Genomic DNA, 115343 nt, shown 5'->3' with positions numbered 1-115343 from the left:
GTGCGGCCGGCGGCGAGGAGGCCGCGCGCGTCCTCCCGGACAGCGTCGTCGAGCCGCCGGCCCCCGAGACCGCCGTGACACGAGACCTCGCCGCGGTCCTCCACGACGACGAGCCGCCGGCCCACCCTGGCGGGGTCCGGGTGCGCCACGACCGTCGCCACCGCGACCGGGATGCCGGCGCCCACCGCCGCCACCACGTCCTCCAGCTCCGGGAACGCCGTCGGGTCGACGCGCTGCACGAAGACGTCCAGCGTCCCGCCGCACGTGAGGCCCACCGCGCCGGCGTCGTCGTCGGAGACCCCGTAGCGCTGCAGCACGGGCACGCCGGTGCGCTGCACCTCCGTCCCGAGCTCGTGCAGTGCCGCCTCGACGCACCCGCCCGAGACCGAGCCGACCGCCTCGCCGTCGGGCCCGACGAGCATCGTCGCGCCGGCCGGGCGGGGCGCGGAGCGCCAGGTCTGCACCACGGTCGCCATGGCGACCGGACGGCCGGCGCACCACCAGCGGTGCAGCTCCGGCAGCACGTCCTTCATGGGACCTCCTCCGGCCACGGACCCTCGGCCGCGGCACCCGCGACGTGGATCCATGATACGAGCGCCCGTCACGAGCGGAAGAGCCGCCCCTCGATGCGCGGGGGCGCGCTCTCAGGGGGGCCCGGGAGCCCTCACATCCACGTCCCGGCCGTCGGCGACGTCCTCGCACGGCACGCGCAACGCGTCCGCCCGGGACAGGTGGTCCCGCGCGCCGCGGTCGCCGTCGGCCCCGGTGAGGACCGCGTCCCAGTGCCCCCGCCCGAGCAGGACGGGGTGACCGGGGACACCGTCGTACGTCGCCTGGGCGAGCGCCGTGGACAGGTCCGTGTCATCGGATGAGCCGCGCGTGGCCTCGAGCACGCGCTCGACGGCTCGCGCGGTCAGACCCGGGGTGTCCACGAGGACGACCAGCGCGGCCACGGCGCCGCCGTCCCGCGCGGCGGCCAGTCCGGCGGCGAGCGACGCGGACAGCCCGCGCTCCCAGTCCCGCGCCACGACCACCCTCGCCCCCGGTGGCACGAGCCGGCTCGCCTCCGACGCGGACGCCCCGAGCACGACGACGACGTCGGTGCACCCTCCGTCCGCCAGCGCGCTGCACCGGTCCGCCAACCACCCGGGCACGAGCGCCTTCGGGCCCCCGAACCGGCGGCCGGCTCCGGCGGCCAGGACCACGCCGGTCACGACGGGCCGCGCCGGCGGCGCGCCCTCCGTCCGACCGGTCACGGCCCCTCCTTCCGACGGCGCGGGCCACCACCCGCTGACGGCGCGGTCGCGCGCCCTCTCAGCGCAGCACGAGCGTCGCGACGCCACCGACGATGAGCAGCGCGCCGACGACGGTCGCCGGGCGGATCTGCTCGACGTCCCGCAAGAACACCACACTGGCCGGGATCACGACGACGGGCACCGCCGCGGAGATGGCCACGGCGACGGCCACGGGGATGTAGAGCGTCGCCCCGATCACCATGATCTGACCGCCGATGGCGAGGCCGCCGGCGAGACCCCAGAGCAGCAGGCCACGCCGGTCGGCCTGGCGCAGGTCCGCCCGGAGCCGGGCCATGTCGACGTGGAAGAGCAGGTACACCGCGATCCCTGCCACCCCACCGATGAGACCGCCCAGAACGGGCTCCGGCCACGCGCGCACCGCTCCCCCGCGCGTCACGTTGCCCAGCGCGTACCAGACCGCCGCCAGCACGGCGGGCAGCAGGATCGCCGGCGGGATCGCCTCCATACGTCGCCCACGCTCGCCGGGCCCCCGTGCGGCGAGCGCGTCGGCCGACCGAGGCACGCGGTTGGTGAGCAGCAGACCGACGATGATCACCACCATCGAGGCGAGGTCCACCCGGCCGAGCCCCTCGCGCAGCAGCACCCACGCGAACAGGGCCGCGAACGCGGGGTTGATCACCTGCACCGCGGCGGCACGCGAGGGGCCCATCGTCTGGACGGACCGGAAGTACCCGCGGCGCCCCAGGTAGCTGGCGAAGAGGCCGGCGAGCACGAACCAGAGGACGGCTGACCAGACGACGGGCGAGAAACCGCCCCGGACCGCGAGCTGCACGAGAGCGGCCAGCCCGGCGACGACGACGTTCGCGGCGAGGGCGACGAGGAAGCCGATGCGTTGGTCCAGGCGGTGGGTGGCGGCACGGACCACGAAGGAGTTGCACGAGAACATCAGCAGCGCCCCGAGCGCGAGGGCGTCACCCATCGCGCAGGGGCACCCGCTCGCCGTGGGCGCGCGCGACGCGTCGCAGCACCGTGGACGCGGCGGCGCTCGCCGCGGCGAGCACCAGGAAGCTCTGGCCCACGGTGAGGACGAGGGTCGCGGCACCGAAGAGCAGCGGCGCGGTGAACTTCCCGACGTTGCGCACCGTCCCCGTGAGCCCCGTGTACGTGGACCGCGCCTCGGGCGGAGCCATCTCGGTCACCAGCACGTTGTGCGCCACGCCGTAGACGCCGTCCTGGAGCCCGAAGAGCAGGAGTGCAGCGACGAGGACCGCCGGCGACGGCGCGAACGCCAACGCGACCATGCTCGCCGTCGTCGTCGCGAGGCTCCCACCGATGAGCTGCGGGGACGTCCACCGGTGCGCGAGCCGCTCGGTCAGTGCGGCCGAGACCGCGGCGAGCGTCGAGGCCACGCCAAGAGCCAGGCCGACGGCCGCCGGCGACATGCCCAGCCCCGTGACGCCGAGCACCGCCACGTAGGTGAGCACCGCGTACTTGGTGACGAAGCGTGCCGCCGCCAGGACCTGGACGCCGACCAGAGCCGGGGACTCCCGCACGGCGCGGGTGGCCTGCCCTCGGGAGCGCCGGGGCGGGCGCGCCGACGGCAGCCAGAGCCAGGCGAGGACGGCCGCAGGGGCGGCCAGCAGGGTCACGCCGAAGGGCGCCCACCACGCGACGGCGATGAGCACCCCGCCGAGGGCCGGGGCGACCGCCTCCGCCACGGCCATCGCGATGATCCGGCGACTCTGGCCGCGCGCCGCCGCGGCCCCCGTGGGGACCACCAGCCCGATGACCGCCACCGACAGCGACAGCACCGCACCGAACGCCGTGCCCTGCACCGCCCGCGCGAGCAGGAGCACGGCCAGGTCCGGAGCCACCATGGACAGAGCGCCACCGGCTGCGAACAGGAGCATCGACCCCGTGAACACGGACCGGACGCCGAAGCGGTCGGCCAGCGCACCGGCACCGAGCGCGGAGAACATGCTGGGGAACAGGAACACGCTCGTCAGCAGACCGACCTGTGCGGCGCTGAGGCCGAACTGCTCCTGGATCACGGGGATGCCCGGAGCGATGACTTGGATGCCCGAGGTCACGACCGCGGCGCCGGTCGCCGCGACGAGGACGATGCGCCCGGTCGAGCGGGGGGCGCCAGGGGCGGGGGCTCACGGTCACCTCTCGGGAGGATCGGGCACGAGGTCGACCGCCACGCACGCGCGACCGCACGGTCCGTGCCGTCGGTCAGTACTGCAGCAGGGAGCCGCCCTCGACGGGAACGCCGAGCACGGTGACGAACACGAGGTAGAGCGCCCCGCAGACGAGGGTCGTCGTGACCACCGTGGTGCGCCAGGTCTCCCGCGTCACCAGCCGCAGGAACCCGACGAAGACGACCGGCACAGCGACCGCGAGGCCCAGGAGCCAGCTGCCCGCGAGGAGCAGCCCGGTGAGGATCAGGCTCGTCCGCAGCCGGCGGTCCATCTCGCGGCGCTCGCGGGCTGCCTCGACCGGGTCGGGCGGTTCGTCGGCAGCCGCCCCGACGACGACCGGCGAGTCGTCGTCGTCCAGGGTGGGCGCCGGGACGCCGGTGCGGCGTGCCGGGACCGACGCCCCGGAGGTGTCCCGGGTCCCCGGTCCCCCGCTCCCGCCGGCACTCCCCGGCGCCGCGGAGCGGTCGATCAGCTCCGCGGCCTCCTGCTCGAGGTGGTGCATCATCGCCTCGGCGCCCTGCCCGTCCGCGATGAACCCGCCGAGGCGGGTGCGCAACGCGGGCAGGAGCGCGACGGCGAGGTAGGCCGCCACGAGGCCCAGGAGAAGGCCCGCCGTGAGAACGGGGAACGTCCGGGCCTGGTCGCTGAAATCGCCCGCCAGCACGAGCGCGGCGAGCGCGACGGACCCGAGCAGCACCATCAGGACGATGGAGACGGGTCGCGTGGCGGACCGGACGCCCGCCGCCAGCTCCTCGCGCGACCGCTTCCCGGCCCGACGGGAGTTGACCACCTCGTAGACGAGCACGGCGACCGTGAGGATCACGAGCACCAGCGAGATCGGTCGGGTCACGAACCCGCTCAGTCCGCCGAAGGTCGCCAGCGTCTGCAGGTACGAGCGCTCGACCATCGGGCCGAGGATGAAGCCGAGGATGAACGGGATGATCGGCATCCCCGCGGAGCGCATGAGGTAGGCCAGAAGTCCGAAGCCGAGCGAGACGACGACGTCCGTGATGCTGAGGTTCAGCGCGTACGCGCCGATGACCGCGAGCATGAGCACGGTCGGCGAGAGCAGTCCCGGCCGGACCCGAGTCACCTGGAGCAGCTGAGGACCGAACAGGAGCCCGAGGGCCGAGGACAGGAAGCTCGCGCCGATGAGGACGAGGATCGCGATCCACACGATGTCCGGCTGGTCGCGGATGAGGTTCGGCCCGGGGGTGACCCCGTGGATGATCATCGCTCCGAGCACGATGGCCCAGTCCGAGCTGCCCGGGATGCCGAACGCGAGGCTCGGCAGCGCCGAGCCCGAGTCCTTGGCGTCGTTCGAGGCCTCGGGCGCCAGGACCCCGCGGGGGTCGCCCTGGCCGAACCGGCCGTCCTTCGACGTCCGCGCCGCCTGGAAGTAGGCGAGGAATGCCGCGACCGTCCCGCCGACCGCGGGCACCAGCCCGACCCCCGTGCCGATGAGCGAGCTGCGGATGAGCAGGAACGGCTGCTTGAGCGTGTAGACGACGCCCTCCCAGACCTGGCTGCGACCGAACTTCAGCTGCGCGACGTTCTGCGCCACCCGCTGGTTGGTCCGCAGGAGCTGCAGGGCCTCGGTCACCGAGAACATCCCCACGAGCACGATGACGACCTCGAACCCGTTGAACAGCGCAGGCTGGTCGAACACGTAACGGACGTCGCCACCGATCGGCGCGAAGCCCACGAAGGAGACGAGGATCCCGAGCAGCCCCGAGATGACGCCCTTGAGCATGGACCCGCGAGCAGCCATGGCGATGATGGCCAGGCCGAACACGCCCAGCATCGCGAACTCCGGGAAGGAGAACGCGAGGATGATGCTCCGCACCGCAGGGATGAGGGCGATGAGGACGATCGTGCCGATGAGGGAACCCAGGAACGAGGCGGAGGCCGAGATCCCGATCGCGAAGCCGCCCCGCCCCTGGCGTGCGAGCGGGTAGCCGTCCAAGGTCGTCGCGGCGCTCGGCGACGACCCTGGGACGTTGAGCAGGATCGCGGTGATCGAGCCGGTGAAGGACTGCCCGGCGAGGGCGGCCACGAAGAGGCCCATCGCGGACGACGTGTCCATCCCGTACGTGAACGGGATCATCAACGCGATCCCGACCGATCCCCCCAGACCAGGGAGCAGACCCGTGAGCATGCCGTTCATGCATCCGAGCAGGAACGCGAGGAGGAACGCCCAGCTCCGCATGTCGGCGAGGGCTATCCATAGCCCGTCGATGAAGTCCACAGGTGTGCTCCCTGGTCAGGGGAGGGCACTCGCGGGAGCGAGATGCCCGAGTCGCTGAGAGCCGGGGAGAACCGTCAGCTGCTCAGCTCGGGGACGAGGACCTTCATCTGGTCGACCTGGTCGAGCATGACCTCCGTCGCCGCCTCCCAGTCCCGCGGCACGATCGGCCGCTCCGCCGTCTCCGCCCACGCGGCGAAGGCGTCGCTGCTCATGACCTCGAAGACGGTCTCCCGGAGGTAGGTCGCCACCTCCTCCGGCAGGTCTGGCGGAGCGACGATGAGTCGCAGCTCGGTGACCACGCCCTCGAGGTCCGGGTAGCCGGCGTCAGCCGCACCTGGCACGTCCTGGAGCCACGTCAGCTCCTCGGAGCGCTGGTCCTCGGTTCCCAGGAAGAGCAGCGGGCGGACGTCACCGGAGTCGATGAACCCGACGACGTCGCTCGCACCGTAGACGAAGAACTCCGCGTCACCGCGAAGGGCGGCGGCCACCACCTCGGAGGACCCCTCGGCGCCGTACGTCACGGTGGCGTCCAGGCCGAGGGCCTCGATCGTGGCGGCCGTCGCGAGGGCCGACGACGAGCCCTCCTCCACGGTGATGGAGCGCAGGTCGCTGCCGGCGACGAGGTCCTCGATGGTCTCGAACTCCGAGTCCGCCGGGACGTAGACCACGTAGGCGTTCTCGTCGACGCTGCCGAGGACGGTGAACTCCTCCGTCTCCCAGCGCGCCAGGTCGGGGTCCTGGATCTGCTGCGCGATCGCGGCCGGCATCGGGAGGATGCCGACGGTGTAGCCGTCGGGCTCCGCGGTGAACATGCTCGTGATGCCCTGCGGCAGCGGCGGGGTGTTGCGGATGACGACGTCGATGCCGTCCGGCAGGTACCCCTCCTCGACCATCACCTGCGCGACGCCGCGCGAGTAGGTGTCGAAGCCGCCTCCCGGGCTGTAGGGGACGATCCACTGGATGTCCTCCTCCGGCTCCCATGCCTCGGCCGGGGCCTCGGTCTCCCCGCCGGCGGCGGCGCCGCCGTCGTCGGGGGTCTCGGAGCCGCCGTCCTCGGCGGAGCAGGCGACCAGGACGAGAGGAAGGGCGACGGCCGCCGAGAGGGCGACGAGCCTCCGCCGTCCGGCCGGGGTGAGAGTGCGAGACATGTGCGCTGTCCAATCCGTGTCGACCCGGGGGGACGGGTGCTGGTAGGAACGGTGGCCCCTCGTCGTCGAGGGGCGGTGAGGCGCGTGCGGCTGGCGTCGGTCGATGCCCGTGGGCCCGCAAGGGACCTCGAGGTCCCGACCTCAGCGGTACTCGGGGATGATCTCCTCGGCCCAGAGCTGCATCTGGGAGAGCAGGTCCTCGATCGTCGGGTAGATGAACTTGAGCTCGAAGTGCGTGACACCGGCGTCGACGAACTCCCGCACGCGCTTCCGAACCGACTCGACGGAACCGAAGATGTGCCGGTCGAGCGCGAACTGGATCTCGTCGACGTCCCGCTCGTAGGTGTTGCTGCTGGTGCGGACGGTGGGGATCGCGCGAGCCATCGCCGCGTCCTCGTCCCGGTCGATCACGGTGAGCTTCTCCACCGCGATGGTGATCGCATCCGGGTCGCGCCCGTGCTCGACCGCCGTGTCCCGGACCACCTGGGCGCCACGCGCCATCTCGGACGGCGACAGCCAGCCGGGGACCCAACCGTCCCCGAGCCGCCCCGTGCGGCGCGCGGCGTGGTCCGTCCAGCCGCCCACCCACACCGGCGGGCCGGGCTTCTGCAGCGGCTTCGGGAAGATCTCGGCGTTCTCGAAGGACACGAACCGCCCGCTGTACGAGGCCAGGGGCTGCTCCCAGATGGCGCGCATCGCCTCCACGTACTCGTCGGTCATGGGTCCGCGCCGGTTGAACGGGACGCCGAAGACGTCGAACTCGCTGGACTCCAGGCTCGCCTTCGAACCGAGCCCGACGCCGGCGATGAGCCGGCCACGCGTCAGGTGGTCGAGGGTGGCGAGCTGCTTCGCCGCGTAGATCGGGTTGCGCATCGGCATGACGAGGCAGGCGACACCGATCTGGACCCGGGAGGTGAGTGCAGCCAGGTACCCGATCGTCGTCAGGGACTCGAAGAAGTCAGCCGACTGGTCGTCGGAGAGCGCCTCGTGCGCCCCGGACGAGATGTGGTGGCGGTGCATCTCGGAGCTCCACACCACGTGGTCGTGCAGGAAGACGGAGTCGAAGCCCATCCGCTCGGCCTCCACCGCCGCCCGGGCGATGTTGTCGACCGACGTGAGCGGGCCGGAGTTGGGGACGCGTACACCGAAGGACACCGTCGCCATGCGAGCTCCCGTCGAGCTGGTGGCCGCGATCGACGCTGATCACGGCCCGTGTGGATAGTGTATCCACTATTCGCTCTGCAGGGTCAAGGTCGGTCTCATCCCACGTCGACGCGCCGTCATCCACGGCGGCACATGCGTTCCCCGCGGGCGACCGACGACGACGGGCGCCCCCGTGGCCGGGAGCGCCCGCTGCTGTCGGCGACGATCCAGGTCAGGTCGCGTCCGACCCGACTCCCTGAGCGGCGGCCATCGACTGGAGCGCGTCCGAGACCTTGAGCAGGTGGCTGGAGAGCCACTTCTTCGCCCCGTCGACGTCGCGCGCGTGGACGTGGCCCATGAACACCTCGTGCCCGTGGCCGGGGTCGACGCGCTGCAGCAGCAGGTAGCGACCCACCGAGCCGCGCAGCTGGTTGGCAAGATCGAGCGCCCGCGGACGGCCGGCCTGCTCGTACAGCATCTGGTAGAGCTCGCGCCGGACGTCGAGGCCGCGGCCCAGGTCCTCCGGGTCCACGCTGTCCAGCTCGGCAGCCTTCGCCTCGAGCCGTTCCATGAGCGCCTCGTCCGCCCGTGGGATCGCGCGCTCGACGAGGTAGCACTCGACGAGCACGCGCATCTCGTAGATCTCGGCGATCTCCTCGGCGCTCAGGATCGAGACGGTCGCCCCGCGGTACGGATGGATGCGCAGCAGACCCTCGCTCTCCAGCTGGCGGAGGCTCGCGCGGACGGGCATCCGACTGATGCCGAGGATCGAGGCGATCTCGTCCAGGTTGAGCCGCTGGCCGGGCGGGAAGGCACCCTGGTGGATGGCCTCGCGGATGAAGGACTGCGCCATGTCCTCGACCGTCTGGAAGGGGCCACGCACCGCCTCGGCGATCGAGGAGAGCTGCCCCTGCGTCGCCGGGTGGTTGCCGTTCGCGTTGTTCGCCATCGAAGTCCTCGCCTCGTCGTCAGCGTCGCGTGATCCTACCCAGGGATGACGTCGTGGATACGGGATGTGGCTGGCGCGCCCATCAGCGGGAGCACAGCGCCTCAGTCGGTCTCGGGCAGGTCGTTCGCGAGTCGCCACACACGCTCGGGTGTGAGCGGCAGCCGCGTGGGCCATCGCCCGACGGCCCGAGCCACGGCCGCGGCGACCGCACCACCGACCGGGTTGAGCTGGCCCTCGCCGGCGCCCTTGGCCCCGTACGGCCCGACGCCGTCGCGGCGCTCCGCGAGGATGAGATCGATCTTGTTCGGCATGTCGCCCGCCCGCGGTACGCGGTAGTCGACGACGTTGGCGTTGGCCAGCTGCGGGCCGTCGTAGACGAGCTCCTCGTAGAGAGCGCCGCCCAGTCCCTGCGTGGCGGCGCCCAGGTCCTGCGCCTCGACGGCCTGCGGGTTGATCGCGAAGCCGACGTCGGCGACGGTGACGAGCTGGTCGACGTCGACCGCCCCCGTCTCCGGGTCCACCTGGACCGCGACACCGACCATGCCCGTCTCCCAGAACGGCGGCATCTGCTTGGTCTCGCCGTCCCGCCGCAGCAGGCCGACCCCGGTGATCTCGCCCGCCGCGCCGCCGAACCACTTCCGGACGACGTCGCCGTAGGTGAGCTCCCGCCCGTCCGGCGCGGCGACCCCGCCGGCGACCGGCACGACGTCGTCGGGCTCGCAGCCGAGGACCTCGGCGGCCATCTCGCGGGCACGGCCCTTCGCGTCGTCGCAGGCGCGCTGCAGCGCCAGGCCGACGAGCGTCGTCGTCCGGCTCGCGCCGGTCGTGCGCTCGTAGGCCGTCAGCGCAGTGTCGGACTGGCGCACGGAGACGACGTCGAGGTCGACGCCGAGCTCCTCGGCAGCCACCTGGGCCAGCAGCGAGCGGCTGCCCTGCCCCATCTCCGTGGAGCCGCTGAGCACGAGCACCGAGCCGTCGTACTGGATCCGCACCTGCGCGGTGGAGATCGGGTAGGCACCCGCGTCCGAGGCCGAGCACCCGAACCCGATGCCGTAGAACGGCACGTCCTTGCGGTCCCGTTCGAGCGAGTCGACGAGCAGCTCGAGGTCCGCGGGCAGGTCGGCGTCGATCCCGCGCTTGCCCGGCATGATCTCCTCTCCCGGCCGGACGAGGTTGCGCCGGCGGATCTCGGCGGGATCGATGCCGAGCTGCTCTGCCGCACGGTCGAGGTTGGTCTCCCCGGCGAGGTTGCCCTGCGGGGCGCCGAAGCCGCGGTAGGACGACGCGGGCGAGGTGTTGGTGTAGATGCTGCGTCCCCGCACGCGCAGGTTGGGCACCGTGTAGGGCCCGAAGCAGCGGTTGACGCACTTCGCCATGACCAGGGGGCTGTTGTCGGCGTAGGCGCCGGAGTCCATGACGATGTCGAACTCGCGCGCGAGGAACCTGCCGTCGGAGTCGAAGGCGCTGCGGACGTGGATCTCCGCCGAGTCGACGCGGGTGGTGTAGATCGACTCCTCGACCGACAGCACGAGCTTGACCGGGCGGCCGACCACCCATGAGCACACGGACGCGAGCGGCTCGACCTTGGTGTACGACTTCGAGCCGTATCCCCCGCCGATGTACGGGACCGTGACCTGCACCTTCGCCAGCGGCAGGTCGAAGACCCGAGCCAGGTCGTCGCGCACCATGAAGGGGTGCTGCGCGGTGCTGACGACCGTGAGACCGTGCTCGCCGAACGACGCCACGGCGTTGTACGGCTCCATCGCGTACGCGTAGAGCATCGGGAAGTGGACGGTGTTCTCGACGACGACGTGGGCCTGCGCCATCGCGGCGTCGACATCGCCCCACCCGAGATGGACCTCGTGCGCGACGTTCGAGGGCGTCGCGGGGACGTCGTCGGCGGTCTTGGCGAGGTTCTTGAAGCCCTCGTCGCCCGTCGCGTCGTACGTCTCGTCGTGCACGAGGGGGGCGCCGTCGGCGAGCGCCTGCTCCGCCGTCAGCACGGCCCGCAGGTCCTCGTAGCGGACGTCGACCAGGCCGGCACCGTCGGCGGCCGCCCCCGGGGTCTCCCCGAGCACGACGGCGACGGGCTCACCGAAGTAGCGCACCTTGCCGCTGGCCAGGATGAGGTGGTCGGCGATGATGTGGCCGAACCGGGGGAAGAGCCCTTCGAGGTCGTCGGCGGTCACGACGGCGACGACGTCCGGCAGCGCGAGGGCGCCCGTGGTGTCGATGCCCACGATGCGCGCGTGCGCGCGGTCCGAGCGCACCACCTTGGCGTGGAGCATGCCGGGCATCGTGACGTCGACGGTGTACTGGGCCTTTCCGGTCACCTTCTCGACGAGGTCCTTGCGCCGGACCGACTGACCGACGAGGCGGTGCGCGTCGGCGTGGACGCTGCGGAGCTGGCTCGGGTGCTGGTCGCCGCTCATGCCTCTCCCTGCCCGCCCGCGCGACCCGCGGCCGTGGCGCGCTGCTGCGCGGCCGCCTGCTCGACGGCCTGGACGATCGGGCGGTACCCCGTGCAGCGGCAGATGTTGCCCTCCAGGTGCTCCACGATCTCCTCGTGCTCGGGCTCCGGGTTCTCGTCGAGAAGGGCCTTGGACATCATGAGGAAGCCCGGGGTGCAGAAGCCGCACTGCAGTCCCATGCAGTCGACGAACGCCTCCTGCAGCGGGTGCAGGGTCTGCCCGTCGGAGAGGCCCTCGACCGTGGTGACGCTCCGTCCGTCGGCGTCCGCGGTGAGGTACGTGCATGAGCTCACCGGCCGGCCGTCCACGAGGACCGTGCACACGCCGCAGACCTGGAGCTCGCAGCTCACCTTGGTGCCCGTCAGACCGAGGTCGCCGCGGAGGAAGTCGGACAGCACGGAGCGCGCCTCGACCGTGCGCTCGACCACGGTCCCGTTCACCTCGACCGACACCGCCACGCGGAACCCGGCCGCGACGCCGACGTCGACCGTCGTGTCCACGGAACGGCTCGACTCGCTCATCGGGCACCCACCTTCGACAGGGCCTCCACGGCCCGACGGACGTACACCGCGGTCACGTGCCGCTTGTAGCGCTCGGACCCGGTCAGGTCCGGCGTGGGGTCGACCTCGGCCGCGACCGCGTCCGGGTCGAGGTCGCCGGGGGCGTCCACGTCCCACACCGCCGGGATCTCCCCCACGGCGCCGACGACGAGACGGGTCCGGCCGGCGTCGCGGTCCTCGACGAGGGCGACGCCGAGCGTGGGCCGCTCCATGATCTGGTACTTGAGGTAGACGGCCCGGGTCCCGGGCGTCGGCACGGGGACCCGGACGTCGAGCACGAGCTCCTCCGGCTCCTTCTCTGCGTAGTACGGGCCGACGATGAAGTCCTGGACCGTGACCTCACGGCGCTGGTCGCCGGCAGCGACGAGCGTCACGCTGGCGCCGTACGCGATGAGCGCGGTGCCGACGTCGGACTTCGGCTCGGCGAAGCAGAGGTTGCCGGCGACCGAGCCCTGGGCCCGCACGCGGGCGTTGCCGACCTTGTGCTCGACGCGGGCGAACATCGGCAGGTGCTCGGTGACGAGGGGTTGGACCGCGAGGTCCATGTGCGTCTCTCGAGCACCGATGACCAGGGTCTCGCCGTCGAGAGCGACACCAGCGAGCTCGTCCAGCCGCTTCACGTCGACGAGGGCGTCGGGGCGGTGCAGGCCGGCTCGCATGCCGAGCAGGAGCTCCGTGCCCCCGCAGTAGGCGCTGCTGTCCTCCCCGAGGGCGTCCAGGGCGTCCTCGAGGCGGCTGGGCCGGACGAGCCTGAAGGGAGGCAGCATCACGCGGCCCCGAGCTCCGCCTGGGCTGCCTTGAAGAAGTCCCCCATGATCTTCTCGGCCTTCTTGTTGATGGTGCCGGACCCCATCGAGGCCACCTTGCCGGTGACCTCGTACGAGCCGTCGAAGGCCACCTTCGTACCGCCCTCCTGAGGGGCGAGCGCCATGGTCGCCTCGATCTGGAGACGGGAGCCGACCTGCCGGTCCTCGCCCTCGGCCCGCACGCGCAGAGACTCGCCGGCCACCACGTCGCTCACCACGATGTCGAGATCCGCCCGGAGCTTGAAGGGACCGAGACGGTCCATGAGGACGGCGGTGTAGTGCGCGAGCGGGTCGAGCTCGACAGCGTCCTCCACGATCCCCACCCAGCCGACGAGCCGCGGCACGTCGGTGAGGGTGGTCCAGGACGTCTCCGGCGACGCCGCCACGGACAGCTCGCGGTGGAACTCCGAACGAGGCACGGCCTCTCCTTCCTCAGGGTCCGGACCGACCTGCGGTCTGATCCAGATAATGTATACAGACTCTAGGACGCTGCCCCTCGACGGGCAAGGGACCCCCTACCTCCTCACCACTCCCTCCATCCAGGGGCCACGGCCCGCGCCACCGGCCACGGTGAGCGGTCCTCAGTCGGGGACGGGTGGAGGCCGATCGGTGGTCGAGGGACGGCACAGCCGCGCCGCACCCACCATGAGCACCATGACGACGACGAGGGCGGCGTCGACCGAGACGAGGTCGGCGACGGCGCCGTTGAGCGCTGCGGCGAAGGGCCGGGAGCCGAGGAAACCGACCGACCACAGCGCCATGATCCGACCGCGGAGCTGGTCCGGCAGCCGACGCTGGAGCAGGGCACTGAGCCCGGTCACCGCGAAGGTCATGCCCAGGCCGGCGACGGCGAAGCCGGGGACGGCAGCCCAGGGGGTCGAGACGCCCGCCACCGCCCCGTAGCCCACGCCGATGAGCAGCAGGCCCGCCGTGGCGGACCAGGGCAGTCCGATGGCACGGCGGATCACAGGGATGACGAGGAAGGCGACCCCGGCTCCCACGCCGAACGCCGCCGCGAACGTGCCCGTCTGCGACGTGCCGTACCCCATCTCGCTGGAGATCGAGGGGGCGAGCGTGATCGCCGGGTCCGCGCCGACACCGACGGCGGCCACGCCGAGGAGCAGGAGCGCGACCGTCCGGTCCACGCGGAGATGGGCGAAGGCGGCCCGCATCGACGTGTCGGCCGCCGGGTCCCGCTCCGCCTGCGGGACGCGCATCCGCAGCAGGACCAGGACGAAGCCGAGGTTGCCGGCCGCGGCCAGCGCGAAGGCCACGTCGGCGCCGGCCGAGAGGGCCACCGCCGCACCGATCGCAGGCCCGATGGCGCGTGACAGCGTCACCGGCAGCATGTTGAGCGTCACAGCGGCGTCGAGCTCCCCGGGCCGCACGAGGGCCGGCACCATCGCGTGCATCGCCGGCCCTCCCGTGACGAACCCGATGCCGACGACGAGGGCAGAGAGCACGATGACCCACTCCGTGCCGGGTGCCCCGGTCCCGAGCGCCCAGGTCCACAGGGCAAGGCCGCCCGATCCCGACGTGACCACGAGGCGCCCCGCCATGACCTGGCGCTTGCGGTCACCCCGGTCCGCGAGGGAACCCGTGAACGCGGCGAACAGCACCTGGGGGATGAACTGGGCCACGCTGACGAGGCCCACCATGAACGCCGAGCGGGTGAGCTCGTACGTGAGCACGGCGGCCGTGATGCTGTGGATCCAGATCCCGGTCGACGAGAGCATGCGCCCCAGGAAGAACGCGCCGTACAGGGGATCGAGCAGCAGACGGACCCAGCTCCGCGGTGGTGGTGCGGCGGCCTCGACGGGTCCGGCGTCGGTCACGGCGGGCTCTCGAGCCGGTCCATCCCCTGCAGCAGCTCCCCGAGCAGCGCGACCAGCCGGGCGACGTCGTCGTCGGACCAGCCGTCGACGACCTCCGCGAGTGCGGCGCGACGGTTGCGCGTGACCTGCGCGAGGACCGCGGAGCCTGCCGCGGTGAGGGCGAGCGCCGAGCGTCGCCGGTCCTCCGCATCGGGCGTCCGGCTCAGGAGCCCGGCGTCGACGCACCGCTCCACGACGCGGCTCGCGGTGGACGGGTCGACGACGAGGGCCTCGGCGACGTCACCCACCGACGGAGCGCCTGCCGTGGAGCCGCGCTCGACGGCGCGCAGAGCACGGAAGGTCCCGAGCCCGCCGGGGATCGCCACAGAGCCGAGCAGGCGCATGCGGTAGCCCGACCGACGCGGGACCCGCTGGACGGCGACGAGCGCGTCGTCCAACGCATCTGTCAGATCGGATCGCTGCACCGGATGTGTGTACCACGCATGCATTTGCGGGGACAACACGCAGCCGACGGCGCCGGGGCGGGCCGGTCTCGGTGGCGTGACCGGCGCAGATAGACAGCGGATTCTTTATACAGAGTCTTGACTCGGTCTCTCCGCCGGTCCTACGGTCGCCGAAACGCATGTGTCGGACAGCGCGGTCCGAGTGACGAGGGGCTCCTCATGGTGGAACGGGTCTGGGACAGGTTCCTCACGGACCGGGACAAGGAGCACTTGGCTGCCTCGCCACCCACCGGTCGCTACGGCTTCGGCCGAAGCGCTGCGGTGCTCTCCGTCGACAACTATCGCAAGGCAGTCGGGGACCGCCCGGAGCCCCTGCTCGAAGCCATCAAGACCTGGCCCGGAAGTACCGGCCTCGACGGATGGACCGCCCTCGAGAAGACCGTCGACCTCCTGGAGGCAGCACGCACGGCCGACATCCCCGTCATCCACGTGACGGCGCTCGCCGAGGAGGACTCCGGGCTGACCGGCTGGGGTGCCCGCCTGGGAGGGCGGCACCGCTCAGAGCCGAGGACCTCGGAGGAGGAGGACCGCCACCGTCGTCGGCTCGACATCGTCGAGCAGGCCGCGCCACTCCCCGGTGAGGTCGTCCTGCGCAAGGCCGGTCCGAGCGCCTTCTTCGGCACACCGCTGGCTGCTCATCTCATCGGGGCGGGGGTCGACACGCTGATCGTCTGCGGCGAGAGCGTGAGCGGCTGCGTCCGCTCGACCGTCGTCGACGGCTGCAGCCTGCGCCTGCGGATGATCGTGGTCGAGGACTGCGTCTACGACCGGCACGAGGCGTCGAGCGCCATCAACCTCTTCGACATGGACCGGAAGTACGCGGACGTGATCTCCCTGGCGGAGGTCACTCAGTGGATCGCCGACTCCACCGGGGCCGTCGACCGACGGGCGGGCTGAGCGCTCGCCCCGCGAGAACGTGACGCCCCCATCACCCACCCCCAGTCCGGTCGCTCGCACCGGGCCCTCCGAGAGGACGAACGATGCGCACCAGTAGGACCGGGAAGAGCTTGGCACTGATCATCTGCCTCCCGTTGGCCCTCGCCGCCTGCGGCAGCCCGACCACGGACGAGACCTCGGACGACGGCGGCACGGACGCCGGGGCGGTCGGCGGAGACCAGGCAGCAGTCTGCGAGGCCGGTGCTGAGGAGGGGACCGTCGTCTTCTGGGGCAGCGAGGAGGACGCCACCCAGCAGAAGCTCGAGGCCGACTTCGCCGCAGCGCACCCTGGGATCGACGTCGAGTTCCAGTCGCTGCGCCCCGAGGACATCACCCAGCGCCTCGTCCTGGAGGCCGGCTCCGGGCGCGCCTCGGAGGTGGACGTCATCGAGGGGAACCTCGACGCGTTCGAGCCGCTGGTGGAGCGGGACCTCGTGCAGCAGGACGTGGACTGGACGTCTCTGGGTGTCCGGGAGTCCCTCATCACCGAGACCGGCATGGTCCGCAACAGCCGGATCGCCAACGGTCTCGTGTACAACCCGGACGTCACGCAGCCGGAGGACCTGCCGGAGACCTGGGAGGAGCTGATCGACCCCAAGTGGGCCGGCACCGTCGTCGTCGACCCCAGGGGGAACCCGCTGCAGGCGCTGGCGCTGGAGTGGGGCGTCGACGAGACCGTCGACTACGTCGAGCGGATGAAGGAGACGGTCCAGCCCGTCGTGATCGAGGGAGGCACCGCAGGCATGCTCACCGTGGCCAGCGGTGAGAACGAGCTAACGACGAACGGCAGGTCGGCAGAGACGCTCGAGCAGCAGGCGCAGGGTTCGCCCCTCGAGATCCACTACCTGGACGTCATCCCCACGTCGGACTTCTACCAGGTCGTCCTCGCGGACGCCCCGCACCCGAACGCGGCGGCGTGCTGGGTGGGCTGGCTCGTCGGAGAGGAGGGGGCGGCCAAGGTCCTCGAGTACGCCTACAAGGGCAACGACGACATCCCGGCCGGTGCGCCCGAGGATGCCGTGATCGCCGCCATCGAGACGGCCGAGGAGGTCGACCTGGCCGCTGACGCTGCGGCGCAGATCGCCGCGATCTGGGCGAGCCTGGGCACGGCCGGATGATCGTCGTCGAGGGTCTGAAGAAACGGTACCCCGGGGCCTCCCATTCCCAGCGGGCGGTGGACGACCTCTCTTTCACCGTTCAGGAGGGGGAGTTCTACACCCTGCTGGGGCCCAGCGGGTGCGGCAAGACCACCACCCTGAAGTGCGTGGCCGGCTTGGAGCGCGCCGACGGCGGGCGGATCTCCCTGGGTGACACGGTCGTGGTCTCCGACCAGGTCTTCGTGCCCACCCACCGACGCGACATCGGGATGGTGTTCCAGAACTACGCGGTCTGGCCGCACATGAACGTCTACGACAACGTCGCCTTCCCGCTCCAGGTGGGTGCTCGCCGGGAGTCCAAGACCTCGCAGCGCGACAAGGTGATGAACGCCCTGGAGCTCGTCGACCTCGGCGGTCTCGAGAAGCGGATGTCGACGGAGCTCTCGGGAGGCCAGCAGCAGCGGCTCTCGCTCGCACGAGCCCTGGTCCGGGAACCGCGCGTGCTGCTGCTGGACGAGCCCCTGTCGAACCTCGACGCCAAGCTCCGCGAGAGCATGCGCACCGAGTTGAGCCTGATCCAACGTCGGCTCGGGATCACGGCCCTGTTCGTCACCCACGACCAGTCCGAAGCCCTGGCGATGTCCGACCGGATCGCGGTCATGCGGGACGGGTCGATCGTCCAGGAGGGGACGCCGCGGGAGATCTACCACGAGCCGGCGGACGAGTTCGTGGCCTCGTTCGTGGGCTCGACGAACCTCTTCCATGGGGAGGTCGGGGCGTCCGCGGGCGAGGGGCACGTGCTCGTCGAGACGCCCTTCGGGCGGGTTGCCTGTGCCACGGACCCGCGGGTCGACCTCGCGGGTCCCGTCGCCGTGACGGTCCGCCCGGAGGACGTCGTCATCCATGAGGAGCGGCCGGCCGACGCCCACGAGGGACGCATGAACACCTTCCACGGCGTCCTGGAGATCGGGCAGTTCACCGGTGCGTCGGTCCAGTACCGCGTCACGCTGGCCAGCGGTGAGCACCTCACGGCACTGTCCGGCTCCCGCGAGGACCTGCCCTCAGGAGCGCGCGTCGTGGTCGAGCTTCCGGTGGACGCGTGCCGGGTCATCCGGCGTGCCCGGCCCGCCGCCGACTCGTCGGACGAACGGGACGCCAGCCCCGCGGGAGTCGTGGCATGACCGCGGTCCGCCGCCTGTTCACCCGCACGCCGCTCGCCTTCCCCGTGCTGGCGCTCCTCGTGTTCCTCGTGCTGGGACCGCTCGGAGTCCTGGTCTTCAGCAGTGCTCGGCTGACAGAAGGGACCCTGCCGTTCGAACCCGAGAGCTCCTGGACGACGCAGAACTACGCCGAGGTGCTGAGCGCCGGCACGGGGGCGATTGTCTGGAACACCCTCGTCCTGACGGTCGGCGCCCTGGTGGTCGCCTTCGGCGTCAGCATGGTGCTGGCCTGGCTGATCGAGCGCACGACGTTCCCGGCCAAGAAGGCCGTCTTCGTCATGGTGCTCGCCTCCCTCGGCATCCCCGGTTTCATCTCCGCGATCGCCTGGGCGTTCATGTTCAACCCGACCAACGGCGTGGTGAACGTCTTCCTCCGCGACCTGTTCAACCTCGCCGGCCCCGGACCGCTGAACATCTACACCATGCAGGGGATGATCCTGCTGGAGGGCCTCCGGCTGGTGCCGGTGACCTTCCTCCTCCTGTCCGCCGCCTTCCGGGCGATGGACGCGACGTACGAGGACGCCGGAGCTGCATCCGGTGCCTCCCGTCCCCTGGTGATCCGCCGGATCACGATCCCGCTGCTCACGCCGGCGATCCTCAGCGCCTTCGTCTACCAGCTCGCGGCGACGCTCGAGTCGTTCGACATCCCGGCGCTCATCGGGCTGCGCGCCGGGATCCCCGTCCTGAGCACGAAGATCTTCGTGGAGATCCAGCCGACCGGCGGCCTGCCGAACTTCGGGATGGCGAGCGCCTACGGCCTGCTGCTCATCGCCATCGTCCTCGTGCCCCTGATCTTCTACCAGCGCATCGTGGCGCGGTCGGAGAGGTACGCGACCGTCTCGGGCAACACCTACCGCGCACGCAGGGTCGTCGCGGGGTGGCGGACCAAGCTCTTCGGCGGTCTCTTCCTGGGGCTCTACCTGCTCCTGGACCTCCTGCTGCCCGTGCTGATCCTCATCTGGACCAGCCTCCAGCCGTTCTACGTCCCCCCCTCCGCCGAGGCGCTGAGTCGGGTGAGCCTGTCGGCCTACGGCCGCCTGCTCACCGACGACTTCGTGCAGCAAGCCCTACTCAACACCATCCTGCTGGGCTTCCTCGCGGGCGTCGCGACCCTGACCCTGGCGTTCACCGTGTCCTGGATCGTCGTGCGGTCCCGGTCCCGGCTGCGGAGCTCGCTGGACTTCCTCGCGTTCTTCCCCCACTCGATCCCCGCCATCGTGCTGGGGCTCGGTGTCGCGCTCATCTACCTCAACATCCGCGTGCCGATCTACGGCACCATCTGGATCCTCGTCATCGCCCTGGCGACGCGGTACGTCAGCCTGGCGACCCGGCAGATGAACACGGGCATCGGCCAGGTGCAGCGGGTCCTCGAGGACGCGGCGGCGGCGAGCGGCGCCTCCCCCCTGCAGGCCGTCCGCCGGATCTTGGTGCCCCTCGTGACGCCGTCGCTGGTCAACGCCTTCCTGCTCGTGGTGCTGCTCAGCGTCAAGAACCTCGTCTTCCCGCTGATCCTCAGCGGGCGCGACAGCGTGGTGTTCTCCTCGCTGATCTGGAACCTGTGGGACACCGGGGACACCGCGGGGACCGCCGTGCTGTCCCTCGTCATGATCGTGATCACGGTGGCGCTCGCCGCCGGCGTCCGGCGCGTGAGTCCGACGTGAGCCCGACGACCACCGCCCCTGCCGTCGGCCCCGGCGGTCCAGACCTGCGCACAGGAAGGACAGCGACGTGAGATTCGCCGATCTGATCGTGCAGAACGCCGTGGTACGGACGATGGACGATGCGGCTCCCCGTGCGCAGGCCGTCGCCTTCATAGGCGGACGCGTGGCGCACGTCGGCGACAACGCCGACATGGCGGAGTGGGCCGGGCGGGGCACGGAGGTGCTGGACGCAGGCGGGCGCACCGTCCTGCCCGGGCTGACCGACAGCCACACGCACTTCCACCGCGCTTCCATGCTCGAGTCCGAGTACCTCGACTTCGCCACGCTCGACCCGTCGACGCTCGGTGACGTGCTCGACGCCGTCAAGGTCCGAGCCGGCGAGAAGGAGCGGGGCGAGTGGGTCCAGGGGGACAGCCTCGACCCGCTGCGTCTGGACGAGCGCAGGTTCCCGACCCGGCACGAGCTCGACGCGGTGACCGGTGGGCTCCCGACGGTCATCCGTGGCGTCGGACGGCACGTGGTCGCCGCGAACTCCGTCGCGCTCGAGCTGGCGGGCATCGATCGGACGACCCAGGACCCGGCCGGTGGTCGCCTGGAGCGCGACGCGAACGGTGAGCCGACGGGCGTGCTGCACGAACGCGGCAAGTTGCGCCTCGATGCGACCCAGGCCGACACGGTCGTCCCCGCGCTCGACCAGGCGACGCGTCTGAAGGCGCTCCGGGCGGGATTCGCCCAACTCCAGCGGCTCGGGATCACCACGATCCACGACATCATGCGTGAGCCGCGGGAGATCTCTGACTACATCCTCATGCGGACGACGGGCGAGCTGGGTGCTCGCATCCGCTTCTATCCTCGGGCGGTCGAGGCCCAGACCCGCTTGGAGCACATCCTCGGACTCGGTCTCCGCACAGGTCTGGGTGACGACATGCTGCGTCTCGCCGGTATCAAGGTGAGCGTGGACGGGAACCTGACCGTCGGCAACGCGGCTCTCTACGAGCCGTACCCGGATGACGGGGCCGACCAGGCGCTCCCCGGCGCCTCCGCCAACTACGGGCTCGTCCGCGTGGGCCCGGAGGTGCTCCGGGCGACGATCCTCGACGGCCACGAGGCGGGACTCCAGGTGGCCGTCCACGCCATCGGCCAACGCGCCCTCGACATCGCCCTCAACGCCTTCGAGGACGCCCTCGGCACTGCTGCGGTCGGGCACCACCACCGGATCGAGCACGGGTTCATGCCACCGCGGCCCGGCCAGCTCGCGCGGATGGCCGCGCTGGGTCTCGTGCTGTCGACCCAGCCGTCCATGCTCAGCTCCGAGGGGGACTCCTGGTTGACCCTCCTCGGCGAGGAGCGCGTCCGTGGCGTGCTGCCGATGCGATCGGCGCTGGACGCAGGCCTGCACGTGCAGATCAACAGCGACTACCCGTGCTCACCGTTGAACCCGTTCATCGGGGTGCAGGCCGCCGTAGAGCGACGGACACGAGCCGGAGTGCTCATCGGCGCCGACGAAGCGATCACCGTGGGCGAGGCGCTGGCGATGATGACGACGGCCCCGGCGCAGACGCTGCACGAGGACGACGTGGCGGGCCGACTAGCGCCCGGCTACCTCGGGGACGCGATCGTCCTGTCGGACGACCCTTGGGAAGTACCCGTCTCGTCGCTGGCCCACCTGACCGTGGAGGCCACTGTGCTGGCGGGGCATCTGGTGCACAGCCGGCTTTGAGCCGGAGCCGCGTGCACGGTCGGACGACGCCGCTCACCGGCTGTGCCGGCGGCTGGGACCGAGCACGGTTCAGGGTGCGAGCACGGCCGGGCTGAGAGCGGCCATGCATGGATCCGCTAGCGTCTTGATGATCGATCCATGCGGTGACGAAGATCGCCCGGGGTGAGGAGGTGCCGTGGTCGGCGTCCCGCCCCGGCAGACCAGCTCGTGGTTCGCGCGGGTGGTCCTCAGTGCGCTGCTGCTCACCGTGGCTGTCCAGGCGATCCGTCCGATGGTCTCCTACCGTGCACTCGCGCTCGGCGGCGGAGCACTCGACCTCGGCGTGGTCGCGGCGTCGTTCGGCGTCCTGGCCCTCGTGCTGGCCGTGCCGATGGGACGCCGTGTGGACCGATGGGGAGGGCCCCCCGTGCTCCTCGCGGGCGCCGGCATCGTCCTCCTCTCGGCTACCACCCTCGTGTGGATCGACTCGCTGGTGCTCCTCGCGGTCAACCAGGCGGCGCTCGGCCTCGCGCAGATCATGTTCGTGGTGTCCAACCAGGCGATGGTGGGCGCCGGCGCCAGTGCGCGCCGCGACGCGCGGTACGGCTACTACACGGCGACGGTCTCCCTCGGGCAGATGATCGGACCCTCCGTCGCCGGGCTGCTCGCCGGTGCCGGCGGCTCGGAGAGCTCGGTGCGACCCGAGGACGTCGACACGGACCTCGTGTTCGCGACGATGGCAGGCGTCGCCGCGGTCGCGGTGCTGGTCGCGATCACCCTGCTCCTCCATCGACCACCGGGCGATGCGCGGCGCCGCGCCGCCGGACACCGCACCACCGCCCGTGCTGCCACGGGACAGATCCTGCGCATCCCGTCGATGCCGCAGGCGATGCTGGTGAGCCTGACCGTGATGACGAGCATCGACCTGCTGGCGACATACCTGCCGCTCTACGGGACGCAGACGGGGCTGTCGGTGCAGGTCGTCGGCTTCCTGCTCGCGGCCCGCGCCGGCGCTTCCGTCGCGTCGCGCCTGCTCATGACGCGGCTGATCCGGTTCCTCGGCCGCAAGCGCCTCCTCATCGCAAGCCTGCTCGCGCCGGCGACGGCGCTCGCGACCTTTCCCTTCGTCCCGCTGCCGGGGAAGGTCGTGGCGATGGTCGTCGCCGGCCTGGGTCTTGGCCTCGGCCAGCCCGTCACGCTCTCGTGGGTGGCAGCGGCCGCTCCGGGACCCCTGCTCGGCACGGCGCTCGGCCTCCGGATCACCGGGAACCGCGTCGGCGTGACGGTCATCCCTGTGCTCGTGGGAGCCGTCGCGTCAGCCGCGGGCGTCACCGCCGTCTTCGGGGCGATCGCCGTCATGCTGGGCGGCAGCACTGCCCTGCTCGCCGGGGCTCGCTTCGACGACCGCGGTGCCCCGGACGGCGACGACGCCTGACGGCGCCTCCCGCTCCGTCGGCGCGGCAGGCGGCCCGCCCGGGGGCGTGGACGGGCCGTCGGCCGGTCTCAGCGACCCGCGCGCTCGTGCAGCTTCGGCAGGATGTGCTGCTGGTACAGCGACAGGAACCGCTCCTGGTCCGGACCGGGCGCGTGGAACACGAGGTGCTTGAAGCCCATGTCCACGTACTCCCAGATCTTCTCGACGTGCTCGTCGGGGTCGTCCGAGACGATCCAGCGCGAGGCGGTGCGCTCCACCGGCAGTGCGTCCGCAAGGCGCTCCATCTCCATGGGGTCCTCGACCCCCGTCTTCTCCTCGCTCGACAGCGCGAGCGCACCCCAGAAGCGGGTGTCCTCGAGCGCCTTCTGCTTGTCGGTGTCGAAAGACACCTTGACCTCGATCATGAGGTCCAGGTCGTCGAGCGTGCGGCCTTCCTTCTCGGCACCCTCGGCGAGCGCCGGCAGCAGGGTCTCGGTGTAGAGGGCGCGCCCCTTGCCGGAGGTGCAGATGAAGCCGTCCCCGAGCCGGCCTGCCAGACGCGTGGCCGCCGGACCGGACGCGGCGATGTAGATCGGCACCCGGTCCTCCGGGCGGTCGTAGATGGTCGCCTGCTCGGTGCGGTAGTGGTTGCCCTCGAAGGTGACGCGCTCCCCCGCCCACAGCTCCTGGATGAGGAGGATCGACTCCTTGAACCGTGCGAAGCGCTCCTTGCCGTCGGGCCACGGGATACCGAGGGGTGCCTCGTTCATCGCCTCCCCGGACCCGATGCCGAGGATCACGCGGCCGGGAGCCAGGCAGCCGAGGGTCGCGAAGGCGTGCGCGACGACGCCCGGGTGGTAGCGGAACGTCGGGGTCAGCACGCTGGTGCCGACCTTGACCCGCTCGGTCCGCTCGATGAGCGCCCCGAGCCAGGGCAGTGCCGCGGGGGCGTGACCGCCCGTGTGCCGCCAGGGCTGGAGGTGGTCGCTGATGAAGACCGAGTCGAAGCCGACCTTCTCCGCCATGATCGAGTAGTCCATCAGCTCACGCGGCGCGAACTGCTCCGCGGACGCCTTGTAACCGAACTGCAGCATGTGACCTCTCCCTGGCCGACGCGAACCGGACGAACCGCCCGACCCGCGTATCGTATCCAAAATACGATCGCATCCACCACCGTTTCTCACGGCGGACGACTCAGGCGACCATCAGACCACGGCAGTACCGTGGCCCCTTGGCCCACACTGCCGTCCGACCGACTGCTGACCGAAGGGCACCTGGATGCCGCTGACCCGCATCACGGACCGGCCCCTCGCGCTCGGCGAGCACGTGGAGGCGGTCGCGGACCCCCGCTCGGGCGCCGTGGCGACGTTCCTCGGACGGGTGCGTGACCACGACCCCGCCGTGACGGGCGAGGTCGTCGCCCTGGAGTACTCGGCCCACCCGGATGCGCAGGACGTCCTGGCACGGATCGCGGCGACCTGGGCGGCGCAGGAGGGTGTGCTCGGACTGGCGGTGAGCCACCGCGTCGGCCGGCTCGCCGTCGGGGACGCGGCGATCGTCGCTGCCGTCGCGACGGCCCACCGCCGGCTCGCGTTCGACGTCTGCGCCGCGCTCGTGGAGCAGGTGAAGGCCGAGCTGCCGGTGTGGAAGAAGGAGGTGCTCGCCGACGGCGAGCATGTCTGGGTGGGGCTGGAGGACACGAGCGAGCAGGTCACGAGCCCGCAGGGGGATGCACCATGACGACCACACCCGAGCCGCAGGGCGGCCCGCTCCTGGACCGCTACGGCCGCGTCCACCGCGACCTGCGCATCTCGCTCACCGACCGCTGCTCGCTGCGGTGCACGTACTGCATGCCGGCCGAGGGCGTCCCGTGGCTGCCGGGGTCGCAGATGCTCAGCACGGACGAGCTCGTCCGGATCGCGCGCGTCGCCGTCGGCCTGGGCATCGCGGAGATCCGCCTCACCGGTGGGGAGCCGTTGCTGCGCCCCGACGTCGTCGACGTGGTGCGACGCCTCGCCGCCCTGCGCGGGCCGAACGGCGCGCCGGAGGTGTCGCTGACGACGAACGCGCTGCGGCTGCCGGCCCTGGCCGGGCCGCTCAAGGACGCCGGCCTCGCCCGGGTCAACATCAGCCTCGACACCCTCGACCGCGAGCGGTTCACGCAGCTCACGCGGCGCGACCGGCTCCCCCAGACGCTCGCCGGCATCGCCGCCGCGGACGCCGTCGGGATGCACCCGATCAAGCTCAACGCGGTCGCGATGCGCGGCGTCAACGAGGACGAGGTCGTCGCACTCACCCGCTTCGCCGTCGACCGCGGCTACCAGATGCGGTTCATCGAGCAGATGCCGCTGGACGCCGGGCACACCTGGGACCGCGCGCAGATGGTCACGCAGGCCGAGATCCTGGAACGGCTGCGCGGAGCGTTCCGGCTCACGGAGGTGGGCGGTCGGGGCTCAGCCCCGGCGGAGCTCTGGGTCGTCGATGACGGCCCAGAGACGGTCGGCGTCATCGCGTCCGTCACGGCGCCGTTCTGCGGGACGTGCGACCGGGTGCGCCTCACGGCCGACGGTCAGGTCCGCTCCTGCCTGTTCTCGCGCACGGAGACGGATCTGCGGACGCTGCTGCGCGAGGGAGCCGACGACGACGTCCTTGCCGCAGCCGTCCGGACGTGCATCATGGGCAAGAAGCCCGGGCACGACATCGACGACCCGTCCTTCCTTCAGCCGGATCGCCCGATGAGCGCGATCGGCGGCTGAGGTCCGGCCCGCGGTGCCATGACTCAACCACCCCCAGGGCTGAGCGGCTCGACACCCGCCGCTGAGGACGGTCGCGTCAGTCCGCGCGGTGACGAGGGCATGCGCGCGCGAGGTCGTCGCGAGAGGCTGGGTGCACCACCCCGAGGAGGACCCATGGACGAGGCTCAGCAGCTGCACGACCGCATCGGTGGAGTCACGTATCCGACAACCAAGGCAGAGCTCATCACGGCTGCCCGGGAGGGCGGCGCGGACGCCGCGCTGCTGCGACACCTCGAGAACATCGAGGACGTGACCTATGCGGACGAGGACGAGGTGAGCGCAGCGGTGACCTATCTCGGCGAGACGACCATCCGCTACGGGCATGTGACCGTCTACGACCAGTAGGCGCTGACCGCTCACCCACCCGTGCGGAACACCGGCAGCACGTCGCCGGGCCGCACCTCCTCGACGTCGACGTCGACGAAAGCCAGGCCGTCGGACTGCGCCAGACCCGCAACGAGGTGCGAGCCCGATCCCCCCGCGACGGACCGCCGCGCGCGCAGCACGCCGTCGTCGTCGCGCTGGAGGGCCACCGGCATGTACTGGGCGCGACCGGGTGCGGTGCGCCAGCCGTCGGCCACCTCGGCGCGCATCGTCGGGCGGTCCAGGCGCCCGACGCCGCGGAGGCGCAGCAGAGCCGGCCGCACGAACACCTCGAAGGAGACGTGCGCGCTGACCGGGTTGCCCGGCAGGCAGAGGACCGGTGTCCCGCCCGGGAGCCGGCCGAGGCCCTGCGGCTTGCCGGGCTGCATCGCGACGCGCACGAACCGCACGTCGCCCCAGCCCGTGAGAGCAGCCTTGACGACATCGTAGGCGCCGACGCTCACGCCGCCGGTGGTGACGACGAGGTCGGCGTCCGCCTCCAGCTCGTCGAGGACGCCGCGCAACCGCTCCGGGTCGTCCGGCACGGCCGGGACGCGGACCGCCTCGCACCCCGCAGCCTCGGCGGCGGCGACGAGGAGGATCGAGTTGGAGTCGGCGACCTGACCGCGGCGCAGGGGCTCCCCCGGCGGCACGAGCTCGGACCCGGTCGGGACGACGACGACGCGCGGGCGTCGGTGGACCCGGACCGTGCCCGCACCGGCGGACGCGGCCGCGGCGATGCGCGCCGGACCCAGCAGGGCACCCGCACGCAGGACGACGTCGCCCCGCCGCACGTCCTCCCCCGCCCGCCGGATGTGCGCCGCAGGTGCCGGCTCGCGGTCGACGCGCACCGTGTCGCGCAGGCCGCTGTCCCCGAAGCCGTCCGTGTGCTCCACCGGGACGACGGCGTCCGCACCGGGCGGGAGGGGCGCGCCGGTCATGATGCGCGCGGCCGTCCCGGGCGTGACCTCCGGCTCGGCGTCGGACCCGGCCGGGAGGTCGGCGAGGACCGTCAGGGTCACGGGCGCCCGCGGGGAGGCGCCGACGACGTCGTCTCGGCGCACCGCCCAGCCGTCCATCGCGGAGTTGTCCCAGGCGGGCAGGTCGGTGGCTGCGACGACGTCGTCGGCGAGGACGTGGCCCGCGGCGCGCGAGACGTCGATCTCGACCGGTGCGAGCGCGTCGACGAGGGACAGGACCTCGGTGCGGTGCTGGGCGATCGTGCGGAGGCCGCCGTCGGTGGGGTGGGTGCCGTGGTACGTGCCGTGCCCCCCGTGTGGACCGCGGTCGCCGTCCGCGGTGGTCGCGCGCACGTCCCCGCGGCCCTCTCCCTCACCCATGTGCGCTCCCGCCTCGACCCTGTGCGCTGCTGCTCGGAACTCCCCGACCGGACGACCGACCCTAGCCCTCGTGGTTCCGGGTCCGAGCGCTCACGGCGCGCCGAGAGTCGCGCTGACGCGCGCCACGAACTCGACCTTGGCCATGCCGTCGAGACCGACGTCGTCGGCGGCTGCGAGGAGGGCGGCGTGCCGTTCGACCGACCGCAGCTCGGCCAGGGCCGCGCCGGCGGTCTGGGTCGCGTCCTCGAGGAGGCGGGTGAACCACCGCACCATCTCCTCCTGGACACCACCGCGCTCGGCCGCGGGCGAGGCGCGGAGGGCCTCCAGGACCCGGTCGGCGCCTGCGACCGACGCGCGAAGTCGCTCGTTCTCGGCCGTGACGTCGGCCAGGTCACCCGTGATCTCGCCGAGGGCGGCGATGCGCGCCGTCCCGCGCACGTGGTCGAGGAGGTCCGCCAGCGACGTGTCCGGCGGGAGACCACGGCGGTCCAGCGCGTCGAGGAGCTCGGCACGGAACGCGGCGGCCTCGTCCTCGGAGAGTGCGTCTCCCGGGGGGCGGTCCTCAGCGACCGCGGCGGCCGACGTGACCGGAGACTCCAGACCGAGCGCGAGGAGGCGGTCCTGGACCACCTCGAGGACCCGCTCGACCACGGCCCACGTCGCCGGCTCCGCGCCCATCTCGGAGCGGAGACGGTCGCGGACACCGGTCAGCACAGCCATGCGCCCTGCCTAGTGCACGCATAGCCCCGGCAGCAATGGCGGGCGCGCTGTGGAGGACGGCCGTCGTGTCAGTGGCTGATCGTACACTTGTTCGAGTCGGGGGCCGGTGGTGCTCCTCATTGTCGGTGGGGTGTCAGGGGGCGGTGTGAGCACGGTGTCGGGGGTGGCCGGGCGTTCGGTCCTGGCCCGTCTGGATGCCGTGCACGACGCGGTCGCGGGGATCGCCGAGGTGGATGTGGAGGGTTTGGACGGGCCGGCGGCCGGGGAGCTGTTCGTCCGGGTCGCGCACCTGGCGGACCGGCTGCGCGCGGTCGCGATCCGGGCGTTGCCCGTCGTGGAGGCGGAGGGGCTGTGGGCGGTGGAGGGGCACCGCACGGCGGCGCAGTGGGTGGTGCACCACACCGGGGTGTCGGCCTCGACGGCGCGGCGGGACCTGCGCCTGGGGCGGGCGCTGCGGGACGAGCTGCCGGTGACCGGCGAGGCGGTGCGTGCCGGGACGGTGGGTGTGGAGCACGCGCGGGTGCTGGCGGGCGTGGCGGCGACCTCCGACGCACGACGCGAGGCGCTGGCGGACCCGGGCTCCGCGTGCGGGGAGGGGTTCCTGGTCCGTCACGCGGCGTCGTTGCCGGTGGACCCGTTCCGGTCCCTGGTGCGCCGGTGGGCCGCGGCGGCCGACCCCGACGCGGACGACCGCGGCTACACCGACGCGGTCCAGCGGGAGTTCCTGGACGTCTCGGCCACCCTGGGCGGGTACCACCTGGCCGGGTTCCTCACCCACGAGCACGGCACCGTCCTGGCCACCGCCCTGGCCGCGGTCACCACCGCACCGCAGGGCGCCGACCCCACGCGCGAGAGATCTGCAGCCGCCGACGAGAGCGGCGCACCTCGTGATGAGCGGTCCGCGGGACAACGACGCGCCCAGGCGCTGTGCGACCTGGCCCGCACCGTCCTGGACCGGGGACTGGCCGGCGCTGGCGCGGCCGTGCGACCGCACCTGACCATCCACCTCGACGCCGAGCACCTCCTGCCGGCCTGGACCGAGCGGCTGCGCCACGCCGCGACGACGCCGGACGTCACCGCCGGTGCTGCCCGCTCCAGCGGCACCGGCCCCGGTGCACCCCGTGCCGGGACGGCGGGCCCGGCGACGTGGGACGACACCACCCCGGTGCCCCTGACCGTGCTGCGGCGCCTGGCCTGCGACAGCGAGATCACCCGCATCCTGCTCGGCCCGGGCTCCACAATCCTGGACGTCGGGCGCGCCGCGCGCACCGTCACCGGACAGCTCCGCCGAGCCGTCATCACCCGCGACCGGCACTGCGCCTACCCCGGCTGCCACACACCCCCCGACCGGTGCGAGGTCCACCACCCCCACCACTGGGCCGACGGCGGCCCCACCTCCCTGACCAACTCCGTGCTCCTGTGCTGGCACCACCACGACCACGTCCACCGCACCGGCACCACCATCACCACCATCACCACCGACGCGACCGGGACGACCGGGACTACCGGTCGGACGGGGACAGTCGGCGGCAGCACCGCGACAGTCACCTCGACACGCACGTCGTCAGCGATGACCTTGCACCCGCGCTGGGTCTTCCACGACCGCAACGGCCGGCACATCGGCACCACCGGCCCACCACTGTCCCGACCACCACCACGCACCCCATGACCTCAGAACTCCAGGACGGTGGACCCCGACGGTGACCGCGTCGCCGGGCCGCCCCTGGCCGCCCGACACCCACCGTCGCGCTGCCCGTGGCATGCCGAAGGCCCCGCCCTCGGTGAGGAGGACGGGGCCTTCGCCCCCTGGGAAGGGTTCAGTGGTGCTGCGTTCTCGCCTCCCAGGCGGCGAGGTCACCCGCTCGATCGCGGCCGGTCAAGCCCTCAGGCGTTGACGCTCTGCCGCGGCGCGACACCCGCACCAGCCGGGACCAGCGCCCGCAGCGCGAACCCGGTCGCAGCGAACAGCACACCCATGCCCGCAGCGAACGCGGCCACACCGAACGCGATCACCGACGTGAACAGCGACGCCCGCAGGAACGACCCGTTCATCACCGAGGCGCGCGCCGGGTCCTCACGGTCCAGCTCGGCGTAGGTCTTGCCACCGGAGCCCTCCAGCGCGTGCTTGTTGATGATGTCCGCCTGCACGTACGCGTCCAGCGGACCATTCACCACGTTCCCACCGAACGCCATCGCGTCGTCCGGGATCGTGATGTTCTCCGCCACCAGCTGGCTGCGCACCGTGATCCAGGTCGCCGCACCACCGATCACGAGCGCCGCGCCGGCCGCGATGAGCAGCACAGCGATGAGACGAACAGCCTTCGTGTTGACCAGAGTCGTGGACATCGTCCACTCCCTTCCCAGGAAAGAATCTCGAGTCCGGGAACCGACCACTCCGGTCACCATCCCGGCGAGCCATCCGCGGCTCGATGACCACACTGTTTCCCACGCCACGGACCGTTCATTAGGCCCAAGGGCTCCTGGACCTAAGGCCTAGTGGGACGACGGCGCGACACGGACGTGCAGGTCAGAGGCGCGTAGCGCGAGCCCCGCGGGAAGGGACGGGACCCCGGGCATCGAAGGTGACCTGCGTCACACCGTCGTGCGCCGACGGCTCAGCCCTCCCTGGGCAGGTGCCGCTCCTCCGGCCCGCTGTACGCGCTCAACGGACGGATGAGGGAGTTCGCCGCCCGCTGCTCCATGACGTGCGCCGTCCATCCCGTCACCCGCGCCGCGACGAACAACGGCGTGAACGTCGCCGTGTCGAAGCCCATGAGGTGGTACGCGGGGCCGGAGGGGTAGTCCAGGTTCGGCTTGATGTTCTTGCGGGAGACCATCGCGGTCTCCAGCTGGTCGTACAGGTCCGCGAGGTCGTGCCGGCCGTAGTGCTCCACGAGCCGGTCGAGCGCCGCCTTCATGGTCGGGACCCGCGAGTCGCCATGCTTGTACACGCGGTGGCCGAAACCCATGATCTTGCGTTTCTCGGCGAGCGCCGCGTCGAGCCACTCCTCCGCGCGGTCCGCGGAGCCGATCTCCTCGAACACGTGCATGACCGCCTCGTTGGCGCCCCCGTGCAGCGGTCCCTTGAGGGCCCCGATCGCCGCCACGACCGCCGAGTACAGGTCCGACAGCGTCGAGGTCACCACGCGCGCCGTGAACGTCGAGGCGTTGAACGAGTGCTCGGCGTACAGCACGAGCGACACCCGGAACGCGTCCACGACGACGTCCTCCGGCACCTCGCCGAACGTCATGTGCAGGAGGTTCGCAGCGAGGTCGAGGTCGTCCCGCGGCTCCACGACGTCCTGGCCCCGACGACGCCGCTGGTCGTACGCGACGATCGCCGGGATCTGCGCCAGCAGCCGCACCGACGCCGCCATCTCGGCCTCGCGCGAGCTGTCGTCGGCCTGCGGGTCCTCCGCGCCCACGAGGCTCACGGCCGTCCGCAGCACGTCCATCGGGTGCGCCGTCGTCGGGATCGCGTCGACCACCGCCCGCACCTGGGGCGACAACGCCCGCTGCGACCGCTCGGCGCGCTGCAGACCGGCGAGCTCCTCGGCCGTCGGGAGCTCCCCGTGCCACAGCAGCCACGCCACCTCCTCGAAGGAGCAGCGCGCGGCGATTTCCTGCACCGGGTACCCCCGGTACAGCAGCGAGTTCGTCTCGGGGTTCACCTTGGAGATCGCCGTGGTGTCGGCGACGACGCCGGCGAGGCCCTTGCGGATCTCCGGCTCGGAGGTGGTGGTCATCGGTCGCTCCCTTGCGATCGGTCGTGCTGGGTCTCGCGTGCTGGGTCTCGCGTGCCGGCTCCGCCGCGGCCGACGACGGCGCGGCGTGCCCGGGCCGTCGTCGGTCGCGATCAGTGCCGGACGGACGCGTCCGGTGTGTACGTGAAGATCGAGCTGTCGAACGTGTTGTAGCCCTCGTAGTCGAGGAGCTCGTAGAGGCGTGCGCGGTGCTGCATCCCCCGCACCTCCGACTGCAGCGTCCCCTCGGTGACGAGCGCGTCCAGCGCCCGCTCCGCCCCGCCCATCGCGACGCGCAGGAGGGACACCGGGTGGATGACGATCCGGATCCCCGCGGCGGCCAGCTGCGCGTGCGTGAACAGCTCCGACTTCCCGAACTCCGTCATGTTCGCCAGGACCGGCACGTCGACGGCGGACGCGACCGCCTCGAACTCGCCGAGATCGGCCATCGCCTCGGGGAAGACGGCGTCCGCGCCGGCGTCGACCAGGGCCTTCGCGCGGTCGATCGCGACGGCGAGCCCCTCGGTCGCCCGGACGTCGGTCCGCGCCATGACGAGGAAGTTCGGGTCACGTCGGGCGCCGACGGCGGCACGCACCCGCTGCACCGCGGTCGCGAGGTCCACGACCTGCTTGCCGTCGAGGTGCCCGCACCGCTTGGGGTTGACCTGGTCCTCGACGTGGAGCCCGGCAAGCCCGGCGTCCTCCATCGTCTGGACGGTGCGGGCGACGTTCATCGGCTCGCCGAACCCGGTGTCCGCGTCGACGATCGCCGGCAGGTCGGTCATCCGCGTGATCTGCCTGCTGCGGTCGGCCACCTCCGTCGCCGTGGTCAGCCCGATGTCGGGCAGGCCGAGGTCGGCGCTGAGCACCGCCCCGGAGATGTAGACGCCCTCGAACCCCTTGTCCTGGATGAGCCGCGCGGACAGCGGGTTGAAGGCGCCGGGGAACCGCAGCAGCTCGTCACCGGCCAGCCGGCGGCGCAGGTCGGCGCGCTTGGCCTCGGCCGTCGTCGTCGCGTACAGCATCAGAAGATCCCCTCGGGCACGGGCACCGTGGCCAGCAGGCCGTCCGGCGCCACGACGGTGAGCTCGCCGAGCTCCGCGGCCGACAGCTCCGGGAGGCGCTGCGCGACGTCGAGGAACCGCTCCACCTCGGCGCCGTCGAGCACCCCCTCGGCCAGCATGCGGAACTTCGCGACGTACTGCTCGCGGGCGAACGGTCGCGCGCCGAGCGGGTGCGCGTCCGCGACCGCGATCTCCTCGACGACCCGGGAGCCGTCGGTCAGCGTGATCTCCAGACGCCCGCCGAACGCCTTCTCCGCCGGGTCCGTCGAGTGGTACCGCCGCGTCCACTCCGGGTCCTCCGCCGTGGTGATCTTCTGCCACAGGGCCACCGTGTCCGGCCGCGCCTTGCGCTCGGGGGCGTAGGACCGCACGTGGTGCCACGCCCCGTCCTGCAGCGCGACGGCGACGATGTACGGGATCGAGTGGTCGAGCGTCTCGCGGGACGCCGTCGGGTCGTACTTCTGGGGGTCGTTCGCCCCCGAGCCGATGACGTAGTGCGTGTGGTGGCTCGTGTGGATGACGATCGACGCGACGCGCTCGGGGTCGGCGAGCTCCGGCCGCTCGTGGTGCAGCCTCCGGGCGAGGTCGATGAGCGCCTGCGACTGGTACTCCGCCGAGTGCTCCTTGGTGTACGTGTCGAGGATCCCGCGCTTCGCCTCCCCCGCCGCCGGCAGCGGCACCTCGTAGTGCGCCTCGGGGCCGTCGAGCATCCACGCGATGACGCCGTCCTCGCCCTCGTAGATCGGCACCGGTGCGGCCTGCCCCCGCACGGCGCGGTCAACGGCCTCGATCGCGACCTTGCCCGCGAGCGCCGGCGCGTACGCCTTCCAGCTGGAGATCTCGCCCTTGCGGGACTGCCGCGTCGCCGTCGTCGTGTGCAGCGCCTGACCGATCGCCTGGAAGACCGTCTCGGTCGGCAGCCCGAGGAGTGTCCCGAGCGCCGCTGCGGCGGAGGGCCCGAGGTGGGCGACGTGGTCGATCTTGTGCTTGTGGAGGCTGATCGCCCGGACGAGGTCCACCTGGACCTCGTACCCGGTCGCGACGGCGCGGACGACGTCGCGACCGGTCAGCCCCCGGCGCTCGGCGAGGTGCTGGGCGACGGCGAGCACGGGCGGGATGTTGTCGGCCGGGTGGGAGTAGTCGGCCGCGAGGAACGTGTCGTGGTAGTCGAGCTCCCGCACCGCGACGCCGTTCGCCCACGCCGCCCACTCCGGGCTGGAGCGCTCGTCCGCCGGCAGGCCGAACACCGTCGCACCCGGCCGGTACGGGTGGGCCAGCGCCTGCCCGCGCGCCGCCACCACGGGCTCCCGCAGCAGCGACGCCGTCGCCACAGCGGCGTTGTCGATGACACGGTTGATGACCATGTCGACGACCTCGGGCAGCACCTCGACGGGGTCGACCGCGACCTCGGCGATCTTCCATGCGAGCTGCTCGCCGCGCGGCAGCCGGTCGCTGGACGGGTGGACGCGGACGTCGTGGCGGATCATCGGGCGGCTCCGGTGGGGTCGAGGACGGCGGGTCGGTCGGCAGGTGCGGTGAGGGGTCGGACGGCAGTCCCGGTGAGGGGTTGGCCGCCGGCGACGCCGCAGGTCAGGGCATCGAGGACGTGCGTGAGGCTCGCGTGCAGGTGCACGGCGGTGGCCTGAGCCGCGAGGACGGGATCGCCGGCCGCCACCGCCTCCGCGATGAGCCGGTGCTCCTCCGCGGCGCGCAGCAGGCGCGCCGTGTCGGCGTGGGCGAGGCGACGGACGCGCGCCACGTGGGCGCGCAGCGCGACGAGCGAGCGCTGCAGGTGACGGCTCGCCATCGCGGCGTCGAGGGCGTCGTCGAGCTCCCCGACGAGCGCGTAGTAGGCGGTCCGGTCCGGGTCGTCGTCGACGAGCAGGTCGCCGGCGCCGGCGAGCCGCTCCGCGAGCGCCGTGAACAGCTCCGGTCGGGCACGCCGGGCGGCGAGGCGGGCGGCCTGGGTCTCGAGCGCCTCACGCAGCTCGAAGAGGTGCACCACGTCGTCCGCGTCGAGCTGGGACACGACGAGCGTCCGACCCCGCCCGACGACGGCGAGCCCCTCGGCGGCCAGCCGACCGAGCGCCTCGCGGAGCGGCGTGCGCGACACGCCCCAGCGCGCGGCCTGCTCGACCTCGCCGAGCTCGGTGCCCGGCGGCAGGTGCCACGCGACGATCTCCTCGCGCAGGGCACGGTAGACCCGCTCGCTCGCCCGCATGCCCGTCACCCTAGGACGCCGGGGGCTGTTTGTATACAACGGGCCCGCAGAAGGCGGTCCGATGCATCTCGGCGCCGAGCCCTGCATACAAGACGCTCAGGATCGACCGCCGACCGCCACCTGGGGACCTTCGCCCCTGGCCCGACGGCGGCGCACGTCCGACGGTGGTGGACGACCCACCGGTCGCTCCAGCCGGGTGGACGACGGAGCGCACCGGCCCCGCGCACCACCGAGGAGGCCCCGCCATGACCCAGGACGCCCTGCACGGCCCGTACCCGGACGACGTCCGCCACCCCGACTACGCCGACCCGGACCTGCGGGCCCGGGCGCGGAAGCGGCTCGAGGACCGCCGCAGCCTCGGGGCGCACGCCCTCGCGTACGTCCTCGTCAACGCGTTCCTCGTCGTCATCTGGAGCCTCAACGGCACGGACCAGTTCTTCTGGCCGGTCTTCCCGATCCTCGGCTGGGGCATCGGCCTCGCCTTCAACGCCTGGGACGTGCTCTTCCCCGGGCCGTCGGAGGACCGGATCCGCGCGGAGATGGACCGGTTGCGCGGCGCCTGAGACCGGCGTCGCCGCCGACCGCCGGACCAGCCGAGGGCGCACCCGGCGGCGAACCCCTTGACACCGCCGGGTGGCGCAAATCACGCTGCCTCCATTGCTGTGTTCAGTGCGGATGAACACCCGCACGACGGCTCACCTGCGACGGCGGAGGTACTCATGAGCGCGAACCCGGACCACGGCGTCCCCCACGACCACGACGATCGCCCGAAGGTGTTCCGGAACGGGACCGTCCTGACGATGGACGACAGCCGGACCGTCCTGACGAACGCGGACGTGCTCGTCGTCGGCGACAGCATCGATGCCGTCGGCGAGGGCCTCGACGTGCCGGAAGGCACGATCGAGATCGACGCCACGGGCGGCATCGTCATGCCCGGCATGATCGACACCCACCGCCACATGTGGCAGACGGCGATGCGCGGGTACGGCGCCGACTGGACCCTCACCCAGTACTTCGTCTGGTACTACCTCGAGCACGGCAAGACGTTCCGTCCCGAGGACATCCACGCGGGCAACCTCCTCTCGGCCGTCGAGGCGCTCGACGCGGGCGTGACCACGTCCGTCGACTGGTCGCACGGCCTGCAGACGGCGGACCACGCGGACGCGGCCGTCGACGCCCTCGAGGCCGTCCCCGGTCGCTTCGTGCTCGCCTACGGGAACATCCAGCAGGGCCCGTGGGAGTGGTCCCACTCCCCCGAGTTCCGCGACTTCGTCAACCGCCGCATGCACCGGTCGGAGATGCTCGGCTTCCAGATGGCGTTCGACGTCACCGGCGACCCGGCGTTCCCGGAGAAGGCGGCCTTCGAGGCCGCGCGCGAGCTCGGCGCGACCGTCACCACCCACGCCGGTGTGTGGGGCGCGACGAACGACGACGGCATCCGGCTCATGCACGAGCACGGCTTCATGCAGCCCGGCACCGTCTACGTGCACGCGGCGACGCTCAGCCCGGACTCCTACCACCGCATCGCCGCCACGGGCGGGTCGGTCTCCGTCTCCACCGAGAGCGAGTCCAGCTGCGGGCAGGGCTACCCGTCCACGTACACCCTGCGCTCGTACGACATCCCCGTGTCGTTGTCGATGGACACGAGCGTGTGGTGGAGCGGCGACCTCTTCTCGGCGATGCGCTCGACGCTCAACGCCGACCGCGCCCGGGAGCACCACGAGGCGCACGCCCTCGGCGACACGGTCACGCACTGCCACCTGCGCGCCGACCAGGTCGTCGACTGGGCGACGCGCGGCGGTGCCAGGGCCCTCGGCATGGAGTCCCTCGTCGGGAGCCTGGAGGTGGGCAAGAAGGCCGATGTCGTGCTCGTCAAGAACGACGCCTCGCCGGCGATGTTCCCGCTCCTGAACCCCTACGGGCACGTCGCCTTCCAGGCCCAGCGCGGCGACGTGCACACGGTCGTCGTCAACGGTCGCATCGTCAAGCACGACCACCGCCTCGTCGGCATCGACCTGCCCGCCGTGCGCCACCAGGTGGAGCAGACGGTCGAGCACCTGCGGTCGACGCTCGGCGAGGAGGCCTGGAACCACGGCATGAACCCCGACGTCCCGGAGACGACGATCCTCGACAACCCGTACCAGTACACGGACTACTCGAGCTCGGCGACGCACCAGGTCTGAACCGACGCGCGGTCTCACACGTCGCAGGTGGCCCGACGGGGCCCGTAGCCCTCGAGGTGCGTGGCCCACTCGCCGGCCGTGAGCTCGCGACCGGCGAGACGGCAGGCGGCCCGCATCATCACCCACGGGTCGAGGTCCCACACGACCACGCCGGCAGCGGAGGCGACCGCGAGCTCGCGCCCGTCCTCCCGGAGCGCCGCGGCGCGGCCCTCCGGCGGCGCCGCCGTCGGGATGGGGTCTCCGAGGCGCGTCCCGGTGACGACGTCGTAGAGGATCACGGACTGGTCCCGGGAGGTGACGGCGAGCAGTGCGCCGTCCGCGCTCAGCTCGAGGCGCTCGACCTCCGCGGGCGCTCCCGCGACCTCCCGGCGGAGCTCGAGCGTGTCGAGGTCGTAGAACGCGATCGAGAGGGCCCGCGCGACGACGAGGAGGTCGTCGTGGACGGCGGACTGGAACCACCCGGTCAGCGGCGGTCCGACCATCTCGCCGCTCACCGGGTCGAACCGGACGGTCACGTCGTCCTCGAGCGAGGTGACGTCCGGGCCGACCGTCGTGACCACGACCGTCCGGAGCGACGCGTCGGCCGTGACCGTCATGGGGCGCCCGTGCCCTGGCAGCGGTGGTCCGACGAGCCGCCCCGTGGCGGGATCCACGCGAGTCACGGTGCCGTCGGGCACGATCACGAAGATCGTGCCGTCCGGCGCCGGGTGGAGGCCCACCGCGGCCGGCTCGACGTCCCGCAGCACCGACCGCCGGCCGGTGGCGACGTCGAGCGTCACGAGCGCGCCCTGGTCGGGGTCGAGACCGGCGACCGTCCGCGGCGCGACCCAGGCGGCACGGCGGAGGTCGCCGAGGTCGAGCACCGCCACGTCCGACGCGGGGTCCCACACCGTGAACCGCTCCGGCTCGTCCTCGTAGGGGGCGGCCGTGAGGAGGTGACCCGAGCCCCGGTCGAACCCGTCCCACAGCACGTGCGCCGGCGCGGTGAGCCGGGAGACCGGTCCCGAGCCGTCGAGCCGCCAGCGCAGCACGGCCGGGACCCCCACGGAGAACACCACGAGCTCCCGACCGTCCGCCGTCGCCTCCATCCAGCCCACGTTGCCGAAGTGGGTCGTGCGGATCCGTCCGAGGAGCTCCCCCGTGGCGAGGTCCCGCTCCTCGATCACGCCGTGGAAGCTCCCGCACCACAGGCGGCCCGCCTCGGCGGAGAACGCCGCCCACGGGCACGGTGAGCGTCGGTTGCCGGACACGGGACGCGTCCACAGGAGCGGGTCGTCACCTGGACCGGCGTCCCCGTCCAGCGCCACCACGTGCTGGTGCCCGGTCCCCACGACCCGCCCGTCGGGTCCCACCCACAGGTTCGTGTTGCTCGACAACGGCGGGGCCGGGAGCTGCCGGACCACACGCCCGGTCGCCGGCTCGACCTCCCGGACCGGTCCCGCCGTCGATCCCACGAAGAGCCGACCGTCGGGCGAGAAGGCGACCGCTCCCCTCCCCCACTCACGGACGGGAGGGGCGGGCAGGGGCGGGACGACGGCGACCGACCGGCCGGACCGCGCCTCGAGCAGCAGCACCGTCCCGTCCTCGCCGTCGGTGAGGGCGACCGTCCTCCCGTCCGGGCTCAGCGCCATCTCCCCGGAGGGCCAGGTCAGGACGGTCGGTCCCTGGACCGTCGCTCCCGAGACGACGTCGTAGGTGGTCACCGTCGCGCACCCGGGGAGCGCCGCGCGGGCAGCGAGCGGCGCGACCGCCAGGGGGTCGTCCGACGCGGTGCATGGCGTGGGGCCGTACCCGACGGTGTAGTGCACGGCCGTCGCGCCGTCGGCGCTGACGCGGACCACGGCGCCCGGGCCACCGGGGAGGTCGACGTCGGCGAACCGGCGATCGATCTCCCCCGTGACGACGTCGAGCACCACGGGCTGGGAGCCGGCCAGCGCCACGACCGCAGTTCTGCCGTCCGGCAGGAGCGCCCCGGCGAGCCCCTCGCCGACATGGTCGCGGCCCTCCCGCTCCCCGACCCAGGTGTGCCCGAGGAAGCCCGGGGAGCTCACGAAGGTCCCGAGCAGCGCCGACCGGCTCCCCGCGCTGCCGGGCCAGCGCCGCTGGGCCTCGACCGCCAGGAGGGCGGCGACGGTGCGGTCGGTCGACCGCATCTTCAGGGACGCGTTCACCAGGGCGGCGAGCCTGGCCTCGTCGCGGGCGTCGCGGGCCGCGGCCGCCTGGTCCCTCGCCCATGACCGGCTCACGACGGCCACACCCGTCGCGACGAGCGACACGGCGAGGAGCATCACCGCCGTGACGAGCAGCGTGCGGAGTCGTCGGCTCTGGCGCGCCTCCCGCTGCAGGGCGGCGTACGCGGCGTCCGCCTCGTCGTCGCGCTGCCGGGACGACGCCTCGAGGAAGGACGCCTCCGTCGCCGTGAGGTCCGGTCGGGTGGCCGCCCGCCACTCCAGGGCCGCGTCGAGACGCGCGCCGCGGTACAGCTCGCTCGCCGGCCGGCCGAGCGCCTCCCACCCTTCCGCGGAGGTGACGAGGTGACGCATCGCGCGCAGGCCGGCCCCGTCCTCGTCGATCCACGTCCTCAGCCGTGGCCACGCGTGGACCAGTGCCTCGTGGGCGATCTCCACGGTCCCCTGGTCCTCTATGAGCAGCCGCGTGCCGACCAGCTCGGCGAGGACCCGGTCGCGAGCGACGTCGTGCCCCAGCGCCGACAGCTGGAGACGGCGGCGCGTCGCGATGCCGCCGGGCGCCGGCACGACCAGGCGGAGCAGCAGCGACCGGCAGACCTGCCGGTCCTCCGGCCGGAGGTTCTCGTAGAGCCGGTCCGCCGAGCGCGCCACGGCCGCCTCGATGCCGCCGGTCTCCTGGTACGCCTCCACCGTGAGGACCGAGCCGTCGCGCCGCCGCCACGTCTCCGCGAGGGCGTGCGACAGCAGCGGCAGTGCACCGGCCTGCCCCGCGACGTCCCGGAGGAGCAGGTCGACCAGTCCGTGCTCGAGCCGGAGCCCGGCACGCACCGCCGGCCCCTGGATCGCCGCGCGCAGGGCCTCGCCGGTCAGCGGGGACACGAGGTGCATCCCCTGCTCGGCGAGGTCCGCGAGCGCCGCTGCGCTGCGCAGGCCGCTCACCTGGTCGGCACGGATCGCGACGAGCACCGTCGTCCCGCTCGTCGCGACCTCCGCGAGGCGCCGGCAGTACGCCTCGACCTCGCGCCGGTCGTGCTGCAGGAGGAACAGCTCCTCCATCTGGTCGACGGCGACCACGGAGGGCTCGTCGTCGCCGGCCAGCGCGGCGTCGAGCGTGGCGAGGGGGTGGGCACCCGGGACGACGAGGGCCGTGCGGTGCCCACGGCGCTGGAGGGTGGCGATGAGCCCTGCCCGCAGGAGGGAGCTCTTCCCGGAGCCCGACGGTCCCGTCAGGACGAGCAGCGGCGTGATGCTGAGACGGTCGAGACAGCCGAGCACCTCCTCGTCACGCCCGTAGAAGACGTCGTGGTCCGCGGCGTCGTAGGGAGCGAGCCCCTTGTACGGGCAGGTCTCGCTCGCCGGCGGCGGTCGCTCCCCCGCACCGAGGCGCGGGTCCTGGCGCAGCACGTCGCGCTCCAGGGCGGCCAGCTCGGGCCCGATGTCGACGCCGAGCTCGTCGGCCAGGGTGAGACGGGCGCGACGCAGCGTGGCGAGCGCGTCGGCCTGACGTCCGCACCGGTACTGCGCGAGGCAGAGGGCGGCCCACCGTCGCTCACGCAACGGCTCGACGCGGACGGCGAGCTCCGCGTCCGCGGCGACCCCGCGGTGCTCACCGACGGCGAGGCGGGCCTCGAGGAAGTCCTCCTCCGCCGTCCTGCGCGCCTCGAGGAGCCGCTCGGCCTCGGCGCGTGCCGGCTCCCACCCCGCCAGCTCCGGGTAGGGAGTCCCGTCCCACAGGGCGAGCGCCCGGGCGAACGCCACCACGGCGCGGTCGTTCTCCCCGGAGGCGGCGTGCAGCCGCCCGCGCCGGACGGCGTCCTCGAAGCGTCGGGCGTCGACGGCGTCGGCGTCCAGCACGAGCCGGTAGCCGGCCGGGGTGGTCACCACCCGGCCAGTGCCGAGCACGCGTCGGATGCGACCCACGGAAGCCTGGACCTGCTTGGGCCACGTGACCGGCGGTTGGTCCCCCCAGAGGGCGTCGGCGAGCTCGTCGGCGCGGACGGACATGCCTGCGCGGAGGACCAGGACCGCCAACAGGGCACGTTCCCGAGGGCTGAGCGACGCGACTCCCGCCACGCGCAGCGGGCCGAGCACCTGGATGCTCATGAAGCATGGTCCCGAGGTCGGTGCAACCCGGTCAAGGTGTCGCATACCGGACGGATACCGCTTCGGAGCCCTGCGCGTACCGGTGCGTGCGCACCGTGAGTGCCATGAGCACCACACAGCGCAGTGTGCGCCTCCCTGTCACCACCCCTGCCACCACCGCCACGTCGCCGACCCTCGGCGGCGCGGCCGGCCGGTCCGACGCCGGCCGCCCGACCTCGACGATCTCCCGCCGCCGCCTGGTCGGCCTCACGACGGCCGCGCTCCTCCTCGGCGGCGCCGTGGGCCTCACCGCCCCGATGGTGTTCTCCACCACCACCGCACCCGCTGCCGTCCCGGCCCAGGTGCCGGACCGTCTGAGCCAGGAGCATCTCAACCGCATCCCGCTCGGCCCGGCCGGCGCGGACGCCCGCCCGGACGAGCACCTCAACCGGATCCCCCTCGGGCCGACGACCGACTGACGGCCGAGACCTCGCAGGGCGCGTCCCCTGCCCGGAGTGCGGCGGCTGAGCCCAGCGCCGGGCCCTAGCATCTCCCGGTGACGTCCAGCCCCCCGCCCTCCCCGCCGTCCGACCACCCTGCCACGCCGCCCGAGCGCCCTCAGCGGTGGTGGGCGCTGCTCGTCGTGGGCGTCCTCGGCGGGGTCATGTCGGGGCTGTTCGGCGTCGGCGGCGGGATCCTCATGGTGCCGCTGCTCATCCTCATGGCGGGGCTCAACCAGAAGCAGGCCGCGACGACGTCGCTCGCCGCGATCATCCCCGCCGCGCTCGTCGGGTCCGCGACCTACCTGGCCAACGACAGCGTCGACGTCGTCGTCGCGGGGATCGTCGCGGTGGGCGGCATCGCGGGCTCCTACGTCGGCGCCCGCCTCCTGCGGCGCATCCCGATGGCCTGGCTGCGGTGGCTGTTCATCGCGCTGCTCGTCGCGGTGGCCATCCGGATGTTCCTCACCGTGCCCGAGCGCGGCGCGGACATCGAGCTCTCGCCGCTGGTCGTGCTCGCCCTCGTCGCCACCGGCCTGTTCATGGGGGTGGCGTCCGGGCTGTTCGGGATCGGCGGCGGGGTGATCCTCGTGCCCGTCCTCATCGCGCTGTTCGGCCAGGGGGACCTCGCCGCCAAGGGCACGTCCCTCCTGACGATGCTGCCGACGGCGATCATGGGCACCGTGACGAACCTGCGGGGGCGCATGGTGGACCTGCGGGCGGGGGCGGTCGTCGGGCTGGGAGCGACCGTGGCGTCGTTCGGAGGCGCGTCGCTGGCCTTCCTGCTGCCGCCGCGGGCGTCGACCGTGCTGTTCGCGCTCCTCGTCGTCGTCGCGGCCACGCAGCTCACCGTCCGGGCGATCCGCATGCAGCGCGGCGGCCGCTGAGCGGCGACGGCGACCCCAGAACCGCCGGCCCCGCGGCGTCGCCGCCCGTTCAGCGACGCGCCGCGACGCCCTCCTCCGCAGGCGCCGGCGAGACGTGCAGCGTGTCGCGCAGCGGGATCGCGCGCAGCAGCACCGACGCCACGATCGCGACGACGACGATCGGCACCGCCGCGAGGAACACCCCGCTCAGGGCGTCGGCGAGCGCCCGGCGGACGACCTCCTCCGCCCCCGCGGGCAGACCGGCGAGCGTCGTGGGGTCGAGGACCGACTCGGCGCCCAGGTCGGTCGGCGCGTCGCCGCCCGCGGGCAGGCGCTCGGCGATCGCCGGCCCCAGGCGCGCCGTCATGACGGCGCCCAGCAGCGCGATGCCGACGGTCGCACCGACGTTGCGGAAGAACTGGACGGACGCCGTCGCGACACCCAGGTCGTCGCGGCCGACGACGTTCTGCACGACCAGGGTGAACGTCTGCATCGCCCCGCCGATGCCCAGGCCGATGACCACCGTGGCGGCCGTGAGCTGCAGCGGCGACGAGCCGTAGCCCGTCTGCGTGAGCAGGCCGAAGCCGACGAGCATGAGCAGGGTCCCGCCGACGACGTACCGCTTGTAGTGCCCGTACCGGGAGATGAGCAGGCCCACGACGATGCCGACGCCGATCATCGTGACGCTCATCGGGACCAGGATGGCGCCGGACTGCGTGGCGTCGACGCCGAGCACGCCCTGGGCGTACACCGGGATGTAGAAGACGACGCCGAACATCGCCATCGCGATGGTGAGGCTCGCGACGTTGGCGAGGGTGAACACGGAGCTGCGGAAGAGCCGCAGCGGCAGCACGGGCTCCTCGGCCCGCTGCTCGACGAGGACGAACGCCGTGAGGAGCACCGCCCCGGCACCGATCAGCCCGAGGAGGACCGGGGACGACCAGGCGTACGTGGTGCCGCCCCACGACGCCGCGAGGAGCAGCGCGACGAGTGCCAGGGTCAGCGTGACGATCCCGGCCACGTCGATGCGGACCCGGCGCCGGGTGTGCGGCAGGTGGAGGTTGCGGGCGACGAACACCAGGGCGGCGATGCCGAAGGGCAGGCCCGCGTAGAACACCCAGCGCCAGCCGACGTGGTCGGTGAGCCAGCCGCCCGCGAGCGGCCCGGCGACGGACGTCACCCCGAACACCGCACCGACCCAGCCCTGGTACCTGCCGCGCTGACGCGGCGGGACGATGTCGCCGATGATCGTCTGGGAGAGCGTCATGAGCGCGCCCATGCCGAGGCCCTGCACGGCGCGCGCTGCCACGAGCCACCAGAAGGACGGCGCCGCGCCCGCGAGCGCCGCCCCGGCCATGAAGACGACGAGGCCGCCGAGGTAGAACGGGCGCCGCCCGTACAGGTCCGACAGCTTCCCCACGACCGGCACGACGACGGCCGCCGTGAGCATCGCGGCCGTCGCGAGCCAGCTGTAGCTGTCGATCCCGCCGAGCTCCGCGACCATGACCGGCAGGGCCGGGGAGACGATGGTCTGGCTGATCCCCGCGACGAACATGCCGAGCAGCAGCCCGATGAACACGAGCCGCATCGGGGGCGTCAGGCCGGTGAAGGGCTGCGGCGCCGCCGGCACGGGACGTGGCGGCGCGGGCGCGGCCGCCGCCGACGCGGTCAGGGCCGTCGGCACGGCAGGTGCCGTCGCAGGCGCGACAGGGGTGGTGGTGGGCTGCACGCGGGGGCGTTCCTCGTCTCGTCGTCGTCCGTGGGCGGGGCGCGGCGGTCCGTCGCTGCACCCGGGTGCCAGTAAAACATGCAGAGTCTGCAACTTCGCAGCGTGCGCAGTCATTCCCGCTCTACGCTGGGCCCGTGACGCCCGACGTGGACACCGAGCGCGAGGGACTGCGCGAGCGCAAGAAGCGCCTCACGCGCCACGCGCTCCGCATGGCCGCCCTGACGCTCGTCGCCGAGCGCGGGCTGGACGCGGTGACCGCGGAGGACGTCGCCGCCGCCGCCGACGTGTCGCCGCGCACGTTCTTCAACTACTTCGCGTCCAAGGAGGAGGCCCTCGTCGGGAACGACCCGGCGCTGGTGGCGTTCCTGCGCGAGGACCTCGTCGCCCGCCCGCCGGACGAGGAGCCGCTGGAGGCGCTCCGTGCGGTGTTCCTCGACTACGCCGACGGCTTCCGGTTCGACCGGGAGATGTGGAGCCTGCGGCTGCTCGTCATCGACCGGAACCCGAGCCTCCTGCCCGCTCTCATGGGCGCGACCGCGGAGCTCGAGCGCGTGCTGGCGGAGGCGGTCGCCGAGCGCGTCGGCTCCCCGCCGGCCGACCCGTACCCCGCACTGGTCGTGGCGGCCGCGACCGCCGCCGTCCGCACCGCGACGCGGCACTGGGGCGCCGTCGACGCCGGCCCGGGCCTGGTCGAGGTGATCACCGACGTGTTCGACGCGCTGGCCCGGGGCCTCACGCCGCCCTGACGCTGTCCGGGCGCCGGCTCAGGGCTCCCGCACGCCCGGCTCCACGCCGGCCGGATCCGGCTCCCCGCTGGCGCTGGGCTCCACGAAGAGGGCGAGCAGCTCGCCGACGTCGTGCCCCGCCTCGCGCGGGTGACGGAACTCCAGGTCCGGGTGCACGGAGTACTCGTTGCGCCGACCGACCCGGGTACGGGTGACGAACCCGGCCTTCTCGAGGTCCGCGAGGATCCCCTGGGTCGCGCGCTCCGTGATGCCCACGAGGGCACTGAGGTCCCGAACCCGCGCCTGCGGGTCCCGCGCGACGGCGATGAGCACGCGCGCATGGTTCGTCAGGAACGTCCACGTCCTCGTGGTCGCCCCGCCCTCGGTCCGCACGCGTCCCACTCTACGGAACCCTGTCGCATGCAGTTGATTTCATGTGTTTGCCTTCTGCTATGGAATCGATCGACGCGCTCCTCGCCGGGCTGCCCGCCGCCGTCCTCCTCCTCGCCGCCGCGCTCCCGACGGCCCGCGGCCGCACCGCCGTCGGCGCGGCGGTCGTGGCCGTCGCCGCTGCCGTGTCCGTCGCGGCACTGGGAGCGCTCGAGCCGTACCGGGCCGCCGTCGCGGTCCTCACCGCGCTGCTCGCCCTCGTGCTCACCCGCTTCTCCCTGCGGCACCTCGACGGAGACCCCGCACGGTCCCGCTACGACCGGCTCCTCCTCCTCACCGCCGGGTCGGCCGTCCTCGCCGTCACCACGCAGGACCTGCTCGTCCTCGTGGCCGCCTGGGTCCTCACCGGGGTCGCCCTCACCCCGCTCGTCGGGCACCACGACGGCGCCGGGGCCGCGGCGTCGGCGCGGGCCGTCGCGGCCCTGCGTCGCAGCCGTGCCGTCGGGGACGGAGCCCTCGTCGTCGCCGTCGCCCTGCTCGCGACGTCGGCGGGCAGCACCTCCCTGCCGGCCGTCGTCGCCTGGGCCGAGGGCACCGACTCGCCGGTCCTCGTGGTCGCCGGTGGGGCGCTGCTGGTCACCGCGGCCGCGCGCGCCGGCCTGCTCCCCTTCGCCCGCTGGGTGCCCCTCAGCGTCGTGGCGCCCGCACCCGTCTCCGGCCTCCTGCACGCCGGCGTCGTCAACGCACCGGTCGTGCTCCTGCTCCAGCTCCACCCCGTCTGGGGCGACGGCGCCCTCGCTGCGGTGCTGGCCGCGGTGGGGCTTGCCACCGCCGTCGTGACCTTCCCGCGCCTGCTCGTCCGGGCGGACGCCAAGACCCGCCTCGCCTGGTCGACGACAGCCCAGATGGGCTTCATGCTCACGCTGCTCGCCGTCGGCGCGCACGCCGCCGCGGTGCTGCACCTCGTCCTGCACGGCGCCTACAAGGCCACCGCGTTCCTCGCGGCGGGCGACCAGATCTCGCGTGCCCGCCGCGACCCCGCGCCGACGACGACGCACCGCACCCGCGCCCTCGGCGCCGTCGTCGGGCTCACCGCGGGCGCGGTCCTCGTCGCCGCCGACGGCGGCCTGGGCCACCCGCTCACGGCCGCGGCGGTCCTCGTCGCGGCCGCGGCCGGCGGCCACGGGCTGCTCGCGCTCCGGGCGCCGCTCCCTACCCGCCTGGCAGCCGGTGCGCTCGGCGTCGCGGCGCTCGCGCCGACGCTCGCCGGCGTCCGGCTCCTGGCCGACGTGCTGGGCCTGCCGCTCGAGGCGGACGGGCCGCTCGCCTGGGCGGCGGCGGGCGTCGTCCTCCTCATGGGGGTCGCCGGTGCCTGGGTGCGCTCCGCACGACCCGTGCCGCTGTGGGCGGTGCTGCACCGCCAGGCCGACCCGGTCGTCCCGCGCGTCCCCTCCCCCGCCCGCCGAGGGACGGCGGGCGAGACGCTCCCCGACGCGCCGGCGACGACCGACGGGGCTGCGCCCGCCACCGCGAGCGCGCTGCTGGAGCGCGCCCGCCGCTCATCCGCCGACGACCGCGTGTCCGCGCAGGTCCACGCCGCCGCGCAGGCCGTCCCGCCCTCGTGGGGGTGGCAGCAGTTCGTCGCGACGAACCCGTTGCTGCCCGATGCGGAGCGTGGCTTCGCCGCCGCCGTCCGTGCTGCGGCGGCTCGCGGGCGGACGCCCGTGCCGGGGCTCGAACGCTCGCCGTCGAGCGCGGCCGACGACCCGCGGGCCACGGACGGTCTCGACGTCGTCGACGCCCTGCTGAGCTCCTGGCTCGCGGCATGGACGGACACCGGCGACACGCCGTGGCCCACTCCTTCCCGCGACCGCGACCTGTGGGCGTGGTTCCGGGAGGTCGCGGTCCACGAGCCGTCGCTGCGCCGCGCCCTGGTGCGTGCCGGCGCGGTGCCCGCCGGCGCCGACGCCGAGACGGTCCGGAGCGCGCTCCCGGGCGCGGCCGCCGACCTGCTCGGCGCACTCCGCGCGCCGGGCGCTGACGTCGACCTCACGCCGTGGGCACGCACGGCCCTGCTCCGGCTGCCCGGCTGGGCCGGGTTCCTCGGCCGGCGCGGCACGACCGCCGCGGCGCTGGACAGCACCGCGCTCGTGGACCTCCTCGCCGTGCGGGCCGTCGCCACGCTCGCCGTGACGGGCGCGCTGCCGGACCCCCGCACCGCCGTCGACCGCACGGTGCCGGCCGGGCACGTGGGCCGTGACGCCCCGGCGGCGGAGGCGCGGGCCGTCCGGACCCCCGACGACGACCTGGTGGCCGCCGCCCTCGCGTCGCTCGACGAGCACGAAGCCGCGCTCCGCGCGGGCCTGCTGGAGGTGCTGGACGCGGACGGCGCCGCGCTGAGCGGCGTGGGCCGTGGGCCGGGCGCGCGCGCGTCGGCGGACCTCGTGTTCTGCATCGACGTCCGCAGCGAGCCGCTGCGGCGCCACCTCGAGGCGGTCGCCGACGTCCGGACGGTCGGCTTCGCCGGCTTCTTCGGGTTCGCCGTCCGGCGCACGTGCGGCACGGGCCACGCCGCTCGTGCCGCCGACCGCCTGCCCGTGCTCGTCGCGCCCACGGCGAGCGTCCGGGAGGACGTCGTCGTGGAGCCCGGCGTGGGCGCGCTGCTGCTCCGCGCGCTGCGGGGGGCGCTGGACGCGCCGGGCGGCGGGTTCGCCGCGGTCGACGTCGCCGCGATCAAGGGTGCCGTCACCGTGGCGCTCACCCTGGTGCCGTCAGCGCGCGCGGTGCCCGACGTGCCGGTCGGGGAGCTCGTGGCCGACGGCGAGGCGTGGCCCGGGCTGGTCGACGCCGCCGTGGGCCTCGTGCGGGCGACGGGACTGCACGGTCCGCGGACCGCGCCCGTCGTCGTCCTCGTCGGGCACGGGAGCACCTCGACGAACAACCCTGCCGAGGCCGCGTTCGACTGCGGGGCGTGCGGCGGCAGCCGCGGCGCGTTCAACGCGCGGCTCGCGGCCGCGACCCTCAACGCGCCCGCCGTGCGCCGGCGGCTGGAGCAGGAGGGCCTCGCCCTGCCGGAGGACACCGTGGTCGTGGCAGCCGAGCACGACACGGCACTCGACACCGTCCGCGTCCACGCCGGGCGGCCCGCCCCCGACACCGCCGGCCTGGTCGCCGCCCTGGCGAGCGCCGGGGCGCGGACGGCAGCCGAGCGGACCACGCGCCTGCCCGGCGCGCCGAGCGGGCTGGTGACGCCGGAGCGCGCAGCGCGGCACGTGCGCCGTCGGGCGCTGGACGGCAGCGAGGTGCGGCACGAGTGGGGCCTCGCGGGCAACGCGTTCTTCATCGCGGCACCGCGGGACCTGACCCGCCGGGTGGACCTGGGCGGCCGGTCGTTCCTGCACGAGTACGACGCTGCCGCGGATCCCGACGGCGCCCTGCTGGAGTCGATCCTCACCGCACCGCTCGTGGTCGCGCACTGGATCAACGCGCAGTACCTCTTCTCCGCGGCCGACCCGCAGCACCTGGGCTCGGGCACGAAGACGGCGCACAACCCGGTCGGCGCGCTGGGCGTCCTGGCCGGTCCGAGCGGTGACCTCCTCACGGGCCTGGCGGAGCAGTCGGTCCGGCACGGCGGGGTCGCGGTCCACGACCCCGTCCGCCTGCTCGCGGTCGTCGCGGCCGAGCCGCAGGCGATCGACGCGGTGCTGGGCCGGCACGCGCACGTCGCGAGTCTGGTGACCGGCGGGTGGGTGCACCTCGTGGCCCTCGACCCGCGCGACGGCGCAGCCCTGCGGCGCACCGCGACCGGGTGGGTGCCCGAGGCCGTGCGCCGCGGGGACGAGGACCACGACGGGCGGTTCGCCGACGCCGTGCGCGGCTGACCGCCACGGGCCGGGAGGCGGACGGGCCGGGGGGCGGACCGGGCCGGCGCGATCAGGTCGCGTCGGCCCCGGTCGTCGCGGGGCCCGGGTCCGCGGGGAGCAGGACCGTGCTGAACAGGCGGCGCCGTCGTCCCGGTGCGGGCTCGTGGGCGAACCGTGGGAGCAGCACGTCCCGGAGCTCCTGGACCATCTCCTCGAGCTCCGCGTCCGAGAGGTGCACCGCGTGTGTCCGGTACCCCACGCCGTCGCGCACCGGGTCGACGTCGCCGGCGGCGAGGTAGCGGTCGGCGTCGCCGAGAAGCCCGAGGGTGAAGACGAGGAAGGCCTGGCGGTGCTGCTCGACGGTCATGTCTGCGGCGGCCGCGGCGTCGACGTAGGCCGCACCCTCCTGCAGGCGGTAGGTGCGTTCGACGGCGCCGCGCACGCGGTGCTCCGCGGCGACCTCGAGCACGCCGCCCTCTACCAGGACCGCCACCTGCCGGTACAGGGTCGCGGTCGGCACGTCGGCGAGCTCCTCGCGCAGCGCCGAGGTCGTCAGCGCCCGTCCGCCGAGGAACGCCTGCGCGATGCGGAGGCGCACCGGGTGCAGGACCACGTCCACGGCGCTCATCGGCATGTCCGCCACCCTACGTCGCTGTCTCATGGTTGACAACATTCTCAATTTCGAGAACAGTTGCGCTCATGGCCACCGTGCAGCTCACCACCGACCTACTCACCGTCCGCCTCAGCCGGTCCGAGAAGCTCCTCGGGCTGCTCCGGGACGCCGACGTCCCGCTCTCCGCCGTGCGCACCGTGGAGGTCGTCCCCGACGGCGCCGCAGCAGCACGCGGGCTGCGGGCACCGGGACTCGGCCTGCCCGGGATCCGCCTGGTCGGCACCTGGCGCGGCCGAGGCCGGCGTGCCCTCGTCACCGTCCGCGGGCGCCGTCCCGCCGTCCGCGTCGAGCTCGAGGGCCAGCGATGGTCGGAGCTGCTCCTGGGCGTCGACGACGCCCAGACCGTCGCCGACGCGATCCGGTCCGCCGCCGGATCGCTCCGCTGACCGGCCCGCCCACCGCCGTCGCCTCGCCCTCCCCAGGAGAGACCGTGACCTCCACAACCGCCGTCCGCTTCCGCTCCGCCGGCGAGACCCTCGTCGGCACCCTCACCGTGCCCGACGGCGACGGACCCTTCCCGGCGGCGCTCGTGCTGCCCGGTTCCGGACCGGTCGACCGGGACTCCGACGCGCGGCAGCTGCGCCTCGGGATCACCCGCGAGGTCGCCGGGGCCCTCGGTGCGGCAGGCCTCGTCACGCTGCGGTACGACAAGCGGGGCGTCGGTGAGAGCACCGGCAGCTTTCTCGCCTCCGGGCTGACCGACCTCGCCGACGACGCCCGCGCCGCCCTCGCGGCCCTGCGGGCACGCCCGGAGGTCCGCCCGGACCGGGTCCTGCTCGTCGGTCACAGCGAGGGTGCGATCGTCGCGTCGATGGTGGCGGCCGGATCGGACGACCTCACCGGCGTGGCGCTGATCAGCGCGTCCGCCACGCCCGGCGAGGAGCTGCTGAGGTGGCAGGCCGCGCGGATCGCGCCGACGCTGCCGGCGCCGGTGCGCCTGCTCCTCCGGTTGTTCCGGACGGACCTGGTCCGGCAGGTCGCCAAGAACCACGACCGCGTGCGCGCCACGACGACGGACGTCGCCCGGCTCGGCGGGCGACGGATCAACGCGAGGTGGCACCGGGAGTTCATGGCCCACGACCCGCGCACCGACCTCGCCCGCGTCACGGCACCGGTCCTCGCCGTCACCGGCGCCAAGGACCTCCAGGCGCCGCCGCACGACCTGGAGGTGATCGCGGCGACGGTGGCGGGTCCGGTCCGGACGGTCCTCGTCGACGACGTCAGCCACATCCTGCGGAGCCGGCCCGGCGCACCGACCCTCGCGACGTACCGCAAGGACGCCCGGCGCCCGGTCGACCCGCGGGTGCTGGAGGCCGTCACCTCGTGGGCGGGCGCCCTCGTGCGGGCCTGACCGGTGTTCGACGGGCGGCGCGGACGGCGCGGGCGGACGTCAGGCGTACCGGGCGTCGTCGACGACGAGCCGGATGAAGGCGCCGTCGGTGTGGAACGACTCCCCGGGGCCGTAGCCCGCGACGACCACGCGCGGGACCGTCACGCCGTCGACCGTCCACTCCTCCTCGCAGACCGCCCCGAAGGGGTGGAGCTGCCACGGCCCGCCGTCCACGCTCGCCCACCGCGGCATGGTGCCGCGCAGCAGCCGGCCCTCGCCGTCGACCCGCACCGTGAGCTCGTGCCGGTGACCGAGCAGCTCGACCGCACCGACCGCCTCGTCGTCGGACAGGGCGGACCAGCTGACGCGCGGGTCGAGCGCGGCAGCGGGCACGAAGCAGATCTCGCTCGCGGCACGCGCGACGGCGCTGCGGGCGAGGTCGGGCCCCGTCGCGTCGACCACGGGGACGAGACCCAGCAGACGGTGACGCATGGCTGCGCGGTCACCGACGAGCGCGTCGTGCCCGACGAGCGGGAGCCCGAGGACCCTCGTGCGCACCGGCCACACGTACCCGCGGAACGGGTCGAGCGCCTGGACCGACCGGAACGGCCACCACCGCCCGCGCAGGCGGATCTCGCCGTGCTGACGCATGACGACGGACCGGTGCAGCACCACGCCGGGCCGGAGGGCATGGTGCATCCACCGTTCGACCGCAGCCGGCAGCCCGTCCGTCATGGCGGGGTCGAACTGCACGTCCCGCCCGGCGGGCGCGCCCAGCACCCGCCGCCAGTCGGCACGGAGGGCACGCGGGACCTCGTCGAGGAGCGCTGTCACGGGGCCACGGTCGCGCCGTGGAGGGCGTCTGAAAAGGGACCTCGGTCCCTTCCCACGGGCCGGGGAAAATGCGTCTCCCGCGCCCCGTCGGAGAACGTGTCGAAGCGGTGTAAACCATGCGTGACGTGGCCTGACAAGGGTGAAAGCCATTGTCGGCGCCCTTTCGGGTGATCTTGTCCGTTTTGCCCGTGTGAACTTCACCCGAACCGCGCGGAAGTCGTAGACCGGACGGGCGAAACCCGCGAGGATCACCTCACGGCCGCGCCCTGCCGGCCGACTTCACCACTGATGGCGATCGCACCGCTCCGGGTCAGCTCGGAGAGGTGGCAGGGGACGGCCCGCCGGGCCGACGAACGCCTGGACCGAGAGGGCTAACGATCATGGACAAGTGGCGCGCAGCTAAGGACAGCACCATCGCTCGGATGTCGGTCAGCGCAGCGACGCTGGTGGCAGTCGCCGCGGCCGTCGGCGCAGGGCATAAGTGGTTCTGAAGCACCACTCTCCGGAAGGCGGGGCCGCGTGAGACGCTCGGCCCCGCCCTCTCTGCTCATCCCCTACGTCGCGGTCATCTGCGTCGTCGGGTTGGCGTTCCTGGTCTTCGTCGTCCTGCGCGCCGAGTGGTCCGCACTCACCGCGACGGCAACGCTGCCCATCGCATTCCTTGCTGTCGCCGCTGTCGTCGGTGAGGCACGACCTCTTCCGATCTCCCGTGGCGAGGTCACGGTCGAGACGATCTCCACGTCGGCGCCCTTCATCCTCGCGCTGCTCGCTGTGGGCGGCGTGGGCGTCGCTGCCGTCGTGCAGGCGGCTGCCAGCATCGCGGACGATGTGCTGAACAGACGCCCCGCGCACAAGTCGGCCTTCAACACGGCCCAGTACTCCATCAGCGTGGTCGTCGGCGCATGGGTCTTCACGACGCTGGCCGGCGTGCCGTTCTTCCACCCGCACGTCGTGGTCACCATGGGCGAGGTGGGCCACCTCCTCGTCGCCGGCGGCGCGATGATCGTCACGAACAGACTCCTCGTGGCGATCGTCGTCGCCCTCGCCGCCCGACAGAGGATCATCGCGATCCTCCGGGAGGACGGCGCCTTCGTCCTCGCCACGCACATCGTCCTGCTGTGCATCGGTGGCGTCGCGGCTGTCGTGTCGGAGTTCGGTGTTCCTCTCCTCGTCCTCCTGGGCCCTCCCGTCGTCGCGGTGTACCTGACCGCCGCGGCGAGCGTGCGCAACGCGTTCCAGGCGACACACGACTCGCTCACCTCCCTGGGCAACCGTGATCGTCTCCTCAGCCGACTGGGTCACGCCCTCGATGCGACCGCGGACGACAGGGGAACCGGGCCAGGCCTCGTCCTCCTCGACCTCGACCACTTCAAGGACATCAACGACACCTTGGGTCACCCGGTCGGTGACCGACTGCTCCGGCAGGTCGCGGACCGGCTTCGGACCGCGCTGGACGACGACCGTGACGCCAGCCGACTCGGTGGCGACGAGTTCGCCGTGGTCGTGGACGGCGACCTCGAGGAGACGCTCGCGGTCGCGCAGGCGCTGCTCGACTCGCTCGAGCAGCCCATGCGGATCGGTGAGCTCGAGCTCCTGGTCCGCGCGAGCGCCGGCGTCGCGGTCGCCCCCGCGCACGGCACCGACGCCGAGACGCTCATGAAGAACGCTGACATCGCGCTGTACCACGCCAAGCTCGAGCGGGACCGGATCAGCGCCTTCTCCCCCGAGTTCGACGTCAACACCGTCGACCGGCTCCAGCTGCTCGCCGACCTGCGGACCGCCCTGGACACCGACCAGCTCGCCGTCGCGTACCAGCCGCAGGTCGACCTCACCACGCGCCGCACCGTCGGCGTCGAGGCCCTCGTGCGCTGGAACCACCCCACCCGCGGCTTCGTGCCGCCGGACGACTTCATCCCCCTCGCGGAGAACTCCGGGCTCATCGGTGAGCTCACCACGTACGTGCTCGACGGCGCACTGAGCTCCCTGGCGGAGTGGCGCACCCGCGGCCACGACGTCCTCCTCGCCGTGAACCTCTCGGCACGCCACCTGTCGGACCTGGCCCTCCCCCGCTCCGTCCGCGAGGCGCTCGCCCGCCACGACGTGCCCGCCTCCGCGCTCATCCTCGAGGTCACGGAGACGGGCATCCTCTCCGACCCCGCCCGGGTCGACGCCGTCATCGCAGCGCTGCGGGAGACCGGGGTCGCGATCGCGGTGGACGACTACGGCACCGGGCACGCGTCCCTCAACTACCTCAAGCGCCTGGAGATCGACGAGCTGAAGATCGACCGCTCGTTCGTCAGCGACATGGGCAACGACCACCACGACTTCGTCATCGTCCGCTCGACCATCGCGCTCGCCCGCGACCTCGGCCTCCGGGTGGTCGCCGAGGGGATCGAGGACGAGGGAACCGCCCAGACGCTGCACGGGATGGGCTGCCACGTCGGGCAGGGCTACCACCTCGGCCGCCCGACGACCCCCGAGGCGATCCTCGAACGCCTGGACGCGGAGGACACCGTGGCGTCGGTCCCGACCGCCCGGTCCGCGAGAGACTGACCCGACGGCCGACGACGCCCCGGGCGACGTCGGCGCCGCCCGAGTGGGAAGGTCCCGATGCTGCTCCTCGCCGCGTGCCTGCTCGCGCTGCTGTCGCCGCTCGTCGTCGGCCGGTGGCCCGCCGGGCTCCTCCTGCACCGGTGGCGCCTGCCCCTGCTGGTCTGGGCGACGCTCCTCCTGCAGGCGGTCATCCTAGAGGCGCCCCTGCCCGACGGCGTCGCGCGGGTCGGGCACAGCCTCACCTACCTCGCCGCCCTGGCCTTCCTGTGGCTCAACCGCCGGGTCCCCGGCGCGCTCGTCGTCGGGGCGGGCGCCGCGTCCAACGGCCTCACCATCGCCCTGAACGGCGGCGTGCTGCCCGCCGACCCGGACGCCGTCGCGGCGACCGGTCGGGTCGAGTCCGGCGACTTCGCGAACTCCGCCGTCGTCGCGGACCCGGTGCTGCCCTGGCTGGGCGACGTCTTCGCGTGGCCGGCGCCGCTGCCGCTGGCGAACACGTTCAGCGTCGGTGACGTCCTCATCCTCCTCGGCGTGGTCATCGCCGCCTGGACGTCCACGCGTCGGCTGGGACGGTCGGCGGAGCCCGAGCCGGGAGCGCCCGGGCCCGACGGACCCGGACCCGCGGAGCTCGAGACCGCCGAACCCGGGCCCGCCCGGCCGGATGCCGCGGACCCGGATCCCGCCCGCCGACGCCCGTGACGCCCCGGCCGGCCGGGCCCGGCTGCGAGCTCCTCGCCGCGGGCTTCCTGCAGGAGCCCGTCTCCGCGGTCAGCAGCGCGGCCTACGTGGTCGCCGCGGTCGTGGTCCTCGGCCAGGCGCGCCGCCGCGGTGTCGGCCCGGGCGCGGTCCGCCCGCGTGAGGTCGCCCCGTTCGCCGCCCTCGTCGCCGGGATCGGTGTGGGCTCCTTCGTCCAGCACGGCCCAGACCCGGCCTGGTCCGACCTGGCCCACGACCTCCCGCTCGCCGCGACCCTCTGCCTCGTCGCCGCCGACGGCGTCGCGGCGCTGCGCAGCCGTCCTCGCCGCTGGTGGTGGTGGGTGGCGCCCACGGCCCTGCTCGTGCCGGCGATCCTGCTCGTGCCGCGACCCGCCGACGCGGCCCAGGCCGTCGTCGCCGGGGTCGCCGTCGTCGTCACGCTCCTGCGTGCCCGCGCGGAGCCTGCCGTCCGGGCACGGGCGCTGGTCGCCGTCGGACTTCTCGCGCTGGGCGGCCTCGTCGGGACGCTCTCGCGCGCCGGTGGACCGCTGTGCGACCCGGCGAGCGTGTGGCAGGGCCACGCCGCCTGGCACGTGCTCTCCGCGGCGGCGCTCGTCGTCCTCGCGCCCGCGCTCGGCGGCGTCAGGGCTCGCGGGTCGCGTCCGGCGGCGTCGGGTCGGGCGTGACCGGCGCGATCGGCCGGTTGTGCTCCAGCGGCAGGGCGAGCTCCCGGAGCTGCACGAAGGCCGGCTCCAACGCGTGGTACAGGCCGGCGAACACCGGACGGAGCCTCGCGTAGACCTCGGCGGCCTCCGGCTCCGGCTCGACCGACTCGCCCATCTCGAGCAGCTCCGGCGCGACGTCGATCGTCTCGATCATCCCGAGCGCCTCCATCCCCAGGACCGCCGCGCCGAAGGCCGACCCCTCCTCGCTCGCCATGAGGTCGATGCGCATCCCGAAGGCGTCCGCCAGAACCTGGCGCCACAGGGGGCTGCGCATCGCGCCGCCCGTCGCCCGGACCTCGGTCACCTCCAGCCCTGACTCCCGCAGCGAGTCCAGGACGACGGCCAGCTGCAGGCACACCCCCTCCAGCGCCGCGCGCAGCAGGTGGGCGCGCCCGTGGGCACGGGTGAGGCCGACGTACGCGCCCCGCGGCACGGTGCTCCAGTGCGGGGCCCGCTCACCGAGCAGGTACGGCAGCATGACGAGCCCGCCGGACCCCGCCGGGACCTCCGCCGCGAGCGCCGTGATCTCCTCCTCGGCGTCCTCGCCGAGGTCCGGTGCGAGGGCGTCCCCGGCCCACTGCAGGACGACGCCGCCGTTGTTGATCGCCCCGCCGACGACCCACCGCCCCGGCGTGAGGGCGTAGCAGAACACCCGTCCCTGCGGGTCGACGACGGGCCGGTCCACCAGGACGCGCAGCGCCCCGCTCGTCCCGACCGAGCACGCCGCGACACCGGGCACCACGGCGCCGACGCCGAGGTTCGCGAGGGGTCCGTCGGCGGCACCGACGACGACGGGTGTCGCCGTCGGCAGCCCGATCCCGGCCGCCTCCTGCGGGAGGAGGGCCGGGAGGACCGTCGTCGTGGGGACGAGCGGCGGCAGCCGGTCCGCGGTGATGCCCGCCAGCTCCAGCGCCTGGGCGTCCCAGTCCAGGGCGGCGAGGTCCAGCAGCCCCGTCGCGGACGCGATCGAGTGGTCGACCGCGAGGGACCCGCACAGCCGCAGCAGCACGTACTCCTTGATCCCGACCCAGGTCCGCACCTCGGCGAACAGCCCGGGGTCCGCCTCGCGGAACCAGACCAGCTTGGGCAGCCACGACATCGGGTGCAGCGGCGTGCCGGTCCGCCCCTGCAGCGCGAGGGCGCCGTCGGCCGAGCGCAGGCGCTCCGCCTGGACGGAGGCACGGGTGTCCCCCCACGTCACGACGGTCGTCAGCGGCTCGCCGTCGGTGTCGAGCCCGAGGAGGCTGTGCATGGCCGCGCTGAAGGACAGCCCCGCCACGCGCTGCGCGCCCACCTCGGCCACCACGTCCCGGACCGCCGCGCGGACCGCGTCGAGGATGAGCCCCGCGTCCTGGACGGCGTGCCCGGGCTCCGGCTCGTCCAACGGGTAGCCGTGGGACGCGACGGCGACCGCCCGGCCCGCCTCGAACGCGACCGCCTTCGTGCTGGTCGTCCCGAGGTCCACCCCGACGACGACGTCCCGCCCGGGCTCCGGCTGCGTCGTCCGCGCGGCCGTCGGTGCATCGGGGCCGGTGTGCGGGTCGGGCGTCGGCGTCACGTCGGCATCCTCCCCCATCCGGCCTCGGGAGGGCGGCCGAGGACGACACGCGCCACCACGAACGACGATGGCACAACGTTTCAGCATCCCCGGCCGTAGGAAGGGGTAGAACCGCAGGAACAGGGACGGCCGGGAGGACGTGGTCGCGTGGCTCGCTGGGAAGACGTGCTCGACCAGCTCGTGCGGGAACGGCACGGGGCGCTGGTCGCGTACGCCGCACTGCTGACGGGCGACCGCCGCGAGGCGGAGGACCTGGTGCAGGACGCGCTCGTGCGGACGTTCTCGCGCGGCAGCGCCGACGGCGGGCTGCACCGCGCGGAGGGCTATGTCCGGTCCGCGATCCTGTCCACCTACGTGGACGGGTTCCGCCGCCGGCGGCGGTGGGCGGCCGTGCGACACCTCGTCGCGCAGGACGCCCCGCGGGCGCAGCCCGGCCCCGAACGCACCTCGCCGGACCGCCTCGACCTGCGCTCGGCCCTCGACCTGCTGCCGCCGCGCCAGCGCGCGTGCGTGGTGCTGCGGTTCTACGAGGACCTCACCGTGCCGCAGATCGGCGAGGCGCTGCGCGTCAGCACCGGCGCCGCGAAGCGGTACCTCAGCGAGGGCGTCCACGCCCTGGAGCGCGCCCTCGGTCCCCTGGACCTGTCCACCGACGACGGCGCCGTGGACGTCCACCTCGACGCCCGGTCAGGTTCCGCGCCGCCCGGGCGACGCACGACCACCGCGCGGACCACCCCGACCGGACGGAGCGGATCATGACCACGCACCTGAGGAGCGCGCTGCGCGAGCTCGGCGCCGACGAGGCCGCGGCTGTCACCCCTCCCCCCGACCACGTGCGGACGATGGTCCGCGTGGTGCGCCGTCGGCGTGCGGCGCGGCGGGTCGCCGTCGGGACCGTCGCCACCGGCGCCGCCGCCGCCGTCGCCGTGGCGGGCGTGCAGGTCGCGCAGCTGGGCCGGGAGACCGGGCCGGGTCCCGGTCCCGCATCGACGCCCACGGCCCCGGCGGTGCCGGCGCCCGAGCGTCCCGACGACACCGGCGGTGTCACGCCCGACGGGACGCCGACCACGGAACCGACCGCGGAGCCCACGACCGAGCCGCCCGTCGTGGCCGACCCGGACGCGATCTTCCCCTCGTGCGGGGCTCTCGTCGACGCGCCCCCGAGCCCCGGGGACCTGCTCGTGGCGAGCCCCGGTGTCACCGAGGGCACGGCGCTCGGCCGGACGGCCGAGCTCACCACGACGCTCACGGCGCCGTCGTCGCAGTACGTCCTGGCGAACGCCCCGACGTGGGCCGACGCGGTGCTCCTGCGCGACGGCGTGGTGGTGTCGCTGGCGGACACGGGCGAGGCGGACGTGCAGCTCGTCGACATCCGGCCCGACACGCCGGTGACGATGACCAGCACCTACACCTTCACGCCCTGCCCCGGCGCCGAGGGCGCGCTGGACGGACCGCTCGAGCTGGTCGTGACCGCACCCGTGAACCTCAAGGAGGTCGACGGGGAGAGCCGCAGCGACGTCCTGCGGGTGACGAGTCCACCCACGGTCGTCACCCTGGCGGACTGAGGATCCGTCCAGCGGTGGAGGGTGCGACCCCGTCGGCTGGGGAATGATGGTCACGCCCCACGACGGGGACGCATCGGCGGGGAGGGCACGGCGTGAGCACGGTGGTGGTGGGAGTCGCGGGCTTCGCCCTGCTCGTCACCGGCGTCGCGCTGCTCGTCCTCCCCGGCCCGGGCTTCGTGCTCGTGGCGGCCGGTCTGGCGATCCTCGCGACGAAGTTCGCCTGGGCGGAGCGGCCCCTGGAGTACGCCAAGCACAAGGCCCGCCAGGGCGTCGCGGAGGTCCGGCGCAGCCGGCTGCGGGCGGGCGCGTCGGTCGGCTTCGCCCTCGTGCTCGTCGGGATCGGCGTCGCGCAGCTGCTCGGTGTGGACCTCCCGTTCATGAACCTCGCCTCCGCCGTCCTCATGATCGGCAGCGGGCTGGTCCTCGTCGGGACGGTCGTCCACGCGCGCCTCACCCGCGGCCGGCACGAGGCGAGCGCGCGGCGGGCCGAGCAGCACCGCTGAGCCCTTCCTGAGCCATCCGTCACCCCGTGGTGTGATCTCGGCGCCACCGGTTGCCCGGTCCTCGTCCGCGACGGACGATGACCTTGGCGGCCGACGTCCGGCCGGCGGACACCGCAGGAAGGACGCGCCATGGCGAGCCCGTCGAGGAACCCGTCGAGTCGTCTGCAGCACGACATCGCCCTCGAGCGCGACCGGGTCCGGCGCCGCCGCGTCTACAAGTTCGCCGCCGTCGTCCTCCTCGTCGAGGTCTACCTCATCGGGATGCCGCTCCTCGGCCGGTCGGTCGTCCCGCCGCTGCCCGCGATCGACCCGTTCCTTCTCGTCATCATCGTGTTCTTCGCCGCGATGCTCGCGCTCGTCCTCGGCACACAGGTCGTCGCGTCCCGCTCACCGCACGTCACCTACCGCCCCGAGCAGGTCGACGTCACCCTCGACGACGTCATCGGCATCAACCCGGTCATCGAGGACGTGCGCCGGTCCATCGAGCTGTTCCAGACCCACCGCCGCTTCGCCGACCAGATGGGCGGCACGCCGCGACGTGGCCTCCTGTTCGAGGGTCCCCCGGGTACCGGCAAGACGCTCACCGCCAAGGCGATGGCGGCCGAGGCCGGCGTGCCGTTCCTGTTCGTCTCGGCGACGTCGTTCCAGTCGATGTACTACGGCGCGACCGCGAAGAAGATCCGTCGCTACTTCACGGAGCTGCGCAAGGCCGCGCGGGCCGAGGGTGGCGCCATCGGGTTCATCGAGGAGATCGACGCCATCGCCCTGGCGCGTGGCGGCATGCCGGCGTCCGGTCGCGGGTCCCTCACCGGTGCGAGCGCGTTCCCGACGACGACGTTCTCCCCCGAGCACTGCTTCGCGGACCCGTCCGGCCGCGGCGCGGCGCTCGTCCGCGGCACGGTCCTGGCCGGGTCCACGACGGGCGCGGTGCAGGGCGGCGTGGTGCGCAACGCGGTCATCAGCGAGGGCACGGGCGGCGTCGTCAACGAGCTCCTCGTGCAGATGCAGTCGTTCGACGAGCCGACCGGCTGGGACAAGGTGCGCAACGCCGTCCTGGCGCGCATCAACCTCCTGCTGCCGGCGGACCGTCAGCTGCGGCAGAGCCGGCCCGAGCGGGCGCCGATCCTGCTCATCGCCGCCACGAACCGGGCCGACCAGCTCGACCCGGCGCTCCTGCGCCCCGGACGGTTCGACCGCATCCTCACCTTCCCCACGCCCGACGTGCACGGACGCCGGGCGCTCGTCGACCACTTCCTGGCGAAGCGGTCCCACGAGGACGAGCTCGACGACGACCGTCTGCGCGACCGCATCGCCGCGGCGACCAGCGGCTGGACCCCGGTGATGATCGAGCACCTCCTCGACGAGGCGCTCGTCAACGCGCTGCGCCGCGGCGCCGAGGGCATGTCGTTCGAGGACGTGGAGCACGCCCGCATCACCGAGATGGTGGGCATCGGCCAGCCCGTCACGTACACCCACGCGGAGCAGCGGCTCATCGCCACGCACGAGGCCGGGCACGCCACCGTCGCGTGGCTCGCGGCCCCGAACCGGCAGCTCGAGGTGCTGACCATCGTCAAGCGAGGGCAGGCCCTCGGCCTCCTCGCCCACGGCGACGTCGAGGAGGTCTGGACCTACTCCTCCCGCGACCTGGAGGCCCTCGTCGAGATCGCCATGGGTGGGATGGTCGCGGAGGAGCTGTTCTTCGGCGTCACCTCGACCGGCCCCGCGAGCGACCTCGCCGCGGCGACGCGGACGGCCGCCCAGATGGTCGGCGCCGCGGGCATGACCGGGTCGCTCATCTCGTTCCAGGCCACGGGGCACGACGTCGTCGCCGCCGTGCTCTCCGACGGCGAGGCGCGCAAGCAGCTGGAGAAGGTGCTCGACGACGCGCGGCAGCGGGTCACGTGGCTCCTGGCCGAGAACCGCCACCTGGTCGAGGCCCTGCGCGACGCCCTTCTGGAGCGCTACGAGCTCGTCGGTGACCAGATCACCGAGGTGCTCGAGACGGCCCGGGCGGCCAAGGAGGCCGAGCGCGCCGCGATGTCACGCTCCCGCGGCGTCCGCGGTGCCACCGCTGCCGACGACGCCCGGACGGTCACCGCCGCCTGAGCCCGACCGCCTGAGCCCGACAGCCTGAGCCCGACCGCCTGAACCCGACCGCGAGCCGCGGTGCCTGAGCGCGACCGCCCGAGCGGGTCAGGGGCGGACGCGCAGCCAGCGCACGCCGTGCGCCGGCACCGGTAGGCCCTCGCGCAGGCTCCGCGTGCCGCCGGTGAGCACGTCCTCGGCGTGCTCGGGCATCCCGGACAGGGTCCACGGGTCGACGACCTGCGGGTGGTCCGACACGTTCGCGACGCACAGCACGAGGGTGGGCCGGCCGTCGTCGTCGTGGCCGGGCCGCTGGTAGGCGACCAGGTGCGGGTTCTTGGCGTCGAAGGGGATGAGCATGTTCCCCGCCAGCTCGGGCGTGGCCCGGCGGACGTCGAGCAGGTGGCGCAGGCCCGCGAAGACCCGGCCTGCGTCCGTGGCGGGGTCGTCCCGCTGGGCGTAGCGGTCGGCGGGGTACCAGGGCCGGTTCACCCAGCGGCTGTCACCCGCGGTGGCCGGGTCGTCGAGGTAGCCGTAGTCGTTGAGCTGGCCCACCTCGTCACCGAGGTACAGCAGGGGCAGGCCGCCCGTGGACAGGATGATCGAGTGGGCCAGGAGCACCCGGTCCACGCCGCCCGGGTCGCCGGCCTCGACGCCGGCCAGCGACGCCGTCGTCCCCGCGATCCGGCAGTCGCCCGTGCGGGGGTTGTCCTGGAACGGCACGCCCCGCGCGAAGGAGCCGGGGAACCGGTCCACGTAGAAGGCGTTGAGGAAGCGCCGGTGGTCGAAGCCGTCGATGCCCAGCTCGGCCGCGTCCTCGTCGGCGAAGGTCCAGCCGATGTCGTCGTGGCTGCGGACGTAGTTGACCCACGCGGTCCCCGGCGGCAACGCGTGCCGGCGCTCGAGCGCCTGCTGCAGCAGCCGGCCGTCGCGCGTGGCGAGCGAGTTCCAGATGAGGGCCATCTGGAGCGGGTTGTAGGAGATCTGGCACTCGTCCGGGGAGATGTACTGGACGACCTCGTCGGGGTGGACGATCGCCTCCGACTTGAAGATCACCGCGGGCGCAGCGATGCGCAGGGCGGCGTTGAACGCCTGGATGAGCAGGTGCGCCTCGCGCAGCGACTCGCACGCCGTCCCCAGCCGCTTCCAGATGAAGGCGACGGCGTCCATCCGCAGCACGCTCACGCCGCGGTTGGCGAGGAAGAGCATCTCGCCCGCCATCGCCCGGAACACGGCGGGGTTCGAGTATTTGAGGTCCCACTGGAAGGTGTGGAACGTCGCCCAGATCCATCTGCCGGTGCGGGTGCCGTCCGGGCTGTCGGGCATCGGCACGAAGGAGCCGGGGTGGTCGTCCGGGAAAATCTCGCGCACGGTCCGCTCGTACGCGTCGGGCATCGTGCGGTCGGGGAACACCCAGTAGTAGTCCTCGAACTCCTTCTCCCCCGCGAGCGCGCGCCGGGCCCACGCGTGCTCGTCCGACGTGTGGTTGAAGATGAAGTCCACGACCAGGGCGATGCCGTTCTCCCGCAGCTCGTCGGCGAGCGCGGTGAGCTGCTCCATGTCGCCGAGCGCGGGGTTCACGGCCCGGTAGCTGGACACCGCGTAGCCGCCGTCGGAGCTCTCCTCCGGCGCCTCGAACAGCGGCATGAGGTGCAGGTAGGTCAGCCCGAGCTCGCGGAGGTACGGGATCCTCGCGCGCACGCCCTCCAGGTCCCCGGCGTAGCGGTCGACGTAGACGACGCCGCCCAGCATCCGGTTCGACTGGAACCACTGGGGGTCCGCCTCGCGCTCCGCGTCGAGGCCGCGCAGGGGCTCCGGGCGGTCCTGCCAGCTCGAGGCGAGCTGGCCGGCGAGGGCGGCGAGCTCGCGGCGCGTCCTGCTGCTCTCGCCGTAGACCTCGACGAACAGGCGCTCCAGGCGTGGGAACTCCCGGTCGAACCGCTCGAGGAAGGAGCACCACTCGACGTCGGTCGTCTCCGGTCGGCGGGCCGCTGCCAGGGCGGCGGTCAAGCTCGTGGGGGCGGGGTGCGCGTCGGCTGGCGTGCTCACGGCGCCCAGCCTACGAAGATCGCGCGTCAGCCGGGCGCCGCTGCGCGCGGGCGCGTCAGAATGAGCCACCGGCCGCGCGAGCCGGCCCAGCCCCCGGAGGTCCGATGCCGACGACGGTCCACGCCCCCCTGGCCGGCGTGGTGCGCGCGCTCGCCGACGTGCCCGACCCTGTCTTCGCCGACGCCATGGTGGGTCCCGGTCTGGCGATCGAGCCCTCCGGCGCCGGCGTCGTCACCGCGACGGCGCCGGTCAGCGGGGTCGTGTCGACGCTGCACCCGCACGCGTTCGTCGTCGTGACGGCGGAGGGTCACGGCGTGCTGGTCCACCTCGGGATCGACACCGTGCAGCTGCGCGGGGCCGGCTTCACCGTGCATGCCCGGCGCCACCAGGAGGTCCGCCAGGGCGAGGCGGTCGTCTCGTGGCGGCCGGCCGAGGTCGCGGCAGGCGGGCGCTCGCCGCTGTGCCCGGTCGTGGTGCTGGACGGCGCCCCGGGCGATGTCACACCCCTCGTCCCACCGGGGCGTCCGGTCGCCGGTGGCGCTGCCCTGCTCCGATGGGACTGACCGTGCCCGGCGCCCGCGGTCCTGGCCGCGCGCCGACGCCGCGTCGGCGCCACGCCTTGTCCGCTGCGTCGACGGCCAGGACGGCGCCTGCGGACGCGAACGCGACCGCCCACCCGACGGCCGGCGGGCGGGCGTGCCCGAGCGCCAGCGCGAACGGCGAGACGAGCAGCACGACGAGCGAGAACGCCAGCTCCGTCGACGCGGCAGGGAGGAGCAGGCGGTTGCTCGTCCAGCCGAGCGCACCGGGCCACCGGCTCGCGCTGCGGCACGCGAAGGCGTTGGCCGTCTGCGCGAGCACCACCGTCATGAACGCCGCCCCGGACGCGGCGCGCACGCCCGCGTCGTCCGGCAGCGGTCCCCCGGGCGTCCAGCCGGCGACCGCCAGGGACAGGACGAACGCCAGCATCGTCAGCGCGGCCACGAGCGGCCCGAGCAGCCCGAAGGCCCGTCGCAGCACCGTCCGGTCGAGGAGGCCGGCGCGGACGGGGGGCTGGTCCAGCACGTGCCGGTGCGGGGGCTCCGCACCGAGCGCGGTGGCCGACAGCGTGTCCGTGCCCAGGTCCAGGGCGAGGATCTGCAGCACGCCGAGGGCCAGCGGGAAGCGTCCCCCGGACAGGGCCCACACGACGAACGGCGTCAGCTCAGCGACGTTGTCCGTGAGGTGGTAGGTGAGGAACCGCCGCACGTTGACGTAGGTGGCACGGCCGTGCTCGATGCCCCGGACGATGCTCGCGAAGGCGTCGTCGAGCAGCACGAGGTCGGCGGCCTCGCGGGCGACGTCGGTCCCCGACCGCCCCATCGCCACGCCGATGTCCGCGGCCTGCAGCGCCGGGGCGTCGTTGACGCCGTCACCGGTCATCGCGAGCACGTGCCCGCGGTGCCGCAGCGCCCTGGCGATGCGCAGCTTGTCCTCGGGTGAGACCCGGGCGACGACGACGCCGTCGTGGTCGAGCATCGCTCCGAGGACCCGGTCCGAGGTCGGCAGCTCGTGGCCCACGAGCACCGGGTCACCCGGGCGGCGCAGGCCGACCTCGTCCGCGATCGCGGCCGCGGTCGCGGGGTGGTCGCCGGTCACCATGGCCACGCGGACGCCGGCCTGCCGGCACGCTGCAAGGGCCTCCACGACGTCGTCCCGCGGCGGGTCCTCGAGGGCCACCAGGCCCAGCAGTCCGAGCCGCGAGACGTCGTCGGCCGCTGTCGCGTCCACGGTCGGGTTCGGCTCGGCCCACGGCCGTGCGGCGACCGCGAGGACCCGCAGCCCCCGGCCCGTGAGCGCCTCGACCTGCGCCTGAGCAGCGCCCAGCACGTCCGCCGGGTCGCGGCACAGCGGCAGCACGCCGTCGGGCGCACCCTTGACCACCAGCACCCCGTCCACGACCACGGCCATGCGGCGCGTCCGCGGGTCGAACGGCATCCGTCGGGTCGCCGGGGCCTCCCGACGGTCGCGGTCGGTGTCGACGCCCATCCGGCGCGCCAGTACGTCCAGCGCGGCCTCCATCGGGTCGCCGTGCGCCTGCCACCGGCCGTCGACGAGGTGCGCGTAGCCGGTGGAGCAGCGGACGGCGGCCACCGCAGCGGCGCGGACGGCGGAACGGGCGGCGTCCGCGTCCACGTCCGGCTGCGGTGCCACGTCCACGCCGTCGGCTCCCGGGTCGTACCCGCGTCCGGTGAGGGTGACCGACCCGGCCGGGGTCCAGGCCGCGACGACGGTCATCTCGTTGCGGGTGAGCGTGCCCGTCTTGTCGGTGCAGATGAAGGTCGTGGAGCCGAGGGTCTCCACCGCGTCGAGGCTGCGGACCAGCACCCGCCTCCGCGCCATCTGCTCGGAGCCCCAGGCCAACGACAGCGTGACGGTGGGCAGCAGCGCCTCCGGCACGAGGGCGACGGTCACGCCGATCGCGAAGACGACCGCCGACTGCACCGGGTTGCCGACGAGCACCGACACCAGCAGGAACAGCGCACCGACACCCACGGCGATCGCGGCCAGCACGTGGACGACGCGTCGCAGCTCCCGCGTCAACGGCGTCTCCGGCCCGGGCGCGGTCGCCATCCGGGCGATCCCGGCGAGGCGCGTCCCGCCACCGGTGGCGGTCACGACCGCCTGGGCGTCGCCCTCGACGACGAACGTGCCGGCGAAGAGGTCCCCGCCCGGGTCGACCGCGGTGGCCTCGCTCTCCCCGGTGAGCAGGGAGGTGTCCACGAGGAGGCGGTGCGCCGCCGCGACGACGGCGTCGGCGGGGACCCGGTCCCCCGACTCCAGGAGGAGCAGGTCCCCGACGACGACGTCGTCCGCGTCGACGATCCGACGGCGGCCGTCACGCAGCACGGACACCCGGGTGGGCAGGAGCGCGGACAGCCGCTCCGCGGCGTGGTCGGCCCGCGCCCGCTGCCACGACGCGAAGAGCGCGTTGAGCAGCACCACGGCGGCGATGGCCACGCCCAGCTGCGGGAGGCGGGCGACGAAGGCGAGAGCCGACGCGACCCAGAGCATGACGGCGAAGGCGTGGGTGAGCTCCGCCAGCACGCGGCGGGCGAGGGACGGTCGCGGCGGTGGCGGGATGCGGTTCGGCCCGCCCGCGGCCCGGCGGCGGTCCGCCTCGTGGGAGCTCAGGCCGGCAGCGGCCGACGGCGGCGCCGCCACGGTGCGCCGCCCCCGTCACCGCTCCGCTCGGGGGCGCACCGCCGTGACCAGCGCGACCAGCATCCCGATGACGATGCCGACGACGCCCAGGACGAGGAGCACCCTGAAGACCGTCGCCCAGGCATCGGTGACGTCGAAGGGGAACACCTGCCACAGGCGAACGGTGACCAGCAGGGACACGCTGAGCGTGAGGAGGTCCCCGACCGCCTTCACGCGCGGCCGGTCGACGATCGCGTAGACCAGCTCGGCCGCGGCGTTGAGCACGAGCGACACGATGAGGATCCCCAGCACGCGACGGAAGTCCTCGGTGAGGAACGGGACGGCCCGCCACCCGGGCCAGCCCAGGAGAGCGACCAGCAGGAGCACGTCGACGAGCGCACCGAGGACGTGCCCGGCGCGCCGCGCGACCGGACCGGGTGCCGCTCGCCGTCGGGCGGGCACGGGACGGACGCCGGCCGTCGGCTGCATCGGACCGGCCGGGAGGGACGCGGGTGCTGACATGACCACCACTCCTCGACGAGGGACGTCCCCTCCACGCTAGGAGCGGCACCCGGCGTCGGAAGGGACGGAGGTCACACCCTCGGCACCGGCACCGGCACCGGCACCGGCACCGGCACCGGCACCGGCACCGGGGAGGATCCGGTGCGCCCTGCACGACGGATCCTCCCCGGTCCGTCCGCGACGACCTCAGCCCAGGAGCGACCTCATCTTGTCGGCGATGAGCTCCGTCGCCCGGCGCGGGGCGAGGCGGGAGAGCCGGTCGAGACCGCGGGCGTCCTTGCCGATGGTGACGCGGTAGGCGCCCTTGGCCATGCCGCGGATGATGTGCGCGGCGGCGTCGTGCGCGGAGGTCGTCTTCGCAGCGGCGGCGCGCGAGGACGCGCTCGAGGCGTCCATGCCGGGTGGCATCGCCCCGGAGTTCGCCGCGATGTTCGTCGCGATCGCGCCGGGGAACACGACGGTCACGGCGACGGGCGTGCCGCGCAGCTCGGCGTACAGCGCCTCGGTGAGCAGCTTCACCGCGGCCTTGCTGGCGCCGTAGGCGGCCTGGCCGGGCACGGGCGCGAGGGCGCCCATGCTCGACACGTTCACGAGGGCCGCCTCGGGTCGCTCCAGGAGCGCCGGCAGGAACGTCTTGACCGTGTGCACGACGCCCCAGAAGTTGACGGCCATGACCTTCTCGACGGCCTCGTAGGGCAGGTCGTTCACCCGCACGAACGGCTGGATGATCCCGGCGACGTTGAGCAGGCCGTCGACGTGCCCGTGCGCGCCGAGGACCTCGTCGCGCAGCGCCTCGACGGCGGCCCGGTCCGTGAGGTCCACCCGGTGGCACGTCAGCCGCTCCCCCGCCGCGGCGAGCCGCGCGGTCTCGTCCAAGCCTTCCTGGCTGACGTCGACGGCGGCGACGCGGGAGCCCTGGCGCAGCAGGCCCAGGACCACCTCCCGCCCGATGCCGTTGCCGCCACCGGTGACGACGAACACCTTGCCCGTGATCTGCATCGTCGCTCCTCCAGCACGTCGTCGTGCCCCTGCGGCGTCCACGCTAGCCAGGCGGGGCGCGGCCGGCGCAGGACCTCCGGCCGCGCCGCGCGGCCCGACGCGCGATGATGACGAGGTGCTGCTCGCCGACGTCGCCGCCACCTCCGCCACCTTGGCCGCGACCCGGTCGCGGCTGGCGAAGAGGTCCGAACTCGTGGACCTCCTGCGCCGCACCCCGGCGGAGGAGGTGCCCGTCGTCGCGCGGTACCTCGCCGGGGAGCTGCGACAGCGCCGGACCGGCCTGGGATGGCGGTCGCTCTCGGACCTCCCCGCGCCGGCCGACGAGCCGTCGCTCGAGGTGCTCGAGGTGGACGCGGTGTTCGAGCGGATGGCCGGCCTGAGCGGCGCCGGGTCGGCGACCGCCCGCGGGACCCTGGCGCGGGACCTCTTCGCCGCCGCGACCGCTCCCGAGCAGCACCTCCTGCGCGGGCTCGTCACCGGTGAGCTCCGCCAGGGCGCCCTGGACGCGCTGCTCCTCGACGCGGTCGCCGAGGCCGCCGGGGTGCCCGCCGACGTCGTGCGGCGGGCCGCGATGCTCGCGGGCGCCACCGAGCCGGTGGCCACGGCCGCCCTCACCGCGCACGACGCCGACGACGCCCGGGCCGCCCTCGAGTCGTTCGGGCTGACCGTGGGGCGCCCGGTGCGGCCGATGCTCGCCGCGTCGGCGCCGGACGTGGCCTCAGCGGTGGCCAGGTTCGACGGGCGCGACGTCGTCGTCGACGCCAAGCTCGACGGCATCCGGATCCAGGTGCACCGCGACGGCGACGACGTCGGCGTCTTCACGCGAAGCCTCGACGACATCACCGCGCGCGTGCCGGAGATCGTCGAGGTCGTCCGGTCGCTGGCCGTGCGGACCGTCGTCCTCGACGGCGAGGCCCTGGCGCTGGACGACGACGGTCGGCCCCGCCCGTTCCAGGAGACGTCGTCCCGCAGCGCCACGCGCGACGCCGAGCTCGCCGCTGCCACGACGCTGCGGCCCTTCTTCTTCGACGTGCTGCACGTCGACGGCGAGGACCTGCTCGACGCCCCGCTGACCGAGCGGCTGGCGCGGCTGGACGCCGTCGTCGGCACGCACGCGGTGGAGCGGGTGCGGACCGGCGACCCCGCCACGGCGCAGGCAGCCTTCGAGCGCTGGGTGACCGCGGGCCAGGAGGGCGTCATCGTCAAGGACGCGGCGGCACCGTACGAGGCGGGTCGTCGCGGCAGCGCCTGGGTCAAGGTGAAGCCGAGGCACACCCTGGACCTCGTGGTGCTGGCGGTCGAGCGCGGGTCGGGGCGGCGCGCAGGCCTGCTGTCGAACATCCACCTCGGCGCGCGGGACGCCGACGGCGGGTTCGTCATGCTCGGCAAGACGTTCAAGGGCATGACCGACGAGATGCTCGCCTGGCAGACGGAGCGCTTCCGCGAGCTCGCCCTCGACGACGACGGGTGGACCGTCCGGCTCCGGCCGGAGCAGGTCGTGGAGATCGCCTTCGACGGGCTGCAGCGCTCGACGCGCTACCCCGGTGGGCTGGCGCTGCGCTTCGCGCGGGTGCTGCGCTACCGGGACGACAAGACGGCGGCCGAGGCGGACACGATCGACACGGTCCGCGCCCTCGCCACCCCCTGACCCTCCCCTCGCCGCCCCCGCACCCCCGCTGACTCCCCCTGACCTCCCCCACTCGTCCAACCGCCACCCGCGTCCGACCCGCCACCTGCACCATGCGGATCAGACGGAGGGTGGCGGGTTGCGGCGCGGCGGGGGGCGCCGACGGCGGGGCCGGCCGGGCGGGCGGCGGTCAGCGGGTGAGGTCGTCGTACGGGTCGACCCGCACCTCGTCGGCCGCGCGGCGCGCGAGGTCGGCGTCGAGCGTGACGAGGGCGTCGCCCTGCAGGCGGGTCAGCGCCACGTACTCGGCGTCCTCGGTCGACGCCCACCCGAGGCGGGTCGCGACGTCCCACGCGGTCCGGCGCAGCACCGCGTCGCCGAGCAGGCGGGACCGCTGCAGCACCCCGTTCACCGCCGCCAGCCGCGAGCGTCCCTCCGCCTCGGTGAGGTCACCGCGGTGGACCGCCTGGTGCAGGAGCGACAGGGTCTGGGACCGCACGAGCGTCGGTGCGAGGAGCTCGTGCTCCGCGCCGACGACGACGCCCTCCTCGGCCATCCGCAGCACGACCCCGGCGTCCACCACGTACCGGGTCATCGCCCCTCCCCTCGTCGACGGGACGCCGCCCGCGTCCGATCCGCCACTCTGCGTCTGATCCGCATGATGCACCATGCGGATCGGACGGGAAGTGGCGGGCTGGACGGCGGGCGGGCGGTGGGACCGGGGCCGCAACCGGCGCGCGGGTCCGCGCCCGCTCGGCGATCCTGGTGCCGACCGGGAGGGATGGTCCGGGTGGAGTGGTTCGACGCCGAGGCGTACACGACGGCGCGCGCGGTGCTGCAGCGTGGGATCGCCGCCGTCTACGTCGTCGCGTTCGTCGCGGTCCTACACCAGTTCCGCGCCCTGCTGGGCGAGCGTGGGCTGCTGCCGGTCCCCGCGTTCGTGCGCCGGGTGCCGTTCCGGTCCGCCCCGAGCCTCTTCCACTGGCGGTACTCCGACCGCCTGGTGACCGCGGTGGCCGCGGTGGGCGTCGTCGTCGGGCTGCTGCTGGTCGCGGGGCTGCCGCAGCAGGGACCGCCGTGGGTGCCGATGCTCGCGTTCCTGGTCCTGTGGGCGCTGTACCTGTCGGTGGTCAACGTCGGGCAGGTGTTCTACGGGTTCGGGTGGGAGTCGTTGCTGCTCGAGGCCGGCTTCCTCGCCGCCTTCCTCGGGTCCGACCAGGTCGACCCGCCCGTCACCGTCATCGCGCTGTTCTGGTGGCTCGTCCTGCGCCTGGAGCTGGGCGCCGGCCTCATCAAGTGGCGCGGCGACCCGGCGTGGCGCGACCTCACCGCCCTGTACTACCACCACGAGACCCAGCCGATGCCGGGCCCGCTGAGCCGCCTGTTCCACCTGCTCCCCCGCCCGCTGCACAAGGTGGAGGTGGCGGCGAACCACGTGACGCAGCTGCTCGTGCCGTTCCTCCTGCTCGTCCCGGGGCCGGTCGCGAGCGCGGCGGCCGGCGTCGTCGTCGTGACGCAGCTGTGGCTGGTCATCTCCGGCAACTTCGCGTGGCTGAACTGGCTGACGATCGTGCTGGCGTTCTCCGCGGTGACCGACGACACCTTCGGCTGGGTCCTCCGGCCCCTCGGCGTCACGGTGGGCTCGGCGGGCGCCGGCCCGGCACCGCCGTGGTTCGTCGTCGTGGTGCTCGCGGTGTCGGCGGTGCTGGTGTGGCTCGGCCGGCGCCCGCTGCGCAACCTCGTGTCCCGGAACCAGCTCATGAACGCGTCGTTCGACGTGCTGCACCTGGTCAACGCGTACGGCGCGTTCGGCAGCGTCACCCGGCGGCGCACGGAGGTGGTGGTCGAGGGCACGCTCGACGAGGACCCCGACGACGCGCGGTGGGCCGAGTACGGGTTCAGGGGCAAGCCGGGCGACGTGCGCCGGCTGCCCCGGCAGTACGCGCCGTACCACCTGCGGCTGGACTGGGCGATGTGGTTCCTGGGGCTCGGGTCGAGCGCGCAGCTGCGGTGGTTCGTGCCGTTCCTGCGTCGCCTGCTCGAGGCGGACGGACCGACGCTGCGCCTGCTCGCGCACGACCCGTTCGACGGCGCCCGGCCGCGGTGGGTGCGCGCGCGGATGTACCGCTACCGCTTCGCCACGCCCGCCGAGCGACGGCGGGACGGCGTCCGGTGGGTGCGCGACGACCTGGGTCTCATGGTCGACGCGCAGGACCTGCGGTCGCTCGCCCGGGCAGGGTGACGAGCGTCGTCAGGCGGGCTCGACGTCGCCCGGGTCGCCGCCGTGGCCGCGGACGTCGGGCTCGGAGCGCGCGACGTCCGCGATCTCCTCCTCCGGACGGGGCGGGATCGTCTCGTCGTCCTCGAGGACCGGGACGTCGTCCCCAGGGTGCTCGGTCATGTGGCCTCCTCGGTCGGGAACCACGTTCTCACCCGCGGGCGAGGCGCGCTCAGCGAGCCCACGGCATCCCGGACACCCGCACGTCCTGCCGGGTGCGCGCGGACTCCTGGATCGCCAGGGAGATCGCGTGGTCCTCGCACGCCTCGGCGAGCGGGTACGGCGCCGCACCCTCGTCGCGCGCCCAGGCGAGGGCCGCAGCCAGCATGCTCGCCACGCCGACGTCGTCCTCGGACAGACGCGAGCCGACCCACGGGTTCTCGTAGACCACCCGACCGTCGAAGGCGACGTGCACGAGGTCGTTGCCCTCGAGGTTCATGTCGATGCCCGTGCGGCGGTAGGACAGCGGCGACGTCACGGGCGTGGTGGGCCCCACCAGGCGCGTGACCTCGTCGTCGACGACCTCCCCCAGGGACCCGCGGATGACCAGCCGCCGCGCCCGCAGCGGGTTCCACCACTGGTTCTCGACGAAGTCGTACACGCCGTGCCGCCCCCCGTAGTCGAGCGTCGCGAGCGTCGTCGTCCGCGGCTCGGGGCGGGCGTCCGGCACCCAGCCGTCGAAGCCGAGCGGGTCCACGAGCGGCGCGCTGAAGTCCCGCCCGCTGACGACGACGTCGTCCAGCCCCACCCCCAGGAACCCGCGGATCATCGAGACCGCGTGGTACAGGTGCGTGGACGCGACCTCCACCGACGTCGGCTCACCGATGACGCCCTCCCGCACGACGGCGAGCCGCGCGGCGTGCCCGGGCATGAGCAGGTACTGCTCGGCGACCTGGACGAGCCCGGACGCGCCGACGTCGGCCCACAGCGCCGTGAGTCCGTCGAGGTCGGGGGCCGGCGGGGTCTCGCCCAGCACCGGCAGGCCGCGCGCGGCGACGTCGCGGAGGACCTCCGGCGAGGCCGGCCACGGGACGGCGACGACGACGAGGTCCGGCCGGCCGACGGCCAGCAGGTCGTCGAGGGTCCGAAAGGTCGGGACGCCCCACTGCGCCGTCAGCCGGTCCCCCACCTCGGCCCGCCGCGTGACGACGCCGGTCACCGGGAGCCGCTCGCCGGCGGCGGCGGCCACACGCAGGAGGAGCTGCGTGCGCCGTCCGCCGCCGACGACGGCGATCGTGGGCCCGTTCACGAGACGTGGTCGCGCCAGGAGTGCTGCGGCTCGTACCCGAGGACGCGGCGCGCCTTGTCGATGGACAGGAGCGTCTCGTGCTCCCCGACCTCCTTGGCGACCGGGACACCGGGGTACACCTCCGCGACGAGCTCCGCGCTCGAGCGGCTCATGACGGTGTCGGCGTTGGCGATGACGAAGGCCTCGAAGCCCGGCTCGGCGCGCTCGAGCGCCCGGGCCACGGCCTGGGCCCCGTCCCGGCCGTCGATGTACGCCCAGAGGTTCCACCTCCGCAGCTGCGCGTCGGCGTCGAACGACGGGAACTCGGCGTAGTCCTCGACGTCCATGACGTTGGAGAACCGCAGCGCGGTGATGCTCAGCTCCGGGTCCCAGCGCGTCAACTGGATCGCCATCTGCTCCTCGAGGTGCTTGACGAGGGAGTAGGTGCTCTCCGGGCGGGCCGGGTACTCCTCGTCGACCGGGACGTACGGCGGCGGGGTGTCGAACGGCAGCCCGAGCACGGTCTCGCTGGACGCGTAGACGATCCGGCGGATGCCGGCCCGACGCGCCGCCTGGAAGACGTTGTACGTGCTCAGCATGTTGTTGCGGAACGTGGCCGCGTCCGGCACCAGCCCGGGCGCAGGGATGGCGCCCAGGTGCACCACGGCGTCGAGCCCCGAGTGCCTGTCGTCCAAGCCCAGGATCACGTCCGCGACCTGTCCGTAGTCGGTCAGGTCGACCAGGACGAGCTCCCGGCTGCGCTCCCCCGACCGGTCGAGGTTGAGCACCTCGTGCCCGTCCTCGCGCAGCCGGTGCAGGACGTGGCGGCCGAGCTTCCCGGTCCCCCCGGTGACGGCGATCCTCATGCGTGCCTCCTCAGGCCTCTCGGGTGGCGGGCGACGTGGTCAGGGCAGGGTCGCGCTCGGCGAGGTGCCCGACGGCGTCGTCGACGGCCGCCATGACGTCGGCGTCGAGGACGACGCCGGACGCCTCGACGTTGTCACGGACCTGGTCGGGCCGCGAGGCGCCGATGATCGCCGACGCCACGTTCGGGTTCTGCAGGACCCAGGCGATCGCGAGCTGGGCGGTCGTCAGCCCGGCGCCCTCGGCGACGGGTGCCAGACCCTGGACGGCGGTGAGGACGTCGCCGGACATCCAGCGCTGGATCATGTCCGCCCCGCCCTTGTCGTCGGTCGCCCGCGAGCCCTCCGGCGGTGCCTGGCCCGGCCGGTACTTCCCCGTCAGCACGCCCTGGGCGATGGGCGACCAGACGATCTGGGAGACGCCGAGCTCCTCGGACGCCGGCACCACCTCGGCCTCGATGACCCGCCAGAGCATCGAGTACTGCGGCTGGTTGGAGATGAGCTGGAAGCCCAGCTCGGTGGCGAGGGCGTGGCCCTCGCGCAGCTGCTGAGCGGTCCACTCGCTCACGCCGATGTACAGCGCCTTGCCCTGCCGGACGACGTCGGCGAACGCCTGCATCGTCTCCTCGAGCGGCGTCTCCACGTCGTAGCGGTGCGCCTGGTACAGGTCGACGTAGTCGGTCCGGAGACGGCGCAGGGAGGCGTCGATCGACTCCAAGATGTGCTTGCGGGACAGCCCGACGTCGTTGTGGCCCTTCGGTCCCGTCGGGCCGAACACCTTGGTGAAGATCTCCAGCGACTCCCGTCGTTCGCCGTCCAGCGCCGCGCCCAGCACCTCCTCCGCGACCGTGTTCGCGTAGACGTCGGCGGTGTCGAAGGAGCTGATGCCGACGTCGAGCGCCGCCCGGACGCACTGCGTCGCGACGTCGTTCTCCACCTGGGAGCCGTGGGTCAGCCAGTTGCCGTAGGTGATCTCGGAGATCTTCAGGCCGCTGTTGCCGAGGTAGCGGTGGTGCATGGGGTTCCTCCTCCTCGCTGCGGTGTACCGGGCGTCTGGGGACGCCGGCCGGGTCCAGGGGTCGGGATGCCGTCCCTCAGCGGCGCAGGACCACCACCCCACCGGCGGGCACCGTCGTCGGCGCCGTGCACGACGCCCCGGTCAGCAGCTCCGTGCCCTCGGCGTGGACCTGGCCGTCCGTGTCGGTGTGGTTGATCGCGAAGAGGTACTCGCCGGCGTCGCCGCGACGCAGCACGACCTCCACGCCGTCGGTCGCCTCCGCCGGGGCGGTGACCCCGGCGAGCAGCCCGTCGACGACGGCGTCCCGGCCGGCCCGGTCCAGGTGGGTACCGGCGTACCAGGCGTGCCCGCTGCCGCGGGTCGCGCGGGTCACGGCGGCGTACCCGGCGGACGGGCCGTCGTCGTAGGTCAGCAGGACCTCGGCGTCGTCGGTGCGCACCGGCTCGGACCACAGGGTCCCCGTGCCGGCGCCCAGGGTCCCGGACACGGCGACGGTCTGCTCCGGCAGGAGCGGCCGGAACTCGTCGGCGCGCACCCCGAGCAGGTCGCGGAACGCCCCGGGGTAGCCGCCCAGGCGCACGTGGTCGTCCTCGTCGACGATCCCGGAGAAGAAGGTCGTCAGCAGCGCACCGCCGCCGTGGACGAACTCCTCGAAGGCCTCGGCCTGCGCGTCCCGCACGAGGTACAGCAGGGGGGCGAGCACGACGCGGTACCGCGACAGGTCGGTGCCCCTCGGCACGACGTCGACCGTGACACCGCGGTCCCACAGCGCCCGGTACCAGTCCTGCGCGAGGTCGCGGTACCGCAGCACGGCGCTGGGGTGGGCGTCGAGCTCGGCGGCCCACCAGGCCTCGTAGTCCAGGACGAGCGCGACCTCGGCCACGACGCGGGACCCGGTGACCTCGCGGAGCGCCTGCAGGTCCGCGCCGAGGCCGACGACGGTCCGCCACAGCTCGGAGTCCGTGCCGGCGTGCGGCAGCATCGCCGAGTGGTACTTCTCGGCGCCGGAGCGCGCGGCGCGCCACTGGAAGAAGCACACGGCGTCCGCGCCCCGGGCGACCTGGGTGAGGGAGTTGCGGCGCAGCTGCTCGGCGGGCTTGGCAGCGTTGACCGGCTGCCAGCTCACCGCGCTCGTGGAGGACTCCATGAGCATCCAGGGCCCCCCGCCGGCGAGCCCGCGCGTGTGGTCGGCCGAGAGGGCGAGCTCGACGTACGACTCGGCGTCGTGCGCCATGAGGTAGTGGTCGTTGGAGACGAGGTCCAGGCCGGGCGTCCACGTCGCGTAGTCCACGCCGGAGAAGTGCGACATCACCATGAAGTTGGTGGTGACGGGCACGTCCGGCGTGTGGCGGTGCAGCACCTCGGTCTCGGCGCGCAGCTGGTCCAGGAGCGCGTCGGAGGAGAACCGGGCGAAGTCGAGCTGCTGGGTCGGGTTGAGGAACGACGGCGCCGCGCGCGGCGGCTGGACCTCGTCCCAGGCGCCGTAGTGCTGGCTCCAGAAGGCCGTGCCCCATGCCGCGTTGAGCTCGTCGAGGGTGCTGTACCGCTCCTGGAGCCACCGGCGGAACGCGACCTCCTCGACCGCGCTGTACGAGCGCCCGTTGTGGCACCCCAGCTCGTTCGAGACGTGCCACATCGCCAGTGCCGGGTGGTCGCCGTAGCGCTGCGCCATCTGCTCGACGAGCCGCAGCGACGCCTCCCGGTAGTGCGGCGAGCTCGGCGACCAGGCCTGGCGGCCGCCCTGCCCGAGGACGACGCCGGTGCGGTCCACGGGGAGCATCTCCGGGTGCGCCGTCGTGAGCCACGCCGGCGGGGACGCCGTCGCCGTGGCGAGGTCGACCGCGATCCCGTTCTCGTGCAGCAGGTCCAGGACGCGGTCCAGCCACGCGAAGTCCCACGTGTCCGGGTCCGGCTGGATCCTGGCCCAGGAGAACACCCCCACCGTCGCGAGGTTCACCCCCGCCTCGCGCATGAGGCGCACGTCCTCCGCCCAGACCTCCTCCGGCCACTGCTCGGGGTTGTAGTCCCCGCCGAACGCGATGGGCCCGTGCGGCCCGTCCCCCGGCGCGCGGTTGTGCGTCCCCTCCGGCCAGCGGATCCACCGCGACCGGCTCGGGGGACCCGTCCGGTCCCAACCCCGCGTGGCGCCGTCGGTGCGGTCGGTCGTCCCGTTCCCTGTCACGGTCACTCCTCGATCAGGACGCGGACGTCCCACGCGCCGAGCTCCAGCGCGCCGCCCGCATCGGTCGTCGTCCCGCTCAGCACGTCGCGCACCGCCGTCGGCACCACGACGCCGGCGGTGCCCCACGACCAGTGGTGCACCACGCGCAGCCGCCGGCCGTCGCCGGTCGTCGCAGACGTCACCGTCACCGCGCCCTGTGCGAGCCCCCGCCACGGGTCCTCCCCCGCGGGCGCGGCCCACTCCAGCAGCGCCCGGGCGAACGCGGGGTCGGGCACGGTGCCCACCGTGGTGATGCGCCCGTCCCCGACCGCGTTCTGCACGACGGCCGGGAAGCGTCCGTGGTGAGGGTGCTCGTACCGCACGAGGACGGCGGCGCCGTCGGCCTGCAGCGCGTCCACCCAGCCGGTGGCGTGACAGCCCGCCGGCAGCTCCGGGCCGCCGTCGGCAGCCCGGACGGCGAGCGGCGCGCCGAGGTTGGAGAACTCCTGGTAGCTGACGCCCGCCGCCTCGGCGAGCAGGGCGGGCTTGACCTCGAGCCGCGCACGCGCCCCGGTGTCGGCGTACCCCGTGCGAGGGCCGAGCACGAGGTGCCCGCCGGCCTCGGCGTAGCGGCGCAGCCAGCCGAGGAGGTGGTCCGACGCGATGTAGAGCCCCGGCACCAGGAGCACCGGCAGCTCCGCGGCGACCTCGGCGGGATCCCGGAGGTCCTCGGCGTCGTCGCTCAGCTGCGTGTCGTGGAGGATGCGCACCGGGGCGCCGGCCTCGAAGGCGCCGCGGTAGAAGGCGCCGACGATGTGGCGGTACGAGTCCGCGTCCGGCTCGGCGCCGTCCGCGAGCGCGGGCTGGCCGGCGAGCCCCCACAGGGAGGCGTTCGACCACAGGAGGCCGACGGCCGCGTCGGGCACGAGGCCCGCGACGTCGTCGGCGGCGGCCTGGAGCTCGCCGCCGAGCTGGGCGAGCTGCTCGTAGACGCGCCCCGGGCGCTGGTCGTGCGGCAGGACGCCGATCCAGTAGGTCTCGTGCCCGTAGTGCAGCGTGTGCCAGTGCCAGTACTCGATCATGCGCGCGCCGCGGGCCACCATGGCCCACGCGACCTGGCGCCACTGGCCGTCGTACGCCGGGAAGTTCATCGACGGCCCGCCGATCGAGCCCGCGTTGGTCTCGGTGACGAGGAACGGCTCCTGCCGGGAGGAGTACATGCGGTCCGCGCTCTGGAAGACGCTCCAGGTGCCCGACGTCGCCCAGCCCTGTGGCGCGCCCTCGACCCCCGGGACCTCCAGGGCGTCCTGCATCGCGTAGTAGGGGTTGCCCGCCGTGACGTCGAGGTCCTCCATGAGGCCCCGGTCGTCCAGCGCCGGGCGGCTGTAGGCGATGCAGGTGGTGACGAACTTCTCCGGGCCGGCGATCTCCCGGACGATGCCCGCCTGCCACGCGATGAACTCGGTGGTGAGCCTGGCCTGGAAGCGCCGCCAGGCCAGGTCGTACTGCGGCTGGACGTTGTTGTCCGGGGTCCACAGGTCCGCCCAGGTCGCGAGCCGGTGCGACCAGTAGACGAGGCCCCACTCCCGGTTGAGCGTCTCGACGTCGCCGTAGGTGCGGCGCAGGTCGTCGACGAACGCCTGGAAGACGCCGTGGTTGTGCAGCAGCTCCAGGCCCGGCTCGTTGTCCACCTGGAACCCGATGACGGCGGGGTGGTCGTGGTAGCGCCCGACGACGGCGCGGATCACGCGCTCGGCGTGGAAGCGGTACGCCGCGTGCGTGAGGTCCATCTCCTGACGCGCGCCCCAGCCGATCCGCTGCCCGGTGCGACGCTCGGCGGCGATCTCGGGGTACTTGCGGGCCAGCCACGGCGGCACCGCGTAGGTAGGGGTGCCGAGGACGACGGCGATGCCGCGCGCGTGCGCGCCGTCGAGCACCGGCTGGAGCCAGTCGAGGTCGAAGACGCCGTCGTCGGGCTCCCACGTGGACCAGGTCGACTCCCCCACGCGGATGACGGTGAAGCCGGCCTGCTGCATGAGGTCCAGGTCCTCCTCCAGGCGCGGGGAGGGCTGGTACTCGTGGTAGTACGCGGCGCCGAAGAGCACGGGCCGGGGTAGCGAGGGCATGACGGAGGTGTCCTTCCGGGAGGAGAGCGCGGCGTCGTCGGAGCCGAGGTCGTCGTCGTGGGCGGTCACTGCTTGACGCCGCCGGCGGTGAGGCCGGACTGCCAGTACCGCTGGAGGAAGAGGAAGGCGACGATCAGCGGGATGATCGAGACCAACGAGCCGGTGATCACCATGGAGAAGAGGGCCTGCGAGCCGGAGCCCGCCTGGGACGTGGCCTGCCACTGGGCCAGGCCCACCGTCAGCGGGTACCACTCCGGGCTGTTCAGCATGATCAGCGGGAGGAAGTAGTTGTTCCACGTCGCGACCAGCGCGAAGAGCAGGACGGTGACGAAGCCCGGTGCCAGCAGGCGCAGGGCGACGCTGAAGAAGATCCGCGCCTCGTTGGCGCCGTCGATGCGGGCCGCCTCGAGCAGCGAGTCCGGGACGGCGCCCTCGGCGTAGACCCGCATGAGGTAGACGCCGAACGGGCTGACCAGGGACGGCAGGATGACCGCCCACGGGGTGTCCGTCAGGCCCACGCGGGCGAACAGCAGGTAGGTCGGGATGGCGAGTGCGGTGAGCGGCACCATGATCGCCCCGAGGATGACGGCGAACAGGCCGGTGCTCCCACGGAAGCGCAGCTTGGCGAACGCGTAGCCGGAGGCGGTCGCCAGGGCTGCCGCGCCGACGGCGCTCGCCACCGCGTAGAAGATCGTGTTGCGCCCCCAGATGAGGAAGATCCCGTCCTGGAACGTGAAGACGTCCTGGAGGTTCTGGACGATGTTGATGTCGTCGGCGAACCACAGGCCGAAGGACGAGAAGAGGTCGGCGTTCGACTTGGTCGAGGCGACGACCAGCCACCACAGCGGCAGCAGGAAGTACGCCACGGCGGCGAGGATCGCGATCGTGAGGACCCAGCTGGGGCTGCCCTGGGCGCTGCGGCGCCGGCCACGCCGAGGGGTGCGGCCGACGGGCGGTGCCGGGGCGTCGTAGGTCGGTCCGGCGGCGGGTCGGGTGGTCAGGGGTTCGGAGGTCATGAGGCACGCTCCTTCCGCAGCGCGAGGAGCTGGACGACGTACGAGACGACCATGATCACGAAGCCCAGGAGGAACGCGATGGCGGCCGCGTAGTTCACCTCGCGGCCGATGAACGCCAGGTTGTACGCGTAGATGTTGGGTGTGTAGCCGACCCCGATGACGTTCGGCGCGATGGTGCGCAGGATGTTCGGCTCGTTGAAGAGCTGGAACGTCCCGATGACGGAGAAGATCGTCGTCAGGAGCAGCGCCGGCCGGATCGCCGGGATCTTGATGGACCAGGCGACGCGGAGCTCACCGGCGCCGTCCACCTTCGCCGCCTCGTAGAGCTCGGTCGGGATCGACCGGAGCGCGGCATACAGGATGATCATGTTGTAGCCGACGAAGCTCCACGTCACGATGTTCATGATCGAGTAGAGCATCAGCTCGTGGGACAGGAAGTTCGGCGCCGACCCTCCCAGGGCGCGGGCGGCCTGCGCGAACGGACCGAAGTCACGCCCGTAGAGGTAGCCCCACATCAGTGCCGCGATGACGCCGGGAACGGCGTACGGCACGAAGATGCTCAGGCGCGCGAACCGCTGCAGGTGCAGGCGTCCGCTGTCCAGGATCAGGGCGAAGACCAGCGCGAGGCCGAGCATGACCGGGACCTGGATGACGAGGAACTGCGCCATGCGCAGGACGCCGCCGATGAAGGTGCTGTCCTGCACGGCCCGGACGTAGTTCTCCAGCCCGACGAACGTGACGCCGCCGATGAGCCGCTCGCGGAAGAACGACAGGTAACCGGAGTAGACCAGCGGCACCACGAGCATGGCGACGAAGACCAGCATGAACGGCAGCACGAACAGGTAGCCGGCCCGCGCCTCTCGGCGCCGCAGGCCGGGACCCTCGTGGCGGGTGACGGGCGCGGTGCCCGGGGCGCCTGCCCGCTCGCCGCCCTGGTGGATCTCGGTGGTGGACATCGTCGTCCCCCTTCCGGGTGGGGGTGGGCGGGCCGGGGTCGCCGGCCCGCCCACCGGTGGGGTCATTCGACGGTGAAGCCCTGCGACTCGGCGTACTCGACGAGGTCCGCCTCCCAGTCCTGCAGGCCCTGCATGAGGTCGCCGCGGTCAGCGATCGCGCTGCCGAGGGTCTCCCCGAAGGCGGAGTAGGCGTAGTCCATGAACGGCAGCCACCCGAAGTCGGTGGCGACGCCCTCCGAGATCTCCGCGAACAGCGCGTTGACCTGCTCGCCGCCGTAGAACTCGGCCTCCTGCGACAGGAACTCCTCGGCCTCGAGGATCTCGGTGGACGCGGGGAAGAGGAACTGCTCCTGCGCGAAGCGCATCGCCGGCTCCTGCTCCACGTTGATCCACCGGGCGAGCTCCGCCGCGGCGATCGGGTTCTCCGTGCTCGCCAGGACGGCGTCGGTCGAGCCGCCCCAGTTGCCGGCCTGGTCACCGCCCTCCCACTGCGGCATCTCGGTCGCGCCCCACAGGCCGCTCGTGTTGCCGGCCGTGCCCTGGAGGAACACCGGCCCCCACGCGGCCGTCACCCAGCCCGCGTACTTGCCGTTGGCCAGGCCCTGGTACCACTGGTCGGTGAAGTCGGGGTCGACGGAGACCAGGTCCTCGCTGATGAGGTCGTCCCAGTACTGCACGACCTTCTCCACCTCGGGGGTGTCGAGGTCGATGGTGACGGTCTCCTGGCCGTCGTAGCCGAACGGCCGGGCGCCGGCCTGCCAGAGGAGCCCGACGAACTGGCCGGGGTCGTTGCCGGGCATGTTGGTGATGTAGCTGTCGGGCTTGGCCTCGCGGTAGGTGCGTGCCGCCTCGGCGTACTCCTCCCACGTGGTCGGCACCTCGATGCCGGCCTCCTCGAAGAGGTCCTCGCGGAACAGGTGGCCCATGGGGCCGGTGTCCTGCGGGATGGCCCACAGGCCGTCGTCCTGGCTCACCTGCGTCCACACCCACTCGGGGTACATGCCCTCGAGGTCACCGACGTAGGGAGTGAGGTCCAGCAGGTTCTCGCCGAGGCGGAACGATGACAGGTGCTGGAACTCGATCTGCGTGACGTCCGGTGCGCCCGAACCGGCCTCGATGGCTGTCCGCAGCTGCTGGTAGTGGTCCGCGCCCTGGCCGACGTTGACCACCTCGACGTCGATCTCCGGGTACTCCTCCATGAACATGTCGACCTGGTTCTCGATGTCGGGCACCCAGGTCCAGAAGGTCAGCTCGGTCGGCGTGCTCATCGCCTCCTCGAACTCGTCCTCCGCCACCTCCTCGCCGGCTCCGCCGTCCCCGCCGTCGCCTCCGCCTCCGCAGGCGGCCAGTCCGAGGGCACCGACGGCGGCCAGCGCCGTGAGTGCGGCGTGTCGCTGCAGTCTCCGCATGGTCTCTACCAACTTCCTCGTAGGTGAGCTGTTGCTGTCGGTCGGCCCTCCTGGGCCTGTATGCGCCGGATCCCGGTCAGGTTCACCGTGCGTTCGTGGGTGCCGGGCCCGAGCTCGCCCGAGGGACGAGCTCGACCGGCACGGAGGTCACACCGGGCGTGGCCTCGCCGCCCTCGAGGGCCGCGAGGAGCGTGCTCAGCGCCTGGCGCGCGATCTCCCCGAAGTCCTGCCGGACCGTGCTGAGCGGGACGAGGAGGTACTCCGCCTCGGGCACGTCGTCGAACCCGACGACCGAGACGTCCTCGGGGATGCTGCGGCCCCGCTCGAAGAAGGCCCGCATGACCCCCATCGCCATGTGGTCGTTCGCCGCGAAGACGGCGGTCACGTCGGGACGGTCCGCGAGCAGCAGCCCCGCCTCGTACCCGGAGTGCGGGGACCAGTCCCCCGCGAGCGGCTCGTTCACCGGGGCGCCCGCCTCCACGAGGGCCTCGCGCCACGCGGCGAGTCGCTCCGCCGCGGAGTACCAGGCGGTCGGTCCGGCGACGTGCCAGACCGTCTCGTGCCCGAGGCCGAGGAGGTGCTCGACGACGGCTCGGGACCCTGTGCGCTGGTCCGGCATGATCGCCGGGCACGCGCCGTCGTCGAACGGGTCCAGGCACACCGCCGGCACGCCGTTGAGCGACAGGTGCAGGCCGGCCGTGGACGGGGAGACGACGGGACTGGCGAGCACGAGGCCGTCGACGCCGTGGTCCAGGAGCTGACGGACGGCTCGCTCCAGCTCCTTCGCCGAGGGGTCGACGGTCGAGGCGATGACGACGGAGTACCCGGCCTCCCATGCGGCGCGCTCGACGCCGACGAGCTGCGCCGAGGGTCCGTACAGGGCGGTGCCGGGCGTCACGATGCCGAGGACCCGGGTGCGCTGGGTGACGAGCGCGCGGGCGGCGGCGTTCGGACGGTAGCCGAGCTGCTCGATGGCCTCGGTGACGCGGCGGCGGACGTCGTCGCGGACGTTGGGTGCGTCGTTGATGACGCGCGACACCGTCTTCTGCGATACCCCGGCCAGCCGGGCGACGTCCATCATCACCGGCCGCGGCCGGGAGCGTTCCGCGTCGACCGTCACGGCACCCCCCTTCGCATTGACTACGCTGTCAACCTGATGACTACGTAGTCAACGCCGCGATCATGCAGCCGTCAAGAGCAGAGATGAAGTCGTGACCTGAAGTCCCCGTCGGCGCCGGACGGCCGCCGTTCAGCGCCACGAGTAGGCACGTCCAGGGCACTCGCGGGGCGTCAGGCAGCAGCGCGAGCGGACGGGATCAACACACGTCGCGTTGCTCACGTGAGTCCTACCCCTCACCCGCCGAGGGGCGCGTCCAGCCAGGTCCGCTCCGGCGGCAGGAGCTCCTCGAGCTCCGGCCACAGCTCGTCCGGCAGGTCCGCCGACGCCGCCGCCACCGTCTGCTCCACCCGCTCCGGCCGGCTCATCCCGACGACCGTCGTCGCGAAGCGCGGGTCCCGCAGCGAGAACTGCAGCGCCGTCGTGCGCAGGTCCGTCCCGTGGCGCTCGCACACCGCCCGCATGCGCTCCGCCGCCTCGAGGACCTCGGGCGGCGCCTCGCGGTAGCCGTACATCGATCCGGCCGCGCCTCCCGCGAGCAGCCCGCCCCCGTACACCGCCGCGTTGACGATCCCCAGCCCCCCGTCCTGCGCCTGCCGCAGGAGGTCGCCCGCGCTGCGGTCCAGCAGCGTCCAGCGGTTGTGCACCAGCAGGACGTCGAACACGCCGAGGTCGAGGTACCGCGCCATCTCCTGCACCCGCCCACCGGCCAGGCCGACGGCCCCGATCTCGCCCGACTCCCGCAGCTCCACGAGCGCGTCGACCGCCCCGCCCGGCCGCGCGATCTCCTCGAACGGGAAGTTCTCGGGGTCGTGCAGGTGCACGAGCGGCAGGTGGTCCAGACCGAGCCGCTCGCGGCTCTCCTGCACCGAGGCGCGCACGCGGTCCCCGGAGTAGTCCCGGTCGCGCGGGTCGACCTTGGTGATGACGACGACGTCCTCGGGGCGCCCACCCGCCGCGGCGAGCGCGCGGCCGATGCGCCGCTCGCTCTCCCCGTCGCTGTAGCCGTTGGAGGTGTCGATCGTGCGGATCGGGCTGTCGAGCACGGCGCGGACCGTCGCCACCCCCTCGTCGTCCGTCACCTCGTGCCCGTAGAGCTGCGGCATGCTGCCGAGCGGGCTGCCCCCGAGGCACACCGCGGAGACGTGCAGGCCGGTCGGGCCCAGCGGGCGGATCCAGCCGTCCGACCCAGGGGCGAAGCTCGTGGTCATGCGTCCTCCTCGGGACTCAGCACGCTGCGCAGGCCACCGTGCAGGTGGGCGCGCAGCAGGGGGTCGTCGTAGGCGTCGGCCTCGTGGCCCAGCGCCGTGTACCAGGTGCGGCCCCGGCCGTACGGCCCGGCCCACGCGATCGGGTGCGGCTCGCCCATGCTGCCGCCGTCGTAGTCGGCCTCGTCCACGGTGAGCAGGACGGTCCGGTCGGCGGCGGGGTGGGACCGGAAGTTGTACCACTCGTCGGTGTGCCGCCACGCGGCCGGCAGGTGCGCCGTCGACGGGTGGCCGGCGTCCACCACCCGCACCGTGGCCGTCTGCACGTCGGGGTGGTCCGTGAAGACCGCGCCGGCGATCCGCTCGAACTCCGGCCACGTGGGCTCGCTGAACGTCGCGCTGTGGATGCCCGCCCACGCGCCGCCGTCGGCGAGCCAGGAGGCCAGGGCGTCACGACCCTCGTCGTCGAGGACGTCCCCGGAGGTGGACAACCACACGGTGAGCGCTACCGACGCCAGGGCGTCGCTGCGGAAGGCCGTCGGGTCCTCGGTGTGCCGGACGTCGTGCCCGTCGCCGCGGAGCAGCCCGCCGACGACGTCCGCCGCGTGCGCGATGGACGCGTGTCGGTAGTCGGTGGTGCGGGTGAACAGGAGGACCTGGGCCACGACGAGGATCCTCGCCCAGGGCGGCGTCCCGCACGACCCGAGCGCCCGCCGGACCCGCACCGGCCCCGTCGACGCAGGTCGCGACCCCTCAGACCTCGGTGACGTGCGCGACGAGGACGAGCGGCGCGCCGTCGTCGGTGTGCACGACGGACGCCACGACGTCGACGAGCACCGGGGCGCCGTCCGCGCGCAGGAACCGCTTGCGCACGGTGACGGTGCCGCGGCGGCCCTCACGCTGCGCCCGGAGGTTCTCTCCGTCCGCCGCGCGGTCGTCGGGGTGGGTGAGCTCGTCGATGTGCAGGCCGACGAGCTCGCTCTCGCTCCGGAGCAGCAGTCGGGCCAGGGCGCGGTTGACGGACCGGATGCGCCCGTCCAGACCTGTGAGGCTCATCCCGCCGGGTGCCTCGTCGAAGGCACGGCGGAAGGTCTGCTCGACGTCACGCGCCCACCGGCGCACGGCCTCGGCCTCGGTGACGTCCCGGCAGGTGCTCACCGCCCGTGGGCCCTGCGACGCGTCGACCGCCGCCGCGGTGCGCACGCGCAGCCAGCGCACGTCGCCGTCCGGTCGGGCGACGCGCAGCAGCCGCTCCACGGGGCGCACCGTCGCCGGGTCCGGCAGCCGGCCGACGTCGTCGGCGTGCAGGAGCTGGGCGACGTCGCGGCCCACCACGTCCTGCGGCCGCAGCCCCAGCACGTCGAAGACGCCGGACGACACGAAGACGACGGTGCGGTCCGGGTCCGTCACGACGACGAACTCGTCGGTGGTCTCCCCCGCACGCCGTCGCCGCCGGGGCAGGTCGACCACGGCCGAGGACGCGAGGTGCTCCGCGGCCCGTGCGGCCGGCTCGGGGTACCCGAAGTGCCACCCCTGTGCGCGGTCGATCCCGAGCGACGCCACGGTGGTGGCCTGCCGCGCGTCCTCCACGCCCTCGGCCACGACCTCCAGGCCGAGGCTGTGGCACGCGTCGACGAGCAGGCGCAGCAGCACGCCCTCGGCGGCGCCCGGCTCGTCGCCGGAGACGAACGTCCGGTCGATCTTGACGGTGTCCAGGGGGAGCTGCCGCAGGAGCGTCAACGAGGTGCGACCGGCACCGAAGTCGTCCAGGGCGACCCGCACGCCCAGGCCGCGCAGCCGCGACAGGACCTCCTGCGTGCACGCGAGGTCCGCCACGCCGGCCTGCTCGGTGACCTCCAGGACGAGCCGCGTCGGCGCCAGCCCCGTCCGGCGCAGCGCCGCGACGACGTCGTCGCCGAACTCGCGGTCCGACAGCTGCAGGGGCGAGACGTTGACCGCGACACGCGGCGGCTCCACGGCGCCGAACGGCACGGGCCAGCGGACGGCGGCGGCGCACGCCCGCTCGAGCACCCAGCGGCCCAGCGGGCGGATCAGCCCCGTGGCCTCGGCGACCGGGACGACGACGTCCGGGCCGACGGGACCCAGCACGGGGTCGTCCCAGCGCAGGAGCGCCTCCATCTCGACCACCTCGCCGGTGGGCAGGGCGACGATGGGCTGCAGGTGGACGTCGAGGACGGCGCCCGCGAGCCCGGGGTCGCCGAGGACCGCGCGCAGCCGGCGCTCCACGAGCGCCGGCGCAGCGGTCGCTGCGTCGATCACGGTCCCACCCCCGCTCGGTCGTCTCCATCATCGACCCTCCGGCGCCGCGGGTGCCGCACCGCCGCCCGGCGCGGGCGGGTGAGGTCGCGGGTGAGGGCCGCCCCAGGCGCGTCAGTTCAGGCTCGGGTCCTCCGGGAACGTCGACACGATCGCGAGCGCACCGCCCTGCCGCCGCAGCACCCGGCGCCACAGCGCGTCCGGCTGGGGTGTCACGGCGTCGGCCGGGTCGGCGTCCAGCACGTACCAGTCGCCCGCGGCGATCTCGCCCTCGAGCTGCCCCGCTCCCCACCCGGAGTGCCCCGCGAAGATGCGGATGCCGGTCACGCCGAGCGGACCCTCCCCCGGGTCCGCGTCGAGGTCCACGACGCCGAACGGACCGGCGAGCCGCGACACGCCGGCGTGCAGCTCGGCGCCGTCGGGGATCGTCACGAGACCGAGGGCACCGTCGAGGCCCACTGGCCCGCCCTGGAAGAGGGTCCCGGGAGCCGCGACCGCCTCCTGCCACGTCGGCAGCACGGACTCCACCGGGACCGGGAGCGGCCGGTTGAGGACCACCCCGAAGGCGCCGTCGTCGTCGTGGTGCAGGAGGAGCACCACGGTGCGGGCGAAGCGCTCGTCGCCCAGGGCCGGGGACGCCACGAGGAGCCGGCCGTCCAGCGCGTCGGCCACGGTTACAGCTCCTCGACGTCGAAGAGGGCGTCCGGCGCGACGATCTGCTGCTGCGCGGCGACGAGGAGCATCTCCCGCGAGCCCGCTGCCTCCGTCGCGGCGAGCACCGCGTGCACGGCCGACGACGACTCCCGGACGGCGACCTCGACGGACCGCGAGCGCAGCCAGTGCACGAGGAACAGCGCCGCGATGGCGTCACCCGCGCCGTTGACGGACACGTCGAGCCGCGGGGTGCGCACCCGGAACGCCCGGTCGCCCTCCGCGGCGAGCAGGTCCACCGCGTCCGCCGGGGTGTCGTCCGTCTCGAGCGACGTGACGAGCACCGCGTCCGGGCCGCGCTCCTGCAGTGCCGCGACGGCGTCGCGCACCGCGGGCAGGGTCCGCGACCGCGTGCCGGTGAGGTGGTCCAGCTCGAAGTGGTTGGGCGTCACGACGTCGGCGGCGGGCACGACGACGTCGCGCATGAGCTCCGGGATGCCGGGACGCACGAAGACCCCGCGGCCGACGTCCCCGACGACCGGGTCGGCGCAGTACACCGCGTCCGGGTTGGCCTCGCGCACGCGCGCCACCGCCGCCAGGACGGCGTGCCCGACGTCCGCGGACCCCAGGTAGCCGGACAGCACGGCGTCGCACCGCGGCAGCACACCGCGGTCCGCGATCCCCTCGACCACCTCGTCGATCGACGGGCCGTCGAACACCCGGCCCTTCCACTGCCCGTAGCCGGTGTGGTTGGAGAACTGCACGGTGTGGACGGGCCACACGTCGACCCCCAGGCGCTGCATCGCGAACACGGCGGAGGCGTTGCCCACGTGCCCGTAGGCCACGTGCGACTGGATGGACAGGACGGTGAGCGGGCGGTCCCCGCCGGTCGAGGTCACGTCGTCGAGGCTAGACGCGTGAGGTCCGCCCGGCAGCCCGGCCCTCGGCGCGGCGGTCAGGCCAGCCGCGGGAGCGTCTGGTCCGCCGCCAGGACGCCCCGGAAGGGGTCCCCGCGCTCCGCGAGCCGCTCGAGCACGGTGCGCACGGTGAAGGCGTCCGGCCGCAGCCACGGCTCGTCGAGCTCGTCCCAGGTGATGGGGGCGGAGACGGGTGCGCCGGGGGGGCGGGGGCTGTACGGGGCGACGAGGGTCTTGTTGATCGCGTTCTGCGTGTAGTCCAGACGCGCCAGACCACCGCGCTCGCGCACCTCCCAGCGCCAGCTCACGAGGTCCGCCACGACCGCACCCACGGTCTTCGAGACGCGCTCCACCCAGGCCCGGGTCTCGTCGAACCCGGGTCCCGGCGCGATGGGCACCCACACCTGGATGCCACGGCGCCCCGTGAGCTTCGGGTACGCCCGCACGCCGAGGTGCGCGAAGGCGTCGCGGTGCAGCCGGGCCAGGACGAGCAGGTCCTCCCAGCCGGTGGTGGTCCCGGGGTCCAGGTCGACGAACGCGTAGGTGGGACGGTGCGGCTCGGTCGTCGGCGACGTCCAGGCGTGCCACTCCAGCGCCCCGAAGTTCGCCGCCCAGACGAGCGCCGCGGGCTCGTCGACGACGAGGTACGTCGTCGTCTCCCCCTCGTCGGCCTCGGGGTTGTCCCAGCGCGGCAGCCAGCCCGGCGCGTGGTCCGGCAGCTCCTTGTGCCAGAAACCCGGCCGGTCGGCGCCGTTCGGGTACCGGTGCATGTTCAGCGCGCGACCGCGCAGGTACGGCAGCACGACGGGGGCGATCTGCGCGGCGTAGCGGACGAGCTCCCGCTTGGTGACCGGTGGCGCGCCGTCCCGACCGGGGAAGAGGACCTTGTCGAGATTCGTCACGCGCAGGCTGCGACCGAGCACCTCCCAGGTCCCGGCGGCGCCCATCGCGTCGAGCGCCGCCAGCTCGTCCTCGCTCGGCCCGGGCGGCGCTGCCGGCGATGGGGGAACGGGGGGCCTCAGCTCGACGGACGCCTCCGCCGCGGGCAGGTCCGAGCGCCACAGCCGCTCCGGGTCCCGGAGCACCTCCTCGTTGGTCCGGCCGGACACCACGGAGGTCGGATGGTCCTCCGCGTCCCAGCCGACGACGGCGTGCTCGTCCCGCTTGTGCAGGAGCAGCCACTGCTCCTTCCCGCCGGGCTCGGGGTCGCCGCGGCGCACGAGCACCAGCCGGCCGCGGAGCCGCTCGCCGTGGACCTCCGCGTGCAGCTCGCCCGCCGCGACGGCGGCGACCGGGTCGTCCGTGCCGTGCGGCTCCCAGGTGCCGTGGTCCCACACGATGACGTCCCCTCCGCCGTACTCGCGGGCGGGGATGACGCCCTCGAACGCGGCGTACTCGAGGGGGTGGTCCTCGACGTGCACGGCCATCCGCTTCACGGTCGGGTCGAGCGTCGGGCCGCGCGGCACCGCCCAGCTCGCGAGCACGCCGGCCATCTCGAACCGCAGGTCGTAGTGCAGCCGCCGGGCCCGGTGCCGCTGGACGACGAACCGCAGCGCGCCCTCGGACGGCCTCTCCGTCGCCGCACCGGCCGGCTCGGGCGTGCGCTCGAAGTCGCGCATCGACCGGTAGGTGTCGAGCCCGCCCGTCGGTGCAGCACGCGAACGACGACGACGCGCGTCCACCCCACCACCTCCTTCCGGACCGGTCCTGTGGTCAGCGTCGCGGACGACGCCGCGCCGCGCCGCCCGAGAGGCGCCGGTCAGCCGCGGCGCTCGAGCCGCTCCAGGACCGTGCGCGCCTCGTCTGCGTCCCGTCGGGCCTCCTCGGCCACGCGTGCGGCCCGGTCGCGCTCGTCGGCCGCGTGACCGAGGTCGCGCGCCGCGGCGTCGTCGTCGGCCTGGGCCGCGTCGAGCGCCGCGCGGAGCTCCGCCAGCCGCGCGGCGAGCTCCTCGCGCAGGCGGTCCAGCTCCTCCACGGCCCTCTCGGCCGCGGCGAGCCGGTCCTGCGCGTCGTCCCGCGCACGGGCGGTCTGGTCCGCCCGGGCGCGCGCCTCGGCCAGCTCCCGCTCGCGCTCCGCCCGGCGCCGCTCCTCCTCGAGCCGCTCCGCCTCCTCCTGCGCGCGCCGACGACGGCGCTGCTCGGCGGACCGGTCGGCATCGCGGTCCACCCGCTCGGCGGCGGCGCCACGCTGCCTCCCCGGTCGCGTCGACGTCGTGGGCACGGCGTCGTCGGACCGTCGGGCGGACCGCGCAGGAGCACGGCCGCCCGGGATGCCCGCCACAGGCGGGACGGCGACGGCGCCCTCGAGGTCCACCGGCTCGAAGCCGGTGCTCTCCAGGTCCGACGTGAGCAGGCCGGACCGCACCGCCTCCGCGGCCGCAGCGTCGGCCATCCCGGCCCGGAGCGTCGCCTCGACCTGCCGACCGACGGTCTCCGTGAGCCGCTGGCCCGCCTGCGCCGCGACGGCCCGCGCCTCCTGCCGGATCGCGGCGATCACCCGGTGCTGCTGCCTGTTGAGCTCGCGCAGCTCCTCCCCCGCGAAGGCCTCCTGCGCGTCACGCAGCGCCGCCCCGAGCTCGAGCAGCTGCTCCACCTCGTCACGGCGCGCGCGGACGAGCTGGTTCACCGCCCAGGCCGCCGTCGTCGGACGTCGCAGAGCGGCGACGACGCGGGCCAGCTCCTTCTCGCCGGCGGCGCGCAGCGTCTTCGCGCGTGCGTCGCGCGCGGCGGTGAACTCCTCCAGCGGCAGGGCGTAGAGGGCGTCGGCGACGCCCTCGAGCGTCGCGCCGGCGCCGTGCTCCTCGTCCGCCATGTTGCCCTCCCTGTCCGCGGTCGTGCCGACGGTCCTGCGCGCCCTCGTCGTCAGCCGGGGTCGCCCCAGGTCGGCACGGTGAGCGCCCCGGCGTCGTCCAGCGGCAGTCCCGGGTTCCAGGCGACCTCCCACACGTGGCCGTCCAGGTCCCGGAAGCACCCGGCGTACCCGCCGTAGAAGGTCTCCGCCGGCTCCCGCGTCACGGTGGCGCCCGCCGCGGCCGCCCGGCGGACGACACCGTCGACGTCCCCGCGCGTCCGGACGTTGTGCGCGAGGACGACGCCCCCGAACCCGGTGCCGTCGTCCTCGACTCCCGCGTCCGCCGCCAGCCGCTCGCGGCTCCACAGCACGACGGCCTGCCCGAGGGCCTGGAAGAAGACCGTCTCCTCGACCTCCTGGCCGCGCCACCCCAGGGCCGCATAGAACCGCCGAGACCGCTCCAGGTCCCGCACGCCGAGGGTGACGACGCTGATGCGCTGCTCCATGCCCGAACGGTACGTCGGGGTCTTGACCTGGGACAGGAGCCACCTGGGAGGGTGAGGCCATGGCACACGTCGAGCACTTCGAGATCCCGGCAGACGACGTCGAGCGCGCCCGGCAGTTCTACGAGCGGGTCCTCGGCTTCCGCTACGAGCGGTGGGACGACGACATGGGGATGATCCTGCCGCCGTCGGAGCGCGGCATCGGCGGGGACATCCACAAGCGGTCGGGCCTGGACCACCCGACCGTCGTCTTCACGGTCGACGACATCGAGCAGACCGTCGCGCTCGCCGTCGAGCACGGCGGGGAGCAGGTCGGCGAGATCCAGCCGCTGGGCGAGAAGGACCGCTGGGTGTACGTGCGCGACAGCGAGGGCAACACCGTCGGCCTGTTCGACCACGGTGGCGCCACGGCCTGACGCGGAGGAGCATGCAGCCATGCGCGTGTTCCGCACGATCGTGGTGCTCGACGCCCCTGACCTCGACGCCGAGAGCTCCTTCTGGGCCCAGCTGCTCGACGGGACGGTCGAGGCGGAGGACGACTGGCACAGCATCGTCGTCGACGGGGAGTGGCGGCTCGGCATCCAGCACGCGCCGAACCACGTGCCACCCGTCTGGCCGGGCGGCGACCAGCAGCAGCAGATCCACCTCGACCTGTGGGTCGACGACCTGGCGGCCGCGCACGAGCGCGCCCTGGATCTCGGCGCGCGGCTGCTCCAGGCGGCGGACGACCCGCTCACCCGCGACGAGGTCTTCCAGGTCTACGCGGACCCGGCCGGCCACCCCTTCTGCCTGTGCCGGGGCCCTCTCGACTGACCAGGGAAGCGGACCGCCGTCCTCACCCCTCGCTCGTCTCCCCCGCACCGATGTTGACCATCCAGCGGACCCCGAAACGGTCCGTGAGCATCCCGAACGCGTCACCCCAGGGAGCCGTGACGAGCGGCTCCTGCACCTGCGCGCCCTCGGTCAGGCGCTCCCAGAACCGTCGCAGCTCCTCGTCCTCCTGCGGTCCACCGCTGAGGGACACCGCGTACGAGGTCCCGGGCTCGCGGTCCATGGACGACGGCGTGTCCGCGCACATGAGGACGAAGCCAGCCGCGGTGGCGAGCTGTCCGTGCATCACCTTGTCGGCCTCCTCCCCGTCACCGATGCCCATCTCGCCGAACGTGCTCACGGTGGGCTCGCCGCCGAACACCGACGCGTAGAACCCGAGCGCCTCACGGGCCTCGGAGCGGAAGTTGAGGTAGGGGTTCATCTGGACGGGCACGGTCGCCTCCTGGGTCGTCGGTCGAGCTGTCATCTGGTTGGACCGTCGGGGATGCCCTGACTCATCGGGTCGATCTCATCGGGTCGACGGATCCGGCACCCGAGGCCATTCGGTCGTCGGCCGCGCCGTGGGTCAGTCGTCGTCCTTGTCGTCGTCCTTGCCGTTGCCCTTGCCGTCGCCCTCGCCCCCGGACGGGTCCACCCCCGGTGCGGCCGCGAGGAACGCGGCGCGCAGCAGCTCGGCCTCCTGCGCCGCGACGCGTCCCTCATGCTCGAGCTCGTCCACCTTCTCGAGCGCCTCGCGGAGCCGCTCGCCGGCCTTGTCGCCCTCACCCTCCTGAAGGGCCTCGGCCAGCTTCTCCCACCGTTCGGCGAGGTCCTTCTGCGAGTCCCCACCCAGCGCGGCGATGAGCGTCGCCGGATCCCGGGGCGCCTGCTCGGCAGGCGGCTCCTCGGCGGGCGGCTCCTCGGCCGCCGGCTCCTCCGCGGGCGGCTCCGCCGGTGCCTGCTCGGCCGGCGGCTGCGTCGCCGACGGAGGCCCAGCGGTGTCGGCCCCCGGGGCCCCGCCGGTGAGCGCCATCGCGAGGACGCCCACCCCCAGGATCGCCAGGGCGCCCAGCCCCAGCGGGAACGCCCACGACGAGCGCCGCGTCCGCTGCCCGCCGCGGACCGGCCGGGGCGCCGGGCGCGGGCGAACCGCAGTGGTCCTGCGGGCTCCGGCGGCTCCTGCGGCTCCGGCCAGGCCGGCAGCACCTGCGACGCCGGCGGCACCCGCGACGCCGGCAGCCCCGCCGGCCGGCAGGACGCGGGTGCCGTCGGACGGCAGCGGCGTCGTGGCGGCGGCGCCACCGCCGGCGGAGGGCAGCACCACGGTGGCGGCGCCGTCGGGCCCGTCCGCGGCGGCGGCCAGGCGGTCCCGCACGTCGGACGCGGTCGGCCGCGCCGCCGGGTCCTTCGCGAGCATCGTTATGACGGCGCCGTCGACGGCCTCCGGCACGTCGGGGCGTCGCGAGCGCAGCGACGGCGGCTCGTCCTCCAGGTGGCGGTGCAGCACGGCGACCGCCGACTCCGCCTCGAAGGGCGGGGCGCCGGTGAGGACTGCGGTGAGCAGGCAGCCCAGGCCGTACACGTCGCTGGCGGGCGTGGCCTGCTCACCGCGGGCCTGCTCCGGCGACATCGCGTGCGCCGTGCCGATGACCGTCCCGGCCGCGGTGAGCGTCGCCTGGGCGGTGTCCACGCTGGCGATCCCGAAGTCCACGAGCGTGACGTCGTCGCCGTGCAGGAGCACGTTCGCCGGCTTGACGTCCCGGTGCACCACGCCGGCCGCGTGGACGGCGGCCAGCGCACCCGCCACACGCGCGCCGATCCTCAGGGCCTCGGGCACCGGCAGCGGCCCGCGCTCGGCGAGCACGGCAGCGAGGTCCTGGCCGTCGACGAGCGTCATGACGACGTAGGCGACGCCGTCGGAGACCCCCGCGTCGTACACCGTGACCACGTCCGGGTGGGCGATCGAGGCCACGGTCACCGCCTCGTTCCGCAGCCGCTCCCCCAGCGCCGGGTCGTCCGCGACGGCCAGGTCGACCACCTTGACGGCGACCGCGCGCCCCAGCACGGTGTCACGCCCCTCCCAGACGGTCGCCATCCCGCCGGCGCCGATGCGGTGCACCAGCTCGTACCGTCCTGACAGGGCCATGGTCACCATCCTCACCCGGGCACGCCCGCACCACGAGACGGGCTCGCGCCCGGCAGTCCGTCAGTGAGCCGCGGCGGCGGTCTTGCGACGCGGGAGCAGGTGCAGCACGGCGACGACGACGGCGCCCACGAGGAGCCCGATGACCGCCGAGGCCGCCGTGTTGACGAGCCACGCCAGGAACCCGCCGATGCCGCCGACACCGACGACGGCCTCCTCCCAGTGGTGGACCAGGTCGTAGGGCGCGTGCCAGCCGAGCTCGTCGACCCCGACCAGGAGGATGTGTCCGCCCACCCACAGCATCGCGACGATGCCCACGGTGGAGAGCACGGCGAGGACCTTGGGCATCGCACGGACCAGGAGGCGGCCGGACGCCGCGACGGCGCCCTGACGCGTCTCGGCGAGCCGCAGCCCGATGTCGTCCATCTTCACGATGAGGGCGACCACGCCGTAGACCAGCACGGTGATGCCCAGCGCGACGACGACGAGGATGAGCGCCCGGTTGACGAACGGCTCGTCAGCAACCTCGTTGAGGGCGATGACCATGATCTCGGCGGACAGGATGAAGTCGGTGCGGATCGCACCGCCGACCATCGCCTTCTCGGCGTCCGGGCCCTGCGCGGCGGCGGGGAGGGCCTTCTTCTCCTTGGCGTGCCCGGTGACCAGCTCGTAGACCTTCTCGGCGCCCTCGTAGGCGAGGTAGGTGCCGCCGAGCATGAGGATCGGGGTGAGCAGCCACGGCAGGAACTGGCTGAGCAGCAGCGCCGCGGGGAGGATGAAGAGCAGCTTGTTGCGGAGCGATCCGAGGGCGATGCGGCGGATGACCGGCAGCTCCCGGTCGGCCGTGAACCCGTGCAGGTAGCGGGGCGTCACCGCGGTGTCGTCGATGACGACGCCGGCGGCCTTCGCACTCGCCCGGCCCGCTGCCGCGCCGATGTCGTCGACCGACGCCGCCGCGAGCTTCGCGAGCACCGCGATGTCGTCCAGGAGTGCCGCCAGACCGCCCGCCACGGGTGCCCCTCGTCCTCCGCGCTCGTGCAGCGCGGTGTCTCGTCCGCCGCGCTGCTGCGCGGTGCGTCGCCGTGACCCGCCGGTGGGTCACCGGGGGGTCGCCGGTCCCGACCGGCAGGGCCCAGGGTAGGGCGAGGGGCGTCGGGGTGCGCGTGGTCAGCCGCGGGCGTGGCCGTGCCGGTGCAGCGCGGGCGGCAGGTGCGGGAGGCGACGGTGCCGCGGGCGGTCCCGCAGGAGGCCGCGCTCCTCGGCAGCGAGCCGCCGCTGGAGCCTGCGCTCGATGTCGCGGGTCTGGTTCTCGCTGATCTTGAGATAGATCTCGTGCACGGGGTCTCCTGCACCTCGCCGGCCACGATGGTGGGTGGCCGTTGTCCTCGGCCGCGGGGGCGGGTCGCGCCCCGTGAGGTCGGCGGTCGGCGCCTGTGCCGGACCGCACCTCGAGCGTCCCACCTGCAGCGGGACGCCCCCTGGGACCTCCGACCGGGGACCATCCGGACCGATCCGGCGGATCGGTCACGACGGGTGCCGGCCAGGGTCAGTCGAGCGCTGCCGGGGTCGGTCGGGCGCTGTGGCAGAGTCCCCGGCATGACGGCGCCGCACCGCTACCCGGTGGAGATCCTCCACCTGCTGGTGTCCTCCGAGCACGCGTACTTCGGCCGCCCGCGCGACGGTGCGGTCGCGGTCCCGACGACGGACGCCGACCGCGCGGAGGTCGTGGCGGGCAAGGGCATCGTCGGCGACCGCTTCTTCGGCAAGGCCGCGCACATGGACGCCGCGGTGACCCTGTTCGCGGCGGAGGCCCTCGAGGCCGTCGCCGCCGAGCTCGGTGCGGGAGCGCTCGACCCGCTCCTGACGCGCCGCAACGTCGTCCTCCGCGGCGCCGAGCTGGCACCGCTCCTCGGCGAGGAGGTCGTGCTCGAGTCCGGCGGGTCCGCGGTGCGGCTGCGCGTCGGGCGGCCCGCGAACCCCTGCGCCTGGATGGACCGGGTGCTGGTACCGGGCGCGCACGCCGCGCTGCGAGGGCGTGGCGGCGTCCGGTGCATGCCCGTGACCGGCGGCACCCTGCACCGCGGCCCCGCAGCGCTCGTCAGCCCGGTGCCGCTCGACCCGTCGCGAGCGGGCCAGGCCGTGCGCCGGCTCCCGTCGCGACTGCCGTAGGACGCACGCTCACACGAGGACGGCGGCGTCCTGGCGGTCGCTCACCCGGACCAGCCACCGCAGCCGCGCCCACACGAGGACGGCGAACACCGACCACGGCACCAGCGACGCCAGCGCGAAGACGAGGCCGACGGCGCCGAAGTTGGACGGCACGGCCATGAGGACGGCGGCGACCAGCCCCCACGTCGCCGTCGCCCGGCTGAACACGTCCGAGCGCCACACGAGCACGGCGAGGACGAGCAGCGTGACGAGGTTGAAGAAGTAGTACACGTCGAAAGCCGTGCCCATCCAGGTCGCGAGCATGCCGTCGCCCGTCGCGAGGAGCGCCACGCGACCGGCCTCGTCCGCCTCGCCGTAGGCCCGGGCGAGCGTCAGCATCTCGACCGCTCGCGGGGACGCCATGTACGCCGCCATGCCCAGCGTCCCGAACGCGAGTGCGACGACGACGCCCGACCGGCTCACGCGCCACAGCACGACCGCGAGCGCGAAGTAGAGGAGGTAGGCGAGAAGGTTCGACACGACGTAGAGCACGTCGAGGGCGACGAGCCCCCGCAGCGGGTCCTCCTGCAGCAGGGCGAAGAACCCGGCCGTCGTCGTCGGGGGCGGCCAGACGACGTAGATGCCGACCTGGAGGACGATCATCCCCACGCTCGCCAGGGCGACCCACGCGCCGGTGAGGACCAGGCCCCGGTACCGACGCACGTCCGGCACGACCTCCGCGGCTCCGACCCGGTGCATGACGCCCCCCTTCCCGGGTGGTGCGGCGGTCCCCCGGCGGGTCGGCGGCACGGCTCCCCAGGGACGAGGCTCGACCCGGCACCCGCACGACGCGAGGTCCGAAGGTCCTCGGGTCAGGGCAGGTCGAGCGCCCGCGCGAGGGGTACGCCCGGGCGGTAGGCCAGGTGCACGTGCGACGGCGCGTCGAGGACGGTGAGGTCGGCGCGCGCCCCGACGACGAGGGAGCCGACGTCGTCGCGGCGCAGCGCCCGCGCGCCCCCGGCGGTCGCGGCGTGCACGGCCTCCGCGGGCGTCATCCGCATCTCGCGGACGGCCAGGGCGATCGCGAGCGGCATCGAGGTGGAGAACGACGTGCCGGGGTTGCAGTCGGTCGCGAGGGCGACGGTGACGCCCGCGTCGAGGAGCCGGCGCGCGTCCGGGTAGGGCGAGCGGGTGCTCAGCTCGACGAGCGGCAGGAGCGTCGCGACGGTCCGCCCGGCGCTCAGGGCGGCCACGTCGTCGTCGTCGAGGTACGTGCAGTGGTCGACGCTCGCCGCACCGGTCTCGACCGCCAGGCGCACACCGGGCCCGTGCCCGAGCTGGTTGCCGTGCACGCGCGCCTCGAGACCGGCGGCGGTGCCCGCCCCGAGCACGTGCCGCGCCTCGTCCGCGTCGAACGCCGTGGGCGCCCCGGGCTCGCAGAAGACGTCGACCCACCGGGCGGACGGCGCGCAGGCGGCGAGCATCGGCCCCGCCACGAGCTCGACGTACCCCGCCCGGTCGCGCGCGTACTCGGGCGGGAGCACGTGCGCGCCGAGGAACGTCGTCTCCGCGGTGGCCTCCCGGGCGAGCCGCAGCAGGCGGGCCTCGCCGTCGACCGTGAGGGCGTACCCGCTCTTGACCTCGACGGTCGTCGTGCCCTGGGCGCGCATCTCCGCGAGCAGGCGGCGCAGGCCGGCGCGCAGGGCGTCGTCGTCGGCGGCGCGCGTGGCGGCGACCGTCGAGGCGATGCCGCCGCCGTCGTACCGCTCGCCCGCCATGCGGGCCGCGAACTCCCCGGCCCGGTCGCCGGCGAAGACGGCGTGGGTGTGGGAGTCCACGAAGCCGGGGACCACCGCCCGTCCGCCGACGTCGACCCGTCGGTCGGCGTCGGGCGCGTGCGCCGCCGGCCCCACCCATGCAACGCGGTCGCCGACGATGACGACGGCGGCGTCCCGCAGGAGCCCGACCGTCCCGCCGCGGGCGGGGTCGTTCGTGACGAGCTCCACGATGCCCGTCACCAGCGTCGCGGACGGCGCCCCCGCCACGCCGTCGCCCTCGGGCACAGCGGGCGTCCCGGGGCCGGTCACCGGTCCGCCCGGGCGCGCACCGCGCCGACGGCGTCGGCCAGCAGGCGTCCGACGTCGCCCAGCCGGTGCACCCCGTCGTCGACGACGACGCGGCCGTCGACCACCACCGTGCGGACGTCCTCGGCGCCCGCCACGAGCGCGACCTGCGCGGGGTCCGACCCGGCGGTGCGGACGCTGTCGGTCCGCACCGCGACGAGGTCCGCCCGGGCGCCGGCCACAAGCGCGCCGGCGTCGGCCCAGCCGAGCGACCGGTGTCCCGCGACGGTCGCCGCGTCGACGAGCTCGGCCGGCGAGAAGGTCCCCCGCCGGCCGGTCGCCAGGCGTTCGTGCATCTCCACCGCGCGGGCCTCGGCGAGCACGTCGACGGCGACGTGCTGGTCCGTGCCCACGCACCACGGGCTGCCCGCGTCGCGTAGCGCGCCGGCGGGCGCGATGCCGTCGGCGAGGTCGCGCTCCGTCGTCGGGCAGAGGCAGACCGTGGTGCCCGACCGACCCACGAGCGCGACGTCGTCGTCGGTGACGTGGACCGCGTGGACCACCGTGCTGCCCGGGCCGAGGAAGCCGGCGTCGTCGAGGACCTGCGCCGGGGTGCGGCCGTAGGCGGCGCGGCACCGCGCGTTCTCCGCCGGCTGCTCCGACAGGTGGGCGTGCAGCGGGGCGTCCTTCTCCCCCGCCCAGCGGACGACCTCCGAGACCTGCTCCCGTGGGACCGCGCGCACGGAGTGCACGGCCGCACCGACCCGGAACCCGGCGTCCGGCCGGAGCAGGTCCACGCGCTCCGCCCAGCCGGCGGCGTCCCCGTCCCCGAAGCGGTGCTGCACCCCGGTGAGCGGCTCGCCGAGGTCACCGGTGAGGTAGCACGCGTCCAGCAGCGTCAGGCGGAGCCCGGCCTCCTCCGCCGCCGCGCGCAGGGCCGCGGCCATGGCGTTGGGGTCGGCGTAGCGGCCGCCGCCGGGTGGGTGGTGCAGGTAGTGGAACTCCCCGACGGCGGTGACGCCCGCCAGCACCATCTCCGCGAAGACGGCGCGGGCGAGGGCGTGGTAGCCGTCCGGGTCGAGGGCCTCCGCGAGCGCGTACATCTGCCGACGCCAGGACCAGAAGTCGCCGCGCCCGCCGGGCAGGGCGCCGTCCGTCGGGCCGGGCAGCGCGCCGTCCGTCCAGCCGCGCAGCGCGCGGTGGAACGCGTGGGAGTGGGCGTTCGCGAGCCCCGGGAGGACGACGCCCGGCAGGCGCGTGTCACCCGGTCGCGGGTCGGCGCCGGCCTGCACCGTGCGGATCAGGCCGTCCGCGACCTCCACCCGCACCCGCACGACGACGCCGTCCGGCAGCCAGGCGCGCTCGCACCAGTACGCGGCCGACGGCGGGGTCACGGCGGCGTCATCCCTCGGCCATCGGCCGTCGCAGACCGTGCGCGTCAGCCGTCGCGACGGCGTCGTCGTAGCCGGCGTCGGCGTGGCGCAGGACCCCGGTGGCCGGGTCGTTGGCCAGGACCCGCGCGAGCTTGGCGGCCGCGAGGCCCGTGCCGTCCGCGACGCTGACCTGGCCGGCGTGCAGGGACCGCCCGATCCCGACCCCGCCGCCGTGGTGGACGGACACCCAGGTCGCGCCCGACGCGGTGCTGACCAGGGCGTTGAGGAGCGGCCAGTCGGCGATCGCGTCCGAGCCGTCCGCCATCGCCTCCGTCTCCCGGTACGGCGACGCCACGGAGCCCGAGTCGAGGTGGTCGCGCCCGATGACCACCGGGGCGGTGATCTCGCCGGCCGCGACGAGCTCGTTGAACCGCAGGCCCGCGCGGTCGCGCTCGCCGTGGCCCAGCCAGCAGATCCGCGCCGGCAGGCCCTGGAACGCGACCCGCTCCTGCGCGGCGCGGATCCACCGGGCGAGGTGGTCGTCATCGGGGAAGAGGTCCAGGACGGCCCGGTCGGTCACCGCGATGTCGCGGGGGTCGCCGGAGAGGGCGGCCCAGCGGAACGGACCCTTGCCCTGGGCGAACAGCGGCCTGATGTACGCCGGCACGAACCCCGGGAAGGCGAACGCCCGGTCGTAGCCGCCCTGGCGGGCCTCGTCGCGGATGGAGTTGCCGTAGTCGAACACCTCCGCACCGGCGTCGAGGAAACCGACCATGCCCTCGACGTGGCGGGCCATGGACTCCCGCGCCCGCTCGGTGAACTCCTCGGGCTTGCCCGTCGCGTAGCCGTGCCAGTCGGCCACGTCCACGCCGAGAGGCAGGTAGGCGAGGGGGTCGTGCGCGGACGTCTGGTCGGTGACCACGTCGACCTCGACCCCGCGCCGCAGCAGCTCGGGGACCACGGCCGCGCTGTTGCCGACCACGCCGACCGACAGGGCGCGCCGCTCGGCCTTCGCGGCCAGCGCGGTGGCGACCGCCTCGTCGAGGTCGGTCGCGACACCGTCGAGGTACCGGTCGCGCACGCGGCGCTCCAGGCGCGCCCGGTCGACGTCGACGACGAGGCACACCCCGCCGTTGAGCGTGACCGCCAGCGGCTGCGCCCCGCCCATCCCGCCGCAGCCGCCGGTGAGCGTGAGCGTGCCGGCGAGCGTCCCGCCGAAGCGCTTCGCGGCGACGGCGGCGAGGGTCTCGTACGTGCCCTGGAGGATGCCCTGCGAGCCGATGTAGATCCACGAGCCCGCGGTCATCTGCCCGTACATCGTCAGCCCGAGCGCCTCGAGCCGCCGGAACTCCGGCCAGGTCGCCCAGTCCCCGACGAGGTTCGAGTTGGCGATGAGGACGCGCGGCGCCCACTCGTGGGTCCGGAGCACGCCCACCGGCTTGCCGGACTGGACGAGCAGCGTCTCGTCGTCGGCGAGCGTCGTCAGCGTGCGGACGATGGCGTGGTAGCTCGGCCAGTCGCGGGCCGCCTTGCCGGTGCCGCCGTAGACCACGAGGTCCTCGGGGCGCTCCGCGACGTCGGGGTCGAGGTTGTTCATGAGCATCCGCAGCGGCGCCTCGGTCTGCCAGGACCGGGCGGTGAGCGCGGTGCCGCGCGGGGCGCGGACGGTCATGGTGGCTCCTCTCGGCGGACGCTCAGGTCAGGGGTCCGACGGCGTCCGTCGCGGCCCGGGTGACGGCACCGTCGCGGACGAGGCCGACGACGGCCTCGATCTCGGGGGCGAGGTGGCGGTCGGGCCCCGGGCCGGCGACGTGCTCGCGGACGAGTCGACGGACGGCGTCGGTCCCGGCGGCGGCCGGGAGGCCCGTCGCGATGCGGAGGTCCAGGGCGCGGGCGGCGGTGAGCACCTCCACGGCGAGCACCCGGGTGAGGCCGTCGAGCGCCCGGCGCAGCTTGCGCGCCGCGTGCCAGCCCATCGAGACGTGGTCCTCCTGCATGGCCGACGACGGGATCGAGTCGACGCTGGCGGGCACCGCGAGGCGCTTGAGCTCGGCGACGAGTCCGGCGGCCGTGTACTGGGCGATCATGAGGCCGGAGTCGACGCCGGGGTCGTGGGCGAGGAACGGCGGCAGCCCGTCGCTGCGGGCCACGTCGAGGAACCGGTCGGTGCGCCGTTCGCTCATCCCGGCCACGTCGGCGACGGCGATGGCGAGGAAGTCGAGGACGTAGCCCACCGGGGCACCGTGGAAGTTGCCGTTCGACTCGACCCGGCCGTCGACCGTCACCACCGGGTTGTCGATCGCCGCCGCCAGCTCGCGGTCCGCGACGGCGTGCGCATGGTCGACGGTGTCGCGCGCGGCCCCGTGCACCTGGGGGGCGCAGCGCAGGGAGTAGGCGTCCTGCACGCGGGTGCAGGCGACCGTGCCGTCGTCGGCGAGGGTGCGGTGGCTGGCCATGATCGAGGAGCCGGCGAGGAGGCGGCGCAGGTTCGCGGCGGCCGCTGCCTGACCGGGGTGGGGACGCAGCGCGACGAGGTCCTCCGCGAACGCCGCGTCCGAGCCGAGGAGCGCCTCGACGCTCATCGCCGCCGCGACGTCCGCCGTCGTCAGCAGGGTCCGCAGGTCGTGCAGGGCCAGGCAGAGCATCCCGAGCATCCCGTCGGTGCCGTTGATGAGTGCCAGGCCCTCCTTCTCGGCGAGGACGAGCGGCGCGATCCCCGCCGCGGCGAGCGCCTCACCGGCCGGGCGCAGGACGCCGTCGGCGTCGCGGACCGGGCCCTCCCCCGTGGCCGCGAGCGCGACGTGCGCGAGGGGTGCGAGGTCGCCCGAGCAGCCGAGCGAGCCGTACTCGTGGACGACCGGCGTGATGCCGGCGTCGAGCATGGCGGCGTAGGTCCGGGCGGTGACGGGCCGCACGCCGGTCCGGCCGGTGGCCATCGTCGCCAGGCGGAGCAGCTGCAGGGCGCGCACCACCTCCCGCTCGACCTCCGGACCGGATCCTGCGGCGTGGGAGCGGACGAGGCTCCGCTGCAGGTCCGCGCGGCGGACCGGTGGGATGTGCCGGCGGGCCAGGGCGCCGAAGCCGGTCGAGATGCCGTAGTGGGGCACCGGGTCGTCCGCGAGCGCCTCGACGACGGCGCGGCTCGTGGCGAGGCCGTCCAGCACGCCGTCGGTGAGCCGGACAGGTGCCCCGTGCCGGGCGACCGCCACGACGTCGGCGACCGTCAGCGGCGCGCCCGCCACCTCGACGACGTGCGCCGACGACACCTGTGTCATGGCGCCATCACACACCCGCGTCGTCCCTGCCAGAAGGCCCTGCGGCGGGCTACCGTCTCGGATACGAGACAGGAGGCGGCGCGTGTGGACGCGACGGCGAGGGTGACGACCGGGCGGGACGTCCCGGCCGCGCGATCGGCGGTCCGGGTGCTGGCCTTCCTCGCCGCGCAGGCGGGACCCTCCCCCGCGGCGGCGATCGCGCGGAGCCTCGACCTGCCGCGCTCGACGGTCTACCACCTGCTGTCGGTGCTGGTGGAGGAGGGTTTCGTCACCCACCTGCCCGAGGAGCGGCGCTACGGGCTGGGCGTCGCGGCGCTGGGACTGGGTTCGGCCTACACCCGCCAGGCGCCGCTGACGCGGCTGGCGCGGCCGATCGTCGCCCGACTCGTCGACACGACCGGGCAGAGCGCGCACCTCGCCGTCCTGCACGGCCGCGACGTCCTGTACCTCGTCGAGGAACGGGCCCCCGGCCGACCGTCCCTCGTGTCCGACGTCGACGTGCGGCTGCCCAGCCACCTGACCGCCAGCGGCCGCGCCGTGCTGGCCGGCCTGCCCGCCGCGCAGGTCCGGGCGCTGTTCCCGGCGACGACGGCGTTCGTCGACCGCACCGGCACGGGACCCCGCGACCTCCGGGCGCTCCAGCGGGTGCTGCGGGAGGTGCGCGCCCGCGGGTACGCGAGCGAGGACGGCGAGGTGACGGCGGGTCTCGCGTCGGTCGCGCAGTCCGCGGTCGACCACACCGGCCGTCCCGTCGCCGGGATCGCGGTCACCTTCGCGGCGGCCGACGTCGCGCCGGACGCGCGCGCGGGCCTCGTGGCGGCGGTCGGTCGTGCCGCCACGGACCTGAGCCATCGCCTCGGGGCGCGCGCCACCCCACCGTCGGCCCGCTGACCGCCGCGCGGGTGCGACCCGGCCCGCGTCCGCGTGGGGCGGGCCGCCGGGTGCTCAGCGCTGGAGCACGTCGACGAACCAGTCGTGGGCGGCGGCGGACCGCACGAGGAGCAGGACGGCCACCGCGCCCAGCGCGTGGCTCCACAGGTTGATCTGCACGCCCATGTCCCCCAGTCCCGGCTCGATCCCGCGGACGGCGACGACGAACGGGACGACGGCGGCCAGCCCCACCACGGCGGAGACGAGAGCGACCGGCTCCCACCACGACAGGTCCTTCCACACGGCCCATGCCAGGGCGGTGAACCCGACGACGGCCGCGAGGCTCAGGACGTTGACGACGGTCCACAGGGCGCCCGTGGGCGGTGGCGTCCTGCCCGCGAAGGACGCCGTCATCCACAGGAACGTGGACCCGAACAGGAAGATCGCGATCGCGGCTGCGGTACGCATGCCACACCTCCTCGGAGCCGTGGGCGGCGCCACGGCGCACCGCCACACCCTTTCGACGGTCCCCCCGGGTCGCGGCCACCGGGAGGGCCGAAGGTCCGCCCGACGACGATCCTCGGAGGCGGTGCGACCGCCGGTCCCGCTCCGCGTGGCGCGGCCGGCCGCGCCGGGATGCGGCCGGGGCCTGGCATGCCCATGGTGGGGGTGAGCACGCTCCGCCCGGGAGCGCGCCGGCACCGACGGAGGACCGTCATGGCCCAGACCATCGCAGACGTCATCACCCCCGACCCCGTGACCATCGAGGCGACCGGCACGGTGCGTGAGGCGGCCGAGCTCATGCGCGCCGGCGACATCGGCGACGTCGTCGTCGTGGAGGACGGCAGGCTCCTCGGCATCGTGACGGACCGCGACCTCGTCGTGCGGGTCCTCGCCGTCGGCGGCAGCCCGGACGACCCGGTGCGCCAGGCCTGCAGCACCGGCCTCGTCACGGTGACGCCCGACACGTCCCTCGAGGAGGCCGCGCAGGTCATGCGGCAGCACGACGTCCGGCGCCTGCCGGTCACCGTCGGGGACGACCTCGTCGGCATCGTGTCGATCGGCGACCTCGCCGTCGAGAGGGACCCCCAGTCCACGCTCGCCGACATCTCGGCCGCCGAGCCCAACACCTGAGCGCGCCTGCTCCGCTGCAGCGCCTGGCCCGCCGTCGCCCTGGCACGATGAGGGCTCGGACCGGGAGGACTGCGGCATGGGCACCATGTGGGTCGACGCCACCGAGGGGCTGACGGGCGAGCTGCTCCTCGGTGCGCTCGTCGACGCGGGCGCGGCGACGACGGTGATGCAGGCCGCCGTCGACGGCGTCGCGCCCGGGACCGTGCGCGTGGTCGGACGCCCGGCCCGCCGCGGCGACGTGTCGGCGACCACCGTGGACCTGCAGGCACTCGCCGTGGACCAGCCCGCCCTGTCGTGGTCGGACCTCCGGCGGGCGGTCGAGGACGCCGACGTCGACCACCGGGTCCGCGCGCGTGCTCTCGGCTCGCTCGAGCGCCTCGCGGCCGCCGTGGGTGGACCGCCGGGCGACGCGGTCCTGCCGGGCGCGGGCGCGCCCGAGGACGTCGCGTGTCTCGTCGCGGTCTGCGCGGCTCTGGTCGACCTGGGGGTGGAGCACGTCGTGCTCTCCCCCGTCGCCGTGGGCCCGGTCGGGTCCGCGTCGGGCCCGACGACGCTGCGGCTCCTCGAGGGCTGGGACGTCGTGCCCGGCGGTGCCGGCACGACGTCTGCCGGCGTGGCACTCGTCACCACCGCGGCCGACCGTCCCGGTCCGCTCCCGGCCATGCGCGTGCGGGGTTCCGGCGTCGGCGCCGGCGAGCACGACCGCACCCTCCAGGTCCTCCTCGGGGACGAGGCGGACCCGGAGCGCCCCGGCACCCCGGGCGCCGTCGTCCTCGAGGCGAACGTCGACGACCTCGACCCCCGCCTGTGGCCGGATGTCGTCGCGGCACTGCTGGCGGCGGGCGCCTCCGACGCCTGGCTCACCCCCGTGCTCATGAAGAAGGGGCGACCAGCGCACACGGTCCACGTGTTGTGCCCGTCGCACCTCGTCGCCACGGTCGGCGACGTGCTGTGGCGGCACACGACGACGCTGGGGTGGCGCGAGACCCCCGTGACGAAGCACGTGCTGGACCGGACGTGGGTCGAGGTGACCACGCCGGCCGGTCCCGTGCGGGTCAAGCTCGGGCTGCGTGACGGCACGGTCGTCCAGGCGATGCCGGAGTACGAGGACGTGCGTCGCGCGGCGCACCAGGCCGGCATGCCGGTGCGCGAGGTGCTCGCGGAGGCCCACGCCGCCGCGCACCGCGCCGGCCTGCGCGTCGGCGCCCCCGTCCCCTGAGGGGCGCGGGCGCGGGCTAACTGGCTGTGTCCCGATCGGGGGTGACTGCGATCGTGTGGCAAGCGTGCCCAGAGGCGCGGGAGTTTGGTGCGCGGCCTCAGTCGTCGAGTGCGGCGAGCGAGCGTCCGTGCGGATCGGCGTAGGCGCGAGGCTCTCCGTCGACCACGACGACGAAGCCGCGCTCGACCTTGTCCGACGCGAGCCTTGCCGTTTCTGGAAGGACGAGCGCGCCCTCGTTGCTGATCCAGTGCCCGGGCAGTGCCGTGACGATGTCTATGAAATCGGATCGTGCTCCGGCGTCCAGATACGCCAGAACGGCGCTGTGGAAGACGACGAGTGTCGCGTCGTCGGGCGCTTCCGCTGCCAGGCTCGGCAGGGCGTCGAGCAGATCACCCGCTTCGACACGGGGCGGCTCACGGCGCGCGACGTCGAGTGCGGCACGCAGGCGGGCGCGCCGGTCGTCGTGTTCAGGCCAGACCAGCGTCTCGAGCCACGCGCAGGCATCGTCCTCGGAGACAGGAACGGGGGCGAGATCGATCCCGGCGCGCCATACGACGTCGGGGAGCCGGCTGGGGGTGTCGAGTCCTGAGCTGATGGCGCATGGAAGGACGACGTCAGAGGGGCCGTCCTCGGGATCCAGCTCAATCCGACCGTTGTACCGGTAGGAGTACCGGTCCGGGAGCAAGCAGAGCCCGGCGGCGGCACCGACCTCCAGCAGAGCGAGCGGCTGCGGCAGTTCAACGAGGAACGGTAGAAGCACGGCGCAGCGGCTGGCTTCATTGGTCTGGGTCGCGCGGGCGAGGATCGTCGACCGCACGTCCGGCCACTGCTCGAGGAGCGTTGTGCGGAACTCGTCGTAGGTGCCCCCCGCGCCGTGCCACCGAGCAGCGGCGAAGACGAGATTCGGCTGACGCTTTCCACGCGGAAGAGTCGCCAGCAGGTCAGCTACCGCGGTGTCCTCGCTGACCCCGATCGCCCAGGTCTCATAGACGGGTGAGACGCCGCGGGCCTCCCTGTCGCCGAAGGCACGATAGCTCTCGGTGATGCCGGCGGTACCGAGGTGGATCGTCGGCTCCATCGGCACATCATGTACTCGAGTGCCCTGGGGTGCTCTGAACGGCTCACCTCGCAACGCCGTGGGCTGCGAGCGTCTCGGGCGCTGCTCAGGGCCGCGCCCGTAGCCGACGGCAGAGCTTCTGGGCGCCGCCTCTCCCGGAGCGACCTGTCGGTTATCGTGCAGGGCCGCCCATGCGTGCGGCGCCCGTCGTCACGCCTGCCGGGACGTCGGATCGACCAGCGTGCCGCACTGGCTCGCCATGAAGGAGGTACCCATGGAGGTGCGCATCGACACGGCCGCCTGCGCCGGGCACGGGGTGTGCGAGGCCCTCGCTCCGCACATCTTCGAGGTCGACGACGACGGCAAGGCGCACGTCATCCCCCAGACGATCGACGAAGCGGACCGGGTGGTCGTCGGATACGCCGTCAGCCAGTGCCCGGAGCAAGCCCTGCGCCTGATCGGATGAGCACGGCCGGGCTGGTGGTCGTCGGGGCCGGCCTGGCCGGGGTGCGCGCTGTCGAGGGCGCTCGACGCAGCGGCTTCACCGGAACCGTGACCCTCCTGGGAACCGAGACAGACGCGCCGTACGACCGTCCTCCACTGTCCAAGGCGTTCCTCACCGAGGGTGCCGCCCTCAAGTACCTGCGCACCGCGGAGAGCCTGCGCGGCGAGCTCGACGTCGACCTCCGGCTCGGCGAGACCGCTACGGCGGTGGACCCGGCCACGAGGACCGTGGCCGTCGGTTTGGAGGAGCTCCCCTACGCCGGGTTGGTGATCGCCACCGGCTCGACCGCCCGACTGCTGCCAGGGATGCACGGGCCGGCTGGGGTGCACACGCTGCGCACCCATGCTGACGCCGTCGCCCTGCGTTCGGCGGTACGCCCGGGGAGCCGCGTCGTCGTCATCGGCGCAGGCTTCATCGGCTCCGAGTTCGCCTGCTCCGCGTTGCACCTCGGCGCGCACGTCACCGTCCTCGAGGCTGCCGACGTGCCCCTCGTGCGGGCGGTCGGTCCCGCGATGGGCGAGGCCCTCGGTGGTCTGCATCGCCGGCACGGCATCGACGTGCGGTGCGGTGTCGTGGTCGAGGCTGTGATCGGCGGGGACACCGTCGAGGCGGTACGGCTGGCCGACGGCCAGGTGCTGCCGGCGGACGTCGTGCTCGTCGGGGTTGGCGCTGCTCCCGTGACAGAGTGGCTGCGCGGCTCGAGCCTGACGATCGAGGATGGAATCGTCTGCGACACGACGCTCAACGCCGGCGCCCCCGGCGTGTACGCGGCCGGGGACGTCGCCCGGTGGCACAACCCGACATTCGACCGGTCGATGCGCCTGGAGCACTGGACCTCGGCGGCGGAGCAGGGCGTGGTCGCCGGCCGCAACGCCGTCGGCGAGGGTGAGCCGGTGACCTGCGACGTCGTCCCGTACTTCTGGTCGGACTGGGTCACCGACCGCATCCAGTTCGTCGGGGTACCGGAGAGTGACGAGGTCGTCCCCGTCGGCGGCTCGGCCGAGACCGGCGACCTGCTGGCCCTCTACCGCACCGGTGACCGAGTGACCGGCGCCCTGGGCGTCAACCAGCGGCGAGCCGTCACGCGCCTGCGGCTCATGATCGGTCAGCGCGCGGACTGGCAGGAAGCCGTCGAGCTCGCCCGGTCGACCACCGTCCGCAGCTCCTGACGTCGCTCGCGGCACGACCCGTGCATCGCCGCGGACCTGTCCGGCGTGGTGCCCTAACGAGGGACGGCCAGCTGCAGCGTGACGCTGACGTCCTCGATCATGGGCGCGTACGCGCGCAGGCGTTGGGTCAGTTCAGCCGCGAATCGACGCCGTTCCTCCTCTGGCGGCAGGTCCATGGCCGAGAGCACGCCCCCGACAACGTCCTCGACGCTCAGCGGCGCGGCGTAGTCCACGGTCGTCTCGGTGACGTGGTGCCCCGCGGACGTGAGCGCGTCGCGGTTGAGGCGCAAGCCGGCCGCGTCTGTCTGGCAGGCGGACGGTGACCGCCCCTGCCACGCGTGGAGGAAGGATCGGAGTTCGCGCGACCAGTCGGTGTCGTGCAGCCAGAGAGGCACGCCATTGGTGATCACAGCGATGCCACCGCCGGGCCGCAGCATGGGCGTGATGGTCCGGAAGAGGGCGTCCCGGTCCATCCAGTGGATCGCCACGGCCACCGTGAGTGCGCCCAACGGTCGCAGCGCCCTTCCCAAGACAGGCACGTCACGGTCCGAACCGAGAACCCAGAGGATCGGCTGCTGGTTGCTGGACGTCCGCGCGGCGGCAGCGGAAAGCATGTCGGGCTCCGGGTCCATGCCGATCACGGTCCCGACATGCCCCGCCAGAGCAGTGGTGAGCTGCCCAGTCCCGCAGCCCAGATCTAGGACGACGTCGTCCGCGGTCAGGCCGAAAGCCTCGACGATCCGATCTGTCACTGCAGGCGGGTACCCGCGCCGGAACCTCGCGTAGTACTGCACGATCTCGCCGCTGAACCGCGCACTCATGCCCATGCGGCCGAGTGTCGCCGCCACTGTGGTCTCCTTCTACCCTTTCCGCCGCAGGCGGAGCGCCTGTCGTCAGGGGGCGCCGCCCAAGTCCTTCGACCCGCCGCAGCATCTCGTCCGCGATGCGAGCTACGGCGGCTGTTGGCATCGATGACGACCCGGGTCCTCGGGATGTCCTCTGTGGTGCGGTGCAGGTCGGGGTGGAGCTGTGCTCTCCCAAGGGGTCGTAGCAACGTCGGGTCTGAGTTGAGCGGGCGTGGTGTGGCAGGTCCTACGGGCCGCTCATCGGCACGACCGAGCGGACAGCGGCATGAACCGGACGGGTCGTCGCGCACCCTAGGGCGGTGACGCGGACAAGTGGCAGCCTTGCTGACATGACGGCTGGGTCTCGGATTGCCGCTGCATCTCGCGTGTTCGCGGGTGCGGCAACTCTCGTGGTCGCCGCGGTGGTTGCGGTCATCTCTTGGCGTGACGCAGGTGCTTTCACCTGGGCGCTGGCAGGCGTCCCAGTGCTTGCAGTCACACCCATGCTGGCCCTGACCGCCCAGGGGAAGCCGGCGCGGCTGGCGACGTTTATTGCTGCCGTGATCGTGGTGGCGTGGTTCTTGCTCACCGGATTGGGCACGGGCTCTTACTTCGCGGCGCCAGGTGCGCTGCTCTTCGTCGCCGCACTCTTGACGTTGGCGTGGCCACCCGCGCCAGCCAGCCACCTGTGAGCGGGCCCGCCGAAGGTGCGGCAGATCCGGGCGACAGCACACACTGGCGGAAGCTCCGTTAGATCTGCGGTGGGTGATCCCCATGGAACCGTCGGTGAAGCCACTTCGGACGCCGTGGCCACCTGAGCTCCCACTCCCGCCGCATCAACTCGTTCGCGACCGAGGCAGGGTCGTCCACGTTGGCGACGAACCCCGCCCGCGCGCGACTCCTCTCCAGTCGCTCACGTAGCCCCAGCTCGTCCCTCTCGGGCGTGATCACGAGTGAGACGGGGCCATCGAGCGCTCCTGTGATGTCCACCACGCGGCCATCGGGTGTGTACGCCAGCTCGTACTCGCCATCAAGCACGTCGATGGACTCCATCCAACCCGCAGCGACTTCGACTCGGGGAAAGGCCACCACCCCTCCGTCCCGGTCGAAGACAAGGACTCCGTCGCGCTGCTCCACCATGGAGCAATGATGGGTCGATGAGCTCGTGCTCTGCTGTTCGGCACGCTCGCTCATCGGCAGACGCGCGGGCAGGCGGCATGACCGCGCGTCCCCGGCCGATGCCGGCCCCTACGATCAGGCGATGGAGTCCTTGGACGAAGCGGCCACCATCACGGTCACCCGAGCCGAGTTGATGCTGCTAACCGCCGGCTTGAAGGCGTACCTGACAGCCTTCGCGCATCACCGGGAGGAGGACGGTGGAGCGTCCCATCCGGAAGCGGAGTGGGTGGAGCTGCAGCGTCGTACTGGAGAGCTCATCTGGCGGCTCGAAGAAGCAGGCGTACCGCCCGGGACCCGCATCATTCACAGTGCTGAGGCAGTCGAGCCCGGCAGTTGGTAGCCCAGATCTATCTACGGCCGCATGCAACCGCGCAGCGGCAGATCCGGGCGAGCGTGCACCCACCGTGCCGGATGGGGGCGGATCCGGGCGTCGATTCGGTGCCGTCAGGATGCGTTCGTCAGTCGACGCACGACGTACTGGTTGAGGCTCAAGTGCTCTTGGGCGGCCTCCATGGCGAGCTTGCGGTGGAGCTGCTCTCCGGTCCGGAGGTTGAACTTGCCGGAGTAGGCCCGGGACGACAGGGGCTCTGGTACCGGCTCGTGGTTGTCTCGCAGGTCCTGGACGACGTCGGCGATGAGCTCGCGTAGCCCGCGCAGGGCATCTTCCTGGGTGTCGGCGAGCCAGGAGAGGGAGGGCAGCTCCAGGCAGGTGGCGACGTACTCCTCGTCCTCGGCGGACCAGGTCACCCGGTAGGTGTATCGGGTGATGTCGACGTTGCTCGTATCGCTCATGCCTCTGCCTCCTTCTTGTCGATCGCGGCGAGAACTTGTCTGACCTGGTACGGCTTGGCCTGTCCGTGGTTGTTCTGGATGTTGACCCGTGGGTCGCCGGGCCAGGGTGTCTTGAACACTGCGTGCGATCCGCTGCCGGTTCGGGGCGGCCCGAAGTAGTGCTCGCACACCTTCGCCAGATCGTCGTAGCGGATGTTGCGTGGGCTTTCGCGCATCGCCGCGACAATTTGGCTACCGAAGGCACCCGCGCCATGGTACCGCTGATGGTACCGCTGCGCCATGGTCGCACTGTCTAGGTTCCAGAGGCCATGTAGGCAGCGAGGATGTAGTTGGGGTGCCGGTCGAGGGTGGTGCGGGCTCGGTCGTAGCGCATGGTGGTGCGGGGGTCGGCGTGGCGGGCGGCGATCTGGACGTCTCGGAGGTCCACGCCGGCGTCGAGCATGGTGGTGACGTAGGTGTGGCGCAGCATGTGCGGGTGCATCCGCGGTAGCCGGACGCCGGCGTCTTCGGCGAGGTTGCGAAGTCGGCGGGTGGCCGCGTGCCGGTCGAGGCGGCGGCCTTTGGTGTTCAGGAGCAGTGGCCCGTTGGTGCGGTCGCTGATGGCACGGTCGACCGAGCGGGCGACGGCCGGTGGCAACGGGACGAGGACGACTTTGTTTCCCTTGCCGACCACGCGTAGGACGCGGTGACCGTGCTCCTCGCCGAGGTCGGTGATGTCGAGTGCGCAAGCTTCGAAGATCCGGAGTCCGAGCAGGCCGAGGAGGCATACGAGGGCGAAGTCGAACCTGTTGTTCGAGGTTCGCGAGGCGGTCAGCAGGGCTTCGAGCTGGAGGTGGCTCAGGCCCAGGGTGGGTGACTCGGGTGGGACGTTGGGCCGGCGGACGTAGTCGGCGGGTGAGTGCTCGAGGATCTCGTCGATGACGCAGATCCGGTAGAAGCCGGTGATGACCGACATGCGCCGCGAGACCGTCGAGGCCGCGTAGCGGCGGGTCTCTTGCATCCAGCGCACGTACAGCTCGACGTGCGGGCGCCGCGCTGCGAGCGGGTCCAAGCCGCGTTCCTGGCACCAGGTCAGGTAGGCGCGCAGGTCGGACTCGGCGTGGCGGCGCGTCTCGCCGCGGTAGCGCGCGAGGTAGCCGGCGACAGCGAGGCGCAGTGGATCGGCGCGCCACTGGTCGTCGAGGATGGAAACGGGCAGGAACTCCGGTGTAGGTGTCATGACCGAGCATCGCCCGTTCCGCCGAAGGCACCACGGGCAAGAGCGACCGCGCGGCGGCAGATCCCGGGCGAGCGTAGCCGCCCTCGGTGCGGCAGATCCGGGCGAGCGTAGCCGCCCTCGGTGCGGCAGATCCGGGCGAGCGTAGCCGCCCTCGGTGCGGCAGATCCGGGCGAGCGTAGCCGCCCTCGGTGCGGCAGATCC

General features: G+C 73.6%; 105 protein-coding genes (1 of these 105 running past the window's edge). 38 read left to right on the top strand and 67 right to left on the bottom strand.

Annotation, left to right across the window (positions count from 1 at the left end):
• The 14 genes from LG379_RS04825 to LG379_RS04760 form a co-directional block, all read right to left on the bottom strand.
• Positions 1-533, bottom strand: partial view of an XdhC/CoxI family protein gene (locus LG379_RS04825; protein ID WP_225753462.1) — the 5' end (the start) only. Its footprint begins 616 nt before the window's first position; the window shows 533 of its 1149 coding nt (coding positions 1-533); it begins with the start codon at positions 531-533; its stop codon lies beyond the left edge, outside the window.
• Between the two features lie 111 nt (positions 534-644).
• On the bottom strand, positions 645-1256 hold the full coding sequence (locus LG379_RS04820) for an NTP transferase domain-containing protein (protein ID WP_225753461.1): 612 nt from the start codon (positions 1254-1256) through the stop codon (positions 645-647).
• A gap of 58 nt (positions 1257-1314) precedes the next feature.
• Positions 1315-2235, bottom strand: coding sequence for a DMT family transporter (locus LG379_RS04815; protein ID WP_225753460.1), 921 nt, complete (start codon positions 2233-2235; stop codon positions 1315-1317).
• A complete protein-coding gene (locus tag LG379_RS04810; protein WP_370634454.1) occupies positions 2228-3379 on the bottom strand; it encodes an MFS transporter in 1152 nt (383 codons plus the stop codon). The genes LG379_RS04815 and LG379_RS04810 overlap by 8 nt, the downstream gene beginning before the upstream one ends.
• Positions 3380-3491: 112 nt before the next feature.
• Positions 3492-5705, bottom strand: coding sequence for a tripartite tricarboxylate transporter permease (locus LG379_RS04805; protein ID WP_225753458.1), 2214 nt, complete (start codon positions 5703-5705; stop codon positions 3492-3494).
• A gap of 74 nt (positions 5706-5779) precedes the next feature.
• Positions 5780-6853, bottom strand: a complete 1074-nt coding sequence (locus tag LG379_RS04800; protein WP_225753457.1) for a tripartite tricarboxylate transporter substrate binding protein — start codon at positions 6851-6853, stop codon at positions 5780-5782.
• Positions 6854-6994: 141 nt separating this feature from the next.
• Complete coding sequence (locus LG379_RS04795; protein ID WP_225753456.1) at positions 6995-8017, bottom strand: LLM class flavin-dependent oxidoreductase; 1023 nt, start codon at positions 8015-8017, stop codon at positions 6995-6997.
• 211 nt (positions 8018-8228) lie between these two features.
• Positions 8229-8945, bottom strand: coding sequence for a GntR family transcriptional regulator (locus LG379_RS04790; protein ID WP_225753455.1), 717 nt, complete (start codon positions 8943-8945; stop codon positions 8229-8231).
• 101 nt (positions 8946-9046) lie between these two features.
• Complete coding sequence (locus tag LG379_RS04785; protein ID WP_225753454.1) at positions 9047-11377, bottom strand: xanthine dehydrogenase family protein molybdopterin-binding subunit; 2331 nt, start codon at positions 11375-11377, stop codon at positions 9047-9049.
• On the bottom strand, positions 11374-11937 hold the full coding sequence (locus LG379_RS04780) for a (2Fe-2S)-binding protein (RefSeq protein ID WP_225753453.1): 564 nt from the start codon (positions 11935-11937) through the stop codon (positions 11374-11376). The genes LG379_RS04785 and LG379_RS04780 overlap by 4 nt, the downstream gene beginning before the upstream one ends.
• Entirely contained in the window at positions 11934-12743 is an 810-nt protein-coding gene (locus LG379_RS04775) for a xanthine dehydrogenase family protein subunit M (RefSeq protein WP_225753452.1), read from the bottom strand. The genes LG379_RS04780 and LG379_RS04775 overlap by 4 nt, the downstream gene beginning before the upstream one ends.
• Positions 12743-13201: a CoxG family protein gene (locus LG379_RS04770; RefSeq protein WP_225753451.1), complete on the bottom strand. Its 459-nt coding sequence runs from the start codon at positions 13199-13201 to the stop codon at positions 12743-12745. The genes LG379_RS04775 and LG379_RS04770 overlap by 1 nt, the downstream gene beginning before the upstream one ends.
• Positions 13202-13363: 162 nt before the next feature.
• Entirely contained in the window at positions 13364-14617 is a 1254-nt protein-coding gene (locus LG379_RS04765; protein WP_225753450.1) for an MFS transporter, read from the bottom strand.
• Complete coding sequence (locus tag LG379_RS04760) at positions 14614-15081, bottom strand: MarR family winged helix-turn-helix transcriptional regulator (protein WP_225753449.1); 468 nt, start codon at positions 15079-15081, stop codon at positions 14614-14616. The genes LG379_RS04765 and LG379_RS04760 overlap by 4 nt, the downstream gene beginning before the upstream one ends.
• 198 nt (positions 15082-15279) lie before the next feature.
• On the opposite strand from LG379_RS04760, the gene LG379_RS04755 reads away from it, so the two are divergent.
• The 6 genes from LG379_RS04755 (at position 15280) to LG379_RS04730 (ending at position 23168) form a co-directional block, all read left to right on the top strand.
• Positions 15280-16017, top strand: a complete 738-nt coding sequence (locus LG379_RS04755) for an isochorismatase family protein (protein WP_225753448.1) — start codon at positions 15280-15282, stop codon at positions 16015-16017.
• An 83-nt stretch (positions 16018-16100) separates the two neighbouring features.
• Positions 16101-17174: an ABC transporter substrate-binding protein gene (locus tag LG379_RS04750; protein ID WP_225753447.1), complete on the top strand. Its 1074-nt coding sequence runs from the start codon at positions 16101-16103 to the stop codon at positions 17172-17174.
• A 56-nt stretch (positions 17175-17230) separates the two neighbouring features.
• Entirely contained in the window at positions 17231-18334 is a 1104-nt protein-coding gene (locus LG379_RS04745; protein ID WP_225753446.1) for an ABC transporter ATP-binding protein, read from the top strand.
• Complete coding sequence (locus LG379_RS04740; protein ID WP_225753445.1) at positions 18331-20034, top strand: iron ABC transporter permease; 1704 nt, start codon at positions 18331-18333, stop codon at positions 20032-20034. Before LG379_RS04745 ends, LG379_RS04740 begins: the two co-directional genes overlap by 4 nt.
• Positions 20035-20101: 67 nt before the next feature.
• Positions 20102-21754 (top strand): amidohydrolase, encoded by a 1653-nt coding sequence (locus LG379_RS04735; protein ID WP_225753444.1) that lies wholly within the window; start codon positions 20102-20104, stop codon positions 21752-21754.
• 175 nt (positions 21755-21929) lie between these two features.
• Complete coding sequence (locus LG379_RS04730) at positions 21930-23168, top strand: MFS transporter (RefSeq protein ID WP_225753443.1); 1239 nt, start codon at positions 21930-21932, stop codon at positions 23166-23168.
• Positions 23169-23236: 68 nt separating this feature from the next.
• Here LG379_RS04730 and fgd read toward each other — a convergent pair whose 3' ends face one another.
• Entirely contained in the window at positions 23237-24241 is a 1005-nt protein-coding gene (fgd, locus tag LG379_RS04725; RefSeq protein ID WP_225753442.1) for a glucose-6-phosphate dehydrogenase (coenzyme-F420), read from the bottom strand.
• A gap of 184 nt (positions 24242-24425) precedes the next feature.
• Between fgd and LG379_RS04720 the strand changes: the two genes are divergently transcribed.
• The 3 genes from LG379_RS04720 (at position 24426) to LG379_RS04710 (ending at position 26287) form a co-directional block, all read left to right on the top strand.
• The gene (locus LG379_RS04720; protein WP_225753441.1) at positions 24426-24887 is read left to right on the top strand and encodes a molybdenum cofactor biosynthesis protein MoaE; all 462 of its coding nucleotides are present in this window, start codon (positions 24426-24428) and stop codon (positions 24885-24887) included.
• Complete coding sequence (gene moaA / locus LG379_RS04715) at positions 24884-25903, top strand: GTP 3',8-cyclase MoaA (RefSeq protein ID WP_225753440.1); 1020 nt, start codon at positions 24884-24886, stop codon at positions 25901-25903. Before LG379_RS04720 ends, moaA begins: the two co-directional genes overlap by 4 nt.
• A 153-nt stretch (positions 25904-26056) precedes the next feature.
• Complete coding sequence (locus LG379_RS04710; RefSeq protein WP_225753439.1) at positions 26057-26287, top strand: DUF2795 domain-containing protein; 231 nt, start codon at positions 26057-26059, stop codon at positions 26285-26287.
• 11 nt (positions 26288-26298) lie between these two features.
• Here the strand turns inward: LG379_RS04710 and glp are convergent, their stop codons facing one another.
• Both glp and LG379_RS04700 read right to left on the bottom strand, forming a co-directional pair.
• Positions 26299-27645 (bottom strand): gephyrin-like molybdotransferase Glp, encoded by a 1347-nt coding sequence (glp, locus tag LG379_RS04705; protein WP_225753438.1) that lies wholly within the window; start codon positions 27643-27645, stop codon positions 26299-26301.
• 90 nt (positions 27646-27735) lie between these two features.
• Entirely contained in the window at positions 27736-28365 is a 630-nt protein-coding gene (locus LG379_RS04700) for a hypothetical protein (protein WP_225753437.1), read from the bottom strand.
• 145 nt (positions 28366-28510) lie between these two features.
• On the opposite strand from LG379_RS04700, the gene LG379_RS04695 reads away from it, so the two are divergent.
• Positions 28511-30034: an HNH endonuclease signature motif containing protein gene (locus LG379_RS04695; RefSeq protein WP_225753436.1), complete on the top strand. Its 1524-nt coding sequence runs from the start codon at positions 28511-28513 to the stop codon at positions 30032-30034.
• A gap of 215 nt (positions 30035-30249) precedes the next feature.
• Here LG379_RS04695 and LG379_RS04690 read toward each other — a convergent pair whose 3' ends face one another.
• From LG379_RS04690 to LG379_RS04670, 5 genes are all read right to left on the bottom strand, one after another.
• Positions 30250-30711, bottom strand: a complete 462-nt coding sequence (locus LG379_RS04690) for an aromatic ring-opening dioxygenase LigA (RefSeq protein WP_225753435.1) — start codon at positions 30709-30711, stop codon at positions 30250-30252.
• A gap of 269 nt (positions 30712-30980) precedes the next feature.
• Positions 30981-32111, bottom strand: coding sequence for a bifunctional 2-methylcitrate synthase/citrate synthase (locus tag LG379_RS04685; RefSeq protein WP_225753434.1), 1131 nt, complete (start codon positions 32109-32111; stop codon positions 30981-30983).
• A 110-nt stretch (positions 32112-32221) separates the two neighbouring features.
• Positions 32222-33133 carry a methylisocitrate lyase gene (gene prpB, locus LG379_RS04680; RefSeq protein WP_225753433.1) on the bottom strand — a complete coding sequence of 304 codons (912 nt, stop codon included), beginning with the start codon at positions 33131-33133 and terminating at the stop codon, positions 32222-32224.
• Positions 33133-34659 carry an MmgE/PrpD family protein gene (locus LG379_RS04675; protein ID WP_225753432.1) on the bottom strand — a complete coding sequence of 509 codons (1527 nt, stop codon included), beginning with the start codon at positions 34657-34659 and terminating at the stop codon, positions 33133-33135. The genes prpB and LG379_RS04675 overlap by 1 nt, the downstream gene beginning before the upstream one ends.
• On the bottom strand, positions 34656-35393 hold the full coding sequence (locus tag LG379_RS04670; RefSeq protein WP_225753431.1) for a GntR family transcriptional regulator: 738 nt from the start codon (positions 35391-35393) through the stop codon (positions 34656-34658). The genes LG379_RS04675 and LG379_RS04670 overlap by 4 nt, the downstream gene beginning before the upstream one ends.
• Before the next feature lie 245 nt (positions 35394-35638).
• Here LG379_RS04670 and LG379_RS04665 point away from each other — a divergent pair, with 245 nt between their 5' ends.
• Together LG379_RS04665 and LG379_RS04660 are read left to right on the top strand one after the other, a co-directional pair.
• On the top strand, positions 35639-35956 hold the full coding sequence (locus tag LG379_RS04665; RefSeq protein ID WP_225753430.1) for a 2TM domain-containing protein: 318 nt from the start codon (positions 35639-35641) through the stop codon (positions 35954-35956).
• 156 nt (positions 35957-36112) lie between these two features.
• On the top strand, positions 36113-37576 hold the full coding sequence (locus LG379_RS04660) for an amidohydrolase family protein (protein ID WP_225753429.1): 1464 nt from the start codon (positions 36113-36115) through the stop codon (positions 37574-37576).
• Positions 37577-37590: 14 nt separating this feature from the next.
• Here LG379_RS04660 and LG379_RS04655 read toward each other — a convergent pair whose 3' ends face one another.
• A complete protein-coding gene (locus LG379_RS04655) occupies positions 37591-41868 on the bottom strand; it encodes a BTAD domain-containing putative transcriptional regulator (RefSeq protein ID WP_225753428.1) in 4278 nt (1425 codons plus the stop codon).
• Positions 41869-41972: 104 nt separating this feature from the next.
• Between LG379_RS04655 and LG379_RS04650 the strand changes: the two genes are divergently transcribed.
• Entirely contained in the window at positions 41973-42326 is a 354-nt protein-coding gene (locus LG379_RS04650) for a hypothetical protein (protein ID WP_225753427.1), read from the top strand.
• Between the two features lie 77 nt (positions 42327-42403).
• Positions 42404-43234 carry a sulfite exporter TauE/SafE family protein gene (locus LG379_RS04645; RefSeq protein WP_225753426.1) on the top strand — a complete coding sequence of 277 codons (831 nt, stop codon included), beginning with the start codon at positions 42404-42406 and terminating at the stop codon, positions 43232-43234.
• Between the two features lie 49 nt (positions 43235-43283).
• Here the strand turns inward: LG379_RS04645 and LG379_RS04640 are convergent, their stop codons facing one another.
• The gene (locus LG379_RS04640) at positions 43284-44942 is read right to left on the bottom strand and encodes an MDR family MFS transporter (RefSeq protein WP_225753425.1); all 1659 of its coding nucleotides are present in this window, start codon (positions 44940-44942) and stop codon (positions 43284-43286) included.
• Between the two features lie 134 nt (positions 44943-45076).
• Between LG379_RS04640 and LG379_RS04635 the strand changes: the two genes are divergently transcribed.
• The gene (locus tag LG379_RS04635) at positions 45077-45688 is read left to right on the top strand and encodes a TetR family transcriptional regulator (RefSeq protein ID WP_225753424.1); all 612 of its coding nucleotides are present in this window, start codon (positions 45077-45079) and stop codon (positions 45686-45688) included.
• Positions 45689-45706: 18 nt separating this feature from the next.
• On the opposite strand, the gene LG379_RS04630 is transcribed toward LG379_RS04635, so the two are convergent.
• A complete protein-coding gene (locus LG379_RS04630; protein WP_225753423.1) occupies positions 45707-46060 on the bottom strand; it encodes a helix-turn-helix domain-containing protein in 354 nt (117 codons plus the stop codon).
• Between the two features lie 59 nt (positions 46061-46119).
• On the opposite strand from LG379_RS04630, the gene LG379_RS04625 reads away from it, so the two are divergent.
• The gene (locus LG379_RS04625; protein ID WP_225753422.1) at positions 46120-49938 is read left to right on the top strand and encodes a putative inorganic carbon transporter subunit DabA; all 3819 of its coding nucleotides are present in this window, start codon (positions 46120-46122) and stop codon (positions 49936-49938) included.
• Positions 49939-49990: 52 nt separating this feature from the next.
• Here LG379_RS04625 and LG379_RS04620 read toward each other — a convergent pair whose 3' ends face one another.
• Positions 49991-50554, bottom strand: coding sequence for a helix-turn-helix domain-containing protein (locus LG379_RS04620; RefSeq protein WP_225753421.1), 564 nt, complete (start codon positions 50552-50554; stop codon positions 49991-49993).
• Positions 50555-50619: 65 nt separating this feature from the next.
• On the opposite strand from LG379_RS04620, the gene LG379_RS04615 reads away from it, so the two are divergent.
• A complete protein-coding gene (locus tag LG379_RS04615) occupies positions 50620-50979 on the top strand; it encodes a hypothetical protein (RefSeq protein ID WP_225753420.1) in 360 nt (119 codons plus the stop codon).
• Positions 50980-51023: 44 nt separating this feature from the next.
• The gene (locus LG379_RS04610) at positions 51024-51944 is read left to right on the top strand and encodes a S9 family peptidase (protein ID WP_225753419.1); all 921 of its coding nucleotides are present in this window, start codon (positions 51024-51026) and stop codon (positions 51942-51944) included.
• Between the two features lie 39 nt (positions 51945-51983).
• Here LG379_RS04610 and LG379_RS04605 read toward each other — a convergent pair whose 3' ends face one another.
• Positions 51984-52757, bottom strand: coding sequence for a DUF6544 family protein (locus LG379_RS04605; RefSeq protein WP_225753418.1), 774 nt, complete (start codon positions 52755-52757; stop codon positions 51984-51986).
• 519 nt (positions 52758-53276) lie between these two features.
• Here LG379_RS04605 and LG379_RS04600 point away from each other — a divergent pair.
• The 3 genes from LG379_RS04600 to LG379_RS04590 are packed head-to-tail and all read left to right on the top strand — an operon-like array spanning position 53277 to position 56692.
• Positions 53277-55310 (top strand): bifunctional diguanylate cyclase/phosphodiesterase, encoded by a 2034-nt coding sequence (locus LG379_RS04600; RefSeq protein WP_225753417.1) that lies wholly within the window; start codon positions 53277-53279, stop codon positions 55308-55310.
• Between the two features lie 57 nt (positions 55311-55367).
• Positions 55368-56009 (top strand): DUF5317 domain-containing protein, encoded by a 642-nt coding sequence (locus LG379_RS04595; protein WP_225753416.1) that lies wholly within the window; start codon positions 55368-55370, stop codon positions 56007-56009.
• Complete coding sequence (locus LG379_RS04590; RefSeq protein WP_225753415.1) at positions 56006-56692, top strand: hypothetical protein; 687 nt, start codon at positions 56006-56008, stop codon at positions 56690-56692. The genes LG379_RS04595 and LG379_RS04590 overlap by 4 nt, the downstream gene beginning before the upstream one ends.
• On the opposite strand, the gene LG379_RS04585 is transcribed toward LG379_RS04590, so the two are convergent.
• The gene (locus LG379_RS04585; RefSeq protein WP_225753414.1) at positions 56649-58289 is read right to left on the bottom strand and encodes a gluconokinase; all 1641 of its coding nucleotides are present in this window, start codon (positions 58287-58289) and stop codon (positions 56649-56651) included. The two genes, LG379_RS04590 and LG379_RS04585, sit on opposite strands and share 44 nt — an antisense overlap.
• A 147-nt stretch (positions 58290-58436) precedes the next feature.
• Between LG379_RS04585 and LG379_RS04580 the strand changes: the two genes are divergently transcribed.
• The 4 genes from LG379_RS04580 to LG379_RS04565 all read left to right on the top strand — a co-directional run bounded on the left by LG379_RS04580 (position 58437) and on the right by LG379_RS04565 (position 62463).
• Positions 58437-59048, top strand: coding sequence for a sigma-70 family RNA polymerase sigma factor (locus LG379_RS04580; protein ID WP_225753413.1), 612 nt, complete (start codon positions 58437-58439; stop codon positions 59046-59048).
• Positions 59045-59854: a hypothetical protein gene (locus LG379_RS04575; protein ID WP_225753412.1), complete on the top strand. Its 810-nt coding sequence runs from the start codon at positions 59045-59047 to the stop codon at positions 59852-59854. The genes LG379_RS04580 and LG379_RS04575 overlap by 4 nt, the downstream gene beginning before the upstream one ends.
• A gap of 92 nt (positions 59855-59946) precedes the next feature.
• Entirely contained in the window at positions 59947-60357 is a 411-nt protein-coding gene (locus LG379_RS04570) for a PGPGW domain-containing protein (RefSeq protein WP_225753411.1), read from the top strand.
• 129 nt (positions 60358-60486) lie between these two features.
• Positions 60487-62463, top strand: a complete 1977-nt coding sequence (locus LG379_RS04565) for an AAA family ATPase (RefSeq protein WP_225753410.1) — start codon at positions 60487-60489, stop codon at positions 62461-62463.
• An 87-nt stretch (positions 62464-62550) separates the two neighbouring features.
• Here the strand turns inward: LG379_RS04565 and LG379_RS04560 are convergent, their stop codons facing one another.
• Positions 62551-64452, bottom strand: coding sequence for an alpha-amylase family protein (locus LG379_RS04560; protein WP_370634453.1), 1902 nt, complete (start codon positions 64450-64452; stop codon positions 62551-62553).
• 143 nt (positions 64453-64595) lie between these two features.
• Here LG379_RS04560 and LG379_RS04555 point away from each other — a divergent pair, with 143 nt between their 5' ends.
• Entirely contained in the window at positions 64596-65054 is a 459-nt protein-coding gene (locus tag LG379_RS04555) for a PTS glucose transporter subunit IIA (RefSeq protein WP_225753409.1), read from the top strand.
• Here the strand turns inward: LG379_RS04555 and LG379_RS04550 are convergent.
• From LG379_RS04550 to LG379_RS04540, 3 genes are all read right to left on the bottom strand, one after another.
• Complete coding sequence (locus LG379_RS04550) at positions 64990-67695, bottom strand: cation-transporting P-type ATPase (RefSeq protein ID WP_225753408.1); 2706 nt, start codon at positions 67693-67695, stop codon at positions 64990-64992. The two genes, LG379_RS04555 and LG379_RS04550, sit on opposite strands and share 65 nt — an antisense overlap.
• Before the next feature lie 15 nt (positions 67696-67710).
• A complete protein-coding gene (locus tag LG379_RS04545; RefSeq protein WP_225753407.1) occupies positions 67711-68196 on the bottom strand; it encodes a hypothetical protein in 486 nt (161 codons plus the stop codon).
• A 186-nt stretch (positions 68197-68382) separates the two neighbouring features.
• Entirely contained in the window at positions 68383-69195 is an 813-nt protein-coding gene (locus LG379_RS04540; protein ID WP_225753406.1) for an SDR family oxidoreductase, read from the bottom strand.
• A 115-nt stretch (positions 69196-69310) separates the two neighbouring features.
• On the opposite strand from LG379_RS04540, the gene LG379_RS04535 reads away from it, so the two are divergent.
• Entirely contained in the window at positions 69311-70843 is a 1533-nt protein-coding gene (locus LG379_RS04535; RefSeq protein WP_225753405.1) for an ATP-dependent DNA ligase, read from the top strand.
• Between the two features lie 169 nt (positions 70844-71012).
• On the opposite strand, the gene LG379_RS04530 is transcribed toward LG379_RS04535, so the two are convergent.
• Positions 71013-71417, bottom strand: coding sequence for a type II toxin-antitoxin system VapC family toxin (locus LG379_RS04530; RefSeq protein WP_225753404.1), 405 nt, complete (start codon positions 71415-71417; stop codon positions 71013-71015).
• Between the two features lie 186 nt (positions 71418-71603).
• Here LG379_RS04530 and LG379_RS04525 point away from each other — a divergent pair, with 186 nt between their 5' ends.
• A complete protein-coding gene (locus tag LG379_RS04525; RefSeq protein ID WP_225753403.1) occupies positions 71604-73064 on the top strand; it encodes a lipase maturation factor family protein in 1461 nt (486 codons plus the stop codon).
• Between the two features lie 9 nt (positions 73065-73073).
• Here LG379_RS04525 and LG379_RS04520 read toward each other — a convergent pair whose 3' ends face one another.
• From LG379_RS04520 to LG379_RS04435, 18 genes are all read right to left on the bottom strand, one after another.
• A complete protein-coding gene (locus LG379_RS04520) occupies positions 73074-73223 on the bottom strand; it encodes a hypothetical protein (protein WP_225753402.1) in 150 nt (49 codons plus the stop codon).
• Positions 73224-73272: 49 nt separating this feature from the next.
• Positions 73273-74349, bottom strand: a complete 1077-nt coding sequence (locus LG379_RS04515; RefSeq protein ID WP_225753401.1) for a Gfo/Idh/MocA family protein — start codon at positions 74347-74349, stop codon at positions 73273-73275.
• Positions 74346-75194, bottom strand: a complete 849-nt coding sequence (locus LG379_RS04510) for an NAD(P)-dependent oxidoreductase (RefSeq protein ID WP_225753400.1) — start codon at positions 75192-75194, stop codon at positions 74346-74348. Before LG379_RS04510 ends, LG379_RS04515 begins: the two co-directional genes overlap by 4 nt.
• 10 nt (positions 75195-75204) lie before the next feature.
• Positions 75205-76209: an aldo/keto reductase family protein gene (locus tag LG379_RS04505; protein ID WP_225753399.1), complete on the bottom strand. Its 1005-nt coding sequence runs from the start codon at positions 76207-76209 to the stop codon at positions 75205-75207.
• 76 nt (positions 76210-76285) lie between these two features.
• Positions 76286-78391: a beta-galactosidase gene (locus LG379_RS04500; RefSeq protein ID WP_225753398.1), complete on the bottom strand. Its 2106-nt coding sequence runs from the start codon at positions 78389-78391 to the stop codon at positions 76286-76288.
• A gap of 2 nt (positions 78392-78393) precedes the next feature.
• A complete protein-coding gene (locus tag LG379_RS04495; protein WP_225753397.1) occupies positions 78394-80565 on the bottom strand; it encodes a beta-galactosidase in 2172 nt (723 codons plus the stop codon).
• Positions 80562-81512, bottom strand: coding sequence for a carbohydrate ABC transporter permease (locus tag LG379_RS04490; protein WP_225753396.1), 951 nt, complete (start codon positions 81510-81512; stop codon positions 80562-80564). The genes LG379_RS04495 and LG379_RS04490 overlap by 4 nt, the downstream gene beginning before the upstream one ends.
• Complete coding sequence (locus tag LG379_RS04485; RefSeq protein WP_225753395.1) at positions 81509-82468, bottom strand: carbohydrate ABC transporter permease; 960 nt, start codon at positions 82466-82468, stop codon at positions 81509-81511. Before LG379_RS04485 ends, LG379_RS04490 begins: the two co-directional genes overlap by 4 nt.
• Before the next feature lie 62 nt (positions 82469-82530).
• Entirely contained in the window at positions 82531-83877 is a 1347-nt protein-coding gene (locus LG379_RS04480; RefSeq protein ID WP_225753394.1) for an extracellular solute-binding protein, read from the bottom strand.
• Positions 83878-83959: 82 nt separating this feature from the next.
• Positions 83960-84997, bottom strand: coding sequence for a LacI family DNA-binding transcriptional regulator (locus LG379_RS04475; protein ID WP_225753393.1), 1038 nt, complete (start codon positions 84995-84997; stop codon positions 83960-83962).
• A 233-nt stretch (positions 84998-85230) separates the two neighbouring features.
• A complete protein-coding gene (locus tag LG379_RS04470; protein WP_225753392.1) occupies positions 85231-86205 on the bottom strand; it encodes an aldo/keto reductase in 975 nt (324 codons plus the stop codon).
• A complete protein-coding gene (locus tag LG379_RS04465; protein WP_225753391.1) occupies positions 86202-86867 on the bottom strand; it encodes a ThuA domain-containing protein in 666 nt (221 codons plus the stop codon). The genes LG379_RS04470 and LG379_RS04465 overlap by 4 nt, the downstream gene beginning before the upstream one ends.
• A gap of 88 nt (positions 86868-86955) precedes the next feature.
• A complete protein-coding gene (locus LG379_RS04460; protein WP_225753390.1) occupies positions 86956-88482 on the bottom strand; it encodes an EAL domain-containing protein in 1527 nt (508 codons plus the stop codon).
• Between the two features lie 111 nt (positions 88483-88593).
• Positions 88594-89151, bottom strand: a complete 558-nt coding sequence (locus LG379_RS04455; protein WP_225753389.1) for a YqgE/AlgH family protein — start codon at positions 89149-89151, stop codon at positions 88594-88596.
• A 2-nt stretch (positions 89152-89153) separates the two neighbouring features.
• The gene (pdxY, locus tag LG379_RS04450; RefSeq protein WP_225753388.1) at positions 89154-90029 is read right to left on the bottom strand and encodes a pyridoxal kinase PdxY; all 876 of its coding nucleotides are present in this window, start codon (positions 90027-90029) and stop codon (positions 89154-89156) included.
• 56 nt (positions 90030-90085) lie between these two features.
• Complete coding sequence (locus LG379_RS04445; RefSeq protein WP_225753387.1) at positions 90086-91729, bottom strand: DNA polymerase ligase N-terminal domain-containing protein; 1644 nt, start codon at positions 91727-91729, stop codon at positions 90086-90088.
• A gap of 77 nt (positions 91730-91806) precedes the next feature.
• Entirely contained in the window at positions 91807-92859 is a 1053-nt protein-coding gene (locus tag LG379_RS04440) for a hypothetical protein (RefSeq protein ID WP_225753386.1), read from the bottom strand.
• A gap of 50 nt (positions 92860-92909) precedes the next feature.
• Positions 92910-93344 carry a VOC family protein gene (locus LG379_RS04435; protein ID WP_225753385.1) on the bottom strand — a complete coding sequence of 145 codons (435 nt, stop codon included), beginning with the start codon at positions 93342-93344 and terminating at the stop codon, positions 92910-92912.
• 59 nt (positions 93345-93403) lie between these two features.
• Between LG379_RS04435 and LG379_RS04430 the strand changes: the two genes are divergently transcribed.
• Positions 93404-93757, top strand: a complete 354-nt coding sequence (locus LG379_RS04430; protein WP_225753384.1) for a VOC family protein — start codon at positions 93404-93406, stop codon at positions 93755-93757.
• 19 nt (positions 93758-93776) lie between these two features.
• The gene (locus LG379_RS04425) at positions 93777-94154 is read left to right on the top strand and encodes a VOC family protein (protein ID WP_225753383.1); all 378 of its coding nucleotides are present in this window, start codon (positions 93777-93779) and stop codon (positions 94152-94154) included.
• Between the two features lie 22 nt (positions 94155-94176).
• Here the strand turns inward: LG379_RS04425 and LG379_RS04420 are convergent, their stop codons facing one another.
• The 4 genes from LG379_RS04420 to LG379_RS04405 all read right to left on the bottom strand — a co-directional run bounded on the left by LG379_RS04420 (position 94177) and on the right by LG379_RS04405 (position 97632).
• Entirely contained in the window at positions 94177-94638 is a 462-nt protein-coding gene (locus tag LG379_RS04420) for a VOC family protein (protein ID WP_225753382.1), read from the bottom strand.
• A gap of 99 nt (positions 94639-94737) precedes the next feature.
• Positions 94738-96297, bottom strand: coding sequence for a protein kinase (locus LG379_RS04415; protein ID WP_225753381.1), 1560 nt, complete (start codon positions 96295-96297; stop codon positions 94738-94740).
• A 60-nt stretch (positions 96298-96357) separates the two neighbouring features.
• Positions 96358-97305, bottom strand: a complete 948-nt coding sequence (locus tag LG379_RS04410) for a DUF808 domain-containing protein (protein ID WP_225753380.1) — start codon at positions 97303-97305, stop codon at positions 96358-96360.
• A 156-nt stretch (positions 97306-97461) separates the two neighbouring features.
• Positions 97462-97632, bottom strand: coding sequence for a hypothetical protein (locus LG379_RS04405; RefSeq protein WP_225753379.1), 171 nt, complete (start codon positions 97630-97632; stop codon positions 97462-97464).
• 258 nt (positions 97633-97890) lie between these two features.
• On the opposite strand from LG379_RS04405, the gene LG379_RS04400 reads away from it, so the two are divergent.
• On the top strand, positions 97891-98463 hold the full coding sequence (locus LG379_RS04400) for an MOSC domain-containing protein (RefSeq protein WP_225753378.1): 573 nt from the start codon (positions 97891-97893) through the stop codon (positions 98461-98463).
• A 9-nt stretch (positions 98464-98472) separates the two neighbouring features.
• Here the strand turns inward: LG379_RS04400 and LG379_RS04395 are convergent, their stop codons facing one another.
• The 5 genes from LG379_RS04395 to hutH form a co-directional block, all read right to left on the bottom strand.
• Entirely contained in the window at positions 98473-99201 is a 729-nt protein-coding gene (locus LG379_RS04395; RefSeq protein ID WP_225753377.1) for a hypothetical protein, read from the bottom strand.
• Positions 99202-99314: 113 nt separating this feature from the next.
• A complete protein-coding gene (gene hutI / locus LG379_RS04390) occupies positions 99315-100529 on the bottom strand; it encodes an imidazolonepropionase (protein ID WP_225753376.1) in 1215 nt (404 codons plus the stop codon).
• Positions 100526-101899, bottom strand: coding sequence for a formimidoylglutamate deiminase (locus LG379_RS04385; RefSeq protein ID WP_225753375.1), 1374 nt, complete (start codon positions 101897-101899; stop codon positions 100526-100528). The genes hutI and LG379_RS04385 overlap by 4 nt, the downstream gene beginning before the upstream one ends.
• A gap of 7 nt (positions 101900-101906) precedes the next feature.
• Entirely contained in the window at positions 101907-103550 is a 1644-nt protein-coding gene (gene hutU, locus LG379_RS04380; protein ID WP_225753374.1) for a urocanate hydratase, read from the bottom strand.
• A 22-nt stretch (positions 103551-103572) separates the two neighbouring features.
• Positions 103573-105153 carry a histidine ammonia-lyase gene (gene hutH, locus LG379_RS04375; protein ID WP_225753373.1) on the bottom strand — a complete coding sequence of 527 codons (1581 nt, stop codon included), beginning with the start codon at positions 105151-105153 and terminating at the stop codon, positions 103573-103575.
• Positions 105154-105237: 84 nt separating this feature from the next.
• Between hutH and LG379_RS04370 the strand changes: the two genes are divergently transcribed.
• Positions 105238-106044, top strand: a complete 807-nt coding sequence (locus LG379_RS04370; protein WP_225753372.1) for an IclR family transcriptional regulator — start codon at positions 105238-105240, stop codon at positions 106042-106044.
• 54 nt (positions 106045-106098) lie between these two features.
• On the opposite strand, the gene LG379_RS04365 is transcribed toward LG379_RS04370, so the two are convergent.
• Positions 106099-106491, bottom strand: coding sequence for a hypothetical protein (locus LG379_RS04365; RefSeq protein ID WP_225753371.1), 393 nt, complete (start codon positions 106489-106491; stop codon positions 106099-106101).
• A 249-nt stretch (positions 106492-106740) separates the two neighbouring features.
• Between LG379_RS04365 and LG379_RS04360 the strand changes: the two genes are divergently transcribed.
• Together LG379_RS04360 and LG379_RS04355 are read left to right on the top strand one after the other, a co-directional pair.
• Entirely contained in the window at positions 106741-107157 is a 417-nt protein-coding gene (locus LG379_RS04360; protein WP_225753370.1) for a CBS domain-containing protein, read from the top strand.
• Positions 107158-107233: 76 nt separating this feature from the next.
• The gene (locus tag LG379_RS04355; protein ID WP_225753369.1) at positions 107234-108376 is read left to right on the top strand and encodes a LarC family nickel insertion protein; all 1143 of its coding nucleotides are present in this window, start codon (positions 107234-107236) and stop codon (positions 108374-108376) included.
• A 97-nt stretch (positions 108377-108473) separates the two neighbouring features.
• Here LG379_RS04355 and LG379_RS04350 read toward each other — a convergent pair whose 3' ends face one another.
• Entirely contained in the window at positions 108474-109454 is a 981-nt protein-coding gene (locus tag LG379_RS04350) for a DUF2332 domain-containing protein (protein WP_225753368.1), read from the bottom strand.
• Between the two features lie 253 nt (positions 109455-109707).
• Between LG379_RS04350 and LG379_RS04345 the strand changes: the two genes are divergently transcribed.
• Positions 109708-109899 (top strand): ferredoxin, encoded by a 192-nt coding sequence (locus LG379_RS04345; protein ID WP_255632886.1) that lies wholly within the window; start codon positions 109708-109710, stop codon positions 109897-109899.
• Positions 109896-111107, top strand: coding sequence for an NAD(P)/FAD-dependent oxidoreductase (locus LG379_RS04340; protein WP_225753366.1), 1212 nt, complete (start codon positions 109896-109898; stop codon positions 111105-111107). The genes LG379_RS04345 and LG379_RS04340 overlap by 4 nt, the downstream gene beginning before the upstream one ends.
• A gap of 53 nt (positions 111108-111160) precedes the next feature.
• Here the strand turns inward: LG379_RS04340 and LG379_RS04335 are convergent, their stop codons facing one another.
• Positions 111161-111955 carry a class I SAM-dependent methyltransferase gene (locus LG379_RS04335; protein ID WP_225753365.1) on the bottom strand — a complete coding sequence of 265 codons (795 nt, stop codon included), beginning with the start codon at positions 111953-111955 and terminating at the stop codon, positions 111161-111163.
• Between the two features lie 500 nt (positions 111956-112455).
• On the opposite strand from LG379_RS04335, the gene LG379_RS04330 reads away from it, so the two are divergent.
• Positions 112456-112644, top strand: coding sequence for a hypothetical protein (locus tag LG379_RS04330; RefSeq protein WP_225753364.1), 189 nt, complete (start codon positions 112456-112458; stop codon positions 112642-112644).
• A gap of 58 nt (positions 112645-112702) precedes the next feature.
• On the opposite strand, the gene LG379_RS04325 is transcribed toward LG379_RS04330, so the two are convergent.
• On the bottom strand, positions 112703-113092 hold the full coding sequence (locus tag LG379_RS04325) for a hypothetical protein (RefSeq protein WP_225753363.1): 390 nt from the start codon (positions 113090-113092) through the stop codon (positions 112703-112705).
• Positions 113093-113213: 121 nt separating this feature from the next.
• Here LG379_RS04325 and LG379_RS04320 point away from each other — a divergent pair, with 121 nt between their 5' ends.
• Positions 113214-113471: a hypothetical protein gene (locus tag LG379_RS04320; protein WP_225753362.1), complete on the top strand. Its 258-nt coding sequence runs from the start codon at positions 113214-113216 to the stop codon at positions 113469-113471.
• Positions 113472-113575: 104 nt separating this feature from the next.
• On the opposite strand, the gene LG379_RS04315 is transcribed toward LG379_RS04320, so the two are convergent.
• The 3 genes from LG379_RS04315 to LG379_RS04305 are packed head-to-tail and all read right to left on the bottom strand — an operon-like array spanning position 113576 to position 115142.
• Positions 113576-113923 carry a type II toxin-antitoxin system HicB family antitoxin gene (locus LG379_RS04315; protein WP_225753361.1) on the bottom strand — a complete coding sequence of 116 codons (348 nt, stop codon included), beginning with the start codon at positions 113921-113923 and terminating at the stop codon, positions 113576-113578.
• Positions 113920-114204, bottom strand: a complete 285-nt coding sequence (locus LG379_RS04310; RefSeq protein WP_225753360.1) for a toxin HicA — start codon at positions 114202-114204, stop codon at positions 113920-113922. The genes LG379_RS04315 and LG379_RS04310 overlap by 4 nt, the downstream gene beginning before the upstream one ends.
• Before the next feature lie 11 nt (positions 114205-114215).
• On the bottom strand, positions 114216-115142 hold the full coding sequence (locus LG379_RS04305; RefSeq protein ID WP_225753359.1) for a tyrosine-type recombinase/integrase: 927 nt from the start codon (positions 115140-115142) through the stop codon (positions 114216-114218).
• Positions 115143-115343 lie beyond the last annotated feature (201 nt).

Source organism: Actinotalea sp. Marseille-Q4924 (assembly GCF_916618755.1).
Lineage (GTDB): Bacteria > Actinomycetota > Actinomycetes > Actinomycetales > Cellulomonadaceae > Actinotalea.
The sequence above is the reverse complement of the archived record's forward strand: the minus strand, read 5'-3'. Positions and strand labels throughout refer to the sequence as shown.

Bases quoted from the DNA above. Each gene is read 5' to 3' on its own strand.
- LG379_RS04815 (WP_225753460.1), bottom strand. From the start codon at position 2,235: ATGGGTGACGCCCTCGCGCTCGGGGCGCTGCTGATGTTCTCGTGCAAC.
- LG379_RS04800 (WP_225753457.1), bottom strand. From the start codon at position 6,853: ATGTCTCGCACTCTCACCCCGGCCGGACGGCGGAGGCTCGTCGCCCTC.
- LG379_RS04795 (WP_225753456.1), bottom strand. From the start codon at position 8,017: ATGGCGACGGTGTCCTTCGGTGTACGCGTCCCCAACTCCGGCCCGCTC.
- LG379_RS04790 (WP_225753455.1), bottom strand. From the start codon at position 8,945: ATGGCGAACAACGCGAACGGCAACCACCCGGCGACGCAGGGGCAGCTC.
- LG379_RS04785 (WP_225753454.1), bottom strand. From the start codon at position 11,377: ATGAGCGGCGACCAGCACCCGAGCCAGCTCCGCAGCGTCCACGCCGAC.
- LG379_RS04780 (WP_225753453.1), bottom strand. From the start codon at position 11,937: ATGAGCGAGTCGAGCCGTTCCGTGGACACGACGGTCGACGTCGGCGTC.
- LG379_RS04775 (WP_225753452.1), bottom strand. From the start codon at position 12,743: ATGCTGCCTCCCTTCAGGCTCGTCCGGCCCAGCCGCCTCGAGGACGCC.
- LG379_RS04755 (WP_225753448.1), top strand. From the start codon at position 15,280: ATGGTGGAACGGGTCTGGGACAGGTTCCTCACGGACCGGGACAAGGAG.
- LG379_RS04750 (WP_225753447.1), top strand. From the start codon at position 16,101: ATGCGCACCAGTAGGACCGGGAAGAGCTTGGCACTGATCATCTGCCTC.
- LG379_RS04740 (WP_225753445.1), top strand. From the start codon at position 18,331: ATGACCGCGGTCCGCCGCCTGTTCACCCGCACGCCGCTCGCCTTCCCC.
- fgd (WP_225753442.1), bottom strand. From the start codon at position 24,241: ATGCTGCAGTTCGGTTACAAGGCGTCCGCGGAGCAGTTCGCGCCGCGT.
- LG379_RS04720 (WP_225753441.1), top strand. From the start codon at position 24,426: ATGCCGCTGACCCGCATCACGGACCGGCCCCTCGCGCTCGGCGAGCAC.
- moaA (WP_225753440.1), top strand. From the start codon at position 24,884: ATGACGACCACACCCGAGCCGCAGGGCGGCCCGCTCCTGGACCGCTAC.
- LG379_RS04710 (WP_225753439.1), top strand. From the start codon at position 26,057: ATGGACGAGGCTCAGCAGCTGCACGACCGCATCGGTGGAGTCACGTAT.
- glp (WP_225753438.1), bottom strand. From the start codon at position 27,645: ATGGGTGAGGGAGAGGGCCGCGGGGACGTGCGCGCGACCACCGCGGAC.
- LG379_RS04700 (WP_225753437.1), bottom strand. From the start codon at position 28,365: ATGGCTGTGCTGACCGGTGTCCGCGACCGTCTCCGCTCCGAGATGGGC.
- LG379_RS04690 (WP_225753435.1), bottom strand. From the start codon at position 30,711: ATGTCCACGACTCTGGTCAACACGAAGGCTGTTCGTCTCATCGCTGTG.
- LG379_RS04685 (WP_225753434.1), bottom strand. From the start codon at position 32,111: ATGACCACCACCTCCGAGCCGGAGATCCGCAAGGGCCTCGCCGGCGTC.
- prpB (WP_225753433.1), bottom strand. From the start codon at position 33,133: ATGCTGTACGCGACGACGACGGCCGAGGCCAAGCGCGCCGACCTGCGC.
- LG379_RS04675 (WP_225753432.1), bottom strand. From the start codon at position 34,659: ATGATCCGCCACGACGTCCGCGTCCACCCGTCCAGCGACCGGCTGCCG.
- LG379_RS04670 (WP_225753431.1), bottom strand. From the start codon at position 35,393: ATGCGGGCGAGCGAGCGGGTCTACCGTGCCCTGCGCGAGGAGATCGTC.
- LG379_RS04665 (WP_225753430.1), top strand. From the start codon at position 35,639: ATGACCCAGGACGCCCTGCACGGCCCGTACCCGGACGACGTCCGCCAC.
- LG379_RS04660 (WP_225753429.1), top strand. From the start codon at position 36,113: ATGAGCGCGAACCCGGACCACGGCGTCCCCCACGACCACGACGATCGC.
- LG379_RS04655 (WP_225753428.1), bottom strand. From the start codon at position 41,868: ATGAGCATCCAGGTGCTCGGCCCGCTGCGCGTGGCGGGAGTCGCGTCG.
- LG379_RS04650 (WP_225753427.1), top strand. From the start codon at position 41,973: ATGAGCACCACACAGCGCAGTGTGCGCCTCCCTGTCACCACCCCTGCC.
- LG379_RS04625 (WP_225753422.1), top strand. From the start codon at position 46,120: ATGGAATCGATCGACGCGCTCCTCGCCGGGCTGCCCGCCGCCGTCCTC.
- LG379_RS04620 (WP_225753421.1), bottom strand. From the start codon at position 50,554: ATGCCGATGAGCGCCGTGGACGTGGTCCTGCACCCGGTGCGCCTCCGC.
- LG379_RS04615 (WP_225753420.1), top strand. From the start codon at position 50,620: ATGGCCACCGTGCAGCTCACCACCGACCTACTCACCGTCCGCCTCAGC.
- LG379_RS04595 (WP_225753416.1), top strand. From the start codon at position 55,368: ATGCTGCTCCTCGCCGCGTGCCTGCTCGCGCTGCTGTCGCCGCTCGTC.
- LG379_RS04575 (WP_225753412.1), top strand. From the start codon at position 59,045: ATGACCACGCACCTGAGGAGCGCGCTGCGCGAGCTCGGCGCCGACGAG.
- LG379_RS04565 (WP_225753410.1), top strand. From the start codon at position 60,487: ATGGCGAGCCCGTCGAGGAACCCGTCGAGTCGTCTGCAGCACGACATC.
- LG379_RS04555 (WP_225753409.1), top strand. From the start codon at position 64,596: ATGCCGACGACGGTCCACGCCCCCCTGGCCGGCGTGGTGCGCGCGCTC.
- LG379_RS04545 (WP_225753407.1), bottom strand. From the start codon at position 68,196: ATGTCAGCACCCGCGTCCCTCCCGGCCGGTCCGATGCAGCCGACGGCC.
- LG379_RS04540 (WP_225753406.1), bottom strand. From the start codon at position 69,195: ATGCAGATCACGGGCAAGGTGTTCGTCGTCACCGGTGGCGGCAACGGC.
- LG379_RS04530 (WP_225753404.1), bottom strand. From the start codon at position 71,417: ATGACCCGGTACGTGGTGGACGCCGGGGTCGTGCTGCGGATGGCCGAG.
- LG379_RS04525 (WP_225753403.1), top strand. From the start codon at position 71,604: ATGGTCCGGGTGGAGTGGTTCGACGCCGAGGCGTACACGACGGCGCGC.
- LG379_RS04520 (WP_225753402.1), bottom strand. From the start codon at position 73,223: ATGACCGAGCACCCTGGGGACGACGTCCCGGTCCTCGAGGACGACGAG.
- LG379_RS04510 (WP_225753400.1), bottom strand. From the start codon at position 75,194: ATGAGGATCGCCGTCACCGGGGGGACCGGGAAGCTCGGCCGCCACGTC.
- LG379_RS04505 (WP_225753399.1), bottom strand. From the start codon at position 76,209: ATGCACCACCGCTACCTCGGCAACAGCGGCCTGAAGATCTCCGAGATC.
- LG379_RS04490 (WP_225753396.1), bottom strand. From the start codon at position 81,512: ATGACCTCCGAACCCCTGACCACCCGACCCGCCGCCGGACCGACCTAC.
- LG379_RS04485 (WP_225753395.1), bottom strand. From the start codon at position 82,468: ATGTCCACCACCGAGATCCACCAGGGCGGCGAGCGGGCAGGCGCCCCG.
- LG379_RS04480 (WP_225753394.1), bottom strand. From the start codon at position 83,877: ATGCGGAGACTGCAGCGACACGCCGCACTCACGGCGCTGGCCGCCGTC.
- LG379_RS04470 (WP_225753392.1), bottom strand. From the start codon at position 86,205: ATGACCACGAGCTTCGCCCCTGGGTCGGACGGCTGGATCCGCCCGCTG.
- LG379_RS04440 (WP_225753386.1), bottom strand. From the start codon at position 92,859: ATGGCGGACGAGGAGCACGGCGCCGGCGCGACGCTCGAGGGCGTCGCC.
- LG379_RS04435 (WP_225753385.1), bottom strand. From the start codon at position 93,344: ATGGAGCAGCGCATCAGCGTCGTCACCCTCGGCGTGCGGGACCTGGAG.
- LG379_RS04430 (WP_225753384.1), top strand. From the start codon at position 93,404: ATGGCACACGTCGAGCACTTCGAGATCCCGGCAGACGACGTCGAGCGC.
- LG379_RS04425 (WP_225753383.1), top strand. From the start codon at position 93,777: ATGCGCGTGTTCCGCACGATCGTGGTGCTCGACGCCCCTGACCTCGAC.
- LG379_RS04420 (WP_225753382.1), bottom strand. From the start codon at position 94,638: ATGACAGCTCGACCGACGACCCAGGAGGCGACCGTGCCCGTCCAGATG.
- LG379_RS04415 (WP_225753381.1), bottom strand. From the start codon at position 96,297: ATGGCCCTGTCAGGACGGTACGAGCTGGTGCACCGCATCGGCGCCGGC.
- LG379_RS04400 (WP_225753378.1), top strand. From the start codon at position 97,891: ATGACGGCGCCGCACCGCTACCCGGTGGAGATCCTCCACCTGCTGGTG.
- LG379_RS04395 (WP_225753377.1), bottom strand. From the start codon at position 99,201: ATGCACCGGGTCGGAGCCGCGGAGGTCGTGCCGGACGTGCGTCGGTAC.
- hutU (WP_225753374.1), bottom strand. From the start codon at position 103,550: ATGACCGTCCGCGCCCCGCGCGGCACCGCGCTCACCGCCCGGTCCTGG.
- hutH (WP_225753373.1), bottom strand. From the start codon at position 105,153: ATGACACAGGTGTCGTCGGCGCACGTCGTCGAGGTGGCGGGCGCGCCG.
- LG379_RS04365 (WP_225753371.1), bottom strand. From the start codon at position 106,491: ATGCGTACCGCAGCCGCGATCGCGATCTTCCTGTTCGGGTCCACGTTC.
- LG379_RS04360 (WP_225753370.1), top strand. From the start codon at position 106,741: ATGGCCCAGACCATCGCAGACGTCATCACCCCCGACCCCGTGACCATC.
- LG379_RS04355 (WP_225753369.1), top strand. From the start codon at position 107,234: ATGGGCACCATGTGGGTCGACGCCACCGAGGGGCTGACGGGCGAGCTG.
- LG379_RS04350 (WP_225753368.1), bottom strand. From the start codon at position 109,454: ATGGAGCCGACGATCCACCTCGGTACCGCCGGCATCACCGAGAGCTAT.
- LG379_RS04345 (WP_255632886.1), top strand. From the start codon at position 109,708: ATGGAGGTGCGCATCGACACGGCCGCCTGCGCCGGGCACGGGGTGTGC.
- LG379_RS04340 (WP_225753366.1), top strand. From the start codon at position 109,896: ATGAGCACGGCCGGGCTGGTGGTCGTCGGGGCCGGCCTGGCCGGGGTG.
- LG379_RS04330 (WP_225753364.1), top strand. From the start codon at position 112,456: ATGCTGGCCCTGACCGCCCAGGGGAAGCCGGCGCGGCTGGCGACGTTT.
- LG379_RS04325 (WP_225753363.1), bottom strand. From the start codon at position 113,092: ATGGTGGAGCAGCGCGACGGAGTCCTTGTCTTCGACCGGGACGGAGGG.
- LG379_RS04320 (WP_225753362.1), top strand. From the start codon at position 113,214: ATGGAGTCCTTGGACGAAGCGGCCACCATCACGGTCACCCGAGCCGAG.
- LG379_RS04315 (WP_225753361.1), bottom strand. From the start codon at position 113,923: ATGAGCGATACGAGCAACGTCGACATCACCCGATACACCTACCGGGTG.
- LG379_RS04310 (WP_225753360.1), bottom strand. From the start codon at position 114,204: ATGGCGCAGCGGTACCATCAGCGGTACCATGGCGCGGGTGCCTTCGGT.
- LG379_RS04305 (WP_225753359.1), bottom strand. From the start codon at position 115,142: ATGACACCTACACCGGAGTTCCTGCCCGTTTCCATCCTCGACGACCAG.